At 37.2% G+C, this 115,343-nt stretch carries 99 protein-coding genes and 9 pseudogenes (2 of these 108 running past the window's edge); 78 read left to right on the top strand and 30 right to left on the bottom strand.

The features are described from left to right. Together MKL38_RS03690 and MKL38_RS03685 are read left to right on the top strand one after the other, a co-directional pair. A protein-coding gene (locus tag MKL38_RS03690) for a hypothetical protein (RefSeq protein WP_005046928.1) crosses the window boundary here: on the top strand, window positions 1-159 show its 3' portion. It extends 150 nt beyond the left edge of the window; 159 of the gene's 309 nt are visible here — the last part of the coding sequence; its start codon lies off the left edge, out of view; its stop codon occupies window positions 157-159. 257 nt (window positions 160-416) lie between these two features. Further along, window positions 417-1,130, top strand: coding sequence for a DUF2314 domain-containing protein (locus MKL38_RS03685; RefSeq protein ID WP_270902589.1), 714 nt, complete (start codon window positions 417-419; stop codon window positions 1,128-1,130). Between the two features lie 157 nt (window positions 1,131-1,287). On the opposite strand, the gene MKL38_RS03680 is transcribed toward MKL38_RS03685, so the two are convergent. Together MKL38_RS03680 and MKL38_RS03675 are read right to left on the bottom strand one after the other, a co-directional pair. Further along, a complete protein-coding gene (locus MKL38_RS03680; protein WP_151744932.1) occupies window positions 1,288-2,376 on the bottom strand; it encodes an alpha/beta hydrolase in 1,089 nt (362 codons plus the stop codon). Window positions 2,377-2,396: 20 nt separating this feature from the next. Then, on the bottom strand, window positions 2,397-2,993 hold the full coding sequence (locus MKL38_RS03675) for an NAD(P)H-dependent oxidoreductase (protein ID WP_228267565.1): 597 nt from the start codon (window positions 2,991-2,993) through the stop codon (window positions 2,397-2,399). A 188-nt stretch (window positions 2,994-3,181) separates the two neighbouring features. Between MKL38_RS03675 and MKL38_RS03670 the strand changes: the two genes are divergently transcribed. Next, complete coding sequence (locus MKL38_RS03670; protein WP_270902527.1) at window positions 3,182-4,078, top strand: AraC family transcriptional regulator; 897 nt, start codon at window positions 3,182-3,184, stop codon at window positions 4,076-4,078. Window positions 4,079-4,189: 111 nt separating this feature from the next. Here the strand turns inward: MKL38_RS03670 and MKL38_RS03665 are convergent, their stop codons facing one another. After that, entirely contained in the window at window positions 4,190-4,810 is a 621-nt protein-coding gene (locus tag MKL38_RS03665) for a TetR/AcrR family transcriptional regulator (RefSeq protein ID WP_270902526.1), read from the bottom strand. Between the two features lie 94 nt (window positions 4,811-4,904). Here MKL38_RS03665 and MKL38_RS03660 point away from each other — a divergent pair, with 94 nt between their 5' ends. Together MKL38_RS03660 and MKL38_RS03655 are read left to right on the top strand one after the other, a co-directional pair. Then, entirely contained in the window at window positions 4,905-6,365 is a 1,461-nt protein-coding gene (locus tag MKL38_RS03660; protein ID WP_270902525.1) for a carotenoid oxygenase family protein, read from the top strand. A 262-nt stretch (window positions 6,366-6,627) separates the two neighbouring features. After that, on the top strand, window positions 6,628-6,864 hold the full coding sequence (locus tag MKL38_RS03655) for a hypothetical protein (protein ID WP_004642900.1): 237 nt from the start codon (window positions 6,628-6,630) through the stop codon (window positions 6,862-6,864). A 60-nt stretch (window positions 6,865-6,924) separates the two neighbouring features. Here MKL38_RS03655 and MKL38_RS03650 read toward each other — a convergent pair whose 3' ends face one another. Then, window positions 6,925-7,842: a LysR family transcriptional regulator gene (locus tag MKL38_RS03650; RefSeq protein ID WP_270902524.1), complete on the bottom strand. Its 918-nt coding sequence runs from the start codon at window positions 7,840-7,842 to the stop codon at window positions 6,925-6,927. Window positions 7,843-7,938: 96 nt separating this feature from the next. Here MKL38_RS03650 and MKL38_RS03645 point away from each other — a divergent pair, with 96 nt between their 5' ends. From MKL38_RS03645 to MKL38_RS03635, 3 genes are all read left to right on the top strand, one after another. Next, window positions 7,939-9,321, top strand: coding sequence for an aspartate aminotransferase family protein (locus tag MKL38_RS03645; RefSeq protein ID WP_270902523.1), 1,383 nt, complete (start codon window positions 7,939-7,941; stop codon window positions 9,319-9,321). A gap of 54 nt (window positions 9,322-9,375) precedes the next feature. Beyond that, window positions 9,376-10,941: a CoA-acylating methylmalonate-semialdehyde dehydrogenase gene (locus tag MKL38_RS03640; protein ID WP_270902522.1), complete on the top strand. Its 1,566-nt coding sequence runs from the start codon at window positions 9,376-9,378 to the stop codon at window positions 10,939-10,941. A 109-nt stretch (window positions 10,942-11,050) separates the two neighbouring features. Next, window positions 11,051-12,442, top strand: a complete 1,392-nt coding sequence (locus MKL38_RS03635; RefSeq protein ID WP_127491954.1) for an amino acid permease — start codon at window positions 11,051-11,053, stop codon at window positions 12,440-12,442. A gap of 270 nt (window positions 12,443-12,712) precedes the next feature. On the opposite strand, the gene MKL38_RS03630 is transcribed toward MKL38_RS03635, so the two are convergent. Continuing rightward, a complete protein-coding gene (locus MKL38_RS03630) occupies window positions 12,713-13,837 on the bottom strand; it encodes an NADH-dependent flavin oxidoreductase (protein WP_270902588.1) in 1,125 nt (374 codons plus the stop codon). A 261-nt stretch (window positions 13,838-14,098) separates the two neighbouring features. Here MKL38_RS03630 and MKL38_RS03625 point away from each other — a divergent pair, with 261 nt between their 5' ends. Then, window positions 14,099-14,479 carry a winged helix-turn-helix transcriptional regulator gene (locus MKL38_RS03625; RefSeq protein ID WP_004642892.1) on the top strand — a complete coding sequence of 127 codons (381 nt, stop codon included), beginning with the start codon at window positions 14,099-14,101 and terminating at the stop codon, window positions 14,477-14,479. A 68-nt stretch (window positions 14,480-14,547) separates the two neighbouring features. On the opposite strand, the gene MKL38_RS03620 is transcribed toward MKL38_RS03625, so the two are convergent. Both MKL38_RS03620 and MKL38_RS03615 read right to left on the bottom strand, forming a co-directional pair. Beyond that, window positions 14,548-15,636: an HlyD family secretion protein gene (locus tag MKL38_RS03620; protein WP_270902521.1), complete on the bottom strand. Its 1,089-nt coding sequence runs from the start codon at window positions 15,634-15,636 to the stop codon at window positions 14,548-14,550. Next, the gene (locus MKL38_RS03615) at window positions 15,633-17,210 is read right to left on the bottom strand and encodes an MFS transporter (RefSeq protein ID WP_270902520.1); all 1,578 of its coding nucleotides are present in this window, start codon (window positions 17,208-17,210) and stop codon (window positions 15,633-15,635) included. The genes MKL38_RS03620 and MKL38_RS03615 overlap by 4 nt, the downstream gene beginning before the upstream one ends. A gap of 166 nt (window positions 17,211-17,376) precedes the next feature. On the opposite strand from MKL38_RS03615, the gene MKL38_RS03610 reads away from it, so the two are divergent. Next, on the top strand, window positions 17,377-17,997 hold the full coding sequence (locus tag MKL38_RS03610; protein WP_151744948.1) for a TetR/AcrR family transcriptional regulator: 621 nt from the start codon (window positions 17,377-17,379) through the stop codon (window positions 17,995-17,997). Window positions 17,998-18,373: 376 nt separating this feature from the next. Further along, on the top strand, window positions 18,374-18,583 hold the full coding sequence (locus MKL38_RS03605; RefSeq protein ID WP_005040451.1) for a cold-shock protein: 210 nt from the start codon (window positions 18,374-18,376) through the stop codon (window positions 18,581-18,583). 45 nt (window positions 18,584-18,628) lie between these two features. Here the strand turns inward: MKL38_RS03605 and MKL38_RS03600 are convergent, their stop codons facing one another. Beyond that, a complete protein-coding gene (locus tag MKL38_RS03600; RefSeq protein ID WP_151744949.1) occupies window positions 18,629-19,111 on the bottom strand; it encodes a winged helix-turn-helix transcriptional regulator in 483 nt (160 codons plus the stop codon). Window positions 19,112-19,173: 62 nt separating this feature from the next. Here MKL38_RS03600 and MKL38_RS03595 point away from each other — a divergent pair, with 62 nt between their 5' ends. Continuing rightward, window positions 19,174-19,401, top strand: coding sequence for a tautomerase family protein (locus MKL38_RS03595; protein WP_045125564.1), 228 nt, complete (start codon window positions 19,174-19,176; stop codon window positions 19,399-19,401). A 111-nt stretch (window positions 19,402-19,512) separates the two neighbouring features. On the opposite strand, the gene MKL38_RS03590 is transcribed toward MKL38_RS03595, so the two are convergent. Then, on the bottom strand, window positions 19,513-20,400 hold the full coding sequence (locus MKL38_RS03590) for an AraC family transcriptional regulator (protein WP_209830837.1): 888 nt from the start codon (window positions 20,398-20,400) through the stop codon (window positions 19,513-19,515). Between the two features lie 288 nt (window positions 20,401-20,688). On the opposite strand from MKL38_RS03590, the gene MKL38_RS03585 reads away from it, so the two are divergent. The 3 genes from MKL38_RS03585 (at window position 20,689) to MKL38_RS03575 (ending at window position 24,460) form a co-directional block, all read left to right on the top strand. Then, the gene (locus MKL38_RS03585; protein WP_270902519.1) at window positions 20,689-21,741 is read left to right on the top strand and encodes an NAD(P)-dependent alcohol dehydrogenase; all 1,053 of its coding nucleotides are present in this window, start codon (window positions 20,689-20,691) and stop codon (window positions 21,739-21,741) included. Between the two features lie 180 nt (window positions 21,742-21,921). Beyond that, window positions 21,922-22,311 carry a DUF2946 domain-containing protein gene (locus tag MKL38_RS03580; protein WP_270902518.1) on the top strand — a complete coding sequence of 130 codons (390 nt, stop codon included), beginning with the start codon at window positions 21,922-21,924 and terminating at the stop codon, window positions 22,309-22,311. Window positions 22,312-22,363: 52 nt separating this feature from the next. Then, window positions 22,364-24,460 (top strand): TonB-dependent receptor, encoded by a 2,097-nt coding sequence (locus MKL38_RS03575; RefSeq protein ID WP_270902517.1) that lies wholly within the window; start codon window positions 22,364-22,366, stop codon window positions 24,458-24,460. Between the two features lie 71 nt (window positions 24,461-24,531). On the opposite strand, the gene MKL38_RS03570 is transcribed toward MKL38_RS03575, so the two are convergent. From MKL38_RS03570 to MKL38_RS03560, 3 genes are all read right to left on the bottom strand, one after another. Next, window positions 24,532-25,875 (bottom strand): PepSY-associated TM helix domain-containing protein, encoded by a 1,344-nt coding sequence (locus tag MKL38_RS03570; protein WP_270902516.1) that lies wholly within the window; start codon window positions 25,873-25,875, stop codon window positions 24,532-24,534. Between the two features lie 300 nt (window positions 25,876-26,175). Beyond that, window positions 26,176-28,140: a multicopper oxidase family protein gene (locus MKL38_RS03565; RefSeq protein WP_270902515.1), complete on the bottom strand. Its 1,965-nt coding sequence runs from the start codon at window positions 28,138-28,140 to the stop codon at window positions 26,176-26,178. A 42-nt stretch (window positions 28,141-28,182) separates the two neighbouring features. Next, entirely contained in the window at window positions 28,183-29,730 is a 1,548-nt protein-coding gene (locus MKL38_RS03560; RefSeq protein ID WP_270902514.1) for a tyrosinase family protein, read from the bottom strand. A 651-nt stretch (window positions 29,731-30,381) separates the two neighbouring features. On the opposite strand from MKL38_RS03560, the gene MKL38_RS03555 reads away from it, so the two are divergent. Genes MKL38_RS03555 through MKL38_RS03540 form a run of 4 tightly spaced genes read left to right on the top strand, consistent with a single transcriptional unit; the run spans window position 30,382 to window position 33,669 of the window. Next, window positions 30,382-31,401, top strand: a complete 1,020-nt coding sequence (locus MKL38_RS03555) for an ABC transporter substrate-binding protein (protein ID WP_270902513.1) — start codon at window positions 30,382-30,384, stop codon at window positions 31,399-31,401. A gap of 2 nt (window positions 31,402-31,403) precedes the next feature. Beyond that, window positions 31,404-32,414 carry a FecCD family ABC transporter permease gene (locus MKL38_RS03550; protein WP_270902512.1) on the top strand — a complete coding sequence of 337 codons (1,011 nt, stop codon included), beginning with the start codon at window positions 31,404-31,406 and terminating at the stop codon, window positions 32,412-32,414. Beyond that, entirely contained in the window at window positions 32,411-33,175 is a 765-nt protein-coding gene (locus MKL38_RS03545) for an ABC transporter ATP-binding protein (protein WP_005040479.1), read from the top strand. The genes MKL38_RS03550 and MKL38_RS03545 overlap by 4 nt, the downstream gene beginning before the upstream one ends. A gap of 5 nt (window positions 33,176-33,180) precedes the next feature. Next, window positions 33,181-33,669, top strand: coding sequence for a GNAT family N-acetyltransferase (locus tag MKL38_RS03540; protein ID WP_270902511.1), 489 nt, complete (start codon window positions 33,181-33,183; stop codon window positions 33,667-33,669). Here MKL38_RS03540 and MKL38_RS03535 read toward each other — a convergent pair. After that, window positions 33,664-34,452, bottom strand: coding sequence for an AraC family transcriptional regulator (locus MKL38_RS03535; RefSeq protein ID WP_270902510.1), 789 nt, complete (start codon window positions 34,450-34,452; stop codon window positions 33,664-33,666). The genes MKL38_RS03540 and MKL38_RS03535 overlap by 6 nt on opposite strands. Window positions 34,453-34,550: 98 nt before the next feature. On the opposite strand from MKL38_RS03535, the gene MKL38_RS03530 reads away from it, so the two are divergent. The 19 genes and pseudogenes from MKL38_RS03530 to MKL38_RS03440 all read left to right on the top strand — a co-directional run bounded on the left by MKL38_RS03530 (window position 34,551) and on the right by MKL38_RS03440 (window position 52,372). After that, a complete protein-coding gene (locus MKL38_RS03530; RefSeq protein ID WP_270902509.1) occupies window positions 34,551-35,360 on the top strand; it encodes a sulfite exporter TauE/SafE family protein in 810 nt (269 codons plus the stop codon). A gap of 182 nt (window positions 35,361-35,542) precedes the next feature. Then, complete coding sequence (locus MKL38_RS03525) at window positions 35,543-36,427, top strand: phosphoribosyltransferase family protein (RefSeq protein WP_270902508.1); 885 nt, start codon at window positions 35,543-35,545, stop codon at window positions 36,425-36,427. 11 nt (window positions 36,428-36,438) lie between these two features. Beyond that, window positions 36,439-37,932: a nicotinate phosphoribosyltransferase gene (locus MKL38_RS03520; RefSeq protein WP_270902507.1), complete on the top strand. Its 1,494-nt coding sequence runs from the start codon at window positions 36,439-36,441 to the stop codon at window positions 37,930-37,932. Window positions 37,933-37,992: 60 nt separating this feature from the next. Further along, a complete protein-coding gene (gene ntrR, locus MKL38_RS03515) occupies window positions 37,993-38,760 on the top strand; it encodes an ADPR responsive transcriptional repressor NtrR (RefSeq protein WP_270902506.1) in 768 nt (255 codons plus the stop codon). 72 nt (window positions 38,761-38,832) lie between these two features. Further along, window positions 38,833-40,227, top strand: coding sequence for a methylenetetrahydrofolate reductase C-terminal domain-containing protein (locus MKL38_RS03510; RefSeq protein WP_270902505.1), 1,395 nt, complete (start codon window positions 38,833-38,835; stop codon window positions 40,225-40,227). Between the two features lie 291 nt (window positions 40,228-40,518). Then, window positions 40,519-41,043: pseudogene (locus MKL38_RS03505) on the top strand (helix-turn-helix domain-containing protein); the annotation flags it as partial. A gap of 43 nt (window positions 41,044-41,086) precedes the next feature. Further along, window positions 41,087-41,431: a hypothetical protein gene (locus tag MKL38_RS03500; protein ID WP_270902504.1), complete on the top strand. Its 345-nt coding sequence runs from the start codon at window positions 41,087-41,089 to the stop codon at window positions 41,429-41,431. 301 nt (window positions 41,432-41,732) lie between these two features. Next, a complete protein-coding gene (locus MKL38_RS03495; protein WP_270902503.1) occupies window positions 41,733-42,458 on the top strand; it encodes a hypothetical protein in 726 nt (241 codons plus the stop codon). Window positions 42,459-42,492: 34 nt separating this feature from the next. Continuing rightward, the gene (locus MKL38_RS03490) at window positions 42,493-43,224 is read left to right on the top strand and encodes a peptidoglycan-binding protein (protein WP_270902502.1); all 732 of its coding nucleotides are present in this window, start codon (window positions 42,493-42,495) and stop codon (window positions 43,222-43,224) included. Then, on the top strand, window positions 43,197-43,532 hold the full coding sequence (locus MKL38_RS03485) for a hypothetical protein (protein ID WP_270902501.1): 336 nt from the start codon (window positions 43,197-43,199) through the stop codon (window positions 43,530-43,532). The genes MKL38_RS03490 and MKL38_RS03485 overlap by 28 nt, the downstream gene beginning before the upstream one ends. Before the next feature lie 51 nt (window positions 43,533-43,583). Then, window positions 43,584-43,865: pseudogene (locus MKL38_RS03480) on the top strand (hypothetical protein); the annotation flags it as partial. Then, window positions 43,850-44,278 (top strand): annotated as a pseudogene (locus MKL38_RS03475) (hypothetical protein); the annotation flags it as partial. The pseudogenes MKL38_RS03480 and MKL38_RS03475, both read left to right, overlap by 16 nt. Before the next feature lie 145 nt (window positions 44,279-44,423). Beyond that, window positions 44,424-45,596: a hypothetical protein gene (locus MKL38_RS03470; RefSeq protein WP_270902500.1), complete on the top strand. Its 1,173-nt coding sequence runs from the start codon at window positions 44,424-44,426 to the stop codon at window positions 45,594-45,596. A gap of 76 nt (window positions 45,597-45,672) precedes the next feature. After that, window positions 45,673-47,748, top strand: coding sequence for a hypothetical protein (locus tag MKL38_RS03465; protein WP_270902499.1), 2,076 nt, complete (start codon window positions 45,673-45,675; stop codon window positions 47,746-47,748). An 86-nt stretch (window positions 47,749-47,834) separates the two neighbouring features. Beyond that, window positions 47,835-49,706 (top strand): phage tailspike polysaccharide lyase family protein, encoded by a 1,872-nt coding sequence (locus tag MKL38_RS03460; RefSeq protein ID WP_270902498.1) that lies wholly within the window; start codon window positions 47,835-47,837, stop codon window positions 49,704-49,706. 118 nt (window positions 49,707-49,824) lie between these two features. Then, window positions 49,825-50,214, top strand: a pseudogene (locus MKL38_RS03455) (hypothetical protein). 118 nt (window positions 50,215-50,332) lie between these two features. After that, complete coding sequence (locus tag MKL38_RS03450; protein WP_270902497.1) at window positions 50,333-51,205, top strand: DUF4882 family protein; 873 nt, start codon at window positions 50,333-50,335, stop codon at window positions 51,203-51,205. A 203-nt stretch (window positions 51,206-51,408) separates the two neighbouring features. Beyond that, a complete protein-coding gene (locus tag MKL38_RS03445) occupies window positions 51,409-51,747 on the top strand; it encodes a hypothetical protein (protein WP_270902496.1) in 339 nt (112 codons plus the stop codon). A 77-nt stretch (window positions 51,748-51,824) separates the two neighbouring features. Continuing rightward, a pseudogene (locus tag MKL38_RS03440) lies at window positions 51,825-52,372 on the top strand (glycoside hydrolase family 108 protein). A gap of 253 nt (window positions 52,373-52,625) precedes the next feature. Here the strand turns inward: MKL38_RS03440 and MKL38_RS03435 are convergent. Genes MKL38_RS03435 through MKL38_RS03425 form a run of 3 tightly spaced genes read right to left on the bottom strand, consistent with a single transcriptional unit; the run spans window position 52,626 to window position 54,412 of the window. Then, the gene (locus MKL38_RS03435) at window positions 52,626-53,045 is read right to left on the bottom strand and encodes a hypothetical protein (RefSeq protein ID WP_270902495.1); all 420 of its coding nucleotides are present in this window, start codon (window positions 53,043-53,045) and stop codon (window positions 52,626-52,628) included. 3 nt (window positions 53,046-53,048) lie between these two features. After that, on the bottom strand, window positions 53,049-54,056 hold the full coding sequence (locus MKL38_RS03430) for a hypothetical protein (RefSeq protein WP_270902494.1): 1,008 nt from the start codon (window positions 54,054-54,056) through the stop codon (window positions 53,049-53,051). A gap of 2 nt (window positions 54,057-54,058) precedes the next feature. After that, window positions 54,059-54,412, bottom strand: coding sequence for a hypothetical protein (locus tag MKL38_RS03425; protein ID WP_270902493.1), 354 nt, complete (start codon window positions 54,410-54,412; stop codon window positions 54,059-54,061). Between the two features lie 72 nt (window positions 54,413-54,484). Between MKL38_RS03425 and MKL38_RS03420 the strand changes: the two genes are divergently transcribed. The 11 genes and pseudogenes from MKL38_RS03420 to MKL38_RS03370 all read left to right on the top strand — a co-directional run bounded on the left by MKL38_RS03420 (window position 54,485) and on the right by MKL38_RS03370 (window position 66,822). Continuing rightward, window positions 54,485-55,186, top strand: coding sequence for a hypothetical protein (locus MKL38_RS03420; protein WP_270902492.1), 702 nt, complete (start codon window positions 54,485-54,487; stop codon window positions 55,184-55,186). A 76-nt stretch (window positions 55,187-55,262) separates the two neighbouring features. Next, window positions 55,263-55,388: pseudogene (locus MKL38_RS03415) on the top strand (putative peptidoglycan-binding domain-containing protein); the annotation flags it as partial. 125 nt (window positions 55,389-55,513) lie between these two features. Next, complete coding sequence (locus tag MKL38_RS03410; protein ID WP_270902491.1) at window positions 55,514-55,972, top strand: hypothetical protein; 459 nt, start codon at window positions 55,514-55,516, stop codon at window positions 55,970-55,972. Between the two features lie 210 nt (window positions 55,973-56,182). Then, complete coding sequence (locus MKL38_RS03405) at window positions 56,183-56,902, top strand: response regulator transcription factor (protein WP_270902490.1); 720 nt, start codon at window positions 56,183-56,185, stop codon at window positions 56,900-56,902. Between the two features lie 91 nt (window positions 56,903-56,993). Continuing rightward, entirely contained in the window at window positions 56,994-58,454 is a 1,461-nt protein-coding gene (gene iaaH, locus MKL38_RS03400) for an indoleacetamide hydrolase (protein ID WP_270902489.1), read from the top strand. A 695-nt stretch (window positions 58,455-59,149) separates the two neighbouring features. Beyond that, complete coding sequence (locus MKL38_RS03395) at window positions 59,150-60,211, top strand: HlyD family secretion protein (RefSeq protein ID WP_270902488.1); 1,062 nt, start codon at window positions 59,150-59,152, stop codon at window positions 60,209-60,211. Between the two features lie 25 nt (window positions 60,212-60,236). Further along, a complete protein-coding gene (locus MKL38_RS03390; protein ID WP_270902487.1) occupies window positions 60,237-61,784 on the top strand; it encodes a DHA2 family efflux MFS transporter permease subunit in 1,548 nt (515 codons plus the stop codon). A gap of 188 nt (window positions 61,785-61,972) precedes the next feature. Continuing rightward, entirely contained in the window at window positions 61,973-62,761 is a 789-nt protein-coding gene (locus MKL38_RS03385; protein ID WP_171252338.1) for a hypothetical protein, read from the top strand. Further along, a complete protein-coding gene (locus MKL38_RS03380; RefSeq protein WP_270902486.1) occupies window positions 62,758-64,344 on the top strand; it encodes a GH3 family domain-containing protein in 1,587 nt (528 codons plus the stop codon). The genes MKL38_RS03385 and MKL38_RS03380 overlap by 4 nt, the downstream gene beginning before the upstream one ends. Continuing rightward, the gene (locus MKL38_RS03375) at window positions 64,341-65,669 is read left to right on the top strand and encodes a TolC family protein (protein ID WP_270902485.1); all 1,329 of its coding nucleotides are present in this window, start codon (window positions 64,341-64,343) and stop codon (window positions 65,667-65,669) included. Before MKL38_RS03380 ends, MKL38_RS03375 begins: the two co-directional genes overlap by 4 nt. Further along, window positions 65,662-66,822: a hypothetical protein gene (locus MKL38_RS03370; RefSeq protein ID WP_270902484.1), complete on the top strand. Its 1,161-nt coding sequence runs from the start codon at window positions 65,662-65,664 to the stop codon at window positions 66,820-66,822. Before MKL38_RS03375 ends, MKL38_RS03370 begins: the two co-directional genes overlap by 8 nt. Window positions 66,823-66,991: 169 nt before the next feature. Here MKL38_RS03370 and MKL38_RS03365 read toward each other — a convergent pair whose 3' ends face one another. Continuing rightward, the gene (locus MKL38_RS03365) at window positions 66,992-67,432 is read right to left on the bottom strand and encodes an HD domain-containing protein (protein ID WP_270902483.1); all 441 of its coding nucleotides are present in this window, start codon (window positions 67,430-67,432) and stop codon (window positions 66,992-66,994) included. An 800-nt stretch (window positions 67,433-68,232) separates the two neighbouring features. Between MKL38_RS03365 and MKL38_RS03360 the strand changes: the two genes are divergently transcribed. Then, the gene (locus tag MKL38_RS03360) at window positions 68,233-68,781 is read left to right on the top strand and encodes a TetR/AcrR family transcriptional regulator (protein ID WP_270902482.1); all 549 of its coding nucleotides are present in this window, start codon (window positions 68,233-68,235) and stop codon (window positions 68,779-68,781) included. A gap of 66 nt (window positions 68,782-68,847) precedes the next feature. Here the strand turns inward: MKL38_RS03360 and MKL38_RS03355 are convergent, their stop codons facing one another. Next, on the bottom strand, window positions 68,848-73,461 hold the full coding sequence (locus MKL38_RS03355; protein WP_270902481.1) for a hypothetical protein: 4,614 nt from the start codon (window positions 73,459-73,461) through the stop codon (window positions 68,848-68,850). A gap of 160 nt (window positions 73,462-73,621) precedes the next feature. On the opposite strand from MKL38_RS03355, the gene MKL38_RS03350 reads away from it, so the two are divergent. The 4 genes and pseudogenes from MKL38_RS03350 to MKL38_RS03335 all read left to right on the top strand — a co-directional run bounded on the left by MKL38_RS03350 (window position 73,622) and on the right by MKL38_RS03335 (window position 76,814). Next, window positions 73,622-74,146: a GNAT family N-acetyltransferase gene (locus tag MKL38_RS03350; RefSeq protein WP_270902480.1), complete on the top strand. Its 525-nt coding sequence runs from the start codon at window positions 73,622-73,624 to the stop codon at window positions 74,144-74,146. Window positions 74,147-74,154: 8 nt separating this feature from the next. Beyond that, window positions 74,155-74,296 (top strand): annotated as a pseudogene (locus MKL38_RS03345) (TetR/AcrR family transcriptional regulator); the annotation flags it as partial. Between the two features lie 212 nt (window positions 74,297-74,508). Then, window positions 74,509-75,777 (top strand): hypothetical protein, encoded by a 1,269-nt coding sequence (locus MKL38_RS03340; RefSeq protein ID WP_270902479.1) that lies wholly within the window; start codon window positions 74,509-74,511, stop codon window positions 75,775-75,777. Window positions 75,778-76,031: 254 nt separating this feature from the next. Next, entirely contained in the window at window positions 76,032-76,814 is a 783-nt protein-coding gene (locus MKL38_RS03335; protein ID WP_270902478.1) for an HNH endonuclease, read from the top strand. 130 nt (window positions 76,815-76,944) lie between these two features. Here the strand turns inward: MKL38_RS03335 and MKL38_RS03330 are convergent, their stop codons facing one another. Beyond that, entirely contained in the window at window positions 76,945-77,580 is a 636-nt protein-coding gene (locus tag MKL38_RS03330; protein WP_270902477.1) for a 3'-5' exonuclease, read from the bottom strand. Window positions 77,581-77,710: 130 nt separating this feature from the next. Between MKL38_RS03330 and MKL38_RS03325 the strand changes: the two are divergent. After that, a pseudogene (locus MKL38_RS03325) lies at window positions 77,711-77,806 on the top strand (hypothetical protein); the annotation flags it as partial. 43 nt (window positions 77,807-77,849) lie between these two features. Here MKL38_RS03325 and adeT1 read toward each other — a convergent pair. After that, window positions 77,850-78,845 carry a putative multidrug efflux protein AdeT1 gene (gene adeT1 / locus MKL38_RS03320; RefSeq protein WP_270902476.1) on the bottom strand — a complete coding sequence of 332 codons (996 nt, stop codon included), beginning with the start codon at window positions 78,843-78,845 and terminating at the stop codon, window positions 77,850-77,852. Window positions 78,846-79,186: 341 nt separating this feature from the next. Between adeT1 and MKL38_RS03315 the strand changes: the two genes are divergently transcribed. The 11 genes from MKL38_RS03315 to mgrA all read left to right on the top strand — a co-directional run bounded on the left by MKL38_RS03315 (window position 79,187) and on the right by mgrA (window position 91,533). Next, window positions 79,187-80,812: an ABC transporter permease gene (locus MKL38_RS03315; RefSeq protein WP_231765205.1), complete on the top strand. Its 1,626-nt coding sequence runs from the start codon at window positions 79,187-79,189 to the stop codon at window positions 80,810-80,812. Window positions 80,813-80,821: 9 nt separating this feature from the next. After that, the gene (locus MKL38_RS03310; RefSeq protein ID WP_270902474.1) at window positions 80,822-81,637 is read left to right on the top strand and encodes an ABC transporter ATP-binding protein; all 816 of its coding nucleotides are present in this window, start codon (window positions 80,822-80,824) and stop codon (window positions 81,635-81,637) included. Window positions 81,638-81,649: 12 nt separating this feature from the next. Further along, a complete protein-coding gene (locus MKL38_RS03305; protein ID WP_270902473.1) occupies window positions 81,650-82,492 on the top strand; it encodes an energy transducer TonB in 843 nt (280 codons plus the stop codon). A gap of 37 nt (window positions 82,493-82,529) precedes the next feature. Next, the gene (locus MKL38_RS03300) at window positions 82,530-83,264 is read left to right on the top strand and encodes a MotA/TolQ/ExbB proton channel family protein (protein ID WP_270902472.1); all 735 of its coding nucleotides are present in this window, start codon (window positions 82,530-82,532) and stop codon (window positions 83,262-83,264) included. Then, on the top strand, window positions 83,264-83,671 hold the full coding sequence (locus MKL38_RS03295; protein WP_270902471.1) for an ExbD/TolR family protein: 408 nt from the start codon (window positions 83,264-83,266) through the stop codon (window positions 83,669-83,671). The genes MKL38_RS03300 and MKL38_RS03295 overlap by 1 nt, the downstream gene beginning before the upstream one ends. Window positions 83,672-83,827: 156 nt before the next feature. Continuing rightward, entirely contained in the window at window positions 83,828-84,625 is a 798-nt protein-coding gene (locus MKL38_RS03290; protein ID WP_005040595.1) for a Crp/Fnr family transcriptional regulator, read from the top strand. 119 nt (window positions 84,626-84,744) lie between these two features. Further along, window positions 84,745-85,653 carry a TauD/TfdA dioxygenase family protein gene (locus tag MKL38_RS03285; protein ID WP_270902470.1) on the top strand — a complete coding sequence of 303 codons (909 nt, stop codon included), beginning with the start codon at window positions 84,745-84,747 and terminating at the stop codon, window positions 85,651-85,653. A gap of 50 nt (window positions 85,654-85,703) precedes the next feature. Beyond that, a complete protein-coding gene (locus MKL38_RS03280) occupies window positions 85,704-86,771 on the top strand; it encodes an ABC transporter substrate-binding protein (RefSeq protein WP_270902469.1) in 1,068 nt (355 codons plus the stop codon). A 128-nt stretch (window positions 86,772-86,899) separates the two neighbouring features. Beyond that, window positions 86,900-89,095: a TonB-dependent receptor gene (locus MKL38_RS03275; protein WP_270902587.1), complete on the top strand. Its 2,196-nt coding sequence runs from the start codon at window positions 86,900-86,902 to the stop codon at window positions 89,093-89,095. A 62-nt stretch (window positions 89,096-89,157) separates the two neighbouring features. Then, complete coding sequence (locus tag MKL38_RS03270) at window positions 89,158-90,519, top strand: LLM class flavin-dependent oxidoreductase (RefSeq protein ID WP_270902468.1); 1,362 nt, start codon at window positions 89,158-89,160, stop codon at window positions 90,517-90,519. A 15-nt stretch (window positions 90,520-90,534) separates the two neighbouring features. Further along, on the top strand, window positions 90,535-91,533 hold the full coding sequence (gene mgrA / locus MKL38_RS03265) for an L-glyceraldehyde 3-phosphate reductase (protein ID WP_270902467.1): 999 nt from the start codon (window positions 90,535-90,537) through the stop codon (window positions 91,531-91,533). Between the two features lie 66 nt (window positions 91,534-91,599). Here mgrA and MKL38_RS03260 read toward each other — a convergent pair whose 3' ends face one another. The 3 genes from MKL38_RS03260 to MKL38_RS03250 all read right to left on the bottom strand — a co-directional run bounded on the left by MKL38_RS03260 (window position 91,600) and on the right by MKL38_RS03250 (window position 96,909). After that, entirely contained in the window at window positions 91,600-94,089 is a 2,490-nt protein-coding gene (locus tag MKL38_RS03260) for a TonB-dependent receptor (protein WP_270902466.1), read from the bottom strand. 216 nt (window positions 94,090-94,305) lie between these two features. After that, a complete protein-coding gene (locus MKL38_RS03255) occupies window positions 94,306-95,970 on the bottom strand; it encodes an arylsulfatase (protein ID WP_270902465.1) in 1,665 nt (554 codons plus the stop codon). Between the two features lie 117 nt (window positions 95,971-96,087). Further along, entirely contained in the window at window positions 96,088-96,909 is an 822-nt protein-coding gene (locus MKL38_RS03250; protein ID WP_004701544.1) for a Crp/Fnr family transcriptional regulator, read from the bottom strand. Window positions 96,910-97,130: 221 nt separating this feature from the next. Between MKL38_RS03250 and MKL38_RS03245 the strand changes: the two genes are divergently transcribed. The 3 genes from MKL38_RS03245 (at window position 97,131) to MKL38_RS03235 (ending at window position 99,634) form a co-directional block, all read left to right on the top strand. Then, a complete protein-coding gene (locus MKL38_RS03245) occupies window positions 97,131-98,084 on the top strand; it encodes a TauD/TfdA dioxygenase family protein (RefSeq protein ID WP_270902464.1) in 954 nt (317 codons plus the stop codon). Between the two features lie 72 nt (window positions 98,085-98,156). Next, window positions 98,157-99,257, top strand: a complete 1,101-nt coding sequence (locus MKL38_RS03240; RefSeq protein ID WP_270902463.1) for an ABC transporter substrate-binding protein — start codon at window positions 98,157-98,159, stop codon at window positions 99,255-99,257. Window positions 99,258-99,367: 110 nt separating this feature from the next. Further along, complete coding sequence (locus MKL38_RS03235; RefSeq protein WP_270902586.1) at window positions 99,368-99,634, top strand: helix-turn-helix domain-containing protein; 267 nt, start codon at window positions 99,368-99,370, stop codon at window positions 99,632-99,634. Between the two features lie 191 nt (window positions 99,635-99,825). Here the strand turns inward: MKL38_RS03235 and MKL38_RS03230 are convergent, their stop codons facing one another. Next, window positions 99,826-100,062, bottom strand: coding sequence for a VF530 family DNA-binding protein (locus MKL38_RS03230; RefSeq protein ID WP_004642834.1), 237 nt, complete (start codon window positions 100,060-100,062; stop codon window positions 99,826-99,828). A gap of 63 nt (window positions 100,063-100,125) precedes the next feature. On the opposite strand from MKL38_RS03230, the pseudogene MKL38_RS03225 reads away from it, so the two are divergent. Continuing rightward, window positions 100,126-100,209, top strand: a pseudogene (locus MKL38_RS03225) (TetR/AcrR family transcriptional regulator); the annotation flags it as partial. Between the two features lie 545 nt (window positions 100,210-100,754). On the opposite strand, the gene MKL38_RS03220 reads toward MKL38_RS03225, so the two are convergent. Next, a complete protein-coding gene (locus MKL38_RS03220; RefSeq protein ID WP_270902462.1) occupies window positions 100,755-101,024 on the bottom strand; it encodes a hypothetical protein in 270 nt (89 codons plus the stop codon). A gap of 665 nt (window positions 101,025-101,689) precedes the next feature. On the opposite strand from MKL38_RS03220, the gene MKL38_RS03215 reads away from it, so the two are divergent. From MKL38_RS03215 to MKL38_RS03190, 6 genes are all read left to right on the top strand, one after another. Further along, window positions 101,690-101,980 carry a hypothetical protein gene (locus MKL38_RS03215; RefSeq protein WP_045432360.1) on the top strand — a complete coding sequence of 97 codons (291 nt, stop codon included), beginning with the start codon at window positions 101,690-101,692 and terminating at the stop codon, window positions 101,978-101,980. Between the two features lie 492 nt (window positions 101,981-102,472). Continuing rightward, a complete protein-coding gene (locus MKL38_RS03210) occupies window positions 102,473-103,006 on the top strand; it encodes a fimbrial protein (protein ID WP_000731817.1) in 534 nt (177 codons plus the stop codon). 85 nt (window positions 103,007-103,091) lie between these two features. Beyond that, window positions 103,092-103,826: a fimbrial biogenesis chaperone gene (locus MKL38_RS03205; protein ID WP_045432364.1), complete on the top strand. Its 735-nt coding sequence runs from the start codon at window positions 103,092-103,094 to the stop codon at window positions 103,824-103,826. A gap of 58 nt (window positions 103,827-103,884) precedes the next feature. Beyond that, complete coding sequence (locus MKL38_RS03200) at window positions 103,885-106,443, top strand: fimbria/pilus outer membrane usher protein (RefSeq protein ID WP_270902461.1); 2,559 nt, start codon at window positions 103,885-103,887, stop codon at window positions 106,441-106,443. Next, window positions 106,440-107,450: a fimbrial protein gene (locus tag MKL38_RS03195; protein WP_270902460.1), complete on the top strand. Its 1,011-nt coding sequence runs from the start codon at window positions 106,440-106,442 to the stop codon at window positions 107,448-107,450. The genes MKL38_RS03200 and MKL38_RS03195 overlap by 4 nt, the downstream gene beginning before the upstream one ends. 113 nt (window positions 107,451-107,563) lie before the next feature. Further along, window positions 107,564-108,514 (top strand): DUF4882 domain-containing protein, encoded by a 951-nt coding sequence (locus MKL38_RS03190; RefSeq protein WP_270902459.1) that lies wholly within the window; start codon window positions 107,564-107,566, stop codon window positions 108,512-108,514. A 55-nt stretch (window positions 108,515-108,569) separates the two neighbouring features. On the opposite strand, the gene MKL38_RS03185 is transcribed toward MKL38_RS03190, so the two are convergent. After that, window positions 108,570-109,679 (bottom strand): S-(hydroxymethyl)glutathione dehydrogenase/class III alcohol dehydrogenase, encoded by a 1,110-nt coding sequence (locus MKL38_RS03185; RefSeq protein ID WP_003651772.1) that lies wholly within the window; start codon window positions 109,677-109,679, stop codon window positions 108,570-108,572. 229 nt (window positions 109,680-109,908) lie between these two features. Then, window positions 109,909-111,780 (bottom strand): non-contractile tail sheath protein, encoded by a 1,872-nt coding sequence (locus tag MKL38_RS03180; protein ID WP_270902458.1) that lies wholly within the window; start codon window positions 111,778-111,780, stop codon window positions 109,909-109,911. A gap of 184 nt (window positions 111,781-111,964) precedes the next feature. Here MKL38_RS03180 and MKL38_RS03175 point away from each other — a divergent pair, with 184 nt between their 5' ends. Further along, on the top strand, window positions 111,965-113,122 hold the full coding sequence (locus tag MKL38_RS03175; RefSeq protein WP_270902457.1) for a catalase family protein: 1,158 nt from the start codon (window positions 111,965-111,967) through the stop codon (window positions 113,120-113,122). A gap of 58 nt (window positions 113,123-113,180) precedes the next feature. Here the strand turns inward: MKL38_RS03175 and MKL38_RS03170 are convergent, their stop codons facing one another. The 3 genes from MKL38_RS03170 to MKL38_RS03160 all read right to left on the bottom strand — a co-directional run bounded on the left by MKL38_RS03170 (window position 113,181) and on the right by MKL38_RS03160 (window position 114,918). Then, window positions 113,181-113,489: a hypothetical protein gene (locus tag MKL38_RS03170; RefSeq protein WP_198495805.1), complete on the bottom strand. Its 309-nt coding sequence runs from the start codon at window positions 113,487-113,489 to the stop codon at window positions 113,181-113,183. A gap of 348 nt (window positions 113,490-113,837) precedes the next feature. Beyond that, on the bottom strand, window positions 113,838-114,293 hold the full coding sequence (locus MKL38_RS03165) for a hypothetical protein (RefSeq protein ID WP_004642822.1): 456 nt from the start codon (window positions 114,291-114,293) through the stop codon (window positions 113,838-113,840). 190 nt (window positions 114,294-114,483) lie between these two features. After that, window positions 114,484-114,918, bottom strand: coding sequence for a GFA family protein (locus MKL38_RS03160; RefSeq protein WP_270902456.1), 435 nt, complete (start codon window positions 114,916-114,918; stop codon window positions 114,484-114,486). 223 nt (window positions 114,919-115,141) lie between these two features. Between MKL38_RS03160 and MKL38_RS03155 the strand changes: the two genes are divergently transcribed. Beyond that, on the top strand, window positions 115,142-115,343 hold the beginning of the coding sequence (locus MKL38_RS03155) for a phospholipase D family protein (RefSeq protein ID WP_270902455.1). The gene runs 1,364 nt beyond the window's last position; 202 of the gene's 1,566 nt are visible here — the first part of the coding sequence; the start codon lies at window positions 115,142-115,144; its stop codon lies off the right edge, out of view.

Genomic DNA, 115,343 nt, shown 5'->3' with positions numbered 1-115,343 from the left:
GAAAACAAAGTAAACAAAAAGGCTGAAACTGTTTGTGATGGTAAAGGCTTTAGTGAAATAAATAATAATCATCAAACCCATAGTCAACAGATATATACAGCTCAAGTAATTACTACAGGCACTTATAAGACCTTCAATAAGACTATTAAATGTAATTAATCACTTTTATAGATAGCAATTGAACTCACTTCGGTGGGTTTTTTAATAGTTGATTTTAATTTGCCGAACTTCTTACAGCCCACGACGCCTACTTTGATTTGGTCTTGGCGGAGGTCTCTTTTTTTGAACATTCGTGTTCATAGTGGAGAAATTTCAAGATATTTAAATTTATCATAGTGTTAATATAAGCAAGTTTAATATTAATTAACTGTTATATGGATAATATGTATAAATTGCATAAGAATGAATCTCCGGAAATGATTCTAGCTTTTGAGAAAGCTATAAGTACATTTAAATATTTTTGGCGAGAACTCTATTGGGAATATCGACGAATTGTTCCTGCTCTAGAACTGGCTTATGTGAAATGTGCATTTACCCAAGAAAATCTTGAGGATAAAAATCAACCTTTGATTGAGTATATGTGGATTGATCAAGTTGATTTTGATGGGAGTACAATTTCAGGAACTTTGTTAAACGAACCTTATATTATTGATAATGTGCAAGCTGGTGAAACAGTAAGGCTTCAATTTGAGTCCATAGTTGACTGGATGTTTTTGTCTAATGGCAATGTTCATGGTGGGTTTACGATTCAAGAATATCGTAAAACTTTAGATGCAGTAAATCGTAAAGAATATGATGAGGCGTGGGGGATTGATTTTGGCAATCCTGATGAAATTTTTCTAGTTTATGACCAGAAAAATTATCCCGAAAATCTAGATGAACATCCCATGTGTAAGAGTATTTTGGATCAGTTCATAAATATTACAAATACAGACCCTACAATTATTACTGAAAAAGATGAAAGTGGTAATCAATTATTACATCGTGAAGTTATAGCGGGTAATTATTTATTTGTTCAAGAACTGTTAAGGTTGAATACTAATAAGTTAGAAGTGAATAATCAATCAATGACTCCTTTAGATTTGGCTCATAAAATGGGGTGGAGCAATATTGTAAATTTACTTAATTAGCTTTGACCCAAACCCTCTAATGGAGGGTTTTTTAATGGGTGAAATTTATGAAAAATAAAGTCAGCTTTCAGGCCCTAATAAGAATTAAGTAAAGACTTAAATAAGTAGTTTTTAACCTAAATATACTTAAAAACTTATCAGAGTACTAACTGAGATATTAAAGGTTTGTATTATAGAAAGAAGCCAATTTGTCTACTGCTTGATCAACGTGATCGGGTTGATCATACATGGTCATATGTGTTGCATGATCAACAAGAAATAGTTCTTTTTTAGTTTTGGCTAAATCATAGAAATGTTTACTGTGCCACAATGATTCAGCATCGCTCCCCGCTATTAATAGTAGTGGCTGCTTAAGTAATTCTTGAATATTCTCTGTGGCATCAAATGCAATAATTTTATCTACACTTGAAAATAACAATTTATTCTGGGAATTTTTATGTTGTCCCCGAGAGGTTCTATAATATTCAGTCGCTTCTCGTAAATCATGTGGTGTATTCGCATCAGGTTTTTCAGGCACATAATTGATATATACAGGTTCTGCACCATTTGCTTCTCGGGTTCTTTGCTGAGCGACTTGATCCAATAATTTTAATTGATCTGATAAAGTTCCGTCACCATGCCAGCCTTTACGGAATCCCAAACCAATATCAAAACCACTCACAGTACCCACTGCTTTAATACGGTGTTCTGTCATTGCTGCATTAATGCTATATCCACCACCAGCACAAATACCAAGTGCGGCAATACGATTTTTATCAACGAATTTCAATGTCGTGAGATAATCAATACCACTTCGAATATCTTCTACACGTTCAGTTGGATTCTCTAAAAATCTAGGTTCACCGCCACTTTCACCTTGGTGAGAGGCATCAAATGCTAAGGTGATAAATCCTTTTTTAGCCAGCTTTTGCGCATATAAGCCTGCGGTTTGTTCTTTTACACCACCGCCAGGATGAGTCACAATAATTGTAGGATATTGTTTTTTCTCGTTGAAGTTATCTGGTAAATACAAATTACCAGCCATTATGATTTGACCATTTTTGAAAGTTACATGTCGCATATTTTTTTGACTGATTTCTGTGCTGATCTTCGTTTTTATTTCTGCTGCAAGAGTGGCTTGAGCAGTAAAAACCATGGTTCCAAATGTTAGTGTTGAAATTAAAAATCCTTTTTTAACAAGACTGTGTAATTTGAATTTATCAGTTACTAGTCTTGTATTCAGGATATTAGAAATGTCATTTTTCATGTTATGAGCCTTATTCAAAATTAGTCAAAAATTTGGGATAGCTGTTGTTTTAGAGACTCGATATCATTGTTAATCTGTGGATTTTTCATGACATCGAAAAATGAAAATGTTGGTAATATTTCAACACCACAAAATTTGTAGTTTGCTGTGTTGTGAATAAATGCATCATCAACAGATCTACCTTCAAATAATTTTTGATTAGAATCATTAAATGCTTCTTGAGGAGCATTCCATGTTAGGGATAACATGTACTTTTTACCGAAAAGCTTTCCGCCTGTACCGTATTGCTTGGTTGGATCCTGTCGAGTACGTCCATCACCAGTTAAAAAACTTCCCTGTTTCATGCCTTCAGTAAAGACTTCATCAATATATTTTTTATAGATCCATGGAGAGCCAAACCAATACACGGGAGACTGAGTGATGATTAAGTCAGCCCATAAATGTTTATTCACTTCTTCATTGATATCATAGCCTTTTTCAACCTCGGTAAGCTGGATTTCACAATCTAGACTGAGCATTGTTTCTTTAATAATTTCAACTATTGAGCTATTTAATGTGCCAGTAGAAATACCTTCATAGAATTGATGTGTATTAATAATTAATACTTTTTTCATCATATATACCCTAAGTTTTATTTGCCTATTGAGGATATTAGTTTGCACTGGAGACGAAGAATTAGATTGCCAAATTTGCTTTAATTCTTGCCTAATACGATGAGAAGTGGCAAAAGTATAACTAATAAAATTTTAATCTGTTAATCTTAAACAGTATATTTATATCCTGATTTTGTGAGGAGCAGGCTAAAATGAATCGGTCTAGTGTAGATAATTTCCTCCTTTCTTTAGTTGAAGATATTGCTCAAAACGATGGGGACTATCCTACAGAAATTCCAGTATTATCTATTTATCGTCGCAGTACAGTTACTGATCCGATGCCATGTGTATTTGGCTTGGGTTTAGGTGTCACACTACAAGGCAGAAAGCGCGTAACTCTTGGAGAAGATGTCTTTGATTATGGTTCTGGACAAGCACTTATTAATACGATTGATTTACCAGTTGTCTCTTATGTAACACAGGCCACAATAACAGAACCTTATTTAGGATTACGGTTAGATCTGGATGCAAATTTAATTGTACAAATTGCTACGGAAATGAATGCTTCCAGAATTTACAAAGGTGGACCGTCAAGAGCGATGTCTGTTATAGCATTAGATGATGGGTTACTTGATGCCTTAATGCGTTTAATTAAACTTTTAAATGAACCTAACAAAATTCCATTTATTGCACCCTTAATTCAGCGAGAAATTATCATTCGGTTACTGGACGGTGAGCATGGTCCAATGCTCCAACATCTTGCTGCTGTAGGCTCTCCAAGTCAGCAAATTTCTCAAGTAATTGCTTGGATGAAGTTAAACTATACAAATACTATTTTAATAGATGAATTAGCAGCCAAAGCGCATATGAGTTCATCTACTTTTAGACAGCATTTCCGTAGTCTTACTGGATTAAGCCCCTTGCAATATTTAAAAAATTTGCGTTTGCAAGATGCACGACATTGGATGCTTTATGAAGATATGGATGCTGGTAGTGCTGCTATACGCGTTGGCTATGAGAGTGTTAGTCAGTTTAATAGGGAATATGCCCGAATGTTTGGGGAACCTCCACTCAGAGATATAAAACGCATGCGCAATCTAAGTAATTGAAATAATATATTTATCTAGCTATTTAAATTAAATAGAAATGAATATTTTTGAATGAACATACTGTAGTAATTTAACTTATCCTTTATCGATAGTTTTTTAACTTAAAGGCAGCTAGTTTCCTGATACAGCTATCGCTGTTTTTAGCACATTATCGATCATGATATTGAGTTCATCATTACTCAAATGACTAAATTGTCCATCAATAATTAAATAGCTTAGACCATGAACCATTCCCCAAGCTAACCTTGCCATGGTTTGACTCTGGGCAGCATCGACGGGGGCATCAAATGCTATTGCTGCTGCGTATACCATTCCTGTATAGAATAAATTTGTCATAGATTTTAATTTTTCATCATCTTGAGCGACAGTAAACTGGCTATACATCAGTCTAAATAAAGATGGATTTTTAATAGCAAAATATATGTATTCTTTTCCTGAGTTTAAAAAACCGTCTTTGGGGTGGGTTGCATTATGAATAGCATGCGCCTGAGCTTCTATTAATTGTTCAAATCCATATATAGCTAAAGCTGTCAGTAGTTCTTCCTTATTTGCAAAATGTCTGTAAACCGCATTTGGCGATACACCAATCATGCGGGTCAGTTCTCGCATACTAAAATCAATACCCTGACTAGATTCTAATAATTGTAAGCCATTAATAAGTAAAGCTTCTCTTAAATTACCATGATGATAGCTAGAAGCTGGATTTGTGTTCGATGTTGACACTATACACATCCTCGTGTAGTTTTAATTATGTATACAGTGTATACATTCGTTGATACATACTGGAATTATACAAAAAATTAATCAACAGGTAGGATGTAATCGAATGAACAGGACAAGTATCCGTAATGAAATTGTTAACAATAAGCTGGTTTCTTCCGTAGTAGGGAAGTTTCTGAGTTTCCATCAAAGCCGAGTTCCCTATAGCCCAGATAATCCTTTTCTTGTAGGTCCTTTTGCTCCAGTTACTGAAGAGGTTTTTTCAAGTGATTTGGTTGTACATGGAGAAATACCATCTTCATTAAATGGCATTTTTTTAAGAATGGGCCCAAATCCATTAGAAGTTGAAAACCCTGCAAACTATAATTGGTTTATGGGCGATGGGATGGTACATGGTCTAAGGTTAAAAGATGGTCAAGCATTATGGTATAAAAATCGATATGTAGGGACGCATCAAATACATAAAAAATTAGGGCGAGAGAAAATAAAAGGTGAGCCTCGAGGTCCAGTTGATGTCGCAAATACGAATATTATTGGTCATGCAGGAAAGATCTGGACAATAACAGAATCAGGGCCGTTTCCAGTCGCTTTAGATCATGAATTAAATAGCCTTAAATATGGTTTATTCAACAGTAAAGATAATTATCCTTTTACAGCTCATCCTCATGTAGACCCAGATACGGGAGAGTTACATGCGATTTGCTATGATGTTTTACTGCCAATGCAAGTCTATTATCAGGTGATTGATCAATCGGGCCAAGTTAAGAAGCGAGTCAGTATCCCTGTTAAGCATGGACCAATGATGCATGATTGCGGTATGACAAAAACTAAAATGCTAGTTCTGGATTTCCCTGTAACTTTTTCAATCGAGAGAATGTTACAAGGGATGCAATTACCCTATTCATGGAATGAAAAGCACCCTGCGCGAATAGGTGTCTTACCAAAAAATGGTGATGCACAGGATATAAAATGGTTTGATGTAGATCCATGTATTATTTTTCATTCATTTAATGCATACGATCTTGAAAATGGCGATATCATTTTTGATGCTTGCGTTCACACCAAGACCTTTACTGACTCTATTCAGGGACCAGTAGATAAGCAGTTCATCCAGTTTGAAAGATGGACTTTGCAATTTGGTACTCAAACTCTAAAACGGGAAGTAATTTCAAAAATTCCTCAAGAATTTCCTCGTCTAGATGAACGTTTTGTTGGGAAACCCTATCGCTTTGCTTATTCAATTTCTGTTGGAAATGAAGGTGAGCCAGTAGATAATATTAATTTAAAAGCAAATAATTTATTGGTCCATGATTTACTCAAAGGTGAATCCTATAAGCATTCATATGGTGATGACTATTTTACTGGTGAAGTGATTTTTTTACCAAAACAATCTGAGAGTGAAGAGGGCGATGGTTGGTTAATTTCGTATATCCATGCTTTAGATGGGATAAAGCCAAGTAAAGTAGTAATACTCGATTCCAAAAAAATTGGCAAAGAACCCCAAGCTACTATTGATTTACCTGTACGAGTGCCTTTAGGTTTTCATGCAAATTGGGTGGATATTTAAAAAGATAGTTTAATGTGCATTCTGCTAAAAGAATGCATAGTAGAAGAATGATGAGTGCTCCAATGGTACTGTCAGCTTTGGAAAAGCTTTAAAAATGTATTGAATTTAAAGCACATTAAATATAGTCGCCAAGATGAACTAAAAAACTTAGCTACAAATCTCCTAAACACGGGGCTTTTTCTTTTGTTGGGATGAAAAATTAAACTGACTTAAATGTGGTCGTGATATGGTATAAGAGCACCTCCAATAATAAGGATTATATATGTCAGACAATTCAACAAAATGGCTTTGTGTGGGTGGTGTTCTAAGTGGTGAGTGGAGAGAGCAGCAATTAGAAGCTTTTGATGTTGATCCTAATGATTTAAATACTCATAGTTATGAAGCAATGAAACTCATTAATCCTGTTACCAAGGCAGAACAGGATTTCTATGTATATACTGAGCTACAAGAACATGCATATGACAGGGCAATAAATTTTGCCTTATCCAAAAATCAATAAGATCAAGAGAGCACTTAGGTGCTCTTTTTTATCTGAAGATATGACCTGTTAAATAATTTCTTAATTCCCAAGGACTCGCTTCTCAAGCATCTCCATAAAAGTTTTTAAAATAATATTGTGGTTTTTGCCTTTATGAGTAATTAAACAAATTGGGGTGCTGTAATGCATTTTTTCCTTTGAAACTGGCTGCATAAAGCCATCTTCAACCCATTTCTTTGCGTAGTGATCGGGTAAAAAACCCAAGAATTTTCCAGTTAAAATTAGGAATGCAATTCCTTCACGGTCACTTGCAGTCGCTTTACAATCTAAAAGCTGGTGCAACTTTGCTGCTTCTGGAGTGATGGCGTAATTGGGAAGTACGGCTTGCCAGGTTTTTAACTCACCTAAATTGAGGTTGCTACATTGGTTGAACAGTGGATGGTTTTTACCGCAATACAAAAATGAACTTTCACTATATAAATCAAAATAATCTAGACCAGACAAAGGGGTAACAAGGGGAATTGCTCCAGCATGTAAACGGTTGTCTAGCACACGGCATTCAATATCAGAAAGTGTACTCATACTAATGTTAATAATAACTTCAGAATGTTCTTCGGCGAGTTGTGCCAGCGTATTGGTAATATAGCCACTTGGCATGGTCACGAGGTTATTAATAATACCTATATTAAATTCACCCTTTAGACGGTTATGCATTTGATTAACTTTAGAGCGAAAGTCTTCGATAGAAGCGGTGAGTACTTCTATATATTCTAAAATTTCCCGTCCTTCATCAGTCAATGCAAAGCCTGCGCGTCCACGCTGGCATAGCCGAATGCCCAGACGATTTTCTAAATCACTCATATGCAGACTAATGGCAGATCGGCTAATGCCAAGAATACTTTCGGCAGACGTAAAGCTATGACAGTCACAAACTGTTTTAAATATTTTAAGTAATTTAATATCAAAATCAGTTACTTGATTTAATTTTTTGGGTTTCATTTAGTTTTGTTTTTTTAAATCTAAACTCAAGATAATTTGAATTTATCAAAACTATATCGCTATGTACACTCAAAAAATAGCCTCAAAACAAGAAGAGTGATTATGTTTGATATAGACAAATTAACTGATGGTGATTCTGCATCGGAAAACGTTCAATCAAATGCTCAGATGAGCTTAAATTATCAAGCGCATTGGATGCCATTTTCTGCAAATCGTAATTTTCATAAAGATCCGCGCATGATTGTTGGTGCTAAAGGATCTTATTTAATTGATAGTGCAGGCCGCGAAGTCTACGACTCTTTGTCGGGCCTTTGGACTTGTGGTGCAGGACATACACTTTCTGAAATTCAGCAAGCCGTAAGTACTCAGTTGGCTAAGCTGGATTACTCCCCAGCATTTCAGTTTGGTCATCCATTGTCGTTTCAATTAGCTGAACGAATTATTCAGCATATGCCTGAAAAATTGCAGCATGTGTTCTTTACTGACTCAGGTTCAGAGTCAGCCGACACCGCAATTAAAATGGCTCGTGCCTATTGGCGAATTAAAGGCAAACCAAGCAAAACCAAACTGATTGGGCGTGCACGTGGCTACCATGGTGTAAACGTAGCAGGGACAAGTCTTGGTGGTATCGGTGGCAACCGAAAAATGTTTGGTCAGCTCATGGATGTAGACCATTTACCGCATACCTTACAGCCAGATTTAAGTTTTACCAAAGGCTGTGCTGAAACAGGTGGTGTAGAGCTTGCCAATGAAATGCTTAAGTTAATTGAGCTACATGATGCTTCAAATATTGCCGCAGTCATTGTAGAACCCGTTTCTGGTTCGGCAGGTTGTATTGTGCCGCCGACTGGTTATTTAAAACGCTTAAGAGAAATCTGCGATCAACACGATATCTTGCTGATTTTTGATGAAGTCATTACTGGTTTTGGGCGAATGGGTAAATGGACGGCTTCAGAATATTTTGATGTTACGCCAGATATTTTAAATTTTGCCAAACAAATTACCAACGGTGCTATTCCACTTGGTGGTGTGGTTGCAAGCCATGAAATTTATGACGCTTTTATGCAGCAAGATTTACCTGAACATGCAGTCGAGTTTACCCACGGCTATACCTATTCGGCGCATCCGGTTGCCTGTGCAGCGGCTTTAGCGACGCTCGATGTTTTAGAGAAGAAAAATTTAATCCATCAATCGGCTGCTCTAGCTCCAAGCTTTGAAAAACTTTTACATGAGTTAAAAGGTGCTCCAAACATTCTTGATATACGCAACTGTGGGCTGATTGGTGCTGTGCAATTAGCACCGCGTGATGGCGACGCGACGATTCGTGGTTTTGAAATTGGCATGCAGCTTTGGAAAGCGGGTTTCTATGTACGTTTTGGCGGCGACACGCTTCAGTTTGGCCCAATGTTTAATAGCACAGAGGCAGAGTTACAACGACTCATGAATGCCGTGGGTGAGGCAATTTATCAAGTCAAATAATATTGATCGACTTAAAACTTAATTGGAAAAGATGAATAGACACAAGGAATAAAGATGAACACTTTAGAGAATTTTGACAGCAACGCGATTGCCAACACAGACACAGATTCAAGTCAGCAAACCGTTAAAGTAGTAGGGCATTTTATTGATGGTGGCCTCGTAACCAAAACTATCAAGAAACAGCCGGTTTATAACCCTGCGACTGGTGAAAGTACTAAAGATGTTGCGCTTGCAGATGCAGAGCTGGTCAACCAAGTGGTTCAAATAGCAGAGCAGGCTTTTCCAGCATGGCGCGATACACCAGTGATTAAACGCGCACGTGTTATGTTTAAATTTAAGCAATTACTCGAAGAAAATGCGGACAAGCTTTGTGAGTTGATTGGTGAAGAACACGGAAAAATTTGTCACGATGCAAAAGGTGAATTACAACGTGGCATTGAAAATGTTGAATATGCATGTGGTGCGCCTGAGTTTTTAAAAGGTGAATATTCGAAAAATGTGGGTCCAGATATTGATTCATGGAGCGAATTTCAACCATTAGGTGTGGTTGCTGGGATTACGCCTTTTAATTTCCCCGCAATGGTTCCGTTGTGGATGTTCCCAATGGCGATTGTTTGCGGTAACTGTTTTATTTTAAAGCCTTCAGAAAAAGCGCCGTCGGCTGCGTTATTTCTAGCTGAACTATTAAAACAAGCTGGATTACCTGATGGTGTTTTCAATGTTGTAAATGGTGATAAAGACGCTGTTGATGCGTTATTGCATCATCCAAAAATTCAAGCGGTTAGTTTTGTCGGATCAACCCCAATTGCAGAGTACATTTACCGTACAGCAACCGCTAGTGGTAAGCGTTGTCAAGCATTAGGCGGAGCAAAGAATCATGCGATTATTATGCCTGATGCCGATATTGATAACGTCGTGACTTCTTTGTTAGGCGCGGCATTTGGCTCATCTGGCGAACGTTGTATGGCACTGTCTGTTGCTGTTGCCATTGGTGATGAAGTTGCAGATGTTGTGATTGAAAAATTAAAACAAGAAATGAAGCAGTTGAAGTTTGGTCACTATGCAGATGAGCGTAATGACTTCGGACCGCTCATTACGCAAGCACATAAAGATAAAGTACAAGCTTTTATTCAAAGTGCCGAGCAACAAGGTGCTAAAATTGTTGTGGATGGTCGTGATGCAAAACCAGCAGGTTATGAAAACGGTTTTTTTGTTGGGCCAACTTTAATTGACCAAGTTTCGCCAGACATGACAAGTTACCAGCAAGAAATATTTGGTCCTGTTTTACAGGTCATTCGTGTACAAACTATGCAAGATGCGATGCAACTCATTAATGACCATGAATATGGTAATGGAACCTGTATCTACACTCGTGATGGTGAAGCAGCACGTTATTTTACCAGCAATATTCAAGTCGGTATGGTTGGGGTCAATGTGCCATTACCTGTGCCGGTTGCATATCATAGCTTTGGTGGTTGGAAGCGTTCATTGTTCGGTGATTTATATGCGTATGGCCCAGATGGTGTGCGTTTTTATACACGCCGTAAAACCATTACCCAACGTTGGCCTTCAACGCAAGTCCGTGAAGCCAAACAATTTGCTATGCCTACATTAAATTAGTCAATAAAAAGGGAAAACTCTGATTTTCCCTTTTTTGTTTCGTACAAGTTGGAGAAGTACATTTTTAAGACGGTTTTAAAATCAGTTTGTCAATTTGAAGGAATCGAATATGAACAATGATAAAACAACAAAATTAGGTGAAGGACTTTCTAATCGGCATGTCACCATGATCAGTATTGGTGGCGTTATTGGTGCGGGTTTATTTGTAGGCTCTTCTGCGGCAATTGCAAAAGCAGGGCCTGCCGCCGTACTCGCTTATATAATTACAAGTATTTTAGTTTTTCTAGTTATGCGCATGCTGGGTGAAATGGCCGTAGCGCAACCAGACACAGGTTCGTTTTCTACATATGCACGTAAAGCAATCGGCCCTTGGGCTGGGTTTACCATCGGATGGTTATATTGGTGGTTTTGGGTACTGGTTATTCCAATTGAAGCGATTGCTGGAGCTGAAATTTTGCATGCTTGGTTCCCGCAAATTTCTAGTGCCGTTTATGCATTCGCTTTTATTATTTTACTCAGCTTAGCCAATTTTTTTAGTACCAAAAGTTTTGGTGAGTTTGAGTTTTGGTTTGCACTGATTAAAGTCATTGCGATTGTAGTGTTCATTATTATTGGAGCAATGGCTGTATTTGGAATGTGGCCTTTAGCAAAAAATGTGAGTGGTGTCGGCAATCTGTTTTCAAATGGTGGTTTTATGCCACATGGTATGGGCGGTGTTTTATCGGCAATTTTAATCTCGGCATTTTCATTTTTTGGAATAGAAATTCTTTCTATTGCAGCGGCAGAATCTAAAAATCCGGAAGAAAAAATTAAACGTGCGACCAATTTGGTGCTCTACCGAATTATTTTATTCTTTGTTGTTTCTATTTTTCTTGCAGTTGCTTTGGTCGATTGGCGTTCACCAGACTTACAAAAATTTGGTACCTTCCAGTTTGTGTTAATGAGCCTGAACGTTCCTGAAACTAAACTGATTATGGATGCTGTCGTTTTTATTGCAGTTGCAAGCTGTATGAATGCCGCAGTTTACACTTCATCTCGCATGTTATTTGCTTTAGGTACACGTCAGGAAGCCCCGAAAGTTGTGACAAAAATTAATGGAGCGGGCGTACCAACTTCGGCTGTATTTTTATCTACGTTGATTGGTGTAGTGTGCTGCGCTGTAAACTACATGTTCCCGGGACAAGTCTTTGGGTTCTTGCTCTCAACCACAGGCTCAATTGCATTACTGGTGTATTTGGTGATTGCATTTTCACAATTACGTTTAAGACATAAATGGGAAAAAGAGGGTACAGCCGTATCTTTTAAAATGTGGTTGTTCCCATGGTTAACTTGGTTTGTGATTTTAGTCATTATGACCGTTTTAGGTTATATGTTCTTATCACCAGCCTATAGTTATGAAACCACTTTATCTTTGGGTGTAACTTTAGTAGTGGTCGTTTGCGGGTTGTTTGTCACGCGAAAGCGTAAAGCAACCAGAGCGGTTGCCATGAATTTAGATTAATTAAAAAAAAAGAGACTTTAGGGTCTCTTTTTTCATATCTCTAGATATATCAAAAAATGCTTTTATATCTTCGGCTTTCTTCCTAAGAAGAACGCAATCATCGCACCTGTAAATCTAAGAATACATAATTACTTTAGGTTGTAAATTGTCTGCAATAGACATCGATAGGCTGCTCGATAGAGAAATATCTATCGAGCTATTATAAATGATAAGAATTATAAATTCGGGGCGGTGGTCAAGCAAATATGCGGCCTTAATTTTACTAGTCCCTTATTGCTTCAAAGGAATCCAGCCGGGCATGTTTTGAATGATGGTCCATAGCTTCTCTGGGATATTGAGAGCATTTACTTTAGTTGGATCAAGTTCGACAACTATTTCTTGTCCTTCTCTAAGGCTATCAACCCAGTCTGGATTGATAATCAATCCGCGTCCAATCGCAACCATAGACAGTCCAGTATCTAGTGCTTGCTTGGCTTGATCTGGTGTCAGGATGCCACCAGCGGCTAAGACAGGCACGCGATTGTCCACTCGATCAAGAATGTGGTTGATGATGGTTGGCCCAGTTGGATCGTCGATAGGGCGGTCAGTCAACAGGTTAGCCAAAGAGACGTGGATATAATCAATCCCAAGATCCAACAACTGATCAATAAAAGTAAGAGTTTGATTAATGCGGTATCCTTCATCTCCTGTCTCTTCGGGAGAAAGGCGAACACCGATGGCAAATGGACGGTCAGCATGCTGGGCTACGACGCGTTTGACCTCTGCAATGACTGCTAATGGAAACCGCATGCGGTTTTCCAATGAGCCGCCCCATTCATCACTGCGCGTATTAGTAGCTGGCGACAAGAAGTTTTGCAAAAGAAAACCGTGTGCGCCATGTACTTCTATCCCGTCGAAGCCAGCCTCGATACCGCGTCGTGCTGCCTCGCCGAATGCCTTGATTATTTCCAAGACTTCATCGCCTGCTAGTGCCCGAGGTGTCTGTGGTGCCATGAAGGGAGTAGCTTTCGTCATAATGGCGCTAGAGCTCACTACGTCTGCATTGGGAATCAATTGAGGCAAAGCCTTGTTGCCCGCATGAAATAGCTGAAGAATGGCTGGTGCGCCACCACTTTTTGCAGCATCCGCGAGTCGTTTAAGGCTTGGAATATAACTATCATCAGCAGCAGAAAACTCATGTGTAAACCCGATACCATTGGGGGTAACTTGGGCACAGCCGCTAATGACCAAGCCTACACCTTTAACACGGAGCCGATAATAGGCTTCCTCTTCGTCCGAGATTTGAAAATCATCAGTACCGGACCAAGTTGTCATAGGTGACATCACTATACGGTTGCGAAGGGTGATGCCTGAAGCAAGCTTAAGTGGATGGAAGAAATTATTGAGAACAGACATCAAATAAACTCTTAAAAAGGTGTGATGCTTAATGGTATACATTATAAACCTAGTGTCAATTAGGTACTTTAAGTAGCCTAGGTATCCTCGTGTAAACCATCTCTGCATGCATTTCGTGGCAATTACTCGTTGTGCAGTTATGATGGAATCTTCAATCAAGCTAGCTAAGTAGGAAGGCTGAAACCTTATTGTTCAAGCTTTGAGATTGGTATAAAATTTACACCTAGTACCATATTGGTATGTGTTTGATCGGAGAGATTCATGGAAAATTCGATGTTAGTTATTGAACCGCAGTGCTTTTCATCAAATTGCCCAAGCAGAGTTTTATTTGATCAGATTGCAGATAAGTGGTCGATGATGGTATTAGCCGTTTTAGATGACGGTCCACATCGTTTTAATGCGATTAAGCGTCGGCTGGAAGGTGTTACACAAAAGGCTCTAACCCAGTGTCTTCGCCGTTTGGAGCGTAATGGACTTATCTCCCGTCACGTGATTTCATCTCCACTCGCTGTTCAATATGAAATCACGCCTCTGGGTAATACATTGCAGCAACCCTTGCGACAATTGCATGCATGGACAATTGATAAGCTTCCAATGGTTGAAAGCGCTCGAAATGTATTCGATCAGCAAAATTCGGTGTGAATACATTGCCGAACGAGTTCATATCCTAAGAAATAAGCCAATTTTACTATTGAAGAGTTGGCTTAAGTCTATTTCTTGTTCGTATCCACAGAAACTAAAACAGATAAACCAGGACGCAACAATTTAATATCTGGTTGGTTCTCAACAAGTCTGATGCGTAACGGAAGGCGCTGAACGATTTTGGTAAAGTTCCCAGTCGCATTCGTTGCAGAAATTGGTGAGAAAAATGCGCCCGTAGATGGTGAAAAGCTATCTACCACACCTTTTAATTCAACGTTATAAGCATCGACATAGACATTAACAGGTTGTCCGATTTTGATTTGTTTTAACTCAATTTCTCGAAAGTTTGCTTCAACGTAGACTTGATTTAAAGGCACAACAACCATTAATGGATTACCAGCGCCAATAAAGTTACCGACGTTGGCAGACTTCTGACCAATCATGCCATCAATAGGCGCTCGAACTTCTGTATAGCTCAAATTCAGTTTTGCTTTATCAAGGGCAGCCTGTGCTTGTTTAAGGGCAGCTTGTTTGGCTTGTACCTGAATCTTGTATTGGTTTAATTGATATTGTGCATCGATTACTTTTTCTTTGCTGCTGTCTAAGTCAGCATATTGCTCAGTTAATGTGGTTTTTGACTGTTGCGTAATTAATCTAGATTCCGCCCCAAGAGCTTGTAGCTGCTCATAACGCGCCGTGTTGTCTTTAGTAAGTTTAATTCCAGCTTCTACTTTTCTAAGCTGGGCTTCTGTTTCACGAATAACAGTCGGTTGTCTATCAACTGCGAGCATTGCTTCGCTTAAGTCGGCTTGTGCTTTTGCATAATTAGATTCAGCTTCAGCCAAAGCAGCCTGATAATCACGTGCGTCAATCCTTGCTAAAAGTTGTCCTTTTTTTACAGTCTGATGATCTTTAATATAAATTTCTTCAATATTGCCAGACACTTTAGGGGCAATGGTTGAGTACTCTACATCCACTCGTGCATCGTCTGTTTCAACAATTAAAGAAGGTAAAAATATAAGTTTTAAAACCCATAAAATGGATGCTAAAACAATAATAAATGCGATAACCATAACCCAATGCTTTTTAAGATATTGCACCTTTGTTAACTTGGGTGGTTCGATGTTGGTGGTATCTTGGGCTTCGAGAGTACTCATAAAGATTTTCCTGAGTTATGACTATTCATTAACTTAATGAGAGCAATACGTGGCGGATAAGTTCTAACGGGCAAAATCAGCATAACGATCAATAAAAATGCAGCCAATCCCGCTAAAATCAGATATTGATCGCTAATGACTAAAACAGATTGCTGCGCTTGAATCGCAGAATTTAGGGCTGATAAACCACCTGAAACACGTTCTGCGCCATTTTCAGTCAGTACAGGTGGGGTAAGAGGGTTAATAACAGGGCCTTGAATATTTTGGAAAACATGTTGGGCTGTATTTTCAATTAGTCGTGTTGAATGATATTCACCGCGTACTCGGTTTATCCAATCCAAAATACAAACACCAAGTACGCCACTAATGGCACGTGGGGTATTAATCATCGGTGAAGCGTAAATCGCCATGGTTGGATGAACGCTGTTTGTCCCCATCATGAGCAACGAGAGCACTACACAGGTTTGCCCTAAACATGAAATCGCGTGCCAAAAATAAAATTGATCTTGATTCCATGTGGTGTCGAGCTGACTTGCACCTAAACAGCCTGCGATTACTAGAAGCAAACCAAAGCCATGCACATATCGACTATCAACCCAAGCTTGATTTAAAAGCTTAACGACAATGGGAATATAGATAAATTGCAATGCCGCGATTTGTAAACCAATCCACATGGTTTGGGTGGGTTTATAGCCGTGTACAGCACTCAGGTAATTGAGTGGTAATGTACTTGTCGACATCCCAATAATCACAAAGCAAAACAGCGCAAAGATAGCGTAAGCAAAATTTCGTATTTCGAGCATTTGCGGTTTAATTAATGGGGATGGAGAACGCCATTCATGTATGAAAAATAACGGTAAGGTGATAGCACTGATTAAAGCCAATACACAAATTAATTTAGAGTGGAACCAATCTAGATGATTGCCATGCAATAACATGGTGCTCAGGCTTGCCAAGCTAATGACGGCTAAAATAGCGCCTGTCCAATCGTAAGTCTTTATTCTTGAATAATTTAAAGGGTCTTGGGGAATACCAAAATAAACCAACGCTGCACTTAAGGCACAAAACGGAATTGTTTGAAAGAAAATCATCTTCCAGCCAATCACATCTAAATAAAAGGCAGAAAGCGCAGCACTTAAGTTGGGAAAGAAAGTCGCAGTTAATGCGTAGCAGGCTAGACCCCATAGTCGAATATCTGGCCCCAAAAATCTAAGCGCACATGCCATAAGCAGAGGAATGGTTAAGCCATTAGCAAGACCTTGTAGGGCGCGTAATAAATAAAATATTTCGATATTTGGACTAAAAGGAATTAAAACACTAGAGAAGAGGCAAAGCCCTATGGCAAAAAGCAGAACTCTTCGCATAGAAAAAATGACCGCCCAACTGGTGGAAAGTATCATTCCAATAATCATGGCACTCGCGTAAATACTATTGACCCAATAACCAGAGTCAACACTAATTCCCATAGCTCCACGTATGTCGATTAAGGTAATGCTGGTAATTCGGTTATTAAATTCAACAGTCATTGCAGCAAATATTGCACCTGCTAAACCGATGAGTGGCTTTGTATTCATCTTTTACCTTAAATCTTAAACATCAATTCATTGCACGGAGTAGATATTTACTGTACTGTACCGATCGGTACTCTACTCTCTAATTAAATTTCCGTCAATTCTCGATTTTGAACTTTTCGATGAGTTACACTACAAACGAAGTCGCTAAAATTGTTATAAGGTCACTATGTCTGGTTCAACTAAAGCTAATGAAAAAGATCAAAAAATTCTGGATGCAGCAACAAAATTTTTTTTGATCCACGGCTTTAGTGGCACAACCACAGACATGATTCAAAAAGAGGCAGGTGTTTCAAAAGCGACGATGTATGGTTGTTATAAAAATAAAGAAGTGATGTTTGCTGCCGTGATTGAAAGACAATGTACGAACATGCAGGAGCAAATTATATTAGTCGAGACAAAAGCCGAAAACCTACGTTCTGCTTTAACTGAAATCGGGAAAACCTATCTGCGATTTATATTATCGCCATCTGGTCTTTCATTTTTTAGAGTATGTATTGCAGAAGCAGTCAGGTTTCCAGAGTTATCTGAAAGATTCTTTCAAGTTGGCCCACAGCGACTTGCTAATATTATTGCAGGTTATCTTGAAAAATCAGCTAAAAATGGTGAAATTGAATTAGAGTCTTCTTCAGATATCGCAGCGAATATATTTTTAGCATTACTACGAAGTGATGCACATCTTAAGTGTCTTACACATCCTAATTACATTATATCGGATAGTGAAATTAGTTCTTGGGTTGAATATGCAGTTGGTTTATTTATGAAAAATATAAATTATCGCCAGAATTAATTTTTATAGGTCTATTTGATAATACGAAAATATAGAAATTAAAAAGAGGCCATGAATTGGTCTTTTTTTAGCTTTATAGGCTGTAAAAGATAAATATTTTTAGCTATGGAGAATATTTATCTTGGCTAAGTAGGTGATGTATATCTCTTTAATATAAAAAAAATAAATATTGCATATAAATATCTTGAATAAATGTTAATTTCCTGTATGCTTAACTTAACTAGAAAAAAGACTTGTAGTAAATCTTCTTTAAGTATCGCAGTTTTAGTCATAATCCTTCGTTTTTTCAGATCTTAAGCTCAATTCGTTATTATTTTTTCAAAGTTATATTTGTCATTTTAAAATGACTCAAATTATTAAAATCAAAGGATATATTATGTCTAATACAAGTAATGGTACAGTAAAGTGGTTTAACGAAACTAAAGGTTTTGGTTTTATTCAACAAGAATCTGGTCCAGATGTGTTTGCCCATTTTAAAGAAATTGCTTCTTCTGGCTTCAAAACTTTATATGAAGGTCAGCAAGTAACTTTTAATATCGCTCAAGGCCAAAAAGGTCCAAGTGCTGTGAATATTATTCCACAGTAATAATAAGCGAAATAAAAAAGCCCTGAATAATCAGGGCTTTTTTATTTATTGTGAATCAACTTTTAGCTGACGATGAATTAATCTTAATTCTAAATTTTCCAAGCCAACGACCTGATCATTTGAATCAACTAGCTTTAATTTAAGTAAATCATTTGTATTTTTGTGGAAAACTTTAACGACATCTTTATCAGCTTCAATAAAGTTGCTGCCAGATTCAAGCATTGCAAGTAATACAACATTTAAGCTTCTACCTTTTGGCGTGAGTAAATACTCTTTGCGCTCTCTAACGCCGATTTCCTTATAAATAGATAATTCAAATATTTCTAATTGAATAAGATGTTTTAGTCGATTAGATAAAATTTGCTTTGATATGCCTGTATTTTCTAAAAATTCATTAAATTTAGTTACCCCATAAAAAGCTTCTCTTAATAAGAGGATGGTCCACGTGTCATTCAATATTTCAGCAATTTGAAAAATCCCGCACACATCTGCCGAGAATTTATTATTTGGAATAATTTGATTTGACATTCAGCGGGGCTCCAATTAGCATGAGTCTACAATTTAGACCTAGGGTTAATTCAGGTAGCATTATGCCATTTATAAATATACAAACAATAGAAGGCTTACTAGATAAAGAAAGTAAGGCTGAGCTTTTTAAGCGAATAACAGATTTATTTGTAGAGATTGAAGGAAAGGGAAATGCTGCTTTTCGGGAGCATGTCTGGATACGAATTGATGAGTATCCTCCTGAACAGTGGCAATTAGGCCACTTACGACCAACAAAAGAGATGATTGAAATAATATCTAAAGCTAACTAACTATTATTCTTCCAATGGTGTTCGGTGTAGAAATACCGACATAACAAACCTGAATTATTTTTAGGATAATTCAGGTTATAAAAAATTAATCTGCTAAATGCTTGTCTATGTTTATACGCTCTTTATATCCACCGACGGCGGAACGCCAAAAAAGCGTTTATATTCTCTAGAAAATTGCGACAAACTTTCATAGCCTACTTGCATGCTTGTAGATGAAATATCATATTCTTCGGTCATTAATAAACGCCGTGCTTCGGTCAGTCTCATTCTTTTTTGATATTGTAAGGGGCTCATTGAAGTAATATCACGAAAATGTTGATGAAAACTTGAAGCGCTCATCCCCATTGTGCTTGCAAGCTCTTCAATGCTAAATGATTTTGCAAAATTTGTTTTTAACCATTCAATGGCTTTCACAATTCGATGGCCTGTAGTTCCTGCCGCTACAATTCGTTTAAGTCGGTCACCTTGCGGACTCATTAATAAACGATAAAAAATTTCCTTAATAATAAGGGGAGACAAGATTGGGATGTCTTGTGGTGTGTCTAGTAATTTTAATAACCGTATAAAAGCATCATTCAGTTCCGAATTTACGACCCCAACAGCCATTCCTTTTTTTTCAGTATTTGTATCTTTAAAAGGAATATGGGCTTCAAGCATGATTTGGGCAAGCACATAGGGGTCTAGTCGTAGCACTATTGAAAGATAAGGTTGTTCAACTGAAGCTTCAAGAACTTGAGCAATCACAGGCAGGTCAATTGCAGTAAAAAGGAAATGATTTGAATCATAGGTATAGGCTTCTTCGCTAAGAATCACCTGTTTTTTCCCTTGAGCAATCATACATAGACTCGCATCCATCATACTGCTCGTTGGTTGGGTCAGTGTTTCAGCACGAAATAAAGTCAGTCCCATAATAGGCGTTTCGAATGTACCTTTTTCACGGGTCCATTGATCAATAAGTTGAGCCAGTGTTTCATTATTGCCTAGAGACATATTCGCCATTCAGATTTCACCTATTGTCATCTGTGTTTTTATTGTAGGCATTTCAAATAAGAAAAATAGAGAGAATTGCAACAATTCGGAGGATTAGGCAAATCTGTGAGAGGAATAGAACAACACCTTATAGCTTTCATTTTTATACTGATGAACATGGCAAAAAAGTCGATTGATTAAAGCCTGTTGATTCACCGTTTCCACAACGTATTCACGGCTTTTCAAAATCTATAGCCACCAATGAAGATCCAGCCAAGAAATCGTCTTTATTTAAACATTAAACATGAGAGAAAAAATATGACAATTGAAGTTTTAGGTTATGCCGCGCTGTCATCAGAAACTCCTTTAGTTCCTTTTAAGTTTGAACGTAGAACTCCACGTGAAGATGATGTTGTCATTCAAATTGAATATTGTGGTGTCTGCCATTCCGATTTACATCAAGCTAAAAACGATTGGGGATTCAGTGCTTATCCGTTAGTGCCGGGTCATGAAATTGTAGGTCGTGTCACCTCAATCGGTGCCAAAGTCACGAAATATAAAGTCGGCGACCTCGTAGGAATTGGCTGTATGGTAGATTCATGCCGTACTTGTTCTGCTTGCCATTCAGGACTAGAGCAATATTGTGAAGAAGGTAACACTCAGACTTATGGCGCTGTAGATCGTCATGACCAACGACCAACCTATGGTGGATATTCTCAAACCATTACTTGTAGCGAAGATTTTGTATTAAAAGTACCTGAAAATCTGGATGCCCAAGCTGTACCGCCGTTACTTTGTGCGGGGATTACAACATGGTCACCACTTCGTCATTGGAATATTGGGAAGGGCAGTAAAGTTGCAGTCGTTGGTTTAGGTGGCTTGGGCCATATGGCAATTAAACTTGCAAATGCTCTAGGCGCAGAAGTGACATTATTTACTCGCTCAGCTAACAAAGAACAAGATGCAAAACAACTCGGTGCGCATCACGTGGTGTTATCAACTGATGAAAATCAAATGCAGTCAGTCACAAATCAGTTTGATTTAATTATTGATACTGTACCTTATAACCATGACTTGAAGCCTTATATTCCAACGCTAGCTTTAAATGGAACAATTGTGTTGGTTGGATATTTGGGTGAAATTAGCGCAAATTCAGTACCTATGATTTTGGGTAGAAAATCAATTGCTGGCTCGGTGATTGGCGGGATTAAGGAAACACAAGAATTACTTGATTTCTGTGGTGAGCATAATATCGTTTCTGAGGTCGAGATGATTGATATGCAAAACATTAATGAAGCTTTTGAGCGTATGTTAAAGAGTGATGTGAAATATCGTTTTGTGATTGATATGAAAACATTATCGGAAGATTAATCTGGTTTTTGATCTGGGCTGTGCATTCTGCCATTAGGGTGCACACCCACATATTGCTCTTTTCTTGATTGAGTGCGGGTTCAAATAAAAAACGCTAATGATTTGAATGAAATTATGTTATTTTCCGACCTACATTGATGAGAATAAGTTTTCATGTATCGGTTTGGGACCATAATTGGCTTGCTAGCAATATTGCTACAGAACTTTGTGTTCTGGCAAAGCCTATTACCCAATGAAATGCATCAGCAAGCGGTGTGTGAGCAAATTGTAGAAGTGATGAATCATTCAAAAATGAGCTCGGAACTACATTCTTCTCATCATCTAAAAATTAATTCAAATAAAAAGCTTCTAGATAAAAGCACTCACCACGACTCAAACACAGGTTGTCATTTTTGTTATTTGTATAGCCATATCGCCACAATTGATGGCTTCAAATTATCTCTGTTTGAAATTGGAGTGACGGTTCGCTTAATTATATTAGCTACCCTCACTTATATATTATTTTATTTACGGCGTTTATTTCTCTCGCCCCAAGGCCGTGCTCCACCTCAACAACTTTGTTTTGCTTAATTGGTTAATGGGTACAGATAAGTCCCTCATTCATTACTAAACAGAGTTTGTCATGTCTAAATTTTTACTCAATCCACTGGCGTGGAGTATTTTGTTTGCTCAATTTTCGATGTCGGCCATGGCGCAAAGCCAAACTGATCAGCAGATTGCTGAGTTAGAGAAAATCACAATTAAGGCTGAAGATGTTGCCGAGACTTCTTTTTCTTCAACAGCGTTAACTCAATTTGACCATAGCTTATTGAGCGTTCCATTTACCAAGTCCCATGTGTCGGAACAAGATATTAAGAACAATAATATTCAGCGGGTGAGTGATGCATTATCACGAGTGAATGGCGTGGTTTATCAGGATAGTTATGGTGGAGGTTTTTGGGACAATTATTCATTCCGTGGCTTTAGCACCGACCCCAATATGGGAACCAGCTATTTACGTAATGGTCTGAGTTCTTTAAGTGGCATCCATACTCCAAGAGACATGGTCAATATCCAAGCAATTGATTTCTTAAAAGGTCCAATGGCTGCCATGTATGGGCAAGGTGCTATTGGTGGCATTATGAACATTACAACTAAACAGCCCGAATGGACGCAAAAAAATGAAGTGAGTTTAAGTGGCAGTACTTTAGAAGAATATCGGGCTTCTCTAGATAGTACAGGCGCATTAAGCGATGCCGTGGCTTATAGACTTGGGCTGGCTTATGAAAATAACCAAAGTTTTAGAGATCAGGTCGATAGTCAGCATTACTTTGTTGCTCCACAGCTTGCATGGAAAATATCGGATCAAACACAACTCAATCTCGACACCGAGTTTTCCGAGCATCAAGGTGTTTTTGATCGTGGTGTCCCGATGGTTAATGGGCAATTTGTTGTCAACAAAAAGACCTTTTTAGGCGAACCATCGGATGGTGACATTAAGGTTAAAGATCAGATGTATCAGTTACGTTTGAATCACCAATTCAATGAAAACTGGAATAACACCACTGCTCTTAGCTACAACCATGGCGAGCGGGCAGGAACCTCAACTGAAATTTCAAGCATTGCCGCAGATGGACAAACCGCAAACCGTTTTAGACGTTACCGTCAATTTGAAACAGATACATTTCAGCTTCAGTCAATTCTGCGCGGGAAGTTTAATACGGGAGTGGTAAAGCACGAACTCGTTGCAAATGTCGAGGCTGGACACTACACCATAGATCAAATTCAACTGCGTAATGCAGTGGGTACATCAAGCCCGATTAATATTTATAATCCAGTGTATGGGCAAAATATTTTAGCGCTAACTAGAACAACAAAAAATACGAAAGAAACCCAAAATATGTTGGGAGTGAATTTACAAGATCAGCTCTTTTTAAATCCTCAATGGAATGTACTGATTGGGGGACGTTTTAATCGTCTGGAGCAACAAATTGATGACTATAAAACAGGTCTTTCAGATCAACAGGACTTTACGCCGTTTAGTCCACGCGTGGGTGTGAACTACCAGCCTACGACAAAACTTTCCTTCTATAGCAACTGGGGTAAATCTTTCGAGTTAAATACGGGACTCAATAAAGACAATCAACTTTATGACCCAGAGAAAACTCAAAGTTGGGAAATTGGAGCCAAATACGAATATCTACCGCAAAGCTGGTTTGGACTGACCTATTTTGATTTAGATAAACAACATCTATTGACTGAAGGTATTACCGATACTTATGTAGATAGTGGTCGTGTACAGAGCCATGGTGTAGAAGTCGAGTTAAAACATCAATTCAATGATCATCTTCGTGTGGGAGCCAATTATACTTTTACAAAGGCATCGGTCATTGAAAGCGAAGTTGATACAAAAGGTGCTCGTCTTAAAAACATTCCGAGGCACACCGCAAATTTAAATGCGGACTACCAATTTGAACTATTGGGAAGAGAAGCTGGTTTGGTAGGAACGATCAACTATTTTGGCAAACGCAGCGCTAACTACATAGATAATGGAACCAGTTTGCCAGAATTTACGGTGGTGAATGTTGGGGGCTATATGCAAGTTCGTCCTGATCTGCGAGCGCAATTAAATATTGATAACGTGTTCGATAAGGATTATTACGTTTCGAGTTATACCGATGAATGGGTACAACCCGGAGAGCCATTGAAGGCAACTTTATCTTTGACTTGGAACTTTTGATTAAAAAGGAGTTAGGCAAAGTTTAAGTCTAACTCCTTCTTTAAGATTTATAGATTTATAGATTTATAGATTTATGGTTTGGAAGGGATGTATTTACGCATTGCAAAGATGAATAGCGTAAATAAAATACTAAAACCAAAAACAGGTAAGCTTAGGCCTAATACAATGCTCACCAATATTAATGATAATTTTTGTGGGCCAGTCGCACGCTTCCAAATAAATAAGCTTTGACCAACAAAGTGAGTTGTCATGAGTTTTAAATTTGAGTTTTTAAACGCGGCCTTATATGCATAAATAATCATGATACAAAGCGTAAGCGCATAAAGTGCGAGAACCAACTGATTTATCAAACCAAATAACATACCAATATGAGCATCGACTCCCCAACGAGTGAGTTTTGCCACCAGTGAGTAGTCTTTAAAAGCAATTTGATCGATGACTTTATGTTGTTCCATATCAATTGCGATGCTATCTGCTTGAGTTGGCCATTTACGCTGAATCTCAGCCACTGTCCAAGCTTGATTTCCACTGGTGGGTGGTTTGATTTGTATTTGTGCTGCATCAATGCCATGTGCTCTAGCTATTGAAAGAGCGGTATCGTACTCACCTGACACAATATTTAAATTAAGATTTTCACTGTGTGGCATCTCGTGATGTTCATGATGCATCACTGTAGGTAAATTATCTGTTTCAAGAGAAGTTGCTAATGTTGGGGTTTGCCAGTTGAGCCATTGACGAGCAACCCGAATATTGTCTCCAGCCCACTCGGACCATGTAAGACCAGTAATGGCAATGAATAATAAGAGTGGAAATAAAATTAAACCAAGCGTGCTATGCCATCTCAATAATTTATTTTTTTGTGTTTGCCTGATTTTTAGATTTTGACGACGTTTCCACCAATTATACAGTCCAGTTAAAGTCAAAATTGCTAACCAACTTGCTGCCAGTTCACTGTAAAAGCGGCCCCATTTTCCAAGTAATAAGTTGCTATGTAATTGGTCGAGCGTAGTTCGAAACGGTAGAACTCCACTGGTCCCATAGACAGCTAGGTGGCCTTTGGCTTTAAGCGTAAAGGGATCAATGAAAACAGCTTCACTGGTAAAATGATGGATCGGGTCTGAGAAAATGACACGAGTTGTCTGATCAGCGCTTGGGGCTGGTCTAACTTCAATTATCTGTGCAGACTTGGGCATCACTTGCTTTGCGGCTTCAATTTGCTGACTCAGCTTATATTGCACCTTATTTAGCGGCTCAACGTATAGAACATCTTTATACATTGCTTGTTCAAGTTGAGGTGTAATTGCATAGAGTAAGCCGGTGAATGCCGCGACCAATATAAATGGTGCAATAAAAATACCAGCATAAATATGAATTAAACGGTAAAGATTACGCCAGAAGGATGAATGGGTCAGCATCAGAAGATAATGTCTATCAGGTGTTGGGCGGATTATAACGACTTATTTCTCTTAATGTTGATTGAGCTGTAACTGCTATTAAATTATTTGAATGGCGCTTAGGCAGAGTGTTTAGATTAATAATTAAACAGTTTTTATTACTTGGTAAATTTTATGCCTTTTTTTAATTACTATTTAAGACGTTATTTGATAACTCTACACCTTATAATTCAAACTGTTTTGCTTCCTTATTAGTATTAAAAAACCGCTTATTTTAATATAAGCGGTTTTATTAGAATAAAGTTTTATTGCCGTCCAAAACTAGTGATGGCCTTGTGAAACGCCACCATTTCCATCTGGAAGACTAATTCGAATATTTTGCATCATGCCTTGATCTTCATGATCTAAAATATGGCAGTGCAATACAAAGTCACCGATGTAGCGTTGGTACTTGGTTCGAACAACGACTTTATAACTGGCTCCTTTTACATTTTTAACCCAAATGGTGTCTTTCCATGTACCTTTGAGACCGCGGTATTGTGGGTCGGGTGGAGCCGATTTGTCGTAGTCATCAACGGCATTGATATCGCTGACATCCTTATTGTTAGGGTCTGTGATCGCTACGATCTGAAACGGGTTTACATGAATATGAAAAGGGTGGCTGGCTAATTTAGAAGTGAGTATCCATTCATCAGTTTTACCTAACTCGAGCGTACGGTCAATTCGGTCTGGTTTGTATGGTTTTCCATTCACCTGAAACTGAACTGGATTAGCATTCGTATCAATATTAAATTCTAAAAATTGTCTATTTGATGTTGCTGGTAGGTCCTGATGAGGAACAAAGTGGCTGAGCTTTAGATTTTGTTGTAAATCTTGAAGTACTGCGGGACGCATATCTGGGGCAATATTTCGGTATGCATTATTGCTTAAAGCCGTTGTTAAAGACTGCGTTGCAGAGCTGGCTTTATTGACTTGAACTATACCGAGTAAGTGTTTCTGTGAAAATGTACGGTCCACGTTAGCCGAAGCAGAAGCCGCTTCATCAATTAAACAATAACGACCTTCTTGTGGGAATTGAATTAATGCGTCGTAACGATAACCTGGTTGAAAGACGGTAACTGTTTTGTCCATAACTTGTTTGAGGGTTAGACCGTCGGCTGCGATGATGTGTTGACTCACAATAGGTCCTGTACAGCTTTCACTTAATAATTTCTTTTCACCCATTGGTGTCAAATTGAGTTTGGATGGAATATTTTGCATTTGACGAACGCTCAGGTTGATACTGTCGCGGACACCTGCATGTACCATTCGCCAACGCTCAACTTGTCCTGCAACCGCTTGAGTGATGAAGGGTTGAACTTCTCCATTGATGCTCGTATATCGTCCTGATTTTCCCCAATCACCAGGGCCAAAACCTTGATAATCTCTAATTTCACCAATTTGATTGTTTTGGCAAATATAGTTGCCATTTTGATCGGTTTCGATTTTTCCGTTAGCATCGTAGCAAGCATATTGGATTTGCTGAAAAACCAGAGTTCTTTCTTTGAAACCATAGGTAAGTAAATCTAAATCACCAGACTTATTTGGGGTAGGTTGGCGATACCCCCGAATAATTAACGCACCTGCCATGCCACTTGCAACTTGAATAGCAGTTGAACCATGTCGATGTGGATGGTACCAAAATGTTCCCGCGGGATGATCGGGCGGAATGTTGTATTCATATTGAAAATTAACACCCGGATTAATCGAAATTAAAACGTTATCACTATTTCCGGCTGGGTTAATCCATAAACCGTGAGTGTGCATGTTGGTGCCATCAAAACAATGCGGTTTATTCACATCAAAATGATCGCCAGTACAACTTGGGTCTTTAGGAAATTTTTTGTGAGTAATCGGGTCTATATCAAGTTGGTTATCTAAATTTGCCCGTACGGTTTCTCCGGGAAATACTTCAATTGTCGGAGCAATATAAGGCGTATTGGGCTGCGTATTTGTACCTTGATAACTACGTAAAAGGACTTCGTCATAACGATTTGTCGCTGGGTTCCAAAGTCTGTTCCTCGTTTTTTTAACTTCCCAAGTAAACAATGCTTCATTTGAAGATTGCATTTGCGGTGCATTTGTTAATGATTTTGTAGGATTCGGTGCAGCAAGTAATGCGACATGATTACGTGCAACAGCCATATCGGGTGGGTCTTCTAATACACGTTCAGAAGAATCATTTGCTGATACACACCAACTAAGCAAAGTTAAAGGCGTGCATAATATTAAATGAGCTATTTTCATAATGAATATAGGCCTGAAAAGATCAGGCCTCTCCCTTAATTATTATTTTGAAGTTTCTAAGCGAACCTGAGAAATACTCAAGCCTTGAGAGCTTACTTTTTCTTTCACTTGATCAAGCGTTAAATCAGTAGCAACAAACTGAACTTCTAAGTCTTCAGCAGGCATGCCTAATTGCTTAACCTGATCACTAACTTGATAAACCAATTGACCAATATGACCTGGGTGCCCGCCGTGGTCATGATCTAACACACCGAAGTAGTTAATTGTGGCAACATAAATTTTTTGGTCAGGTTTATTTTTTGGAGATAGATAAATCTTATAGGTTAGATTTGGATTACCAATCATTTGGACATTATCTAATATTAAATAGGTTTGTCCTGATGAGAGCGTTGTTTGAGTAAGTTGACTTGAGTTCTCTAAGAAACTTGCAGTTTGAGGGGCTAAAGCTACTTTTTGAGTTACACCCATAAGCTTAATGGTTTTATTACTGCTCACTGGTTTATGATTCATTTTAAATAGGTTTGCTTTTTCAGCACCTTTACTACTCATAACTGGTGCTTGAACTTTACAAGCATTTTCATTGGTATATCGAACTGGAATTTTACCAGGGGTGAATACATCGGCAATGGTCATGGTAACTTTGTTGCCGTTTTCATCTGCAAATGTATAGCGAGTGTCATACCAACTATCGGGCATACCTAAATTTTTCTTGGCCCATTCAAGCGTAATTGGTTGCCCATTTGCTTTTTTATTTAACCAGCATTGCCACAAGCGATCTATATTTGCATGGTGCATATAAAATACGGGGTCTAAGCCTGCAATAGGTACAAATCCCATATCTGGTAGCACACAGTTTTTACCTACCGCACAGTGCATTACACCATGAGGTTGAGACTGTAATTGGTTAGAGAAATCTTTGAAGTTATCCCATTTAAAGGCTTGAGCAGCGCTGGCATTATCTGGATCTATGGCGCTGATATTTGTATTTAAACCCGGGGTACGGAACTGATCATATAAAGTACCAGCCTGTTTACCACGGACCAATTTAGGTAGTGCTAAGCCTTGACCATTAGCAGCTTTTTCTTCGTAATAGTCCCAATAAGGAAGTGAATAATCTTGCCCAACATATTTACGTACCGTTCGCTCATAAAAATAAAGCATCATACGGTGCCAAGGTAAGAAATTTAGATTGCCATGTTGGCATGTACCCCAAACTTCATCGGTAAAGCCATCATTTGGGACTGGTGAATTTTGAATATGTTTATAGTAACTGTCACATACTGCTTTACTATATACCTGTAAACACTGGGGCATACGGTATTGATTAACATAATAATCTTTGTCTGTTGCATGTGTACCTGTACCAAAATAGCCATGTGTATTGGCCCAGTAATTAAAGCTTGTACGAAACTCGGGTGATAAGGGGGGAGCATTATTATTTGCTCGCATTTTTTCCAAACCTTTTTGTAATGCACTTACTTTGGCTGGATCTTTTGCAAACTCCGTCGCACTCATTCGTAGTGAGTCAGCATGGGTTGTTAAGCTCATGCTAAATAATAGAGTACCTAAAATATAATAATTTCTCTTCATGTTTTTAAATCCTTGTCATGTTTAATGTTCTTATATTTGATTATTTGTAATGTATGAATTTACCCTTGGTTTGGATAATTCTTAACCTAATCTAGCATATAAAATAGTTTTTATTAAAGTTTTATATTTAATATTAATAATGAAAAAATTTAATTTTAAATCCTGTAATTTTTTAGAAAAACTTAATTATTTAATATGTTTTTTAATGTGGTTATATTGAGGATTAAAATAAAAATTTAATTATATTTTTGTGTAATGTATTTTGTTTTTTTAATTTTATAGTTGTTAAGGCTCATTATTTTCCTGGATTAAATTTTTTAAATATTAAAGCTAAAACTTTCTGATTAAATTTAAATATTGAAAAGTAAGTGATTTCAGTTGAATGGTTAAAGAAAATTCTAAATATTTTGAAAATGACTATTCATTTTTCGAGTTTTAAAAATCACAATCACATGATTATTAAGTTTATTTTGTAATTCTGGCATTTTTATTGCTTAATTACTCTTATCTTCAGCACAACACTTGATTTGACTGCCGTATTACTTATGCTTCAAATATTCTTGATCACTTATGGTGTGTTTTTCACATGAAAAATGCACCAAATAGACGCATCTTTTTATTTTGCACTGTATTTGTGCGTTGGGTGCTGTAATGAAGTTTTTGGTTTCAATACTCACTTTACTCATTCTATGTGGATGCTCTTCATCTGAACAAAAGGCAAAAACACAAGAAAAGTTAGCGGTCCATTCAATATGTGTGTTTGATAGTACAAATACAAAAGTCTGTGTAGCCAAACCAGCCCAAAGAATTGTGTCTTTGTTTGAGTCGGGTTTAGATGGCTTATATATGCTGGGGCAAGGTCATAAAGTAATTGGCATACCGGCCGAAGTATACATTCAACCATTATTATTTAATGCCTATTCAAAAATCGATCAACGTATTGCCAATAGAGAGCTTGCTACACCTTCGCAAGGTGCAAATGCCACCAATATTGAAAGTCTCGTGCTGTTAAAACCAGATCTGGTGATTTTGGGGAGCGGACAAACTCAAACAATTGAGCTGTTGAGGCAGTTTGGCATTGCTGTATATGTGATGGAGTCCGGCACTTACAAGCAAGTGAAAGAAGAACTTTCTGAAATCGCTGTGCTTAGTGGTGCTCAAGAGCGTGCTCAAGAAATTTTAAGTTTTTCTGATGAAATTGTGTCGGAAGTCGCAGCAAAAACAGCACGTCAGCCAAATAAGCAATCGATTTATTATGCATGGTCAGGAGGGCGGATTTTTTCTACCTCTGGTCGCAAGTCTATTACTAATGACTTTATTGAGCTGGTGGGTGCTTTCAATATTGTTCAGACCGATGCAAATCAACCCAATGTAAACCCCGAGACCTTAATTGAATGGAACCCTGACAATATTGTTCTTTGGAATACCAACCCAAAACTGATTTATGAACGAAAAGAATTACAAGGTTTAAGCGCCGTACAAAACCGAAAGGTCTTTAATTTGAGTCCTGCATTTATATATAACCCGCATACCATCAAAATCATTATCACGGCGATTTATTTGAATCATAGTATTTATCCTGAAAACTCCGATTTAACTGTAAGTGCTTTACAACAGCGTATTTTAAGCAAGTTGTATGGTGAGCACCTTGCCAAAGCGTTGGTGCAATGAATATGCAAAAGCTGAAGTATTATTGGTTTTACCCGTTACCGTTCGTCATGATTTTTATCTCGTTGCTCATAGGGCCAACTCAAACATTGAGTGCATGGGACTATTTGCTGTGGGGCGTGCAAGCGGCCTTCGGTACACCATATTTTGATGCTGAACAATTTAGACTAATGCAAAACATTCTTGTGAATGTCAGGCTACCTAGAATTTTACTGACCTTTATGGTGGGGGCTGCATTGGCAACAGCGGGTAATGGTTTGCAGGCATTATTTCGTAACCCCTTAGTTGACTCTTATGTGCTCGGTATTTCATCTGGCGCGGCATTTGGTGCAGCTTTGGCACTTTCTTTAAGTTGGCTTTCACCCAATCTATCCGCCTTTATTTTTGGTGTGTGCGCCGTTGCCTTAACGTATTTATTTGCACATCAAAAACATGAAAGCCAGACGTCTTTAGTGATGGTAATTTTATCGGGCATGATTGTTTCTGGGCTATTTTTGGCAGGACTGACAGTTATTCAATATTTAAGTGATCCATTCAAACTGCAAGCCATAGTGCAATGGACCATGGGCAACTTGCATCAAGCTTCTTGGCAAAAGGTTCAATACGCCGTGCTACCAATCTGCATTGGCCTTGCCGGACTATTTGCAATGCGTTGGCGCCTAAACTTAATGGCACTTGGTGCTGAAGAAGCGCAAGCGGTGGGTGTTAATCCGCGCTGGGAACAGCTTCTTTTAATTGCTCTGGTGACCGTTTGTACATCAACTTCAGTTGCTGCAGCAGGCATTATTAGTCTATATGGATTGTTTATGCCGCATATTGTGAGAATGTTGGTTGGGCCAGATCACCGATATAGCATTCCTGCCAATATGGTGTTGGGCGGCAGTTTTCTACTCATGATTGATAACTTTTCTCGGGTTTTACTAACGTTTGAAATACCGATTGGTATTTTTACCATGCTACTTGGCGCGCCATTTTTCTTATTATTAATGAAAACACAGAGGACTCATTGGGCATGATTCAAATTGATCAGTTAAATTATGCCTATGGGCACAAACAGGTTCTTAAAAATATTCATCTGGAGTTTCCTGAAAATCAGTTTTCAGTCATTTTAGGGCGTAATGGTTGTGGGAAATCGACACTTTTTAAATTGATGGCTGGCCTAGAACCCGTAAAAGATGGATTAATCCGTTATTCGGGAAAGCCATTATCGGACTTTAAAGGTAAAGATCGGGCTGCATTACTTGGCTTTTTACCGCAATTTCACAAAACCGTATTTCCATTTTTGGTTAAAGATGTCGTGATTACAGGACGTGCTGCTTTTAGCCGATATCGTCCTTCAAAATCAGATTGGGAACGTGTTGACCAAGCTTTGCTTGATTTAGACATTGAGCATTTACGTGACCGTCCTTATACCGAACTATCAGGTGGTGAAAGGCAATTGGTTATGATTGCGCGCATTTTAGTACAAGCACCCAAAGTCATTTTGCTCGATGAGCCAACCAACCATCTCGATGTTTATTATCAATCTTATTTAATGAAAAAATTGCGTCAGTTGTCGCGGCAAAATTTTACGGTGATTGCGATTATGCATGATCCCAACTTAGCATTTTTATTTGCAGATCATTTGTTTTTCATGCGCGAACATGAGGTAGTTAAGCCTGAGTCAAAAACTCGAATCACCGATCCGAAGTTTTTAAAAAGTGTCTATGATGTCGAGTTCCATGAAGCCATGATTCAAGACAAAACCATTGTTATCCCTGATCATTCTTGGCTGTAAAAAATATGACACTTCACTATCAGCTAGCCGACAAATCAGACTATGCATCTGCGGTAGAGTTTGCAATTTATACTAGACAGCTTTTATTCCCAGAAATCTATCATGGGCAAGTTCCCAAAGATTTAAAAAATTTTGGGCAATTTTATGTCAATGATCCATTGGGCTGCTTCATTACCGTAAAAGATAAAAACCGCATTATTGGCACCATTGCATATCGGGCGTATGACCATCGTTTTGATTTAAATCTGCCACCAAATACGGTTGAGGTCGTTAAGTTATTTGTATTGCCTGAATACCGCCGTAATGGCATCGCAACTCAACTATGTGACATGTTGTTTAGCCATGCAAAAAAGAATGGAATTGCCACTTTGTATTTGCACACTCATCCATTTTTACCTGCGGCTGAAGAGTTTTGGACTCTACAAGGCTTTGAAGTCATTAAGCGAGAATGGATCGAGACGTATGACACCATTCACATGAGTAAATCTTTATAGTGTTTCATTCTGAGTATGAAATCTTTTTAGAAAATGGGTAGGCGGATAGCCCATAATTTTACTGAACATTGCTGTAAAAGCTGCCGAGTGTTCATAGCCCAAACTAAAAGCAATTTCCGTAATTGAGATATTCTCTTTTAACGCGTTTAAAGCATAGATGATGCAGACCCGATTACGCCAAGCCTGAAAGGACATGCCAGTTTCTGACTTAAACCAGCGATGAAAAGTTCGTTCACTTTTATTGTGATCATGTGCCCAATCTTTAGGGCTACTATGAATATCCGGGTGTTCCATAAACTCAGTACACTGTTTAGATAGTAATGTGTTGTGAGGTAGCGGAATAAATAGAGGTAGGGCTGGTGCAGTTTCTAATTCATATAACAATAAATCGATAAGAGCGCCATCACGTCCTAAACGCTGGTAGTCAATAGGTAGCTGATTTGCCTGAATGAGCAGCTGATGAAGTAACGGCGATACTTGCACAACTTCGCAGTAGTTTGCCTGTCTTGGGGCATTACTGTCTTCTATATACAAGCTATAGGTACTGACTTTAGACAACCATACCCGATGTGGTTTGCCTGCGGGTATCCATACACCACTGTACGGTAATACGAGCCATTGGCCATCTTCAGTTTCAACTTTCATGAGGCCTTCGGGTGCATATAAGAACTGAGCACGGCGATGGCTATGCGTATCTAACAAAGTATCAACTGGATAGTCTGATCCTAATGCTAGAACTGTTTGGGGTAGATGATCTACGTCGTTAATTGGAATATTACGCATATATTTTTGGCTGAAACAAATAAAAAGATGGCTTTTCTACGTTAGCTTGCCATATGGCTATTTTATATCATGCCTCTATAAATATGAGGAAGATGATCATGCTATATGAGCTATTTTTATTTGGATTGCTTTCAGGAGTCACCACTTGGTTATTTGGCTTTGGCGGTGGTTTTGTTGCTGTGCCTTTGCTTTTCACTGTCATTCTTCAAAAGTGGGGCAATGAAAGCAGTGTTGGCATACATGCTATGCAAATCGCGGTGGCCACATCTGCATTTGTGATGTTGTGCTCGGCAAGTTTTGCAACCTTTCGACACTATCGGTCTGGATATATAGATTGGCAAAAAATCCGCTTCTTATGGAGTGGTATCGCATTTGGTGGAATTGTTGGTGCGGTAATGGCCTCATTGTTTAATGGAAACTGGCTTCGCTGGATATTTATGGGTTATGTGTTTGTAACGATTCTTGATTGTTATTACCGACCAGGATTTATGGTGAACACGGTGCAAAAGCAACACTATGGTCAAAACAGTGAACTCATCAAAGGCGGAATTATTGGTTGGGCTGCAGCTCTTTTAGGTGTAGGAGGAAGCGTAATGACAGTTCCTTTATTACGGCGGCGGGGTAGTTCTATGGCAGAGGCCGCGGCTATGGCAAATATTCTCACGCTGCCTTTGTCTTTAACAGCAACGCTGACCTATTGTGTATTGTCAGTTTGGCAATCTACATGGGCACCAAGCGGATTCATTGGTCTGATCTGGTTTGAAGCCGCATTATTCTTGGTTGTGGGAACATGGATCGGATTGTATTTTTCAGAAAAATTTATTTCAAAACTACCAGATTTATGGCGAGCAAAGTTGTACCCGCTACTTTTAATCATTGTTCTACTTGTAATGATTTTTGTAAATTAATTATTTATTTCAACAGCTTGAATAATAATTTTTATTAAAAAACGAATTTCTAGTCGCTCTAAAACTGCAAATTTTATGTCTTAAATTTTCTTGAAAAAAGTTTGAAAATTAGACTTGAAATATATAGTGGCTTTATGCCACTATATGTCTATCGAAGATCATCAGACAAAAAAGAGGATGATATGGCTATCCAGCTTTTAGATGGGGCAAGAAATGAAATTCCAGTGAAATTTACGCAGTTTTCTGGTGGAGAGCGTCATGTTCAAATTGATGAGACAACCTTAGGTTTACTATCTGGCACGGTATTGGTTCGTGCACAAATGACCACAAGTCACGATGTGATGGACTACTTACTACTTGAAAACATATTGCTGAATCAGGGTTTAACCGTTGACCTAGAAATTCCGTATTTTCCATATGCACGTCAGGACCGTATTTGTGCAGTAGGCCAAGCATTTTCACTCGATGTGATGACGAAATTACTCAACATCAATGCCGACAAAAAAGCGGGCAAACAAGGCAAGGTAACTGTATGGGACTGCCATAGTGAAGTAACAACTGCATTACTTGCTGCCAATACTTCTTTTAGTGAAGTTGTAAATGTCAGTTCAGTAGACATCATCGCAAAGAGTGAAGCGCTGAGTGCATTATTAAAAGATGAAAAAACAATACTGATTTGCCCAGACAAAGGTGCAAAAGCACGTATACAAATGGTTGCAGACGCTTTTAATCTTGAGCGTAAACAACCAATCACTATTGTTCAGTGTGATAAAAAACGCGACCCAGTGACTGGCAAAATTTTAGGTACACATGTACATGCGACTGATTTATCAGGGCTGACTGCGGTAATCACCGATGACATTTGCGATGGCGGTGCAACCTTTATTGGCATTGCCAAAGAACTCCGTCGCCTCAATTGCAATAAGGTCGTTCTATATGTGACCCACGGTATTTTTAGTAAAGGATTAGAGGTTTTTGATGGGCTGCTAGATCAACTGTTTACTTCAGACAGCTTTCCACAACAACCATCAGACAAAATTTCAGTAATTGCTTTTGCAGCAAAATAAAGAGAATAAAGATGACTATTAAACTTAATCCATTAAACGCTATCGATTTTTATAAAGCTGATCACAGACGTCAATATCCAGTAGGTACAGAGTACGTGTACGCAAACTTTACGCCGCGTTCATCTCGACTCGCAAAAATGCTGCCTGACTTCGACGATAAAGTTGTGTTCTTTGGTCTTCAGGGTTTTATCAAACACTTTTTAATCGATACGTGGAATGAAGGCTTTTTCAAACAACCTAAAGACAAAGTTGTAGCTGCTTATAAACGCCGTATGGATAGTTCATTAGGTGAAGGCGCAGTACCGGTTGATCATATTGAAGCATTACACGACTTGGGTTATTTACCATTACGCATTAAAGCATTGCCAGAAGGTAGCCGCGTTAATATGCGTGTACCCGTGCTCACCGTCATTAATACCGCCCCGCGTTTCTTTTGGTTAACCAACTATATTGAAACCGTATTAAGTGCTGAGCTTTGGAAAAGCTGTACTACCGCAACGATTGCCTATGAGTACAAACGCTTATTAACTCAATATGCCGTAAAAACTGGCGCACCTCTCGATTTTGTACCTGTGCAAGGACACGATTTTAGTAGCCGTGGCATGAGCGGAATTTATGATGCGGCGCAATCGGGTGTCGGTCATTTAACCAGTTTTATTGGAACAGACTCGGTTGCTTCAATTGACTACGCAGAGAAATATTACAATGCCACAGGTGTGATTGGAGTATCTGTGCCAGCGACCGAACACAGTGTGATGTGTATGGGCACAGAAGACAGTGAGCTAGACACATTTAAGCGTTTAATCTGTGAGCTTTATCCGTCGGGTGTTGTCAGTGTCGTGTCTGATACTTGGGACTTTTGGCGAGTCATTACAGAATTTACGGTGGCTTTAAAACCTGAAATTCTGGCAAGACAACCGAATGCTTTAGGTTTGGCTAAATTGGTTTTTCGTCCAGACTCTGGCGACCCGGTTAAAATTATTTGTGGTGACCCAGATGCCGAAGTTGGAAGCCCAGCGTACAAAGGCGCGGTTGAATGCTTATGGGAAGTGTTTGGCGGTACAACGACTGACCAAGGCTATAGAGTGCTTAATGAACGTGTCGGTTTAATTTATGGTGACTCGATTACACTAGACCGTGCGCAGCGCATTTTAGAAGGACTTGAAGCCAAAGGTTTTGCATCAAACAACTTGGTGTTTGGTATAGGCAGCTTTACTTATAATTACTTAACTCGCGATACCTTTGGGTTTGCTGTGAAAGCGACTTGGGGACAAGTGAATGGCGTAGGTCGAGAGCTGTTTAAAGACCCGATTACTGACTCTGGCGTAAAAAAATCTGCGAAAGGTCTATTACGCATCGAAGAAAATGAAACTGGTTTTATCTTGTTTGATGAGCAAACAGCAGAACAAGAACAAGGCGGAGCACTAAAAACAGTCTTTGAAAATGGTAAACTCCAGTATGAGTGTACGTTGGATCAAATTCGTGATCGTTTATCCATCGCATAACTGAGTTTAGATGAGTCGTTACATGGGTATCGGCTCATCATTTTTATTGAGAGGCTGAACGTGACTATTCAAACTGAACAAGAATTCCTTGCCAGTTATGATCGCCGAGATTATGACGCACCTTTACTCACTGTCGATATGGCTATTTTCTCGGTATTTAATGGTCAGTTGCAGGTATTACTCATTAAGCGCCCAAACTTTCCAGCCAAAGACCAGTGGGCTTTACCCGGCGGTTTTGCCGATTTAATCCATGATCAAGATTTGATGGCCACGGCTTATCGTAAGCTGGTCGAAAAAACAGGGATTGCTTCACCTTACTTGGAACAAGTTGCTTCTGTCGGTAATGCTAAACGTGACCCACGTGGTTGGGCCGTGACCATTTTGTATTTTGCTTTAATCGATTTTAATGCCTATCAACATCAAGAGTTGGCTGAATACAGTGAATGGGTGCCTGTAGCAAAAGCACAAGATTTAGCATTGGCTTTCGATCACAACGAATTACTCAGTTTGGCATTAGAACGTTTAACCAATAAAACTCGCTATACCGCATTGCCAGCCAGTCTGATGCCTGAATTATTTACACTGACCGAGCTACAAACCATTTATGAAATTATTCTTGGGCAATCGTTAGATAAAAAAGCGTTTAGACGCCGTATGATAGAAGCTGGCGCAGTTGAAGAAACGAACCACAGTAAAATTGTGGGCAAACGACCAGCTCAACTTTACCGTTATGCACTCGATTCTTTCGATTTTATATTTCCTCGCTCACTCGAATTACCCAGAAATAAAGAGGGTGAAGATAAGCAAAACATTGAGCTTTCTGACTAGCGCATCTTGATGCGCTTTGATTTATAATGCCGCGCTTATGATTAATGTCATGTTTTGATCAGCACTTTGCCTATGTCACACGTTTCTCCCTGCTTCCAACAAAACCAGTTTTTTGTGTTGGTGGAATATCTCACTTCACTGCATGAAATTTATCCTGTTAAACATGAGTTTGCAAGATATCCGGCTGCAATGACATTGGCAGATCGCGTACATTCAGATCATGATATTGCACCGCTTGAAGCCAGCAAAAGTTACCCTGACTCAATCGATAAAGTCTTACACTTTTCGGGTAAGGCCCGAGACATACAAGACTTTGAGAAGTTTTTAGAGCAAGCCAAAGCAGCTAATATTCAAAACTTGTTATTGCTTACAGGCGATAAACTTAAAGAGCATCATAATGGGCGAGATGGGCAGCCTCGTAGTCGATACCTAGAGTCGGTAAACGCCGTGATGGCTGCCAAGCAACATGGCGGTTTTCGTATTGGAGTTGCTCTTAACCCATTTAAATATGTCGAAGCTGAGCGGGATGCACAGTACTTAAAACTGCATAAGAAGATTAAAGCAGGCGCTGACTTTATCATTACCCAATTGGGTTATGACATTGAAGCCTTGAAGCAAGCCAAATCATTTTTAACCAAGCATGCTTATTCACAGCAAATACTGGCTTGTGTGATGCCTCTGACTTTGGGCCGAGCCAATTTTATGGTGAAGCATAAAGTTGCAGGTATTGTAATCACCCCACACATGTTAAAAGTCTTGGCAGAAGAAAAACAAGCAGGAAATACAGACCGAGTTTATTTACGCTGTGCTTTACAGATTTTGATATGTAAACATTTAGGATTTGCTGGAATTCACTTATCTGCCTGCCATAAGCCAGAAGAGCAAATGCTGCTTGAAAGCTATATCGAGCAATACAGACATTTGAAACTTGAAGCCTTAGAAGAGCTTTGGAATTCACTCTGGCAAGTCACGACAGGTAAAGAGTTTGCGCCTGAAATTACTCGTTTTTCTCGCCAGCCCACGTCCAAACAATTAATTAAATATCGCCAATTGCATGTTATGCATGAGGCCTTGTTTGGGTCGAAAATTGCCAAAGGGCTTGGACGATTTATTTTTAAAGCATCTTTTTGGGAAAATTCTTTGGTAGCCAAAGCATTACTTAAAACAGAAGTGCTGAGTAAACATAGCCTAGTGGGCTGTGAAAGCTGTGGTCAATGCCGTTTAGGTGACACTTTATATATATGCCCTGAAACATGCCCAAAAGGTTTAGCCAACGGGCCGTGTGGCGGAACCACTTTAGACCGCTGTGAATTTGGTGACCGTGAGTGTATTCATTCTGTTAAAGCACGACTTGCTAAAGCTATTGAGCAAACTGAGGTATTAAAAGAAAAACTCATTCCAACCGTACCTCTTGAAGTGCGTGGCACGAGTTCTTGGAAAAATTGGTATTTAGCGGCGGAAGCTTAAGATTTGCATTTCCCCTTAAGCTAAGCAAGGCGATAATTCAAATTTAAAAATTTGTGAATAAATTAATTAGATATATAGTTTTTACTATTAGCTCTAAATTATACCTTATAAGATCATCTTGTTGAGCATGAAACTCTTTATTAAGCCAATTGCTAAAAGCAATTATCCTTTTATTGAAATCCGTTATGTTTCCTTCAGGAGCGAGACTATTTGCTAGTAAATAGTCAATCTCTTTTGCTAAAGTAGGATATCGAGTCACAAACTTTATGCAATGCTTCTGTAATGTTGCTGACAGCCACATCAAACAGTCCCAACGTTGGGACACGGAATCTTTTAAAGAATCTTTCAGAAGAATCTAAAAATAAAAAAACATGGTTGAGTTTGAAAAAACTTGGCGAAGAAATTCTTTTGGCAACTGATCAGGAAACTTACGAGCAGATCAAAAACGCGACATGGTTCGATCGGGAGTTATGTGCATTTGAACTTTACAACGCCGAGAAGAATCTTTGTGATGAACTCATGCATTATTACCACTTTGCAGATTGGCTAATCAATGCATGCGGCAAATACCAAGCACGTGAGCAGACAGGTTTCCGAAATTCAGGGTCGCAGGTTCGAGGTGCGCCGAGTGCTCAAGATAAACTGAGCGACAGACAGGTTCATGCCTTCGCTCAAAAACTCTCACAACATACTGAATTCGCAAGCCAGTTTGCAGCTGCTGGGGAAAGCTACGATCAACTCGCAGCATGTATCGCCGTAAAACTCAGTGATCCAGCTCAGGCCAAACAATGGGAACTTTATCTCTCAAGCAACTGAGGTTCAAAGGATCATTACAGGGGCAGCATGACATCAATGAGCCTTGCTGAATACCGCGATTATTTTCAGTGAAGACAAAGAAATGCCGTTCAGCAAAGCAAGGTACCAGACAGCCAAGTTAAAGCTCAAGAGGAAGGATATTGCAAAACTAATGGCTTATTACTTTTGCGATGAGTCGATTGAAGAGGTACGTGGGAACAAGAAACTATTGTGTGAAATTACGGATGATGCGGCAAGAGCGGCTATATTAGATGTAATTAACAATACAGATTCAGAAGCTCTACTCAAGTGGATGGAAGTCATCATGTGCCGCTACTTCGAGAGACATTCTTGGTCAAAATTACAAACACCAGAAAGAACTGTTATGGAAGTAAAATATGATATTTGATGTGGGCTGGCTGTATTGCACTATCGTTATCCATTTATAAAACATAATAAAGAAAATATTTAAAATAATTTACCAGTTGGTTTAAAATAAAATAGTCGGTAAATTTAAAATATAATTTTTAGTGGACTTGAAAATAGTGTTAGTATTTAAATATTAAGACTTATTTTGTATTAATAAGTGTTATTATTTAGATTGTCTTAATAATATTGTGTAAGTATCTATTATTTAATAATAAAAGTTGTTGGTGTTGAAAATGAGGAATATTATATAAGAGCAGGATAATAATAAATGGAGTAATCTCATGAATAAGAAACTTGTAACAGTAATACTATCGCTTTTAATTATTAACCCAACTACTGCTTATTCTAAAAATACGAAATGGCCGTGGAAAGATAACAAGACGATATGGCCGTGGAAAGATAACAAGATGATATGTTCGGGAGACAATTCTTCTTGTAACGCAAAAGATGTTTTTAATACTTTATCTACTGCGACGGAATATTGCGTAAACCTATATCAGGAGTTCGATAAACACACAGTGAGAGGGAAAAGATATTCCGGAATCATTGGATTCGTTGGAACTATTTTCGGGGTTGCTGGGGCAACAACAACCGGTACGGCTAGCACATGGTTTTCCGGTCTATCAGGTACTACAAATGCCTTTCAGGCAAGTACAAATGACATAATGGTAACGAGTGTAACTCAAGCTAGTTTAACTAGCATTCAGGAGATGGTTTATATCTATAACGTGGCGATCCAGCAGCAAATCGAGAAAAAAAATTATGACACTGCAGTTATGACTGCAATGAATCTGGCTAGCCAGTGTAGGTTTGCTCCAAGTGTTGTTAGTCAAAGAATGCTAGATGCAGTAAAGCAAACTTATCCAATGCCTGAAGCTCTTCGCCCAGCTGTAGATCCAAAACTAGGAGCTCAACCAGGGATAAACCCTGCTGAACAAAAAGAGCCATCCAAAACGATTTTAAAAGATTCTCAACTCCCACCAAGTTTAGGTATTCAAAATAAGTAATACCTACTTTGAAATAGTTTTGAGGAGAGTAAATATGAAAACATTAAAATTAGGTTCAACTGGTAATCAAGTCGAGAAGTGGCAATATTTTCTTAGAGGGCAGGGATATCATTTAGATGTCACGGGAGAATTTGATGAATTAACTGATATTGCTACTAAAAAATTTCAGGAAAAGAATAAGCTTTATGTTGATGGAATTGTAGGAAACCAGACTTTTGGTAAGGCAGCTATGCTGGGGTTTCCTATTATTGATGTAAATGATGATTATAATCCAGAATTTCCTAATAAACCTGATTTCAAACCAATTACAGGAACTAAACTTAGACAGGAAATGTTTGGTCCACTTGAGTTTGAGTCTGCTCCGACAAAATCTAATCCCGAAGGTTTAAAAATCACTAATAATTTTAAAAATAAAATAGTTCCAGTTGAGATACCCCAATTAATTGGAATTAAAGGTGCCCCGAAAACTGGTATTATTTATGTTCACATGAAAGTTAGAGACCAGATACAAGGGCTCTGGGCGGAGTGGGGAAGGCTGGGGCTTTTAGATCGTATTTTGACTTTTGACGGGGTCTTTAATACAAGATTTATACGCGGTAAAGCTAAGGAGCAAATATTATCAAATCATGCTTTTGGGACAGCTTTTGATATTAATGCAGCATGGAATTCATATGGAGCAATACCAGCCACAGCAGACCAGAAAGGTTGTGTGTATGATCTAGTTAGAATAGCTCATCAATGCAGCCTATCAAACTCGACCTTGTGATGAAGCCTCATAAAAGTGAATATACTGAACATTATTTGGGTCAAAATGGTGAAAAATGTATATCAATTGTATTTGATGATATTTCTAAATCTGCAGTAATACCAGTTGATCAAATAAGTTATGGTAAAGAAACAACTGACTTTTATAAGTCAATATGTAGGAAGGCTAAATTGATGATAAAGCAATTACCAGATATGGATCAAATAGAGCAAGAAATCACTATAGCAGACCCTAATTTTGTTGAAATAATACCAATGCCAAAAAATGGGAAAATTAAGAAAAAAGTGGGTTGTGGATATAGCATTTAAATTTTAAGAAAATTACAACCCTCTTCGGAGGGTTTTTTTAATGAGTGAAGTATGGACGATAAAGAATACTTCTGGCTCACAAGAAAAAAAGAGCCAAAAACTAAACCTAAAAGCAGTCCATTGCCAAAGGCTACTCAGAAGTATTTAGAAGCTGAAGAAGCTCTATTTCAAGAGCTAGAAGAACATCGAATTGGATATCGCCGAAAATTTCAATTTGAATAAACTAAAAATTGTCGGTTCGATTTTTATATTGTGAAGTTGAATCTTCTTATAGAAATTGCTGGTAGCTCTTGGGCAGGTGGTCGCGGTGGCACAGAGATACGGGAGTATTTCCTTCTGGTCTTATCGTAAATCTAACGATCAAGGGTTCAGTGGTTGGGCGTGGCGGTGATGGTGGTTTGCCACATTTGGCATTTGGTGCATGGACCAGTGATCCAAATTATACCTTTACCAGAACACGGCGTGATGGATGTCAAGGTGCGCCGGGTTTAATGAACCGACACAGCAAATTAAACCTGATTATTGACGGCAGAACACTTGCTCGAGGAGGTTCAGGTGGCGGTGCAACACCGAGTGGTATCTACACTGAACTAAGTTGTGGAGTTCAAGGTGTTCCTGGCGGAGCTGGTGCACCATTTGGACGGGTTATGACAGGTCAGCCAGGAGCAGGGGGAACAGCAATTGTCGGAGTTGCACCACTGACAACTAAATTAATTAATGGAGGGAAAATTTTACAAACTCTTTAAAACTAGTAACTTTAGAAGTTTAAAAAAATCATATTTTCCTAACATTCTTATAGTAGTAAGTAATGTATGAAAAATATCAAGGTAGAACTATTTGATTCATTTAATTCTAAGTGTTTTTAATTATCAAATTTAAATAGGTGGGAAAATGTCAATTAATGGAAATTTTATAGATATTCGAAATTATGGTGTAGTTGGAGATAGGATAACTGATTGGACACAAACTATTTTCTCAGCACTATCTCAATTAGGCAGTTATACAACGTTATATATTCCGAATGGAGTGAAATGGGATAATGATAATGCAGCTAATGTATATGCGAATATGCCTGACTATACACAAATTATTGATGACTCGGGTTTTGAAGGACGCTATACATCTGATATATGGCAGTCGAGTCGTACTATTTGGAGAAAAACAAATGACAATACAGGAGCAACGAATGGAAACACCGAAAATATAAGAGGTCAGTATCATCCAGCTTTTGTGGTTGAAAGTGACGCGCAAGATTTAACGGGTGGTAATAAAGGAAGTATTGTATTTCGATTTAAAAATGGCTCTAAAGATGATTTCCAGTTTGGGGCCGATAGAAGTACGCAAGATGATAGTAATCTCGGGATTTCAACTTATGGTGGAATTGTAAATGGTACTAGAGCATTTCGTTTAGGTGGGCAGACTTCTATATCACCTCATTGTTTTTCATTTAACTCAACTTTAATAGCAGATGTTTCATTTGTTTTTGGGAAAAAGATTCGGCAAAAAAATGATACTGAGGCGACACATAAATTAAAACCTCATATTGTTCGTTGGAGTCAGCCATTAGATCATACAGGTGATTTTGAACAATCGTGGGTGGTGAGAGAGACTGTCGGTACTGGTACAGAGATTGTGCAAATACACAAGCAAGTAATTTCCCATGCAACAGGTGATTTAACCTGGTCTTTAAAAGATGGAACAACCTTAGCACTTACCGCGCTAATTAATCAGAATAAAGGATTAAATTTAACGAAAAATATTATTACTCCAGTTACAACTTATAGCTTAGTTGCAAAAGACTCTGGTTCATATATTTCTAATGTTAATGCAAATGGTGGTTACATTGTGAATCTACCAAAGGCTGTGAAAGGCTTGTATTTCGAGTTCAGCGTAGATTCTTTAAATAATTTACGTATTCAGCCAAATACAGCCGATAACTTTGTTTCTCTAAACGCTGGCAAGTATAAGCAAAGTAATACTATAGGTTCACGTTTAAGAGTAACGGCCGTAACAGATAATATTTGGAGTGTTGAACAAATCGGTACTTGGACTGATCAAGTGTAACTTTTAGATATAGGCCCTAACTTTGTTTAGGGCCTTTTTATTTCTTATAAAATTTCTTAAAAAAATGGTGAGAAAAATGGCTACAGTAAATGCAACAGATGTAATTGACGGTGATAAAAATCAAGCAGAAATTAATAGAGAGCTAAGCGGAAATTTTAGTAATATCATTGTAATACATAATAATATTAGTGACATCAGTGATATATTAAATAATGCACCTTCAAATACTCTAATCCAAATTAGAGATGGTAATTATATTGCGTCTGGTGTGAAGATTGAAAAGAACAATATTCTTATACAAGGGCAATCAATTGACGGAGTAAAGATTACGGTTTCAGCCGATTCATCTGGTATTTTTATGCGATTTGGCAAGCGAGGGCCAAGTACAGATTATCATAATGATAACCTTCCCCAATATAATGGAACTATTGATTATTGGGATGAACTAGAGTATAGCCCAGCAACTACTGATTACCCAAGATATACTGGAATAGGAATTGATAGTGTAACAATTATTCTTAGTAACTCTAATGGGATAGGAGGAAATACAGGTTTAGATTTTTATAGGGTTAATGATCCTATTCTTAACGCTAAAGTTAGATGGACCTCTAAATTTGTATTTGGTAATGGAGTTAGAGTCCATTTCTGTAAGAATATGCGGAGTGAGCTTTTAGAAATTGATGATAATGAAAATTCTACATATACAATGATTTATTATTGGTCCTATGGACTAAATGCAGATACTTGGAAAATAGGTAAAGGAAATATACTGTCAATAGATTTCAAACATTCAGTAAATGGTTATATAACATACTTAGAGGCTAGTGGACGTGGTGCAGTTGGAAATAGTGCAATTAATTTTGGTTATGGAAGTATTAATAATACTGTAGACAAAATTCTAGCAACTAATGGTGATGTAACAGTTAAGGCATCTGTTGAGTTTGATGTTAATCGTAGTGTCTATTTCAAAGAACTTTATATTAATAATCCAAATGCTGAAGGACTTACTTTTATCCATGCAACAGATGTAAGGGTAGATAAATATTTTATACGTGCAAAACAGCCGCTTAATTTTACAACTAGTACATTTTATGTGTCGAGTTCTGCAAGAAATCTACCGATGAGTCAAAGCACTTCAGAATTTTCTTATGATGGTAATTACGTAACAACCTCAGTCGAAGCTGGATTCACTAAGTATTATGAGAAACGTCCTTTACCAGTACTAAAAGATGCTTTGTTCGGTAAAGGTAAACTGGTTGCTACAACAGGTGCGAAGCAAGTAATAGCTCTAACATTTGCTGGAAGTGTTATTGATTTAATGGACTCTACTGGGAAACTTAGACGTTTTGAAGATGGAAATATATCGGCTAGGGGCTACAAAGAAGATTTTCGTACATCATTTAAATATGAAAACTCTTCTCCCTTTTCCCTCGATAATGTGAATTTTGGGGAAATGACTCTTATTGCAGAAGACGAAGCCTTAAATACCATTATAGCTATGGCACAATTTTCTGCTGCTTTAGATAAATGTAGTGGAATTTTTCATACATTTGCAAATAAAAAATCTTGGCAACATATCTGGATGTTTGATAGTAATGTTACTATTGAGACTAATAAGTTTTTGACCAATCCAGCTGGATATGTTATTGAAATGGACTCAATGGTGAGGTCTAAAATAAGTGGTAAATTGCTTGCGAATGGGCGTACAGTAAATTTTAAAGGTGGTAGTGCTTTATATTATAAAGATGGTTACTCTGATCATTGCTTGAGTGGATCTATTATTAGAGAGACATCTGCTACTGCATCGCCACCATTAGTTACTAATTACTCCTCATCATTAGATACGTGGAAACCTCTTCATTTAGAAAATATGAGAGTTTATGCTGAAGATGGGACAACACTATTAGCTGATCACGCTATCTTAAGACATCTTGGTAATCTACCAGCGGGAATAGAAGATACTAATGGAGGTGGCTATATTAATAAAAATTGTATTATTGATAGGAATACTCCATTTAGAAGATATTTTACTCATAGTAATCCTGATGAAAAGCCTCCTTTGAAGCCCAATACCGTTGGAGAGTATGCACAGAATGGGATGAGTGATACTTGGTGGCATGCAAATAGTTTTTCTTCTTGGTCAAAGTTATAAGTTTCATTTTATAAGCCCTAAGCTTTATTAGGGCTTTTTTTATTTAGATAATTTCTATTAAGACTTTTAAAGGTAAAGGAACAAAAATGGCTACAGTAAATGCAACTGATGTAATTGATGGCAATAAAAATCAGCATGAAATAAATACTGAACAAAATAATTTAAACTTGACGATTAATAATTTTGTTAATCCAAAAATGTTTGGAGCAATAGGCGATGGTATTGCAGATGATACCCAAGCAATTAAAGATTGCTTTGATCATATGATAGCTAATAGTACTAAGTTATATGACTACTCAGGAAGCGTCTATAAACACGTTGAAACCATTGTTGTTAATGGAGCAAATAAATTAATTGAGATAGAAGGCAATGTTACATTTGAATCGATTAATGGTGCATTTTCATTTTCAGGATCATTAACTCCACTTGGTAATATAGCTAGCGCGCCATTACCCAACGATAAACAAATCATTGTCTCTGAAGTACCTAGTACATTGAAACAAGAAGATATTGTTGTTATTCATAATCAATTGGATTTCTCATTTAGTGAGTATCGTTCTTACTATAAAGATGGAGAAATTAAACGTGTTGCCAATGTTGAAGGCTCAACTATTAAATTAACTGATGAATTGGAAACTACATATACTGGTATTTCAACGGATAAGGTATTTAAGTTAGAACCAATAAAATTACGGATCATAGGAAATATCAAATTTAAATCTGATTATCAATATGGTTTGAAAGTTACCTACTGTGCTGACAGTGTATTCAATGAAATGGAAGTACTGTCTCTATCAGGTAAAGTTGGTACATCCTATGCATTCTTATTGGAAAGGTCTTTTAATTGTAGAATTACTGGCGGTAAATTTATAAAAAAAGGAGATTCGACTACTGGAACCGATTACGGTATTTGTTTTAGTAACTGTCAAGATATTATTGCTAAGCCAAATTATTGTTTTGGGTACAGACATGCTGTAGCCACAGGAGGAGGCAGCCTAAATGGATGTGTACCTTGCCGCCGTATATACATAGAAGAAGCAATATTAGAGATTGGGGTGGATACAGGGATTCATTGTGCTGACTTTCATGGAAATACAATTGACTCACATTACAAGCAATGCACCATCAGAGGGATGGTAGGTCTTGGTGGACGTAATAATAAATCTATTGAAAACAAGATCACTATGCACAAGGATGAAGTACGCCCACCAATTTTTGTAACTGAGTGTTCAGGACCAGTTTATTCAATTGGTGATTATATTGTGGACTGCGGGGCTGCAAATGCAATTATGCAATGGGCTTCATCAGGAACAGCAGTTAAAAATACCCGACAATATTCATTCACATTACAAGATGTTCGTATTGGTAAGGGATCTTTAATATGGATTATGAATATAGCAAACTATAATTCTGCACCATGTAGTTTTATTTTGGATGGATTTGAATTTGTTGAAAGTATTCCACATTCCTCATTAACTAGTCTAGTGAATAATGCTATTCAACCAGGAGCTAAAAAACCAAGTCTTATTCAAATTACTAATCCGAAAACAAATGTTAATTACATTACTTATATTTCATCTGACACAAACAGCACATTAGCTGATGGAACTTCTAAATTAGTATTTGATCGCAACGGTATTCGAACAGACTCAGCCCCTGGTCATTTTTCTCAACAAGCAGATGGAACAATGATTTGTCGGCATCGTATTAGCGGTACCGTAGCAATTAATACTGCTCATGCTGGCGGGTATAAAACAACTGATTTAAATTGGGTATTTCCTCGTACATTCGTTGAACCACCGACTATTGTTGCAATATCACTTGATAATGTATGTATTTCAGCTAAAGCTCAAACTATCACAGCATCTTCAGCTAACATTTTTGGTTTTGCTTTAAGCTCTTTTACAAGTTCAACAGTTAATATTGATGTAATTGCTATTGGAAGACACCTATATTAATTGAATAAAAATTCTTTTTAGTTTTTTATTCCAATATAGAAACTAAATATTCTTCACTTTTGGCCCTTTGCCTTACAGCTAAGGGCTTTTTTATTGTCTAAATTTTCTGGAGAAATAAGTGGAACCAGTTTCCACTAGCGGTTTAACAGCAATTTTAAAATTTTATGGCGCCGCAATCATGGTGACTTTAGCGGTCGCCTTAGTTGCAGCAGTTGTATTGATGACACGTATGCCTCGTTCACCTCAAGAATCGGCCGTTGGCCTCATTTGTACAGTCGTTTCAAGTCTGGCTGGTGGTTCATTCATTATTGTGAAATGAGGGCTTCATGAATGGGTTACGGATGTATGGGGAATGATAGCACTTGGTGGTTTCTTCTTTATTTGCGGTATTCCTGGTTGGGCTCTAGTTCGCTGGATTTTTAACTTTATTGATAAACAGGAAGGCAAGACGATTGTTGAAGTAATCAAAGAAGTTAAAAAAGCCAAAGATGATATTAAAAATAGTTAACCGCCTTCGGGCGGTATTATTAAATAGCTCACTTATATTTCTGTCATCTGTCGGAATTAATCAAATGATTTAGAGACTTGTTTATACTAAATGTTCAAAATAAAAACAGGATAACGCCGTGAAAAAAATAATTTTAGTAACAGTAATGGGTTTCAGTGGAGTAAGTAGTGCTTTTGCCGAGTGCTCCTATAGCTTTGATGCGACCTTACAAGACATAAAAGCTTTTGAAGTAGCAAACGGAGCAAACAGTGCTAATTATCGTTATGCAGAGCAAGTTGCTAATATAAATAATACGAATCAGTCTGGTTATGACGTTATAAATTATTATTCAAATAAAGATGTCGATAAGCTTTTAGCTTCTAAAAAATATATTCAGTTTAAAACTCAATATACCTCTAATACGCCAGACAATGTTGCCATAGTTGATAAACCTATTACTACTTCGGATATTTTTGCCCAGGAGTTCATTTTTGATGTGAATAATCTCAAGGTTAATCTTGGCAGTACTTCTCAGATGTATGAGTATGGTTTTGTTATTACTGGATCCTCACAATCTAAAGTGGAATTTACATTAAATTTAATGTTTGCAAAAGGTAATAACTATTCAGGTGTTATAAATGGAGACTCCATCGCTTCTTTAGGAGCTACATATAAATCAGATGGAAATGGTCATTTAACATACTTAAGTGCTAATAGAACCAGTAACCCAGTACAAGTACCAGCTGATGGGAAGGTTAGAGTCGGAATTTATGTAAATCAAAATACTAAACAGATTGGATATATTGTTAATGGTGTAAATTACGGCTACTTAAATCTTACTATGGAAAATAAATTAAAATATATAAGCTTCATGGGAGCAATTAACCAAGACCACTTTGCTAACTCTGCTTTGACTGGTAAAACGGTTGGGCTCCAATTGGTTACAGATAAGTCCAAAATGCAGTTTACTTATCCAACAGGTACTAAGGATATTTGTGGAGTAGCATTGTAAAATGCTAATTGAATTAAAGAATTTTTATCAACAGCCACCTTCGGGTGGTTCTGTTTTATAAAAGAGTAGTTTTTGGGGGGAATTTAATTCTTATTAAGTAGTTGAAAGTATTGTATTATTTTTTAGTAATAGTTAAAATCTTCGTCACTTTTAATTTTATTAAAATTTCACATAAGTATTTGATTAATATAAGGGTTTTTAAAATGTTGAGATGGCTTATCTTTCTTGTTATTCCTATCATGCTTCCAGGTTCTTTATATCCTCTGTTGATTGAGTTAACTAAAGCATTTAATGACATAGCTCAAAGAGTTGTTGCCCTTATAGTTATTTATATTGTAGCTGCTTTTATTGCTGCGACAGTAACTTATGAAAATAATCCATATGATAATAAATTGAAACCTGTCATTGTAGTGTTATCAATTGGAGCATTATTATTTTTTATTTCTTCCAAAACTTTAATTGCGATTATTTATCTGATTGCAAGTATATTTATAGTTGTAAAGTGGAATAAGAAATTTAAGGATAAACCTCTGCCAAATTGAGTATCAATTTAACTAGTTAAGAATATTTAAACCTAACCCGCATATGTGGGTTTTTTTACGTCTAAAGGAAAGTGAAAATGAACATTGATCAATATCTTGAAGAACTTCTTAAACGCGAAGGTGGATATGTAAATAATCCGGCTGATCGTGGTGGTGCAACCAAATACAGTATTACTGAAGCTGTGGCCAGAACGAATGGTTTTAAAGGCAACATGAAAGATTTGCCGCTTGAAGTAGCCAAGTCTATTTATAGAAAACAGTACTGGACAGCTCCGAGATTTGATCAGGTGAACGCGATTAGCTCAGCAGTAGCTGAGGAGCTGTTAGATACCTGTGTAAACTGCGGTATTGGATTTGCAAAACCACTTTTGCAACGTGCTTTGAACTTGCTTAACAACCAAGGTAAAGCTGGTTGGCCAGATCTCACTGTAGATGGAATTTATGGGCCAGCTACATTAAATGCACTAAAAACTTACCTGGCCAAACGTGGGAAAGAAGGAGAGAAGGTATTAGTTCGAGTTCTTAATATCATGCAGGGCCAACGTTACATCGCGAAATCTGTGAACGTAATCCGAGCCAAGAACAATTTTTCTACGGTTGGATCGCTAACCGCGTTTCACTATGAAATTTCTGGTTTTGCTGTGCATTCTGTTTTAAGAATACACAGCCCATACGATAAGTACAAATGTGAATACTTCTATTTACCTTAGATCACTTTAAAAAAAAGCCCTGATTTCTCAGCACTCAGTTTTCCTTAAATAAAGGTTCCTTTAGGTCATCATAACGTAGTGAATGTTTTGATAATTTAATCAAAACCAGATGCTAAGATAACTAATAGAAAAGGGGCTTTTCGCCCCTTAATTATTTAAACTTCTTTTTTATTTACTTTTGAAAATATAAATACCACTAAAAATTAAGAACATAGCTTGGAATAAAAACCATCCAAGTGTTGAATAATTAGAACACATGGTGATGGAATCATAAATAATCTCCTTATAAGATACGGTTTCCATCATGTTTAGTAGTATTAATTCAGCTAATAATAGAACTAGAGAAATAACAGTGTAAAAATACTTATTTCTTATAAAAATTAAAATTATTGAAACGATGATCGATAATAAGCCACACATCCCTAACATTGATGGATCATTAGCTGAAACCCCATTTAACTCTTTAAAATAGGTAATAGTGCCTATAGCAATATATTCATTAATACATAAATCTTGCCCAAACTTATCTATCGTATATCCGCCTATACCTGATAAGAATAAAAATAATATGGCTACATATCTAATCATAATTTACAAACTCAATTTTAATGATGGATCAAATTTCCATGTTTCAACTTGTAGTTCTGGATCTGCTCGGCAAGTTCCTTGGCATCCATCTGGAATTGCTATTACATCACCATTTAGAGCTAATTTTATAGCTTCTTGCCATTTCCATGATCGAGCATAGACAGCTTTTTCAAGCCTTTCTTTTGGAATTTCTCCATTTATCCAACTTCTTAAAGCCTTTTCACCAGCATTATAAAAAACTGTTGACTCTTGCAATGTTAATTTCCGTCCTAATATGTTTCCACCACGGACCACATTTTTTGCTACTAAATCCATAGCTACAGTTGCATCTGTACAGATCACAACAAAAGTTTCATAGAGCCAATCTGGATTCCTTTTATCAATATTCATCAACTCTGCTGCTAATCCTACTTGCATCTCTCCAAAGCCATAGCTGTTATGAGGATATACTTCACCTAGATTAAGATAAAAGGATAAGAGGTTTTTTCTATAAGCCCATACACCATGCATTTTTTCTTCAAATACAATTGATGCAACAATCTGAGGATCTATGCCATTTTTAGCCCCAGCTGTTTTAATTTCATTCCTTAAATAAGCAACCATCCTTAAACCTTCAGGTACAGGATAAGTAGTTGGTACAGTACGGTTTTGAACTTTATGCTTATCTTCTTTTTCAGTTTTATCTTGAAATAGTTTAAGTTGATATTCGGTTATTAATGGTTTTGAATTGGCTTCTTTTGTATATGTATGACCATAAATTTTAACTTGAGGATTATATTCAGTACCCGATGGCAAAAATATCTTAAAAGAAACCGTTGTTTTTGCGGCATCTTCTTGTTCATTTAACTCAAAAAATGCTTCACTACCCAAACCATCTGGTTGCATTGGAAGTTTTTTGGTTGCTCCAACTCGCCCCTTACTAGTTACAAAGGTAGCTACAAAACTAAACTTACTAAAATTTAAGATATTTTTACTTTCTTTGATTCTTAATCTTGCATAGACTTTTGACATTATTAATTATCATCTTTAAGGTTTGTATATTTATCAACCAAATGAAAACTAATGTTTTCTTGTTGTTCAGTATAAATAGGTGAAGTATAACCTTCTGAATTAGTTGTTCCTTCAATCAATTTGCCAGATTCTGTTACCGCAAAATATGCTTTATTTCGATGAGGTATATTTTCTCCATCTATAAGTTGAACGCTAACATTGAATAAGCCACTATTTACTTCAGGTAAAGTAGGGATATGGCTAACAACTTGTTCACCCGACTTGAATATATGTTGACCAGCTTTAACCTCAAATTTACCTCCCGTTATTACCATAATACCTTTATCATTAATTACAATACGCGAACCACCCGCCATACTTTTTTATTCTCAAATTTAAATTTATGTGATTAGAATAACATAACTTGTTTAAACTCAAAAAATACACTTATGACCATGATTGTTTCGGCGCATCTCGGAGATTGTATACTGATTGCCGCTGATAAAAGAGCGATGGTATATGATATAAACTCTGGATTATTAAGAATATCTCATGATGATGAGGCGAAAATAAAGTTATGGTGCCGTGGTGCTATTACAGGCACAGGAGACAGTTTATTTATAAATCGTATAATGAATTATTTTGAAAATTTAACAGAACAAGAACAAAAACTTGAACAAGTGAATGCTATTCAAATGGAAATAGAAAGAAGATTGTCTGAAGGGGTTCCAAAAGAGCTTCTTTCTAATAATACGCTTATATTCTCAATGTTTAATGGCTGTGAAACCTCATTATATACAATACCTATACAGCCATTTTTTGAGACATTTAAACTTGGTGGAGGTGAATATTTAAGAGCCAAAGTTAATGAAATTAAAGAATGGACCATAGAGGTATGCTGTTTAAATATTCCTTCCGATTTAGCATTATTACAAGACTTCCAGCGCAATTTAAGGAGCCTAAATAGCTTTGAAAGTGAGGGGCATTTCATTAGTTACTATATAGAGCATTTAAAGACTATTTTTGCGAAACAAGCCTCTATAGATACTAGTGTTACGCCGTCTTTTGACCTGTATTTACAATCATGTGAGACTGGATGTAGCTTTGCCATTCATATTGAGAACAACTTTTTAACTACTTCAAATGTGTAATATTTTGCCCATTGGTCCAACTGGACCAGGATTAACAAAGTTATTTTTAGCTCTATGAATTATTTGGCCAAATGTGGGAGAGAAGGTATTAGTTCGAGTGCTGAATATTATGCAAGGCCAGCGTTATATTGAAATCTGTGAGCGCAATCCTAGCCAGGAACAATTTTTCTATGGCTGGATTGCTAACCGCGTTTCGTTATGAGGGTTCTGCTATTGGGATGCACAGAGTCTTGGCATTACACCTACTAAGGCTCAAAAATTGATTAATAATCAAGGGTTATGAATTTAAGATTGTGATATTCTCTTCGCACCAATGGGGAGTGAATTATGAGAATTTTTTTATTTTTTATACTAACTACAACAGCTTTTTTGAGCTATGGTGCAGAAACAAAAGTTGATAAGGAATTTTTAAATTCGGGATTAATAGATAAAAACTATAGGTATAAAAATATTGCAGACGCAGCAACTTTCTTCAAGCAATTAGCAAATAGAGAGTCACTTAGTTTGCCAGTAATGCTTAATAGTGATGAAGAAGTAGTATCAATGATGGCGACACCATTTCAAGTTATCTACTCTTATAGAATACACAGGAAGCTTGATAACAATAGTTTGAAAGTGGTTGCGCAACTGTATAATAATCCCAAGAGAATTTCTGAATTATGTCGGCAAAACTATATTCATGAATTTCAAAGAGCAAATAGCTATGTTATCAAATTTATCTATTCAGATCTCAATGGCAGACTTATTACAGAGACTAGATTAGATAAGGAAGTTTGCAATCAATAATTAAGTAGTTCATAAAAAAGCACTCTAGGGTGCTTTTTTATATCTACATATCTTATTAAAAGTTCTTTTGTTTCTTCATCAAGCGATTTTATTTCTATATTTTCAAATTTGTTGTTGTACAAACTCTTTAAATTTTCTATAGGTGTGTTATAGAAGAGCATAAGCTCGATTTTTCTTAAAATTCGATGGATTTCGTTAAATAGGTAGACGATGATCGCACTTTTGGAAAAGGATTTCAGCCCGTCTGAGTTCACCTTGTTTTCTGAAATATTATGGAAACTTGGCTCAGGGAAAGGGCAATACAATTTACGTGAAAATATCATTGCAGATATTGCCATCTTGTTGCGGGCTGATTTTGCCGCATCTTATATTTGGGATTCAACGCATAACTTATCGAAAGAAGGTGTGATATGGAAAATCGACCCAAAAGCGATGCTGGACTATGAGTGTATTTGGCAATTTGATGACCCCATTACTGCACAGCTTCATAAGCTCCAGAAACCAACATTTGTAAACGAGGTCATGCCTCTGGCAGACCTGAAAAAAACAGGCTATTACAATGAGTTTTTAAAAACTTATGGTTTGTATCACGGTATAAATATTTATTTTGTCCGAAATGGTATAGATATTGGCGATTTACGTATTTGGCGTGCAAAAGACGCTGACATGTTTGGGGAGCGTGAAAAAAGAATATTAAGCCTGCTTGAACCTTATTTTACTCAAGCCTTACCACTAGATTTATCAACACAATATGGTCTGACTCCACGTGAACAAGAAGTGGTTCGTTTGGTCTCTAAAGGTTTAAGTGATAAACATGTGGCGAATTTACTTGGCATTAGCTTTACCACTTTAAGAACCCATCTAAACAATTCTATGAGAAAAATAGGCTGCAATAATCGCACTGAAATGGCTTTATTGATTCAGCATTAAAACAAAGCAATCCTCAATTTTGAGGATACGAATGAATGAGCAATTTGTACTAAGTTCTTAAAATCGCAACTTAAATGGATTTTAAGTCATCATGTCAAATGCAGTGGAAAAAAATAATTGGATTGAATTACAGGGTTTAGCAAATGCTTCAGTAGATGTCATCACTAAATTGATTCATGAAAGAAAAGTGTCTTGCGAAGAACTTGTTCATCATTACTTCGCGACTATTGAAAAACAAGAGTCTTTAAATGCTTTTATTAGCACAGATAGAGCTTCAGCAATTCAACAAGCTCAGTATTGGGATGAATATTTACTTAGTGGAAAGCCATGTCCGGCTTTGATGGGCATTTTAATTGCGGTTAAAGATAATATTCATGTTGAAGGTTTCCCTAACAGTGCAGGCACACCAGCTTTAGCTCAATTTAAGCCTCAAACCTCTGCACCGATTATTCAAAAGCTCATTGATCACGGTGCGATCATTGTTGGTAAAACCAATATGCACGAATTAGCCTTTGGGGTAACAGGCTATAATACTGCCATGCACATTGAAGGCGTTGTAGGTACACGAAATGCGGTAAACCCGTTACACATTGCTGGCGGGTCCTCTTCAGGTAGTGCTGTGGCTGTTGCCGCGGGAATGGTTCCGATTGCGATTGGTACAGATACTGGCGCTTCGGTTAGATTACCGAGTGCTTTAAATGGTTGTGTCGGTTTTCGTCCAACGGTAGGACGATATTCACAAGAGAGTATTACCCCAATTTCACATACTCGCGATACCGCTGGCCCGATTGCACACACAATATCTGACATTATCTTAATTGATCAGCTTATTACTCAAGAGCCAAAGAAAGAACCATTACAGCCTCATCAAATTAGACTCGGAATCAATCCATATTTTTGGAATCATTTAGATGAAGACGTTCATCAACAAGCTCATATTGTACTTGGTCTTTTAAAAGAGGCGGGAGTCGAAATTATTAATGTCGATATGCCAAATTTAGAACAACTCAATCACGCTATTTCATTTCCAGTGGTTGTCTATGAAGGTAAATATGACCTTATTCAATATTTAAAACATCATCATATAGACCTGACCTTAGAGTCGGTGATCGATCAGATCTCAAGCCCAGATGTACATGCACTTTTTAAACAGAATATTCTTCCCCAATTAATTCAAGATCAGACTGGTCAACTTGTTCCTGTTTTACCTTTCTATGAAAAAGCCATCAGTGAAGCTCGTCCACAATTGCTGGAACTCTATCAAAACACATTTAAAGCGCATAACTTACATGCTTTATTGTTCCCAACATCAGCCATCGTTGCACCACTAGTAAACGAGCAAGTCAGTTCAATTGAAAATTTCCAAACATTAATTCGAAATACAGACCCCGGCAGTAATATCGGATTACCTGGACTGAGTTTACCCATTGGAAAGGGGGCGAAATCGCAACTACCAATTGGTTTGGAGATTGATGGTTTACCTCATCAGGATAGTGAAATACTTGCGATTGGAGAGACTTTAGAAAAAATTTTTAGGGTTTTAAATAAGTAAAAAAATAAACTGATAATTCTCTATTTTTTAAATAAAAAAGAGTTAAAAGTAACTCTTTTTTATGATTAATTTTATTTGTTAATAATGCTTAGTTTCTTGAAAGGATGTTGGCTTGGGCTTAGAATTTCTCTGCTATTCCACTTAATATAGTTAATCATAAATTTATTGAAATACATCTTTAATAAGTTTTGTTTAACTATTTTAATAAATAAGAACATTTATATTTTATGTTTCTATAAATATTATAAAACTTATCTATAACTCTTTTTAAAATTACACATTACCTTAATTAATTCTACATAAGTACTACAAATTGAAGGCTGATTTTTAATATGGATTCAATGAATTTTCCTGTCAATTAATCACTTTAATAAGAAAAATAATTACTTTAAGTTATTGATTAAAATTAATAAATTAAATTTTTAGATAATAGGTTATAAATGGAAATTTCAAAAAATATAAAATTACATAATTTTTAAACATATTTTTTATAGCATGCAATCTATTGGCGTAAATAGAAAAAATATATGTCAAAACGGTCAATGATATTTAATAGATTTAAGAATCATAATTTGCACCAAATTTTACGCTGTCACGATTCATTGAATAAACCAAGTGAAAAGTTACGTAAAAAAGACGCTAATAGTTTATTGGTGTAAATAAAAAATCGAATATTACAAATAAACGGAATGAATATGGATAACGTAGCTCAGCTAGAAACTGATACTAATTTCCAAAGTCGAAAAAAGATAACTTGGGGTGTTTTTAGTGTCCTGCTGTTATTTTTAGTCGTGGGCATTATATATTATTTTTTTGTATACCGATTTTATCAATCTACTGATAATGCTTATGTGCAGGCTGATGTCACTTGGGTGATGCCAAAGATTTCAGGCGAAGTGATGGAGTTATTAATTAACGATAATCAGTTTGTAAAGAAAGGGGAAACTTTAGCTGTCTTAGACCATCGTGATTACCAAGCCCGTTACGATCAAGCTAGCTCTGTTGTGAGCTTAAAAGAAGCAGCGCTAGGCGTACAACAACAAAATGAAAAGTCCGCTAAGTCCTCAATTATTGAAGCAAATAGTGGCGTTGTTGCGGCACAAGCAGACTTATCTCGCTTAAGAAAAGATTTTGAACGTTACCAAGATTTATTAAAAGATGGGGTAATTACGCGTCAAAACTTTGAAGGGGTTCAATCTCAGTATTTAACTGCTCAAGCACAGCTAAGTAAGGCGCAGGCTGCCGTAAATGCAGCAGAAGCTCAGTTGGGTAGTTTACAGGCCAGTAGAGCGCAGCTTCTGGCAGATATTCAAAGTGCCAATGCAAACTTAAATCTTTATCAAATTGATTTGGCTTCATCAAAAGTGGTGAGCCCAGTCGCAGGGAAAATAGGAAGCCTTGCAATCCAGAAAGGTTCGCGTGTTTCTCCGCAAACTCGCTTAATGGCGATTATTCCTGAAAATAGTTTGTATGTACAAGCGAACTTCAAAGAAACTCAAATTGAAAAAATGCATATTGGTCAGAAAGTTAAATTAAAACTTGATGCTTACCCAAGCCTGACTTACAGCGGAACAATTGAAAGCTTTTCTCCAGCCTCTGGTGCAACTTTCTCACTGATGCCACCAGACAATGCCACAGGCAACTTTAACAAGGTTGTTCAACGTATTCCTGTACGTATTGCCATAGATTCAAGCCCGCATATTGATCTTATAAAACCCGGAATGTCGGTTAGCGCTACGGTTGACCTAAGAACTTAATAATAAAATTTTTAGGTAATAAGAAATGAATAAGTATATTGACGCTGAGTGGAAGTTTCCCGCAAAGACGGCTTGGGCAATTTTTGCTGCCATGATTTTTGGCAACTTCATGGCGATTCTTGATATTCAGATTGTGGCGAGTTCTTTAAATGAAGTTCAAGCCGGCATGAGTGCAAGCCGCTATGAAGTGACTTGGGTGCAAACTGTTTACTTAATTGCCGAAATTATTGCGATTCCAATGTCGAGTATTGTCTCACGGGTGCTTTCAACACGGGTGTATTACACCATCTGTGCAATTGGCTTCACCATCAGTTCTTTACTTTGTGCGTTGGCATGGAACTTAGAAAGTTTACTGGTTTTCCGTGGCATTCAAGGCTTTATGGGCGGCGGGATGATTCCAACCTCTATGACGGCATTGTACTTACTTTTCCCTGAACCAAAACGCTCATTGCCTTTGGTCATGTTTGGAATGATCAGTACCTTAGGTCCAGCCATCGGCCCAACCATTGGCGGTTGGTTAACCAATAACTTCTCATGGCACTGGATGTTCCTGATCAATATTATTCCGGGCATTATCATTGCTACGGTGATCTATTCGGGTCCAAATATTGACCGTGCGAATCATTCACTCATCAAAAGCATGGACTGGTTCAGCCTCATTGGTATGGCGATGTTTTTGGGTGGGCTTGAATATTTCCTTGATGAAGGTGCACGGCATGACTGGCTTGCCGACACAGGTGTTCGGATTGCTTTTATGGTCTGTGTTGTGGGCGGCATGATTTTCTTCTCTAGAAGTTTTACCCAACCAAAACCATTGCTAGATTTATCCGTATTTAAAAATAAAAACTTCACCTTAAGTGCTATCACAACTTTTGTGATTGGTATGGCGCTCTATGGCTTGGGTTACATGATTCCCGTGTTTCTGGGGCAAGTCCGTGAAATGAACAGTAGCCAAATTGGTCACGTCATGATGGTGACAGGTATTGTCATGTTCTGCTTTGCGCCGTTTCTTGCATGGCTCATTCCCAATTTTGATACCCGCAAAACTGTGTTTATTGGAATGATTCTGGCTGGTTTTGGTGTATGGCTCAATTCTCACCTCAGCATTCACAGCGATTATGACTTTATGTTCTGGCCGCAAATTTACCGTGGTATTGGTCTCATGATCTGTCTGATTGTGGTTTCACATTTAGCCATGAGCACTTTGCCACTGAGTAAAGTTGCCGACGCCAGCGGTATTTATAACCTGATGCGCAATATTGGCGGAGCGGTTGGACTAGCGCTGATTAACTCATCATTAGATTGGCTTACTGCGCTGCATGTCACCCAGATTAATCAGTCGATGACCCCGCAGAATTGGATCTTTACAGAAAGACTCGATCAGCTCACGGCGCAATATCAAGAAGTCGGCTCAAATGCACAGCAAATTGCGCTCAGTGTGATCTATCGTGACATTCATTTTCAAGCGCTTACATCTAGTTTTAATGATTTATTACGCATGCTCGCAATCATCATGTTTGTGACCGCCTTTTTAACCATCTTTATGGATCGGGGGAAGAAAATGAATATGTAGCTATTTAGAAATAAAGGGCAGCTTTCAAAGAATGAAAAACAATAGGGCATATCAAAACGTATCCCTTCATAGAAAAAGAACATTTTTATGAGTTTTCTAATATCGGTAGATGAGATCGGAAAACTCGCAAATTAGAGGTGGAAGGTTAAAGGATTATGATTAATACAACGTATAAATTGATTTCAAAATTGAACCTGAAAAACACGACTTATGGTCAATATTTTGAAAAAGAGCAAATCGATACAGAGCGATTAAAAGTGATGTATTCCATTTACGAACAGTATTATGAAAATACGAGATTTTCTATTTTCGTAGATGATTTTAAAAATAAAAGTGGTGCAATCTTAATTTTTGACTCGGAAACAGATGAGATTGTGGGGTTCTCAACCGTTGTTGTGCAGCACTTTTACTTAAACGGTAAGGACTACACCGTGTTATTTAGTGGTGATACTGTCATTTTGAAGAAGTTTTGGGGTACACGTAGTCTGCAAAGTACCATGCTCAAACTCATGATCAAGCTTCGGATCAAATATCCATTTAACGAGCTCTATTGGCTACTCATTTCTAAAGGCTATAAGACCTACTTATTACTCGCCAATAACTATTATGTGTACTACCCAAACATTAAAGATGAAAACCAGCATCTCTCGGAAGTGGTCGAGCACTACTGTGAGAAATTCTTTGGGGAATACTACGACCGTGAAGCTGGCTTACTCAACTTTGGTGATGACTATCAACCATTAAAAGGTGAAGTCGCACCGATTACTGCCGAAATGAGACAGAAGAACCCAAATATTCATTTCTTTGAGCAGATGAATCCAACATGGAGTGCGGGTACGGAATTACCGTGTATTGGTCGATTAGGCTGGAAAGATATTGCCCGTTTCCCAGTAAAGCTCATGACTAAACCTGCAAGTAAGGGAAGATGTGAAGCACGTAAAACGTCGAAAACAAACCGTAGAGAGGCCATCCAATGAAATCTAATGAATGGCTGACTTTGGGTTCGCATCTGATTTTAAAAAAATGGTGTGATGCATCTGATCGTAATTTTCAAAAACAGTTTAATGCGTTAGAAGCGACACAACGTCAAATCCTGCATTCGATTTTACAGACCTCTACGTTTGCTAAAGATAAAAAAGTTCAAAACTATGAGCAGTTTGTAAAATCATTTCCTGCAACACGTTATGGCGCATGGCGAGAAGACATTCAACGCTACCGTGAACAAAAGCTCTCACTATCTAGCAGTAAACTGGTTCGTTTCCAGCCGACCAGTGGGTCGAGTGAACAAATTAAGTTTATTCCATATACCAAACTGTTTTTAGATGAGCTTGACCATGCGATTGCGCCGTGGATGGCAAGTCTATACCGTAAATGTCCGCAGCTTAGTTCGGGAACACATTACTGGTCGGTGTCATGGTTACCAGAAAGCCAGCGTGAGGTTTTAAAAGATAAAAACCTAAATGATGATAGTGCGCTACTAGGTGTAGGTAAGCGAATTTTATCTAAATTTACCCAAGCGGTTCCAAGTAATGTTGCATTTGCAGCCAATGCCGACGATGCACTCTTTGCCACCATTTGCTATTTGGTGGCAAACCGTAACTTAGCCATGATTTCGGTGTGGAGTCCAACTTTTGCGTTGCAATTGCTTGAGCGTTTGGAGTTACTACAACAAGACGTGATTGAAGTTTTACAAAGTGGTTTATGGGGCAATCGTCAGGCTTCATTAAAAGAAGTGACTGCACCGCATAGTCCTGAAAGCGCTCAAGCCTTAATTGACAGTTCAAACGGCGAACAGATCGACTTCAAACAGCTATGGCCTAAGTTAAGTTTAGTGTCGAGTTGGGATACAGCTGGTTCAAAAGCTTGGGCCGAAAAATTAAAAGAGAAATTACCCAGTGTTCAGTTTGAAGGAAAAGGTCTATGGGCGACTGAAGGTGTAGTGACTATTCCCTATAATGACCAATACCCATTGGCCTATCAAAGTCACTTCTATGAATTTGAATATTTAGAAGGCGATAAACAAGGACAAATTATTCCATCGTGGCAGCTTAAACAAGGTGATGTGGTGAGCCCACTCATTACATCGGGTAATGGCTTGCTTCGTTACTGTATGGATGATTGTTTACGCGTGACTGGCTTTATAGAGCAAATCCCGTGTTTTGAGTTCCAAGGCCGCCGTTTTGGTGTAGATCTGGTCGGTGAGAAACTCGCACCTGAAACTGCTCAGCAATTATTGTCGCAGTTAAATGAAACCGAATCGAAAGCGATTTCTTTACTGGCGATTGATACAGAGCAACACGTTAAGCCGTTTTATTGCGTGCTTTTTGAAGGCGAAATCCATCACAGCATTAACAATGAATATATCGACAGTATCTTGCGTCAAAACTTCCATTATGAACTTGCGCGGAACTTGGGACAGCTCGACCAGCCTCAAATTCGCCAAGCCAATAATGGGTGGAATGCCTACAAAAAACTGGTCATGTTTGATGGCATTATCGAAGGCAATATCAAGCCTGAGCCACTCAAAAAAGTTACCCTGAATAGTTTGGAACAACTATGAAAGGGATGAAGCCATTTAATACTCGGTTTTTAACACTTCGACATGCCTTCTATCTTGGCGTGTTGCTTGTGTCGAATACACATGCCATGACTTTAGACGAGGCTTTGTCTGCCAGCTTAAGACATGAAAGTCAGCTTGAGGTCAGCCGTTTAAGCGTGAATCAATCCACCGCTATGCTCGAACAGGCCAAGCAACGTGATGGGCTCAAAGTCAATTTAGTCGGGCAACTGGACTATGAAAGAATAGATACGCCTTCACAAGTCCTGTTTCCAACTGAAGGAAACCGTAAAGGTCGAAGTTTGCAATTGCAGGCGGATTATCCGATTTATACCTCTGGACGGCATCGTTTAGGAATTGATGTTGCCGAAAGTCAGCTTTCAGCCCAAAACCAAGGTTTGTCAGATCAAAGATCGGAAACTATTTTAAATACTGTGATGGTCTATACCGACGTATTAAAAAAGAAAGCGATTTTAGAACTCAGACAAAAGACCATGGCAAATCTGCAACGGTCATTATATGAGTCAAAGCGCCGTTTTGACGTGGGTATGATTACCCGTGCAGACTTGGCTCAGGTTCTGGCACAAGTTGCCCAAGGTCAAGCCGATATTACACAGGCTCAATCTAATCTGACCGTAAGCGAAGCACAGTTTTACCAAGTGACGGGTGTAACGCCTGAAAACCTTATTGCCATTAAACAACTACCTACTATTCCTAATGGGTTAGATGAAATTTTGGCTCAAACCAAAAATCATCCAGCTTTAATGCGCAGTAAATACGAAAAGCAAGCTGCCGAGAAACAATACGCTTTAACTAAGCGTGAACTGTGGCCAACAGTGATGCTGACCACTCGTGCCGGAAAGCAAGATGAAGCAAGCTATATTGGTTCGGAAAGTAATAATTATATGGTTGGGGTGCAGCTCAATGTACCGCTCTATGACGATGGTTTAAATCGTGCCAACGTTAAAAAAGCACAGGCCGATATAGATTTGGCTAACCAAAAAACGCGAAGTCTTGAACTGGACTTGAATAAGCGTACACGCACGAGCTATGCGCAGCTTCAAACCATTCGACAAAATAAAGAAGCACTGGCAAATGCCATAGAGGCAGCGTCGATTGCCTTTGTCTACACACGTAAAGAGTTTGATGTCGGCACCAAAACGACATTTGATTTGCTCAATACCGAGCAGAAGTTACTTGATGTCCAAACTCAAAAAACTGTGAATGACCAAGACGAAGTGGTGTTTGTCTATCAGTTACTCGATCAAATGGGGCGTTTAAATAACTTGGTTCCTATACAGACCGCACAACAGGTGAATAATGAATAAAACAAATCCACCACTTGCTGATAATACCCTGATTACACGAGAAGCAACTTTGGCAGATGATCAGGCTTTAAGAGATTTGATCGCCGTACCTATGACCACCAAAGGCATTCAAATTAGCTTTCAGCGTGAACCCAGTTATTTTAGGGCGTCTGACATTGTGTATCGACATAAATTGCATGTTGTGATTGAAGACACAGAGAGTCAGAAGCATGTTGCTTGTTATAGCAATGGTCATCGCCCATGTTATGTCGATCGGAACGTTCAAAACTTACGATACGCAGGTGATTTACGCGTAGACCACAACTATCGTGGGAAATCACTGGTGAAGGTTCTGGCAAAGCATGTAAAACAGACCATGCATGAACCTAACTATAGCCAAATGATTATTTTTGACGATAACCATGCGGCACGGGCAGCCATCCAAACTGGCAAAACAGGAATGCCTGATTATTATGATGAAGGACTCATCGAGACATTAAGCCTGACCGACACGGGTGCAAAAAGAAAAATCACGGCTTTTTTAAAGCAAGCTAATCAGCGTGATCTTCAAGAGATTCGCACCTGTGTTGCTGAAACTGGACATGTAGAAGCCATGAATCAGTTTATTAGCGACATGGCCGAGTTTTATAACTTTATTCCAGCCTATAACTTTGAAGAACTTGCCCAAGGACATCACTATTTTTCAGGAATAAAACTCTCAGACTTTTTGCTTTATTTTAAGGGCGAAAAACTGGTGGGGATGTTTGGCTTATGGGATCAGCATAGTATTAAGCAAACCAAAATTTTGCATTACAGTTCAGTCATTGGTGTGCTTAGACCTGTTTATAATTTGTTGACTCCGCTAACCAAAGGCATGCGTTTGCCTAAACTTGGCGACTCTATTAAGTACCATGTGTTACACACCTTAATGTGCCATCCACAAGATTTGGCTTTGCATCATAAAATGCTTGAAGATGCCTATAACAAGTCAAAACAGCAGGGCGTTGGTGTGGTGAGTTTTACACTTTCACATAAAGACCCGCGCTATCAGCTAAACCAGTTTTATAAAGGTGAGCGTTTAACAGGAATGCATGGCTTTATTAGTTATGAAGGCGACCCAAGGCCACATTTTGATAAAAACCTGATTCCATATTTAGAGGTTGGGCGTATCTAACTCTAAGATAGGTTCGCCGTAGATCATAAATGCGCAAAAAATTGCTCAATTCTTAAGTCAGTTAAATAGGATTGAGCAAAAATCTTTTTTTTTAAATGATAAATCTTGATTACGTTACAAAATCAAATTGATCGTCTTATATTTTATAAACCTAGCTAATTTGAACTTTTCATTCCAACCTATCTTGGGCTGTTGAAACAATTAACATGGTTTGAAGGTAATAATCTACACGCGGGTGATTATTGTCCTTATGCGAGTTATGCGCATTAAAGGCTGCATCATGAAGTTTCACGACTCGAGCGATCGGATTCGAACTACAACGAATTAAATATTCTTCGCGTGTTTCAGTTTCCCGTTTAGTTAATGCATCAACGGCATCACGGACTTCTTTTCCGAATAAGCTTTCGATTTTGTCTAGAGTAAGAGGTGTGTCTTCAACACTATCGTGTAGAAGGGCGGTAATAATATAGACTTCTGAAAATCGGTGCTTAATTAATGAATTGACCACACCTTTAATATGGTAATCAAAGTAATCATGAGGACCATACTTTTGACCTTGATGCGATTCTTTTGACAATTTCTCTGCTAATTCAACTTTATTTTGAGTCATTTTTTGCTCTTATCACTTTAAGTATATGACGCGGCCTAATTTGTGAGATGGGTCGCTTAAATAACAAGTTTATACTGAATACTCAAATTAGGCATAAGAGTAATTACTCATTTTATTTATTCATTCTTAGTTGATATGAGCCAATCTAGACCTTAAGTTTTTGAAATTTTAAACTTTAACTTAATGATGTAAAGGTAGATTACAAATATTACTTAAGAGTTTCCTTAATTATCTAATTAAATGAAAAACAATAATTATTTAAATATTTTCTAGCCAATTTCACATTGACACTTCAAATATTGGAGATTACCATTTGCGGGCTGGCCTACATTGCCAGTCGGTTGTCGCAGACCGTTTAGTAAAGTGCATCAGATTATTCCTTCTGAGGAGTATTCTTGTGTATATCGATCGTCCCTCGCTTGTTGCGGTAGGACGAGTGAGGGACACCTTCGGGTGTGCTGATTCTTTACTATCAGTCTGCGAACCCTTGCTCGTTCTGCCACCATAATTCTAATGTCTTGGCAGAACTCCATAAATAAGGAGTTGGCTTTGCACATCCATCATTTCTTGGCAACCATTGCCAAAAGCTATAACAACACAGCTTAAAACACTTAACGCAGCTTGATCGCCGTAAGGCTTTTTCAGGCTTTAGCTCGTTATTACTTAAAACTTAGCAACAATTAAAACTTGAGATGTGCTGCGCATAGTCTTTACGGCTTTGCTATGCCTTTTTTCTCCCCAAAGGCCGCGGTTTTTACATCCCATTTATATACAACAATAATTTTTATAGCGGTAAAAATATGCCACATTTAGTTCTCCCAACACGTGCATTACAAGTCGTAAATAAAGCAATTGAGTTATTTCACTACAACGGATTTCATCTGGTCGGCATCGACAGACTTGTGAAAGAGTGTGAAGTTACCAAAGCGACTTTTTATAACTACTTTCACTCAAAAGAACGGTTGATAGAAATCTGCCTGATTGTGCAAAAAGAACGCTTAAAAGAAAAAGTGGTTTCTATTGTTGAGTATGACCACGACACAAACGCAATGGATAAACTCAAAAAGCTCTATCTTTTACATGCAGACCTAGACGGGCTGTATTACTTATTATTTAAAGCCATTTTTGAAACAAAACTGACTCATCCAAAAGCCTACCAAACCGCCGTGCGATATAGAATATGGCTCATCAATGAAATCTATAGCCTGTTTAGAGCACTTAAACCCGATGCTTCCTTTACTGATGCCAAACTATTTTTATATTTAATCGAAGGCGCCATTATTCAGCGTTTAAGCTCGGATCAAGTTAATGAGAGCGTGGTTGAGCTGTTTTTGAGGGGGATGGGGTGAGGGAAAGCACCGTACCCTCAATTAGAGTTTAATTATTGTGGTACGGTTTTCAGATATTTAAATTATTTATGCTAGAAGTCCCAAATCAAGCTTATCTGTCATATTCCTTATGAATGAATGATTACTGGCTAATAGCTCGTCCCACATATCTAAGCAATAATCTAGTGTTTCATCATCTTTATCATTTTCTGCTTGATCATATAATTGTTTAATAACTCTGATGATAGCATCTGTATCCAAATGGCTTACTAAATCTTGAGTTTTTAATTTAAGAATATTTTGAATCATAATAATAATAAGTTCACTAAATTGAGCCATATTCATAGAGCTTTCTTCTATTGAATGTAAAACATTATAAACATTATGATTTAAGGCCTTTGAGTGAACATATATTTCAAAAAACTCACGAGCATATTTTTTCGACCAGAACTTTTGGTTGAAGAATCTGCCCATTTTTTTTAGGATTTCCTCGTTTTCTGAATTAACTAAGATCTCAAAAATTTGTTTCATTTTTGAGTGATCATATCCTTTTGTATCATCGCCCAGAAGTTGGTTAATCACGGAAGCATAGCCAAAAAGGCTTTCATGATTTTTTGATTCGAGTCCTTGCTGCAATTCTTCTTTAAATAAATCATTGAATAACCATCGAGCAAAGATTTGTTTATAACCTTCTTTTCTAACATCTTGATATGGAGAGTCCAGCATTATTTTAACAAGGGTTATAAATGACTCTTTAAATTCACTACTAAATGCATTATTAAAATAGTAATAATATCCATGGCTTAATGTGTTTCTTATATCTTTTTGGCATAGCTTTATAAATTTTTGAAAAGCATAATTACGATCATAATTATACATAGGTAGTAGTAAATCAGCAGTTGCCATTCTTACTGCTGCATGTTCATCATTTAAAGCATTTTCAATAATATATTTGTGAGAAAGTGCGTATTCTTTATTATCCCAGAATTTCTCTGCTAGACCTCGATAAGCTTCTCCTCTTGTACAATTAATAGTATTGCCGAATAAATCATTGCTTGAAATTTCATCTAATTGATTAAGTTGATTTCCTCTATGAATATTCAACTTATCAGGTAGCGGGTCGTCCGCTGACAAAGCAATATCTTCTAGTAGTTTTATATATTTAGGAGATAGTAATTTAACTCTTCCAGAAAGTAGTTTTTGGAGTGCTCGGGAATAATTTGAAGTTGAAAAATGATCGATAACTTGCTCAATTAATTCAATAGGACAAGGAATCCATTGCTCTTTTAGATGCTCTGGAACTTGATCAAGATTATTTTCGCTTAACCCTGAATACAAAGCATCAATATAATCCTGATGAATATTTTTAGGTAAGGCTAAAGCAAATTTTGCAAAACGTTTAGGTTCAGCATTGACAACACTTCTGAAGTTACCTGAAAATTGGTGGATAGTTGCCTCTGTAAAATCTGTTCTAAACTTAGTAGCACTAAATTTATGCGCATCGCTAGTGATAAGTTTTTTCCAAGCCTTGTTAGAGAGCACAAAATAGTTCTTGATTGGTGATCTAACAAATCCTGCTCTTCCAATGGATCTGTGACAAAAATTATCATCCGTGTATTTTTCAAATTTACGACTGAGTACCTGAATCAGTTGTGCGGTTTTATTAGTAAAACGTGATGGATCTAATTTTGGTAATAAAAAGTATTGAGTTTTTCCCCAATAAGGTACGTAGCAGCTTTCGCGTGTAGCCTCTAAATACCATTTAATTTTTTCTAATTCATAATTAGGGGGAAAATAATAAATTGTATTTTCAAGTTGCTCAAAGTTTTCTTGATCACAATGAGGTGAAAATTTTTCTATTAGTTTACCCGCTAATATCCAAACTGGTTCTTCATAATCATTTGCTAATTTGAATGTATGATTTGGGTTGTCTAACAGCCATTTAATTACAAAATCAGCATGATTTATCTCAAGATTAAAAAGGGCATTACCATATATACGATTAAATATTAGATTGAGATTATTTTTAAATGGGGCTAATAGTTGAAAAAGCTCATTAGGTTGTGTAGCCATATTCTGAGAAGCTTTAATGACAAGAGTGAACAAGGCTTTATAGATAAAAGTCTCAAGTGGTGTTCTTGTACCGTAATCGTTAGACCATTTGTATGTATCGTCCATGAGAGGTTCTGCAAAATACTGATCTAAAAAAGGTAAAAAGACCTTTAGAACAGCGTATGAAAGGCTTTCAGCAAGCTTTTCAACACACTCTGTGTCGTAATCAGACCATTCTTCTCTTGAGCTTAGTCTTGCATGTGATTCTTCATTGCACATTAGTTCTAATAGATGCAAAGCTCTAAAAGGATATTTTTTTGTTAAATCATCCCAAAAAATATAATGACTCTTAACTCCAGAATTTATAAGTTCTAAACGGAGATTAAATAATTCCTCCGAATCATCACTCATATTCCAACATAAACAATTGTATATTTTCTGATTCCATTCTTCCGATTGATTTATAAATCTGGATAATTCATTCATCAATAGGTCTGGAGATTTTTCAGCGATTGATCTTAAAAGTTCAAGAGCTTGGGATTGTAGTTCTACATCAGCATCTAGCCAATGACTTAGATGCTGACTTTCCAATAAATATTGCACTAGGGCAGGAGATCCAATACAACTTAATCTTATAAAATGAGGTGCTAGATCAGAATCTACAATAATCTTATTTATAAGCTTTTTAAGGGGAACTTTAAAGTTTTCTATATGCCGTAATGTACTAAAGACCAATGACTTCAAGTGGAAACGGATTTCAGCATGAAAAAGAACTGCCTCAATACAATTACAGAAAGCTCTTTCATCTGCTTCATATAACATTGCGAGTGCATATCTGAGATGTTCTCGTTTTAATAGAGTTTGTTGATTTCTTGAGCCTAATTCCCTTATAAATTCTTCAGCCGAATTAAGGCCAAACGAATATAACTTTTTTCCTATTTCATAATCATAAATGGCTTGATGTCTAAAACTAATTTCTCTATTTTGCTCAGAGAGCAATCCAACAGAAATCATAGCTTTCTTAATTTCTGATGAACCATTTGATAATTGAGTTGATGAAACACTTAATTTGTTAGCTTGATTCATCAAATTTATAATTTCATTGAATAAATTTTCGCTATCTGCTGTAGAAATACCATGACTATCAGTGAGTTGTTTAAATCTATCATCGATGAAAAATTTGATTAAATCTAATTTGGTTGTAAATTTAGGAGCGCACCCTAAATCATTGGCTAGATCCATGTAAATACCTAGCCATAAAGGGATTTTTAAAATATTTTTTTGCTCATTACTCAACTGTTCATATTCTTCAAATTGGCTAATATATGGCTTAATCTGATCTGATTCAAAGAGTTTTAGTTCTATCTGTTTGACATCACTGTCGAGTCCACTGATCCAATTTTTTAGACGTACATCATCTTCGAGCTCAAAGTTTCTTGTCGCCATAATAATTTTTATATGGGCACTAGCATGTTGACGTAGTAAAAGAATTTCCTTAACCATTTTAATACATATATCTAATGCATTTGATGAGTGAAGAGCAGTCCAACGAAGAGCATCTAATTGATCGAGCAAGATGATAATTTCTTGACCCTGTCCATATTTTTGTAAGCAAGAAATAGGAGAATATGGAAATCCTAAATCTTTTCCAAATTGATCAAGATTTTTTTCAGGAACTCGTCTATCTAGTCGAATAGGAAGAACAATAGTTCCAGATCGAACAAAATGTTTTTTTAAATCTAATAAAAATGCACTCTTTCCAACCCCTGCATCAGCTTTAATTATTGTAATTGGGTTATTGTTAACAGTATCTAGTGTAGTACTGAACTCAGCACGTTGAATGTTTTGTCGTGATATTAAATAAGGCTCAATTGAGTGATCAAATTCATCATTTAGCATTGCTAATACAGCGGATATATGAGGATCACCCGGATAGGTTTTAAAGGAAAAGTGGTGGTCTTCTAAATCTGTTTTAAGAATATGAGATGTAATAGGTGTTCTTAGCTTACCGCACTTAACAGGGTAAGTTTGAAGGAAATGAACAAGATGACTAGGAGGTTGATAAACTAATTTTTCAGCTATTAGTGTAAATAATGCATTATCCACATCATCTTCATTAAATTGTGTTACTTCAAAAGCTTTAAGAAATTGAAAAACTTTATCTAAATCATCTGAATCTGACGAGCTTAATCCTAATTTTGTACACAATTCCCTAAATAATTTACGCCGTTCTTCACTAATATTTTGAATTTGATATTTGTAAAAATCAGAGCTTGAACCTGTACTATTTCGAGCACTTTCACAGATATCTTCAAGTAATCTAAAACCAATTCTTGAAACTACCTTGTAAGACTTTGAGCCAGATAGAATGTGTTGAAAACCCTTTGTTAGAAGTTCTTTAGATTGAAGAGTGGAAAGAGACCAAGCATCATCAGAAACATTTCCAATTTTGCATTGATGATGTTCTCTAGATCCATCCAGATTACCAATAATAACATCTACAGCATCTTCATCTGGACCAATAGGTTCTACTTGTACATAAGAAATTTTTTCATCTAATAATTTTAAGAGTTGAAATGCTACCCAAGAAGATTCATAACGATTGCCAATTTTTTCTGCAAGGCCACCTGGTTCTAAAGACACAAACATTCCTCAATTTTTAAAATATTTTTATCATTATAATTTATATATTTTTTTCTAATTTTCCAATAAGTAACGTTGATAATATATGGGAGATTCAATATTTTTAAATTTAATAGGTAAAGATTAAAAATTAGTAAATTTTATTCAAATAACTTTGAGAAAAAATATGAAAGACATTGAAATTTTAGAGATCAATGAAATTGGCGATTATGAAGAAGACCTATCGTTATTGTTAGAAGATTCTATCAATAGCGGAGCTTCAATAGGTTTTTTGGCGCCCGTAGAAAAGAACGAGGTCTTAAATTATTGGCGTGAGGTCAACCATAAATTAGCACAAGGTAATAGCCGTCTATGGATTGCTATTCAAGAAGGAAAAATTGTAGGTAGTGTTCAATTGTCCTTGGTGAGTAAAAAGAACGGAATTCACAGAGCCGAAGTTGAAAAACTCATGGTGCTTACATCAGCAAGAAAACAAGGAATAGCTACATTACTAATGAATGAATTAGAAAATTTTTCAAAAGAAAAAGGTCTACGCTTACTTGTCTTAGATACGCGTGAAGGCGATGTGTCCGAACTTTTATATGGCAAGATTGGATTTGTTCGAGTCGGCGTAATCCCTAGCTTTGCATTAAGTTCAAATGGGAACTACGACGGCACAGCTATTTATTATAAGAGGCTTGTTGGAAACTAGAAATACTTCCAAAAGCTTATACAACCTCTGTGAGATATAGAACATAGCTTACTAACGAAATATATAGCCAGCTTAGAGTGCTTAAGTCTTACCGATACCAAACTATTTTTATATATGATTGAAGGCGCTGTCATTCAGGGCTTAAGTTGAGATGAATTTGATTAAATGGTTTTATTCGTATAATAACTTCATAAAGGGTCGCTGTATTCTTAATAAATTTGTAAGGTTTATAAGTTACATTAGTTCAATAATACTAATACCCTTAAAATAAAAAATATTTATGAATTTAAGCAATATTTATACTTATATTTTTAATAATTAGTGTAGAGTATAGTTTTTAAAGTTATTAATTTTAATATTTTATGGATCTTTTTAAAAAGTTAGACCTTCAAGAAATTATATATAATATTGTTCATGCTAATGATCTTGAATCTTCGCTGAAGATATATGAAAGATATTTTTCTGATCTGATAGGTTATAAATTTATTCTAACGTTTGATAATGATGTAGGTGTAGTAACTGGTCATTCTATTGATAAAGAGTTTAGTAAAGGTGCAAGTGTAAAGAGTCTCTTTAGTGAAAAAAAAGTTTTCTTATTAGATGAAGTTACTTATAAACAAATGAAGATATATGGTAAATCTGATTTTTTATTTGACTATTCAATATCTTTAGATACGATGGCTTTAAGTTATCTTGAACCATTTATTTATACTCCAAAAAATAATCAATTACATGATAAAATCAAAGAAGTTTTTGATTTTATTTCGCGTGATGATGTTTTTGTCGATGCTAGTCCTTATATATTAGAAAATTCATTTAACTTTTTAGATCAAAATAAAGTTGATAAAATTTTTAATAAAATTAAAGCATATGAATTTCTAAGAAATTTTGATTCAGATTTTTATATTAAAACAGGAGGTATCCGGTCAAAGAAAACTGAAACAGAGTTAATAAAATCTGCACAAGAAATTATTTCTAAAAAAATACATTCATTACAGAATGAGAACTTAATTAAAAGTATTACAAGAAGGTTTAATATACAGTATATTTTATTGTTAATAATTTCAATTATTCAGTTAAAGTATGCAAATAAAACACTTTTTGAAAAAATGGATCTATATTTTTATTATAATGAAAAATATTTATCTGCTCTTAGTATCCGTGAAGCTTTTTTAGCAAGAGATTTTTTTATTATGAAACAAAACTTACTTTTTTTTAAACATATACAATTAAGAAAAATTAATATACTCGATGAAGTTAAAAATATGACATGGGATGTATTACATTTTAGAAATCTAGAAGAGGCTTCGACTTTTAAACTAGATAAAGAGGCGAGGTATTTTTTTCCTGCAATATTGACGTTTGATGTGAATTTTCAAAAAATAATTGAGAATTTCAAAGTTAAGGGATTGGTTTATAATAATCTTGGTGATATTTTTCCATTTTATAAAAAAGAAATCAGTGATATTGAAGGTTTAACCACAGAAGAAAATAAGATACTTAATAATCGTTATTTCTCGGACGAGGCCAAAATACTACGATATATAGGGCTTGAAGATACGAAAATACAAATCGAACAGAATGTAAAAAAATTAGAATTTGAGCTTTTAGAAGCAGCAAATATTTCTTAAATCGAAAAATTCTCAGTTGACATCAGTATAATAAACTCTAGAACTATGGGGGTAGCCATAGTTCTAGTATATGTTTTTTAAGAGAGAATACTTATTGGATCATTCATTTAATTAAGAGGAAAATTGATACTCATATAAGAAATTTTATCTTTTAAGTTATTGATTTCTTAATCTCATAGAACTCCTGATAAGGGTATGACCAGTAAGTTTAATTCAATTTTTAATATTTTAAATTGAGTTAGTTAGGAATAAAGATGCCAACAGTTATTGTAGAAAATGATATTTCCCAATGGGATGATTTAACAGGGGAAGTTTATCATTTTCCTAAAAGATATAAGGATTTACTCTTAACTGGTAAAAAAGTTATTTATTACAAAGGTCGGATGAAAGATAAAAATTTTGAATCTCGTCGACTAAGTAAGACTCCTCATTATTTTGGTATCGCTGAGGTAGGAGACGTTATTTCCATCAATAATGACAAAGAGCTGTTAGCGGAAATTATTAATTTTAGGCCTTTTATTCAAGCAGTTGATTTTCAAAAAAATAATGAATATTTAGAAAAAATTCCTAAAAATAAGAAAAAGAATTATTGGAGAGATGGTGTACGAGAGATTGATGATGATACTTACAATGCAATTATAAGCCTGGCAAATTTAGGGCCTGTTTCAAAAACAAAAACACTATTATCTAATGAGGACAACCAAAATTTTGAATCTGGAGTAGAAGGAAAACCCACTCTACAAATTAGTACAAAGTATGAAAGAGATCATAAGCTTAGAAAACAAGCACTTCTAATTCATGGTTATACTTGTGCTGCATGTGGCTTTAATTTTGAAGAATTTTATGGTCATTATGCTAAAGGATTTATTCATATTCATCATATAGAGCCGCTTTTTTCAGCAGGTGAAAAAGTAGTAAATCCTGAGACAGATCTAGTCCCATTATGTGCAAACTGCCATGCAGTTATTCATAGAAAAAGAGATAAAACATTAACAGTCGAGGATCTACAAAAAATGATTAACAGGAGTGTGGTGTAACAATATTAATTAAATAATTTTTTGAAAAAATAGGCAGTTGCTTTAGATTTTTGATTTATGTCGAAAAATGAGATCTTAAATTTGTCATGAGGACACCTGTAAATTAGCAGGGAATGTCGCCTATGGATTGCTATTTAAGAAGTAAGGATTGGGCAGCTATATTTTTTAGGTATTTCGGTACTCTAGATATAGTAAGTTTATTAATGGCTAACAATAAATCTTGATCAATGCTATTGAAGCCATATGTGTGACAAATATTCGTACAAAGATAGTTGAATAATTGAGCCGTAACTTCAGCATCTGCTTCTGCGCGATGAGCTGTGCCATTAAACTTAATATTAAATAAGTCTGCCATTGCCCCAAGTCGATAACTGGGTTGATGAGGTAAAATACGGCGAGCAAGTTTCAAAGAACAAATGAGTCCATTGTGTGATGGATTTAATTCCTGTCGCATACTTTCTGCTTTTAGGAATTTCTCATCAAATCCTGCATTGTGAGCAAGTAAAGGATCTGTTCCAATAAAGTCCAATAGAGAAGGAATGACTACTTCCACTAAAGGAGCATGATTAACCATATCTTGAGTAATACCAGTCAACTTTGTGATGTAGTATGGAACATTTACACCACAGTTTATTAATGAAACAAAACGTTCTGTGATTTCACCTTCTACAATACGTAAAGCCGCGACTTCTGTAATACGATCACCAGCCTCAGGGCTGACTCCTGTGGTCTCGAAATCAAGCACAATGATTGGCGAAACATTCATAAAACGCTTTCTCTATTAGAAATTAGGTATTAAAAGCACAACACTTTTCATCATAATAGCTTTAAGTCAAAGATAGCACTAAGTTAACTTATCTTAATATTGAAATGATATTAGTAAGTGATATGTTTAGCTGTTAGGTTATGCCGAGCACAGCCCATTTACACGGGCTTATAAAGAGTGGTCGGGTAAAACGCCACAACAAGCCCGAGAGGAAATGAATAACTGAGGGTAGAATCTCTTAAAATAAGATGTCCATATGTTTTGAGTGTTTATTCATCGTTTAACGCACATTCAAAATTACTTGGATTTTCTTTACATCTCACTTTTTTCAAAAAATTCATCATTTTAGGGTCGTAGATACCTGCCTTGGTTAGCTGTATTCGTGCCTCGCGCATCATTTTCATATAGTTTAATTGTTCATTTTTAGGAATATCCATCCAATATTTTGAAGGAATATCACTTTCATATTTAGCAATAATGCCAAACGTTCTATTTAGTTGGCTGGCTACCCAAGTCCGCGACTTTTGCCCAAAACCTGCTGGAAACTGATCTTTACGAATAATGAAGTTTGCCGAAATTTGAGTTAAAGGAAAACGAATGATTGCTCCTTTCTCACCTAAACCTTTGTGTAGCTCAAAAGGTTTAAATGCCACAATAGGAGCGGGCACAATATCAATTTCATGGTTATTAAACTTTGCACCGGCATTGGTGACGTCTACAGATACAGCCTGACCACCAACATGTTGAACAAGCTTTGGTTGGGCTTCATCATATTTAAATACCCCAATTTTTTTACCGGCAGCTTTAGCGAGTGTATTGATACTTCTATCATTTACAAATAAATATGCAGGTCCAATTGTGCCTAAACCTGCAATTTCGTAAGGACCTACAACCATGTTTTTTGCTGCCATCGGTGAGGACAACAGCTTATAGGCATTAATTGCCGTTTTCATATTTGTTAATGCGCCAAGAGCATCTAAAGATCCTGTATATTTATTAAACTGACGCCCACGTAAGCCACTAATAATAGCGCCATCACATTTTCCGACTTTTAAATCTTCAGCTGCGACTCGTTCATCAACATATGCTTTTAAAGATATATCAGCTCCCCAATTTTTGGCTTCAAGTGCATAATCTTTAGCTAGAGCGAAAGCATCTCCCGATTTACCAATTGGGTCAAAAACACAGACGACTTGTTGTTTTGCATAAAGAGTTGTTGTTAAACATGTACTTGTAATAAATAAAATAATTTTAAAACGATCCATATTTAGTTATCCATTATTTAAATTATAAAAATTATTTTATAAGTCGTAGTCAGATTAGATATGACATTTAAACAAAAATTTTAAGGGAAAAAGTCAAAAGACAGCTTTATCTAGGTGGTTTTCTAAATACCTTATCTTTATCTCATATTTATAAATAAAAATATTTTCTGATCTTTGTACCTGTGTAGACAGTTAAACAAAACATCTCTCTTTACACTCATCCAGAGCATAACACCACAGGTGATCACAACACGTCTCACATCAGAACTGAATGCCGTGAACAGATGATCATCAGGTATACGTTTAGTTAAACATTCTGAGAGTTCAATAAAACAGAATGTATGGATATGTATCGAGATATGAAAGAAATAATTTCGCAAAAAAACTCATCCGGCATTGTCTGGAAGAATACCAAGAAACAATGGTTCATTTCTGTTGGGTATTTTAACTCGCTTGCGATCTATTGGATTGTACCTCTTTGTTTATTCTTACTTTGGTGGATCGCGTCAAACGAACAATGGATGCCTGCTCAAATTTTACCTACCCCAAAAGACACGTGGAATTCTTTTGTTGAAATCTCATCTCAAGATCTATGGTCACAGCTTGCGATCAGTCTTGAGCGCTTTGGTCTTGGTTTATTGTCAGGTGTATTAGGCGGCGTATTTCTAGGTGTTTTACTTGGCTATAGCCGTATTGCAGAACAATACCTATCGGCAACGTTTTATGCGTTGGTGATTATCCCAACATTGGCTTGGTTGCCTCTGCTAATGATCTGGCTGGGCATCGAAAATAGTTTAAAAATTTTCATAATCTTCAAAGCTACGATGGTGCCGATTGCCTTACATACTCAGGCAGGGGTACGTGATATTCAACCTAAACTCAAAGAAATGGCAGCAATCTTACAGTTTAATCGACTAACCTTGCTCACAAAACTTGTACTACCAGCCACACTTCCATATTTCTTTACGGGTTTAAGACTAGCTGTTGCAGCAGGCTGGACGAGCTTAATTGCTGTTGAGTTATTAGCTTCATCGGAAGGCATTGGATATTTGATGGTGACAGGTCGTCAGCTATTTCAGCTCGATATTGTCTTTGTCACGATTTTTGTGATCGCGTCTGTTGGAATTATTTTCGATTTTATCCTACATCGAATTGAACGTAAGTTTGTGTTCTGGCCACATGCTGCTTTAAGTGCTCATGCTTTTCACAAAAAAAGCCGAACCGATGTTTTCAAGTCATGGGTTTTGCCTTTGAGCTTAATAGCGCTTTGGGCAATGAGCAGTTGGTTTGGCTTGATTTCGAGTCAAATTTTGCCTGCACCATGGGCAGTATTAAAGGCGCTGTGGTTAGGCATTCAAGATTTTTCACTCACCACTGCCATGTATTACAGCCTTTATCGCGCAATTTTGGGATTACTTATTGGTGGGTTAATTGGTGCTTCAGTGGGAATTGTGGTGGGTCTATTTAAGCCGATTGAAAATCTGTTGGCACCCACACTCAACACATTACGTCTAATTGCTATTTTTGCTTGGATTCCACTACTGACAGCGTGGTTCGGACTCGAAGATTTATCAAAAATTGTTTTCATTTCAATAGCGACATTTTTTCCGATGTTTATTGCGACTTGGAAAGGCATGTCGAGCATTCCAATGCAGCTTGTTGAAGTCTCAAGCACCTTAAGAATGACATTGCTTCAACGCTTAACGCTTTTGATTTTACCTAGCATTGCACCTTCAATGTTCGCTGGGTTTCGACTGGCATTACTTTATTCGTGGATGGCATCTTTTGGAGCTGAATACTTGATGGGCTCTGGAATTGGCATAGGTAGCTACATGATGGCAGCACAGCAAAACTTTGAAATGGACCGTGTAATAGCGGCAACTGTTTTGGTCGCTGGTTTGGGCGCGATTCTGGCTTGGCTGGGCAAAATAACTGAAAACTACGCAACATCTTGGCGAAAAAATTGAGGTCCGATCATGACAATTACCCTTAATACAAATACTGAAAAACATCACCATTCATTTCAATCTAATGCTCAAACACGTGTGGCATTTCACCATGTTCATAAGTCTTTTGTTGTTAATCAACAACCTGTCAAAGTCATTCATGACTTTAATCTAGAAATTAAAGAGGGAGAGTTTATTGCGATTGTGGGTAGCAGTGGTTGCGGTAAATCTACGCTCTTACGTCTTTTGGCAGGACTAGACCAAGATTTTGATGGTCGGATTTTAATTGATGGTGCCGATGTAAGCGGGATTGGCGGCGATCGAGCGGTAGTCTTTCAAGAACATCGCTTATTTCCTTGGCTTACCGTTGAGCAAAACATTGAGCTGGGTTTATTAAATGAGGCGTTAACTGCACGTGATAAAGATATTCTGGTCCAGAAAGCAATTGAGCTGATTGGCTTAAATGGCTTTGAAAAGGCCTACCCACACCAACTATCTGGCGGGATGTCTCAACGTGTAGCCATTGCACGCAGTCTTGTTGTGCAACCACGCATTTTCCTGTTAGACGAACCGTTTGGTGCCTTGGATGCATTAACACGGCATCAAATGCAAAATGAATTGCTACGCATTCAATCCCAACAAAAAATGACCACTGTTTTTATTACGCATGATGTGGAAGAAGCTGTAACTCTGGCAGATCGTGTGGTGATTTTAAAACCCAAACCTGGTCGTGTTGAGCAGATTATTCCCATCAACTTACCGCGTCCTCGAAATCGTTCAAGTTTTGAATTGCATCAACTAAAAGAACAGATTTTTCGGATTTTGACCGAAGACAAAATTGGTTAATAGGAGTTATTGATGAGTGAATTTAGTCAAGGCTCGATCAAAAAAGCATTTTTATTTGAGCAATTATCCAATCAGGTCACCCATACAACCACGGTTAATGATCCTTTTAGACATAACGTAGATGTTGGAAATAATCCTGCTGAGCCAAAAAAGAATGCTTTAGCAATCGCGATTGTCGCCGTTGCTGCGGCACATTTGGGAATCTGGTATATCGCCAAACAACTTCCTACGCCTCAGCTTGATGTCAAAACACCTGACCCTGTGGTGATAGAGATTGTCAAACCACCTGAACCACCCAAGGTGATTGAACCTAAAATTCCTCCAGTGGTGCAAAAGCCAAAGATTCCGCCTGTTAGCCAGACACCTCAGCCTGTACAAAAGCAAATAGAAACACCAAAACCAGTACAGAAACACGTTGAACAGCCGAAACCTGTTGAACCGCATAAGGCAGTAGAGCAACCGCGACCTGTAGCAGAACCCTTAAGTAAAAATGTGGTGGCGGCTCCTGTTCAGCAACCCGTTTCAAAACCCGCTGATGTACCTGCGAAAGCTGCTGATGACAACTTACCTGTTACAGAAGCAAAAGGCTATGCGGGTTATTTGAGTAACCCAGCACCTGAATATCCTGAACAGGCTCTCGATCGAGGTTGGGAAGGCTCAGTTATCTTGAGGGTGAAAGTCTTGCCAAATGGCAGTCCTGATAGCGTGACAGTCAAACAGAGTAGCGGCAAAAAAATACTCGATAGTGCGGCGATTAGAACCGTAAAACAATGGAAATTCTCACCCGCCTTAAAAGGAAAAACACCAGTTGAAGGTTGGGTCGATGTTCCAATTCACTATCAACTCCCGAAATAATTTTTTAACTTAATATTGATCTATAAGGAATTTTAACATGAGTGATATCAACTCCCTGATCCACGATGGGACTATCTGGTTATTGGTTGCTTTTTCAATTGTGACGTGGGGTTTGATTGTCATTAAACTGGTTCAAACCCAAAAAGCCAACCGTCAAAGTAAAGCCTTTGCAGAAGAATTCTGGAGTGCCAAAAATCTTCAAGATGCCATTCAAAAATCGGAAGTAGGACAAGGACCTGTGGCACGCATTGCACATACTGGTTTTAAAACACTTGCTGATGCAGACGATGATACGCATCAAGATTTACAACATAGCTGGAGTCGTCAAGATTTACTCGAGCGCCACTTACGCAAACAAATTTTGTCAGAACGTCGCCAGCTAGAAAAAGGCTCTGCCTTGCTCGCATCAATTGGTAATAATGCACCTTTCATTGGGCTATTTGGTACAGTCTTTGGGATTATCCATGCTTTACAGGCGATTGCACATTCGGGTAATGCCAGTATGGATGTCGTTGCAGGGCCGATTGGTGAAGCGCTAGTTGCAACAGGCATCGGGATTGCAGTGGCTGTTCCAGCGGTACTGGCATATAACTATTTTGTGCGTAAAGTAAAAACTATTGGCGCAGAACTGGATGACTTTGCAACTGACTTTGTTAGCCTAAACCAAAAATCAGGTTTCCAGCTTAAGACAGTCAAGGTAAAAACAACAAACACGAGTACTCCAGCCAGCGATTTAAGCCATACCCAAAATAAAGATAAGGTATATGCATAATGACAATTTCAACATCGGAACAAGATGATGTGATTAGCGAGATCAACATTACCCCTTTAGTGGATGTGATGTTGGTTCTGTTGATTGTGTTTATCGTTACGGCGCCCTTACTGACCAATACTGTTAAGGTGAACTTACCAAAAGCTGCACCGACGCAGGTGACAGATCAAACTAAGGCGGTGGTCATTAGTGTTAATCCAAAAGGGGAAATTTATCTGGACAAAGACCGAGTCACTCTTGAACACTTTGAACAGGCCATTCAAACGCGTAAGGCGGCCAATCCTAAACTGGCTCTGAACCTGAATGCAGATGAGACGGTTCCTTACGGTACGGTTGCCAAGTTACTGGCCAGCATAGAACGGGTAGGCGTTGATAAACTATCAGTTATTACATCGCCTAAGTCTTAAGTTCTCTTAAAAGAAATAGGAAGAAAGAAAATCAAGATCCAAATTTGAGATCTTGATTTTCATATAATTGTTTAATCTAAATTTATATTAAACTTGAATTTCACGATGAGGTTGTATGGTCTATTTTAGAGCTTCAATTGAATGGTGAGATAGCGAATGACAACACTTGTTTATAACGAGACAAAAAGAAATAACTATGAGCATTTTTTAGATTTATTAGATCAAACTCATGTTAATCGTTATCAAGATTTCAACATTACCTTTGAATATAAAAAACTGGCAGAACAAATGCTGTCAGAATGTGAGTTTATGGATGCATGTTCGCTTGAAGAAAAGCAGAACTTATTTAATGAAATTAAGATAAAGCATCTTTATCAAGGACAAGTACTATATTCAAGAAATCAAAACTGCCGTGAACTGATCATTGTTTTAAGTGGTGTACTCAAGTTAGGTTGGAATTCATACGATGGAAAATATCTTATTCATCGTTTTATTCCGACAGGTGCACTATTAAATATTGTCTATCTTATTTCTGAATCTGCACTAGAGCATGAATATATTGCACATGAAGCAACTGTAATAGCAACCATTCCTGAACATATCTTTAAGCACACCATACAGCACAATTCGCGCATGCTATATCAGGTTTTAAAATTGGTATGCCAGAGAACACGTCTTTTAGACAATGATATCTATCACACTTCTACGCAACCTTTAAAAGTACAAATTGCCCGACAGCTCATTTATTTAATCGAATTTTTTTCTACTCAAACTCAAAAAGGCATCGAAGTTTTATTAAAGCTCTCGCAAGAAAATTTGGCTGAACTTTTAAAAATATCGAGACAAAGTATAAGAAAGGAAATTCAGTGGTTTGTTGAAGAAGGCATTATAGAAACAAAATACAATCATATCTCTGTCAAAGACATCGACAAATTAAAAGCATTACTGCGGTAAATAGATTATGACGAATTATGAATAATTTTGCATAAATGAAGAAATGCTATGTAATTTTTGTTGCAGAATTTAAAAGGGGTAATTTCTAAACTCATATCATCAATGATGAGAACGATGATATGGCAGATTTATTATTAAAAAAACCAGTGAGTAAGTTAATCGATGTGATCCCTTTAGCAGGTCGTATCGGTGCGCAAATTAATGATGTTGAATTATCTTCAAACCTTAATGCTGAGGTCTTGAATCAAATTAGGCAATCATTGCTTGACCACAAAGTTATTTTTTTCCGTAATCAGGAACATTTAACCGATCAAGAGCAGGAAAAGTTTGCAGAATTGCTTGGGCAACCTATTTCACATCCTACTGTTCCAGTGGCAGAGGGTTCGACTTATATATTTGAACTTGATTCACGTCATGACGGTCGTGCAGACGTTTGGCATACCGATGTCACCTTTGTTTCAAATTATCCAAAAATCAGCATTTTAAGAGCGGTAACTACCCCCAATCGAGGGGGCGATACCACATGGGCAAATACAGAAGCAGCCTATGATGAATTGCCTGAGCCACTAAAGCTCCTTGCCAATCAGCTCCGTGCGATTCACACCAATGATTTTGATTATGGTGGTTTTCGGCCTTCCGCAAGTGATGAAGTGGTAAAACGCCATCAAAAAATCTTTGCTTCAACTGTCTATGAGGCGGAACACCCATTGGTCAGAGTACATCCTGAAACAGGTAAACGAACCTTAATTTTAGGCCAATTTTTTAAACGATTTGTAGGTCTGACTGCTAAAGAGTCCAACAAGCTATTTGAAATTTTTCAAGATCGTATTACCAAGCCCGAAAACACGATTCGCTGGACGTGGAAGAACGGAGATGTCGCTATTTGGGACAACCGCGCCACTCAACATTTAGCTGTCAATGATTATGGTGACGCCTTGCGTATTATGCGACGCGTTACGTTAGCAGGCGATGTTCCAGTTGATATCGATGGCAAAGCGAGTAAGCAAATTAAGCCATCTACTTCATAAGTGTCTAAATAATACGACGCTGATTTATCAATAAAAATGTGGAAAATATAATGAAACCATCAATTTTTAAAAAATTGATCTTGCTGAGCTTATTGGCTTATGGACATGCCAGTTATGCTGAAAGCCTTAAAACAATCCGAATTGGTTCTCCCGATTTAACTGCTGGTCAGAAACACGCGGGTGGTGGAGTTGTTGATGTGCTTTACAACAAAAAATGGCTTGAGCAAGAACTTGCAAAAAACAATGTCAAAGTGGAATGGCATTTCTTTAAAGGTGCTGGGCCGGCCATTAATGAAGCATTGGCCAACAATCAACTGGATTTCGCCTTTTTAGGTGATTTGCCTCCGATCATTGGTAAAGCAAATGGATTAGATACCCAATTACTTGTTCCAACGGCGCGCGGGATCACCAATTATCTGGCGGTAAGATCTGATCTTTCGATCAAAAATTTTGCTGAATTAAAAGGAAAACGCGTTGGTTTGTTACGTGGCACAGCAGATGAATTGTCATTTGTGAGTGCATTGAACAGCCAAGGTTTAAAGCTCAGCGATGTGCGAGTGGTCAATTTAGACTTTAACGCCGTCAACGCAGCTTTGGCCGCAAAAAAGATTGATGCGTCATGGGGACCTTCTCGATTTTTTGCATTACGTGACAAACACATCGTTAACTTACCTATAAGTAGTCGTCAGTTAAATGGTGCAGGATCTACCCAAGGTGTGTTTTTAGGTCGTCAATCATTTATTCGACAACATCCAAATGAAACACAACAAGTTGTGACTCAGGTTGTAAAAGGTCTGAATTGGCTCTCAAATGAGCAAAATCGAGTACCACAAGTCGCACTATTTTTTACCCAATCGGGCTATCCAGCATCTATATATGCTCAAGAACTCAATGGGGTAAATCTGAAGTTTTTATATTCACCGTTATTTGATGGCTATTACACCCAGCAATTGCAGCAAAAAATTACTTTGGCTACGCAACAAGGGTTGATACGAAAAAATATTGACGTCAAAAGCTGGATCAATCCGTCATTTGTAAATCAAGCACTTGAACAATCAAATTTAAAGACCTACTGGAAACCAACTCAGCAGTATGAATATTTGAAATCGGTGAAATAAGCACCGTCTTTTAAAACTTAATTATGGGGTAAATAATGTCGATACATTCGAAAAGTGTAACGCGTGATCCGTTCACGTCAGCAACCAAACAAAAAATTTTAAATTTAAGTCTGCTTTCGCTGAGTATCTTGTCTGTTTGGGGACAAGCTCACGCAGAAACAGTCTCAAACTCTGCACGTTCTTCAGAGGATGTGGCTCAGTTAGAAACCGTTGTAGTAACAGCAACACGCCGTGAAGAATCACTCCAAAAAGTACCTGTTGCTGTTTCAGTCATTAGTGGAAAAGAACTCGACAAGCAACAGCGCAACTCACTTGAAACATTGGTAACACAAGTACCGAGTGTTAACTTTCGGGCTGGAGCCTCAAATAAAGATACTTCCTTATTTGTTCGCGGCATTGGAACCGTTACCACTTCACCGGGTGTCGAACCTTCAGTCTCAACAGTGATAGATGGCGTTGTCTACAGCCGACCTGGGCAAGCAACACTTGATTTGTTAGATGTGGATCGTATTGAAGTCCTACGTGGTCCGCAAGGAACACTTTTTGGTAAAAATGCATCGGCAGGTGTAGTCAATATTGTGACCAAAAATCCAACCAGTGAAACCTCTGGTTATATTGATGCCTATGCCACTAACGATAGTGAACAACGAATTAAACTAGGAGCATCTGGTACATTAATTCCTGAAAAATTAACTGCCAATGTTTCGGCGCTATTAGGTAATTTTGATGGCAATGTAGAAAATCTCACAACAAATGAAGACGTCAACGGCTATAAAAATTATGGTTTTAGAACCAAATTTGAATATACGCCTACCGATAGTTTAGTGTTGGGCTTTACTGCCGATTACCTGCATAAAAAAGGGAGTGCCCCGACAGGCATTGTGGTTAAAAATACCGATGCCAACTATGCAGCAGCATTATCGCCTGTTGTGGCATCTCTAACTAATCGAAGTACAGTTGAAAATACTCAAGCCTCGACTGATGATACCAATCAGGGCGTAGCACTCACTGCAGACTGGACATTAACCAATCATCAACTATCATCAATTACAGCCTTTCGCCAATGGAAAAACACACAGATTGGTGACAGTGATCAGCTTGCAGCACCGACACCAAATTTTGCCGGAATTGCTGATTTAGGGCATGTTAACAGTAAGCAATTCTCTCAAGAAATTAGAATTAAACCGCTCGATCATGGTTTTTTTGATTATGTCGCGGGTCTATATTTTTCAAAGAACAAAAACGATGAGACTTATCAACGTGAGTCAACTTGGTACAACAACGCCTCTAATGCCTATGTCGTAGATTTTGGTAAGGCAATCTATAACACAGACAGCACCAACTATGCTGCATTTGGTGAAGGTACCTTTCATTTCACAAATCGGTTGAGATGGATTGCAGGTTTACGTGTTACTCGGGATGAGTTGTCTTATGATCACAGCCGAGTTTCAACTGTTCCAAGCAGTGTAGGTGTCCGAAATGCGATTCGTTCTTCATTTAGCAGTGAAGGATCAACCAGTGAAACCGGAGTTTCAGGCCGCATTGGCCCTCAATATGACTTTACACCGAATATATTGGGCTATTTTACCTATTCGAGAGGTTATAAAGGTCCTGCATATAACGTTTATTTTAATATGCAGCAAAATGATACGCCTGTCATCGATCCTGAAACGGCTAACTCTTACGAGCTTGGTCTCAAATCTCAATGGTTGAATAATCGTCTGCGTGTCAATGTGGCGCTATTTAATACGGATTATGATAACTATCAGGCAAATTTTAGAACTCTTGACCCAAATGGTTTCCCGATAACCCGCTTAGTTAATGCAGGAAGTGTCTCTACCTATGGGGCCGAAATTGATTCGGTATATAAGATTAATCCAAATTGGGCACTAAACTTTTCAGGAGCCTATACACATGCACGAATTGACGACTTCAAATGTCCAGCTGCCGATACTTCGTGCCCAAATGTAAATGGTAAACCGCTACCATTTTCTCCGGATTGGAAATTTAATACCCAGCTCGATCGCTATTTTACTTTGGCAAATAACAAGCAAATTGAACTTTCAACCCAATATGCATGGCAAAGCAAAGTGCAGTTCAGTCTCGACCAAAACCAAAACACTATTCAGGGTGCATATGGGCTTTTGAACGCGAGCATTGCTTTAGCTGATACTGCCTCTGACTGGCGATTGGCATTGAATGTACGGAATATAACGGATAAATCATACGCAACTCTGCTGAGCACAAATGGTAGCCGTATTAATCGTCAAGTCCCTAGAGATGATGAACGCTACTTTGGTATTTCATTTCGTAAAAATTTCTAAAAAGTATGTCTAGTACGCCTCGTTTTTTACGAGGTGTACACCAATCAATTGGACTGATTAAAATGAGTAATCCTTTAAAACCTGTAAGGTCATCTCAGGTTCAACATTCGTCTACAAGAAAGCTTCACCTTAATTTATTTTTAGATGGTTATGGTCATCATTTGGCCAGTTGGAGGCATCCAGCGAGTCAATTAAACCTAAGTCCCGATGAACGCTACTTAAGCGCAGCAAAAATAGCTGAAGAAGGGAAATTTGATGCCATTTTTTTTGCCGATAGTTTGGCTGTTGATCCAGCAACTGCGACCTCAGGCAAAATTCGCGGTAGCGAGATTGAACCCCTTACATTACTTTCGGCAATCGCGACTCAAACACGTCATATTGGGCTCATTGGGACAGCCACAACAACCTATAACGAACCATATCATCTCGCAAGAAAGTTTGCTTCTTTAGACCAGATTTCTGCTGGACGTGCAGGCTGGAACCTCGTCACCACCGATTTTGCACTTGAAGCGAAAAATTTCAGCACAAAGGAACATGTCAAACATCAAGACCGCTATGCACGTGCTGAAGAATTTCACGATGTCGTAAAAGGACTTTGGAATAGTTGGGATGAGGATGCAGCTATTCATGATAAAGCCAGAGGTATTTTCTTTAATCCAGATAAGGTACACGCGCTCAATCATTGCGGTGATATTTTTCAGGTAAAAGGTCCACTCAATATTAGCCCAAGCCCACAGTCTCACCCTGTGATGGTTCAGGCAGGCAGTTCAGAACGAGGTAAAAATCTGGCAGCTCGTACAGCAGATGTCATTTTTACTGCGCAATCTAACTTAGCCGCTGCACAGCAATTTTATAGCGATGTAAAGCAACGTCTTGAAGACTTTGATCGCCAAGAACATGAGTTAGTGGTCATGCCGGGTGTATATGTGCTTATTGCTCATACGCATGAAGAGGCTAAGAAACAACAACAGCTTTTAGATGAGCTCGTTGATGATGAAATTGGTCTTGGGCTTTTAGGCAGAATGCTGGGTAATTTTGATTTAAGCAGTGTGGATGTGAATCAGCCTTTAGCTTCGTTAGATTTATCCGAGACGCAAACGGGGCAGCAAAGTCGTCAGCAATTGATTCAGGCACTCGGGCAAGAGCAGGGTCTAACCATTAAGCAGCTCTACCAACGTATTGCATCAGGACGTGGGCATTTTTGCTTGGTTGGAACGCCAGAATATATCGCTGATCAGCTTGAAGAGTGGTTCATCAGTGGTGCAGCAGACGGATTTAACATTATGCCGGCCGTCATATCCAATGGAATTCGCGACTTTGTCGATCTGGTTATTCCCATCCTTCAACAACGCAATTTATTCCGCAAAGAATACGAAGGTCAAACATTAAGACAAAACCTCGGCCTCTTGGCTGCTGCCGATTAAAAGGACAAAGAAAGTATGTATCTCGCAAATTCAGAAAGATATAAATCATTCCAATATCGAAAAATTAAAAATAGTGGTTTGGTATTACCACCATTATCACTCGGTTGCTGGCATAACTTTGGAGATGACACTCCAATTCAACAACAAAAATCGGTACTTTACACGGCGTTTGATCATGGAATTAATCATTTCGATCTTGCCAATAATTATGGAACACCCTATGGAAGTGCAGAGAAAAATATTGGGCACTTTTTAAAAACTGACTTCAAGCCATATCGAGACGAACTTATTATTTCGACAAAGGCTGGTTGGGACATGTGGCCTGGACCTTATGGACAAGGTGGTAGCAGCCGAAAATACCTGATGGCTAGCCTTGATCAAAGCTTACAGCGACTAGGGCTTGATTATGTCGATATTTTTTATTCACATCGTTATGACCCAGAAACACCGCTTGAAGAAACAGCCAAGACACTTGCCGATATTGTGCAGCAAGGTAAAGCTCTCTATGTGGGGATTTCTTCTGGATATACACCAGAGTTAACTTTACAGTTGATAGAATTGCTTCAGACCTATCATGTTCCACTTACTTTGCATCAACCGATTTACAATTTTTTTGAACGTCAGATTGAACAGGGCTTAACAGAAACGGCTAAACAAGAGGGCTTTGGCGTAATTACGTTCTCACCACTGGCTCAAGGTTTATTGGCTGGACGATATCTTAATGGTGTACCTGAAGACTCACGTATCGGGCGTGGTAGTCGCTATTTACAGTCAGAGCATCTCGTTGCATTGAAGCTACAGCAAATACAGCAGTTAAATGAAATAGCAAAGCGCCGAGACCAAACATTGGCTCAATTGTCATTGTCATGGGTTTTACGAGATGAACGCATTACATCGACAATCATTGGTGCTAGCCGACCAGAGCAGATCATCGAAAATTTAAAAGCATTACAAAATACGGTGTTTAGTGCAGATGAATTGACTCAGATTGACGCTATTCTAAATACCCCATAACTCTATACAAAATTTGCAGCATGGCTTTCAAGGAGCCAATGCTGCAATGATTGAGCATTTTATTTATTAAAAGCTAAGTTTCACGGTTGCACCGATGGTACGAGGCTGACCTAAACTAGCGAGAACAATACCATTAGAAGAATTCCATGTATTGGTCACATAGGTCTCATTGGTGAGGTTTTTTACCCATAGCGCAACATCCAGTTCATTTTCACCAATACGGTGTCGTGCACCTAGACTCGCATTTGTTAATCCATAGGCTTTGATAACACTGTACGGATTATTATCTAAAGAGCCATATGACCAATCTCGCCAAGCATAACTTCCTGAAACATAGGGCTGCCAGTTATTATGCTCAGCTAAGTCATAACGGAAATTGAAATTTGCAATCCACTTCGGTACGCCATATACACGTTCTCCAGACAGATCTTGTGTATTTACGCCTGTTGGAATGCTGATATTGGATGGAGCAGGCGCATTTTTGTATTCTGTATAAGTAGTATCGTTAAGAGAACCATTAAAATTGAGTGTAAGGCGACGAATAGGTTGATAGGTTGCATCGAGTTCAATCCCTCGGCTGCGTACTTTACCTGCATTTGCTAATACACTCACGACAGAGTTGCCGACTTGTTCATAGCTTGTGGTTTGATAGTCAGAAACATCAATCCAGAATATATTGCTATTAAGCCGTAAGGTATTATTAAGAAAATTCTGTTTTAATCCAATTTCATAGTTATCTGCTTTTTCAGGATCAACCTTTAACGAGTTAGCACCCGCTGCTGGTGCAGAACCAATGCTTAGGTTAAAGCCACCTGATTTCTCGCCGTGTGAATACGTTGCATAGGCCAGTGTGCTCGGATTTAAACGATAGCTGCCAGTCAGTAAGCCAGAGTAACTTAAACCATGTTGCTTCAGTTCACCTGAGTCGTATGCGCCGAGTTGGGCATTTAGTAAATTACGCTCTGCCACACTTAAACCCGAAATTGGAGTACCCCCAATAGGGTCGGTTCTATAGATACTGGCAGATTTATCTTCATAGGTAACCCGTGCACCTGTGGTGATGTCTAGCTTCGGTGTCGCATGCCATGTACTTTGGCCAAATACAGCTGAGCTTTTTGTCTCAGTTGTTCCATATGAATATGAGTCTCGATTATTCAAAATATTCGATTGACCATTGGCAATTAAGGTTCTTACGCTCGGAACGTTGTAAAGATAAAATGCATCCGCCTTATCTCCATATAAAGAGAAAGTCGTATTGTCTAAATGCTGCTGAAAGTAATATAAGCCTGTCACCCAATCTATTTTCTGATTCCCAGCCGATGTTAGACGTAGCTCTTGAGAGTACTGTTTATCTCGAACCGAAACACCACCATTAATCAAGGCATTTGAGCTAATAAAATCACTGTTGGTAGGGGTAAAGTTCCAAAAGCGGTATGCACTAATCGACGTAATTTTTTTACCGCTATCTAGCGACCAATTGGCTTCTGCCGATCCACCACCTTGCTCAACAGACATGTGTTGTGGGGCATCTGAATGAATCTGTTTGTCTTTCCAATTGGTGTAAAGATTTTTGGCACCTGACTGTGTGGCATTTTCTAAGTAACGATTGTAGTTATTTCCATATACGGTACTGTTAAACGTTGGCCCAGCGTAGTACACGACCATCGCGCCTTGATCATCATCTTGTTTGTTGTAATCTGCAATTAAACGTAAATTAAAATTCTCTTGCGGCTTCCAGAGAATTTGACCGCGAACACCTTCGCGATCTGTATTGTTATAATCTTTACCATTATAGGTATTATGAATAAAACCATCTTGAGTTGTTTTATAAAATGAGAGTCGGCCTGCTACATTTTCGGATAGTGCATCTGAAAACGTTCCTTTAGCCTGCAAATAATTGCGTGAGCCAAAAGAAATTTCAGCAGAATGGTCTGGGTCGAAGGTAGGCTGTTTTGAGCTAATGTTTAATAAGCCCGCCGTGGTATTTTTACCAAATAATGTCCCTTGTGGCCCGCGTAATAATTCGAGTTGAGCAATATCTAATAAATCAAACACAGCCATGCCGGGACGACCTAAGTAAACATTGTCCAGATAGACCCCAACACTAGCTTCCAAACCATCACTGGCTGGGTTATTACCCAAACCCCGAACCGCTACACTAGATTGACGTGGGTTCAAGAAAGCAACATTAAGGCTGGGTAGGGCTTGTTGTAGATCTTCAAGTTTACTGAGTTTTTGTGTTTCCAGTGTTTTGGCACTTAAAATACTAATTGGTGTTGGAACATTTTGCGCTTTTTCTTCACGTCTTCGTGTCGTCACGATAACATCAGCAAGCTGAATAACATCATCCGCTTTACTGTTTGACTGTGAATTTGATGTACTGGCTTCCGTTACCACTGTCCCTGAAGTAGGGGAAGTGTCCTCAGCATAGACAATAGATGAATATCCTGCACACCCTATAAGTGAAATAAACAGACTTTGCGTGATTTTATTTAAAACTAATCTTTTTCTCTTGAAATGAAAGGTGTGCTTTTGAACTGACATTAATGACTCCATTTTGTGTTTTCTTTGTGATGATTTTAATTTTTATGTAATTGAACACTGTCATTATCAGTACAAACTTAAGTTTATATTTTGATGATCTTATCTTTATATTTAATAGTAATTTTTTTAAACATAGGCCTTTTAAAATATTGTTCAGGCAGCAAATTTAAAAGCCAGCATTAGGTGCTGGCTTAGTTCAATCAGTTGATACTAATCTCTTCGTTATTTTTATGCTTCAAACGGTTCTAGCTGATCATTCTGTAATAATCTTCGTTGTTGCACATTTTCGATCACACCATTTTCTTTGACATAATTTGCCCATTCTTTGAGTAATTCATCGAGCTTTTCTGGATATTGTTTTGCCAAATCCTGAGTTTCGCCTTTATCATCTTTAAGGTTATATAGCTGCCAGCGATTCGGGCCATTTGGCGCAGGGATGAAGAGCGCTTTCCATTCTCCTTTGCGCAGAGCCTTTTGACCAAACAACTCCCAACCAGTGACATGATCTTCACTGTGAATATGATCTTGTTGTACTTGTAAATACGGCAAGATAGAACGTCCACGCAGTGGCACCAATTGACGACCTTTATACACCTGACCAGGATGCTGAATATTTAAATAATCCAGTAGGGTTGGTAGTAAATCCATGACCGTCAAAAACTCGTGACTAATCTGATTTTGGCGTTTAAACCCTGCGTAGTGAATAAAAGAAACTGTTCTAATTCCACCTTCGCTAGTATGTGCTTTATAAAGGCGAGCAGGAGCAGTGGCTGCTTGTGCCCAATGTTCTCCGTACCAAACATATGAGTTTGCTCGTCCAATATTATCAATACTGTTGTCGTAATATTGCTCGATAATTTCATTAAGTTGACCGCCAAAGACAGGTAGAGCTTCAAGTTGAGCGCCTTCTGCACCATTGTCTGATAGAAAAATAACAATGGTATTGTCTAATTCCCCTCGATCTTTAAGGTATTCGACTACACGTCCAACGTTTTGATCCATACGATCTACCATGGCCGCATAGACTTCCATAATTCTTGAGGACTTGTCGCGTTGTTCTTGAGTAAGATTTTCCCAGAATGGAGTTCTAGCGAGGACAGGGTGAATCGTTGTTTCTGCATCTACCAATTGAAGTTGCTTGAGTTTCTCAAGGCGCTGTTCACGCAATTTAACGGGGCCATCCGCATAACGTCCTTTATATCGATCGATATCTTCCTGAGGTGCCTGCAGTGGCCAGTGAGGTGCAGAGAAAGGTAAGTATGCAAAAAAAGGACGTCCTTGTCGTGCTTCATCATCTTGTAAAAAGTTTAGAAGGCGAGTGGTAAAATAATCGGATGAATAAAATCCTTGTGGTAGTTCTTCCGCAAACTCATCATCTTCTGCATATAGTCCTTTTGTGGACTTAAGTAAGCGTGGAATTTGGTCTTCTGGAATATCTGCTTCAAATAGATAATGATTGGCTGCACCAGGTAATAGTGCAAAAGAACGTTCAAATCCTTTTTCAATTGGAAAATATTCTGGCTTTAGACCCAAATGCCATTTTCCAGACATAATGGTGTAGTAACCCGCATCTTTTAATAATTCTGGTAATGCGGCAACTTTGTTATTTAATACACCTTCGTAGCCTTCTTTACCTTCGAGTTCTGGGGTAAGGGCCTCTGCCATGGTCCCTAAACCAGCTAAATGATGGTCAGTGCCTGAAAGTAACATCGCACGAGTGGGGGAGCAGGTTGACGCCGTATGAAAATTAGTCAGTCTTAAGCCGTTTAATGCTAATTCATTCAAATGAGGTGTATTGATTTCTCCGCCAAAAGCACCTAAATCTGAAAAGCCTAAATCATCTGCCACAATCAATAAAATATTAGGTTGGTTTTTGATATTTACATCTGTCATGTTTTATCCAACAAAGCGACTAAAATGCTTAGTGTAAATATGACAAATTTTTATTCTGTTTCTATTCTGACAGTTATCTCCTAATAAAATCATATCATTATGATAAAAGCAGATATATCAAAGAAACTTAGTGGTACTGTTGAACTGATGAGTCTGTGCAATATCGCTTAGCTTTTCAAAGTCTAAAATAAAGATTTGGTTATATTTAACCTCAATGATGTTTTGGTTCGAAAGCGCTGCTAGTTCTTTATTAATGCTTTGTCTTGAAGTCTGCAAAAGTTCTGCCAGATTTTCTTGACTCAATTTGAGATTCAGTAAAATTTTATCTTTATCCTGATAGGAATGATAATCCACTAGAAAAACTAGTTTTTTAGCAAGACGAGTTTGCAATGTTTCAGTTGAATAAATGAAATTTTGTTCACGATTTAGTTGTGTTCTTACACAGATTAATTTCAACACCATAAACAAAGCATCTGCGTTATTTCTGATGACATCCATAAACAATTGGCCAGGAAGGTTGGCAATTACCGTTCTACCTTGTGCAATATGGTCGTGAAGTAGGGGTTGACCCGTTACGATCGGAACAATATTGATTAATGTACCTGAGGGCACAAAAATATCGGTGTGATATTTGCCTTGAGATGTGCTCCAGCCAAGTTTAAGTGCGCCTTCAAGCAAAATATTGATATCAGTGCACGGATCATTCTGATTGTATATCGTTTGATTATGATAATACTTTCTTATTTTTAAATGCTGAATAAGTGTAGATTTCTCTGTATTAGATAAAGATTGAATAACCTGATAATTTTCTAAAATACGAATACTTTTATGAATAAATTCATTCGTTATAATTTGATGATCAGAAGATTGCCCGCCGTCAAAATCATTCTGATATTTTGAGATAGGATTCCTGAACTCGATAATTGATGATGCTTTCATGATAAATCAGAGATATAAACTAAGATTTTAAACAGCTTATCAGAGTTAAAATTTATTCAAATTTCAAAAAAATATAATTTCATATTTAATTTTCATATGTGCGTGTTATTAATTATTTAAATATCAAAATAATTTTTTACGTGATGGATTGTCTCTGAAATAACAGAATATGCCGCCGTTTTTGATAAAAATTCAGTCATATATTATGACAGGAAATTAACATGACAACATTTATTCAGAAACCAGCACAACAACTACAAGTTAAAAAATTAACTGGTCGAATTGGGGCTGAAATATCAGGCATTCATTTAAGCCCTGAGCTTGATCCATCAACCGTTCAGTTTATACATGACGCTCTATTAGAGCATAAAGTACTCTTCTTTCGTGGCCAGCAACATTTGGGAGACACCGAACAAGAGAAATTTGCAGAATTGTTTGGTTCACCCGTTAAACACCCAACAGTACCCGCAGTGGATGGCACAGATTTTATTTTTGAACTTGACTCACAAAAAGGTGCACGAGCTAATTCTTGGCATACTGATGTTACTTTTGTGGATGCCTATCCCAAAATTAGTATTTTAAGAGGTCTCATCATCCCTGAAACAGGTGGTGATACAACTTGGGCAAATACCGAAACTGCTTATGAAGATTTGCCTGAACTTTTAAAGCAATTTGCTGAGCAGTTGGTGGCTGTACATTCAAATGAATATGACTATGGTGGACCAAAACAAAATGTCGAGCCGGAACAACTAGAAAGACTGAAGAAAATTTTTGTATCCACCAAGTATGAGACAGAGCATCCAGTAGTCGTGGTACATCCAGAAACTGGCAAGAAAAGTCTATTACTGGGGCATTTTTTCAAACGGCTTGTAGGATTCAGTCAAAGTGATTCACAGCTTTTATTTAATATTTTACAAGAAAAAGTAACGCGACCAGAAAATACCGTGCGCTGGCAATGGCAGGAAGGAGATGTGGTAATTTGGGATAATCGCTCTACGCAGCACTATGCAGTTAACGATTATGGCGATCAACATCGCGTTGTCCGCCGAATTACGCTTGCAGGTGAAGTAACCACTGGTGTCCATGGCTTAAAGGGTAAAACCACATTACCCAAAGATTTATCAGCAGAACAACTCGAAAAAGCCAAGCTTCATGCTGTTTTAAATGCCAACTAAATACCACTTTAAACATGCAGAACGTCACTGTCGTTAAGCAGTGACGTTGTATATGTTGTTGAGAAAAATGATATGGCCACACTATCAAAACGTAATCGATTTATCTGGATTATTCCTGCGCTTATTTTTATTGCTCTGCTACTGTTTATTTTCAAACCATCTTCATCAGCACCATCAAAAACAACAAATCAGACTGAAAACATTGTAAAAATTCGAATTGCTGTACCTGATCTAAGTAGTAGTGAAAGACACAGCAGCGGCACACCCTTAGTTGATTATGTATATTTAAATCAGCTACTTGAAAAAGAATTCGCAAAGAAAAACATTCAGGTTGAATGGCATTTTTTTAAAGGTGCAGGGCCTGTAATTAATGAAGCCTTGGCCAATAAGCAATTAGATTTTGCTTTTTTAGGTGACTTAGCAGCCATTATTGGCAAATCGAATCAAATCGATACCACGTTACTGGTAGCAACTGGACGACATATAGATGCTTATTTGGGTGTTCTGCCAAATAAAGGATATACCAGCCTAGAGCAGTTAAAAGGTAAACGAATTGCGATTTTTCAAGGAACTGCCATGCAGTTATCTTTTGATCAATATATCGAGCGATATGGCTTTACTGAAAAAAATTTCCGCATTATTAATTTAGATCCTGTTGCGGCCAATGCTGCACTTGCAGCTAAGCAAATTGATGCAAGCTGGGGTTTAATGCCAATTCTGGCGCTAAAACAGCAGAAAATTGTAGAGGTTCCGCTGAGTACTGGACAGCGGCAGGATGGAGCTGGGACAATTCAGTCAGGTCTGGTGGGTCGTAGTGAGTTTATTAAACAACATCCTGAACTTGTCCAAACACTGGTCAATACAGTTTTACAATCAGCGCATTGGGTTTCACAGCCTGAAAACAGGGACAATGCTCTTCAACTCGTAACTCAAAATGCAGGATTACCTAAAGAACTCTATGCATTGAGTCTACAAGACAAAGCCTTAAAAACAGTTTTTTCACCACTTTTAGATGACTACTATCTTGGGCATCTACAAGAAGGTGTACAAACTGCATTAAAGGCCAAGCTGATAAAACGCGATGTTGATGTAAAACAATGGCAAAATGCTGAGTTTGTCGAACGAGGGATTCAACAGTTGAATTATGTCAATTATTGGAACTCTTCAAAATAAAATTATTAAATGAAGCGGCTATGCAAAAAGACCTTAATCGAGGTCTTTTTTATCATCTACTTAACATTGTCTTATGAGTTTAGCCTTCGCTATATCGTCAGCAAGTTCTCATCGATTTATATAAACAATATTTATTGAGTGAGATTACATTGGGACAACTACTGTCATATTTGCGCAAGAATGTGCTGGGCTTGTCGCAAGAACAATATGCTGCTTTAGTCGGGATAAGTCGTCGAACATTAACTGATATTGAGCAGGATAAAAGTAAACTTACTCAATCAGTTTTAGATAAGGTGTTTAAGCCACTGGGTTTAAAAACAGGTCTTGTACCTACGCATGAACATATTGTTGGAAAAATTATAAAGCCATCTGAATGAGTGATTAACTTGGTAAACGATTAAAATTCAAATAGAACACTAAGGTGATAACTTATAAAATATTTGGTTCATGAACCTAGCTATAAATACATATTTTCCTACTAAAAAAGTCTTAAGAATAGACTAAATTTGTCTAGGAGAGTGGTGGCATTCCACCACTAATTAAAATGTAGAGGCTAGGGTTTTGATAGCTACGATTTCTGTTTAGCTTTTTGGCGTAAAACATACAAATATAAGTTTTCTACTTTTTCACGTGCCCATGGTGTGGTACGTAAGAATCGCAATGATGATTTAACACTTGGATCTATACAAAAACATCTAATTTCAATTTTACGATTTAAGCCTTCAAAGCCACCGTAGTAATCCAATAACTCATCCAAAATGTCAGCAAGTTTTTTGCCGTGTAAAGGGTCATTAGAGGCATTCATAATAGATCAACAATATTTTGGGAATCCATTATTATAACCTGAGCTAGTTGGAAAATGAGAGGGATTGCGAAAACACATCCCGAAGCGTATTAGGTTGTAATTGATTATCGAAACTGGCTGATTAAAGAAATTTATAGTTTACTGTTGATGAAGATGCTTTGAAACAAGATGAACAACACATGTATTATAACATTTTTTATGTGTATGTAAAGGTTGTTTTAAAAATTTTTACTTAACTTTCAATGGGATATGAAATAATCAATGCGTTCGAATTTAGCCTAAGCAAAATAATAATATTGATGTTCAAAAGGCTATTTAGGGGAAAAAACTATATATCGGCCAGTAGACACAAAATACAGCCCAATAAAAATAAAACTGGTAAGTAGCTTAAGTATTCTAGCTAGGGGAACCATAAAATTGTAATTACGTTTTCAAAAAGCTGCCTAGAGAATTATTCTGGTTAAGATTAAAAATAGGGTTAAGCCAGTTTAAGTCGTTAAGAGTGCCATGGGTTAGTAAGTTGGTTGAGCAACAGATACCAAGCTAAGAATTTACTGTAGTAAAGAATAAACGGCGTAGCAGCAACGTAGAGTAGCCAGAGTCTTATATATGGTAGATTTCTAAATATCTTATTTAACATAATATACATTATACGAACAATCGTATAATTCCAAATTAAGTATTTGATAATATTAAGATTTTAGCTCTGTAGTTTTCTTTTCTTCTAGCTGTAACGCCTTAGCATCACCACTAGTACGATAAAAAATATTGCTGTCCATTGATGACAATGTCACTGGAATAAAGATTTCTTTATTCAGATAACACTTATAAAACTCAACTAAATGATGATGATCTTCATCAAGTTTAACTGCCTGTGAACATCGCACCATTTCCTCAAGTCCACGGTCGAATTTCTCTGATTGCAAAATTAGATGAATATTCTGTGCCTTTGTCGCCAGCACGTGCATCTACTTTGAGTAATTTGCCTTTAAAGATATTGTATTTAAATACTATTATGCTTTTCTCTAGCCTCTATTTCTACTTGATATAATTTAATCTTAAAAATATCGCGCATGTTTATACTGTAAAAAGAATTTTAAGAACCCTGAAAAGTTAAAATAACCTTTTGTGCCTCAATATATTTAAAATGTGTGATGAATTTCAACTTATTGAGGGTTTGATAATTGTGTTTAATAAATAAAATGAATTTATTTTTCAATTTATAAATAAAAAGCTAAATAATTCACATTTTAAATAAAATTAGTATCTTTTTTCTCTGTAATTATCTTGCAAAGTAAATACTAAAATCACAAAAAATAAATTACATATTTATTAAATGTTTAATTATATATTATTAATTATTTTAATTTTATTCTATTTCTTATTTTAAATTTATATCATAAATATCAATAACTTGAGTTAAAAATAAACAATTTTTAAAGTGTTGTGATTATTATGTTTCTTAATATGTTTTTAAAATTCTAACTATTACATTATTTAAAACATTTAATGTGATTTTCGTCACGTCAAAATTAATATTTTTTCTTCATTTAAACTTAATGATTGTTTTTAAATTAAAAATATTGTATCAAATAGATATAAACTATTTTATAAATAGGCATATAAAATGAAAAATAATATATTTAAACTTCTTATTCTGATGGTGCTTTCCACTTCCCCATTATTTTGTTATGCAAATAACACAATAATGATAAGAGGAAATATTGTTGAAGATACATGTTCAACAGAACATAGCGAGATAGAATGTGTTGAGGTAAATAATTTAAATATTAAACTTGATAGTGAATATTTAAACAAAAGTAGTCTTTCTAACTTAGCTCAACATACTGAGAAAATGGATACTAGCATTGAAAGCATAGGTTCTAATCACAAAGTCGTGGTTATCAACTATCATTAACTTATAGGCATAGTATTTGAGGCTATTCCTACAATAAGCATGATTAAAGAGTGATTTGTCGAACTGATCGCACATTTTGATGATTTAAAGGATGAGTCACTCTTTTTTATAAAAAATGACTATTTGTATGTTTTCTCTATATACATGTGCATAATTTATTCTATATAATTGTATTGTAAGAATTTAAGCTTCTTTTTCACATAAATTGTTTAATTCTTTTCTATTTACATAGTGTTCTTATGTAACTTACTTATCTCTGTATCTCTTCTTTTTTAGAAAAAACAAAAATTATTTATAAACAGCTATATAGCCTGTAAAAGGCTGTCTTGAAGCATTTATTTTCAGTGTGATTTAATTTTTATTATGAAAAAATAATGTGATCTAGTTTGCATTTTGTTTAAGAAGTGTTAATATCGCCGCATTACTTTTCAAGATGTCAAACACTGGAAAAGTAAGGAAATAAACTTTTATCCAGACTTTTGAGAAAACACTATGAAAAAACTTGCTTTGATCGCTGCTCTTTCGGTTGTAGGGATTGCGAATGCTCAAGCTGCTGATGGTACAATTACAATTAATGGTTTAGTTACAGACAAAACTTGTGACATCGTTACTCCAGCTGGTAAAGACTTCACAGTTACTCTTCCAACTGTTTCTAAGCAAACTTTAGCTGTTGCTGGGGATGTTGCTGGTCGTACTCCTTTCCAAATTAAATTAGCTAACTGTTCTGAAGGTAAAGTAGCTACTTACTTCGAACCAGGTGCTAACGTTGACTTTAATACTGGTCGTTTACTTAACAAAGACGCTACTGGTGCTAAAAACGTTAACGTTCAACTTTTAGGTAGCAACAACAACTTCATCCCAGTTCTTGCTGCTGGTGCAAACGGTGCTCAAGCTAACTCTCAATGGGTTGACGTAGCTGCAGCTGGTAGCGCTGACCTTAACTACTATGCTGAATACTATGCAACTGGTGCTTCTACAGCTGGTAAAGTAAATACTTCTGTTCAATACACAATTATCTATCAATAATTATTGATAGTGGGGTTTCTATGTCCGCATAGAAACCCTCTTTTTGTGGCGCTTTCCCGAATCTTTCTTGGTTGAGAATTCTGAAATGAAATTGAACAGTTATAATTTTTTGTTAGGTTTAGCATTTGCTTCAACAGTTGTAGCACCTGCTACTCAAGCAGAAATTGTAATCCATGGCACTCGTGTAATTTATCCGTCGGATGCTAGAGAAGTTACGCTACAAGTTAGCAATAACGGTTCAAAACCAGCTCTTGTTCAAGCTTGGCTTGATGAAGGCGACTCAAAAAGCACTCCGGATCAATCAAAAGTTCCTTTTATGATTGCTCCCCCTATTTCTCGTGTTGAAGCTACAAAAAGTCAGACTCTTCGTATTACTGCTTTACCAACTGCTTCTCAGTTAAATCAGAAGCAAGAAACGGTTTTGTGGTTAAATGTTTTGGATATTCCTCCAAGACCAACTTCAAAAACTGAAAATACGACGCCTGATAATTTTCTGCAATTGGCAATTCGTTCACGCATTAAATTCTTCTATCGTCCAGCTTCAATTAAAGATGATGCGAATTTAGCTGCTGATAAGCTTCAATGGGTTAAATCTGGTCAAAATTTAACGGTAAAAAATCCAACTCCTTTTCATATCACAATGACTTCTGTTTACCAAAAGGCAGGTGATAAAAAAGTTGATTTATTACCTCAAGGTTTAATGATTAAACCTTTTTCTGAAGAATCTGTTCAGCTTAAGAATGGCAATCTTCAAGATATGAGTTTTATGAATGTCAATGACTATGGTGGTCGAGTCGAACACCAAATAAAACTTCAGTAATCAGATTTATCTTTTTAATAAATTTAAGCACCTATTATGTGAGTAGGCGGACTTAGCTATGCCAAAAAAAAGGCAAGAATCTTATAAATTATTAAAACGCCATATTTGTTACTACTTGGCTTCTGGTGTTGTCACAATGACAATGCCTGTATTCGTGCACGCTGAAGAAACAGTCGCGAGTGCTCCTGTAGAAGCTGAATTTGATTCTGCTTTTTTAATTGGTGATGCTCAAAAAGTTGATATTTCTCGTTTTAAATACGGTAATCCTGTTTTACCAGGTGAATATAATGTTGACGTTTATGTAAATGGCCAATGGTTTGGCAAACGCCGTATGTTTTTTAAAGCATTAGAATCAAATAAAAATGCTGTAACCTGCTTTACGGGAAATACTCTTGCTGAATATGGTGTAAAACAAGAGATTTTAGCGCAGCATGCTCCTCTTCAAAAAGAAAATAGTAGTTGTTATAAAATTGAAGAGTGGGTTGAAAATGCATTTTATGAGTTTGATAACTCTCGCTTACGCGTAGATATCTCGATTCCACAAGTTGCTTTGCAAAAAAATGCGCAAGGCTATGTCGACCCAAGTTTATGGGATCGTGGAATTAATGCTGCTTTTTTATCTTATAACGGTAGTGCTTACAAAACATTTACTCAGTCTAATGATCAAAGCGAAACAACAAACGCGTTTATGGGTGTGACTGCTGGACTAAATTTAGGTGGTTGGCAATTACGTCATAATGGTCAATGGCAATGGCAAGACACTCCTGCCGAAAATCAATCTAAATCAAGTTACGAAGAAACAAGTACTTACTTACAGCGAGCATTCCCGAAATATCGTGGTGTTTTAACACTTGGGGATAGCTTTACAAACGGCGAAGTATTTGATTCTTATGGCTATCGTGGTATCGACTTCTCAAGTGATGATCGAATGTTACCAAATAGTATGTTGGGCTATGCTCCGCGTATTCGTGGTAATGCCAAAACCAATGCAAAAATTGAAGTTCGTCAACAAGGCCAACTTATCTATCAAACAACGGTAGCACCAGGTAACTTTGAAATTAATGACCTTTACCCTACTGGTTTTGGTGGCGAGATTGAAGTTTCTGTTATCGAAGCAAATGGTGAAATACAAAAGTTTTCTGTGCCTTATGCATCTGTTGTGCAGATGCTACGCCCTGGTATGAATCGTTATTCTTTAACTGTAGGTCAGTTCCGAGATTCAGACATTGATATTGACCCTTGGGTTGTTCAAGGTAAATACCAACAAGGTATTAATAATTACCTAACAGGTTATACAGGCATACAAGCAACTGAAAATTATGCCGCTGTATTGTTGGGTGCTGCTTTTGCTACGCCAATTGGTGCGATTGCACTTGACGTTACACATTCTGAAGCTGAGTTTGAAAAACAGTCTTCACAGTCAGGGCAAAGTTTCCGTTTAAGTTATAGCAAGTTGATCACTCCGACTAACACAAACTTAACGCTAGCAGCTTATCGTTACTCAACAGAGAACTTCTATAAATTACGTGATGCTCTACTGATCCGTGATTTTGAAGAAAAAGGTATTAATACTTACTCTGCTGGTCGCCAACGTAGTGAATTCCAAATCACCTTGAACCAAGGGTTACCTGAAGGTTGGGGTAACTTCTATGTAGTGGGTTCGTGGGTTGACTATTGGAACCGTAGCGAAAGTACTAAACAATATCAGCTTGGTTATAGTAATAATTTCCATGGCTTAACTTATGGTTTATCTGCAATTAACCGTAAAGTTGAATATGGTTCAACGAATCAAACACACGATACTGAATATTTAATGACATTATCGTTCCCGATTGATTTCAAAAAGAATTCGGTTAACGTCAACGTTACTGCTTCTGAAGACAGCCGTACTGTTGGTGCAAGTGGAATGGTTGGAGATCGCTTTAGTTACGGCGCTTCAATGTCGCATCAGGATTATGCGAATCCATCATTTAACGTAAATGGTCGTTATCGTACTAACTATACAACTGTTGGTGGTTCTTATAGTGTGGCTGATTCTTACCAACAAGCAATGGTTAGCTTAACTGGTAGTGTGGTTGCACACTCAGAAGGTATTTTATTTGGACCTGAGCAAGGCCAAACGATGGTACTTGTGCATGCTCCAGAAGCTGCCGGAGCAAAAGTTAATAATGCCGTTGGTTTAAGCGTGAATAAGGCTGGTTATGCAGTAGTTCCTTATGTAACTCCTTACCGTCTTAATGACATTACCCTTGACCCACAAGAAATGTCGAGCGAAGTAGAACTTGAAGAAACAAGTCAACGTATTGCACCTTTTGCTGGCGCAATTGCTAAAGTAGATTTTGCGACTAAAACTGGTTATGCAGTTTATATTAATAGTAAAACTGTAGATGGCAACAGTTTACCGTTTGCAGCTCAAGTCTTTAATCAGAAAGATGAAGCTGTCGGTATTGTTGCACAAGGTAGTATGATTTACTTACGTACTCCACTTGCTCAAGATCGTCTCTATGTGAAATGGGGTGACGAAAGCAATGAACGTTGTTCGGTTGAATACAACATCAGTAATCAGTTGCAAAATAAGCAACAAAGCATGGTAATGACTGAGGCTGTCTGCAAATGAAAAGAATATTATTAACAGGTGCTCTATTTACTGCTGGTTTTGGTGTGTATGGTGAGGCTAATGCTGCATGTACCATGGTTAACTATAAAGCAAATGATGTGCTAATGGCGGTGGGCCGTGTCGTTGTGCGTCCTAGTGATCAAGTCGGTGCTATTTTAAGAAAAGCGACTTTTCCTATTACTCGGACTACGACACAAGCCAATAATTGTGATAGCCGAGATGTAGCAGTTGCGGAATTAACTCAAGCTTATCCATTAAGTTCTTTAGGCAATAGTATCTATACCACGAATATTCCCGGCATTGGTATTCGCCTCTATCGTGAAGCAGAGAATAATGCCAATTTTTCTGGTTATTACCCATATCAACGTACTGGCATTTCAGGTAATCGTTACTTAGCAGATGGCTATTTTGTGGTGGAAATTATTAAAATTGCTCCACAAACCGGTTCTGGAACATTAGTACCAGGCAGATATAGTAGTTATTATATCCGTGGTTTTCCAAATCAACCTTTTTTAACAAGTACTGTTAATGCTAATGCGATTACCATTGCGTCATCTTCATGTGAAATCCAAGGTAATATTAACAAAGTTGTACAGCTTCCAACCGTTACAAAGGCTGGCTTCAAAGGTGTTGGTTCTACTCAAGGTGAACAAACCTTTGATATGAACATTCTCTGTAATGGCGGTATCAACCCTACTGGCTACGAAGAGAAAAACCTCATTAGTTTAACTTACGACTTTACACAAGACGGCACAAATAATCAGGTACTGGCAAATACTGCTGCCGCATCTGAAAAAGCAAATGGTGTGGGCGTACAATTACTGTGGAATTATCAAAATAAAAATCAAGTCATCAAAAAAGGTGACAAATTAGCCCTAGGTACATTGTCTTCTAATCAGACACTTCAATATAACGTACCGATGACTGCTCGCTACTACCAAACAGCAACAAATGTGACTGCTGGTAAAGTACGTGCAATGGCTACTGTAACTATTGAATATGATTAATCATATTCAATAGTTTATAAACCTAATAATTTCAAATATTTAAAAATTAATAATAAGTTTTACTTTATCAATATTTTCTCAAAATTTAATACTTAACGCGATAGGAATATTTTATGAAAAAAATAGGCATAGTTGCCGTTAGCGCTATTACATTATGTTGGGCAATGTATGAGGTATCTTCTGACAATACCAATACAGTAACGCATAGTGAGTCTAGTCAAAAAGTAGCATCTAAAAGCATTTCATCAACGGCAAAGAATGAAAAATTAGCGTCTCAAACCCTCTTGGCTAAAACAAATTCCCTTAATTCTGCCCCAGTCTGCCAATATAATTTTAATGCAACTCAACAAGATTATGATCTATGGAACAGTGAACACCCTGAATATTTTCCTATGAAAATATTTCCATTGATAAATGGTCAAAAATTTGGTTTTAAAGTGGAGCCTGTCACGGAAGATAATTACGGTTATCTTGATTATAATGCAAAAAGTAAGGCAAAAGTGAATTCAACGAGTTATGAAGGTGATTTTTTATTACCTAGTAAAGGTATTATTGCTCTTGAAATGCAGCTTAAAGTGCCTACACTTTCTTCGAGCACCTCCTCTTACTCAACTGACATTAGTTTTACTGGTATAACAGATAATAACTATACAATTAGATCATTTTATAATTTTATTATTGGAGGACATGATCCTGATTTTGGTGAGAATCCTCCTAGTTTATATTATAGCTTAGTATCGGAAGTGGGAGATTATGAACTTATTGATAGATACTCTAAAAATAAGAAAATGACAGATAACACAAATGAATATCAACGCTTAGGTGTTTACATTAATCAGGATACTAAGCAGGTTGGATTTATTTTCAATGGTGTTGATGAAGGATATCAATTTAAATTACCTGGTGCACTACAGAAAGTAGCTTTCTCAATGAATGGAAATATAAATATTCTTTCTACAAATTTATTTGGACAAGAGTTCTCGAATGAACTCATTACTGACCGTAATGCGCTACAATATAACTATCCTCAGGGTACAACTGACATGTGCGGTAATGCCATTTAAGATATAAAATCATAAGTCGTAAAAAAGGGCTGAATCACAGCCCTTTTTATTTTATTTAAAAATGAATCACGGTACGAATTGATTTACCTTCATGCATTAAATCAAAAGCAGTATTAATGTCTTGTAGAGGCATAGTATGCGTTACAAAAGGTTCAAGTTGGATTTCACCTTTCATGGCATCTTCAACCATTTTTGGAAGTTGCGAACGGCCTTTAACACCACCAAAAGCGGTACCTAACCATTTACGGCCTGTAACCAACTGGAATGGACGAGTTGAAATTTCTTGACCTGCACCAGCAACACCAATAATGACTGATTGTCCCCAACCGCGATGTGCACACTCTAAAGCTGAACGCATAACATTGACGTTACCAATACATTCAAATGAATGATCTACGCCCCAGCCGGTCATTTCTACAATGACTTGTTGAATTGGTTTATCGTAATCTTTAGGGTTTAAGAAATCTGTAGCACCAAACTGCTTAGCAAGTTCAAATTTATCTGGGTTTGTGTCTACCACAATAATTTGTCCTGCTTTGGCTTGACGTGCACCTTGTACAACAGCCAAACCAATACCGCCTAGGCCAAATACAGCAACCGAATCACCTTCTTGTACTTTAGCTGTGTTATGCACGGCGCCAATGCCTGTAGTCACACCACATCCAAGTAAACAAACTTGTTCGTGATTAGCCTCAGGATTGATTTTAGCTAAAGATACTTCAGCAACTACTGTATATTCACTAAAAGTTGAACACCCCATGTAATGGTAAATCGGTTCGCCATTATATGAAAAACGTGTGGTTCCATCTGGCATTACACCTTTACCTTGTGTTGCACGTACTGCAACACACAAGTTGGTTTTTCCAGATTTACAAAATAAGCATTCTTTACATTCAGCGGTATAAAGTGGAATAACATGATCGCCTGGTTGAACGCTCGTTACGCCCTCACCGACTTCAACCACTACACCTGCACCTTCATGGCCTAAAATTGCAGGGAAAACACCTTCTGGGTCATCGCCTGATAGAGTGAAAGCATCGGTATGACATACCCCTGTATGGGTAATTTTTATTAAAACTTCACCCGCTTGAGGTGGTGCAACATCAACTTCAACAATTTCTAAAGGTTTTCCTGGGGCAAAGGCGACAGCTGCACGAGATTTCATCTTTGGGTTTCCTTTAAATCATTCGGTATTTATAGTCGAGCAAAATAGATTATGTAACAGTAATACAAGAGATTAATTTTGCTTAAATTAAAATTGGCTTTCATGACAATCCATCACAGCATAGCCAGTCAGGTAAGTCTAAGCAAGCCTATGTTTCAAAAAGAAGAAAACCTCTTACTTGAAGAGGTTTTCTATCAAATCACTTATCTTATAAACGGCTTATGTTTACTTATAGGTAAATATCTGGTGGATACGGTGTGTTATCACTAATTGGTGAATAAAGCGTATTTTCAACAAAGAAGCCATTTGGGGCTTGAGTGGTATCGATCGTAATCGAATCAAACATGACTTGTGGGTATGCCCAGATAAATTGCTTCATTAAACCCAGAGAAACATTATTTTTCATGTCACCAAAAATTCGTTGCCAGATCGGTGTTCGATAAGGTTTAGTTTTATCAAAGCCATAAATATAGGCAATAGATGCATCAGGAACAAATCCTGATAAATAAACGACTTTATTTGCAGGATAGCCCAGACCCTGTATAGGTATTTGAGAAACTGCCTGATGTGCCAAGTCTAAGCGAGCTTCTAAAAGCCAATCATAAGCTTCGGTCATCATGTAATCAAAATTAGGATATGAATAGTGCGTGCTTGGATAGTTAATATAAGTTGCTAGCGTTTGAATTGGAGATTGAATCGAAGGAAAGAAAATAAGTGGGCTAACTTTGGCTGTTGAATATTTTGCTTTGATAACAGAACGAATGTTTTGGCAGGTTTGCCCTAATTTATTTCTAAGCCATGTTTTAAACTCATCATAAGGAGTTCCTGTTTTATTCATGGCCTCATAAATTGTACCTAAATCTGGTGCATATAAACCTGTATCTGCATTAAAAGCCAGTTTTGTTGGATAGTCATACACACATGGTAGATTCGTGTCAGTGTTGTACCACCACCAAGGTTCACCAATCTGCATGTTTACATCACATCCCCCGACAACCATTGTATCTGCAAACTCAATAAAGACTTTATGTAGATATGCCAAAGCATTTTGGTCACTTAAACTAAAAAAATAACTCGGTGGTTGGTAGCCTGTTTTACCCAAATTACTATTCCAGTCACGCTGTGCCCAATACTCATTGGCCCCCAAGGAATACATTTCAAAGCTGACCCCAAAGATAGGCTGCATACTGGCGTTATGCAAAGCCTGAGCATATTTCTCATGCCATTTACGGGTACATGAGTTAACAACAGCTTCGCCCGTCACCAACGTATCAGGTATTTGCCATTTATTAATATCGCTTTTCCATTTCATTTCAGGGTAATGCGACATTCCACAATAATGGTTAACCAAACCTTGATATCCCAAATTGACCATATTGTTGACTAGGCGCTGCGGGTTTAAATCGTAATGGTCGTCATAGCTGGTACAGATGCCATAATTGTGCTGAGGTACAACAATACGGCTCAAATTTAACTTCGCATTTGTTCCTATAACAACCGAGTTGGTCAGTCGAATATAACCATCTTGGGGCTGACTTAAAGGTGTAGCTGATTGGCCATTATATTGACTGGTAAAACCAGAAAAAGAAATTCTCTGAATATTGGTGACGGGAAAGCTATCTGTCGCAGAAAAACCAGCTTTCACCGTATCCCAATTAATATGGATATGCGCTGTACGAGATGAAGGATTATTTGCGTAGTTAAACAAGATGACATATGCAATTTTATCTATGCCATTCTCATTATAGTACACCGTTAAAGTCGGTGTTAAACTCGCATTGTTAAGCACAGGCATCGAAGCCGACAATTCAATATCGAAGTCCCAAATTACCCCTGCATAGCTGTATTTAGTTTCATAAGCTAAAAATTTATGATCTTTAGTGTCATAAGAGTCCCATGTAATTCCTACCAAATCATTTGCCATGCGCGACCTAAAAGATGCTTCAAAACCATTTCCATAATTAGTAATGGCAAAAGACATCGTTTGCGGGCCGTCTATTCTCCAATAAATAGGGCTAAATCGATCAATAAGTGTATTTTGAGTGATTGGATGAGGTGATGAATTAGAATTATTTTGCACATTTTGTCGATTAGTTATCATGTCGTCATTCTCTTAATGTATTAAGAAGTTTTATATTAAATAATAATTCTTATTTTATTGTTCAGATAAGTAACAATGACGTTTAAATTATTTACAGTTAATATTTTTTATAAAGCTCAAAATAAACTTAAACAAGAACTTTTAATATTATCTTAAAATATTTTTTGCCCTAAGGAGATAATAGATGTCAAATTTTATGCAGCCTATACATTTTAGGGTGTTGTTTGTATTTACTCCTCTTGTGTTTGCACTAACAGGTTGTAGTGAAACTTTACATTCCCAAAGAACCATACCAATAAAGACCTCTTCAGAAAGCATCGCTTATCCAGAAGTTGATACCGTTTTAGGGGAAAAGCTACAGCCTAATGAGGATGTGTTAGCCCAGAACATAGCTCAAGTCATTGAAAAGTCAATTCGTGAACAATATACGGCGGGAAATGCTTTACGTGATGCGCATCCTAAAGCACATGGGTGTGTGCGAGCTGAATTTCATGTCTCAAAAAATATACCTGCTCAGTTCGCTAAAGGCATTTTTATACCAGACCAAAGTTATCAAGCATGGATTCGCTTTTCCAATGCTTCTAATGACGCCTCTAGTGCTGACATTGACAAAGATGCGCGTGGCATAGCGATAAAGCTTTTAGGTGTATCTGGAGAGAAAATTTTAGAAAGTGAAAAGCAAGCAACTACTCAAGATTTTATTATGATTAATCACCCTGTCTTTTTTGCGAATGATGCTAAACGATATCTTTCTTTTATAAATGATGTGAATAGCCATAATATGATTAGAAAACTTCATATTCCATTTGCCTTAGGTTTTAAAGGAACAATGAATGCACTCGGAGCACGTAATTCAAAAATTGCAAATCCACTCTATGCGCGTTACTGGTCTATGGTTCCCTATCAGTTAGGCCTAGGTAATGATCGACAAGCAGTTAAATATTCGGTACGTGCTTGCTCAGTGACAGCAAATAATCTACCTAAAAATCCTAGTCATGATTTTTTAAGAGAAGCTTTAAAAAATACTTTACAGCAAACAGATGCCTGTATGGAGTTCCTTATTCAGCCCCGAACTTCAAGTCAAATGTTAATAGAAGACTCGATGACAGAATGGGATGAGAAAGCGGCTCCTTTTTATCAAGTAGCGACTATTCATATTCCAAAGCAGAATTTTGATACGCCCGAGCAAAATAAGTTCTGTGAAAATTTGTCTTTTACGCCGTGGCATGCCTTACCTGCACATAAGCCATTAGGTGCAGTAAACCGAATGCGTAAAGTCATTTATGAAAATATAAGCAGGGTTCGACATGATATGAATTCCGCACCTAGACAAGAGCCTTAAATACCTTATTCCTCTCGGTTTAACATTTAAGTAATCTTGTCTTACTAGGAGCAATTTTTTATTTAATGACTTCTTTACTGGTGTCTATGGTGATTCGATCAATGAAATCTGCCAGCCATAAAATAAAGTCATCTTCATTTTTATGTTTTGGAATCAAGCTTATATCTACTCTAATGAGTAATTCAATTTGCACACTAACAACAGCCCCTTCGAAGTTCACAAAGTTATATAAAAATTTTAATTCTGTACCGGCAATCGCTTTTTCAATTTCTATAATTAAATTATTTAAGTCTTTAAAGTAATTGCTTGAATGTTTGTTTTTAATATTTTTATTAATTTTTTCTGCTAATAATAAGTATTTTGGCATTTTTATCTCCTTATTAATTATTTATAAAATATAAGTATAAAATTGTAGTTGTAAAAATAAATTTATAATTTTTATTAAGATTGTTGCTGTTTTTTAATTTTAATTGATAAATTATGAATATCATAACTATTTATTGTTTTAATAATGTGATCTGGTTTTAATTTTATTCCGATTAAATTGGTAGGTATTTTAACAGTCAGCTAAAAATTTATATTTAATAAACTCTATATTTTTAAAATATTAAACATTTTAAAAATCACTATTAAAAAACCGCCCCAGAAGGCGGCTGCTGAATTTACAGCGATATATAGAAGTGTAGTGGACGATCACTTCTATATTTTTTTAAACTTATTTTTCTTCTTTTATAATTTTAGTAAAGGCATCTGACTTGAAATAATTAATAATCATCTCTCCATCATCACCTGTAGATGAGGATACTTTAGGAGGCTCTTCATAGTTAAACTTAAAGTCTGGAGGGATAAATTGTGAGATCGGTGGAAGCTTGGCCTCTCCTCCTGTTGTAATTCTTTCAATAAAACCTGCGAGCCAAAGAATATATTCATCTTTATTTTTATGGTTAGGCATGAGGCTCATATCCAACTTAATCGCACACTCTTCTAACGGCTTGGTTAAGCACTCATCAAAATCTATAAAATTATATTTAAGTTTAAACTTGGTTCCTTTAATTTCCTTACGAATTACACCAACCAAATGATTTAAGGTCTCTGCTGAGCTTTCTGAAAATAAATTTTTGTCCTCAATCTTTTTGTACACATTCTCAGCGATGATTAAATATTGTGGCATCTCTATTTTCTCCCTTTTATTGTTTAGCTACTCACTCAGCCTTTTAAGGAAGTATGATAGATATCATGTTTTCTAATGTAATTGTTGTGCTGCCAATTGTAATTAATGTGTGTTTGTGAAATCTGAAAGCATAGCTATTCCTAAAAATTAAAGATAACGCAAAGCAAGTCTCTTTTTAGAGAAAATTATTCTAATCAAAAAATATTTTTAGTTCATCTAAAGTTGGAAGCTGGTTATAAGATTCATCTGCTTCTATTGTGTTAGCCCAGTTTGACTTTGAAAACACGCAAAAATTAAGTTTTTTTAGCACAAGAATGTCTTTATCTAATAAGCCTAATGGTATCCACATAAAATGTGTATTTCCAACTAGGTTGGGTACTGGCGATCCACATTTACTACAAAATGAAGATGTGAAACCTGTTTCCTTTTTATAAGTACGAATAAGTTCTAAACCTGATAACCATTTAAATTTGTCTTTACCGACTAAAGTAGCTGCGTTTGATCCCGTTCCCGATTGTTTTCGGCAGAGACTACAGTGGCAGTGATAGATAGTCTCTATCTCGTTGGTAATTGAAAATTTGACTTCATTACATAGACAAGAACCCATATGACTCATCTCGAGCATCCTTAAAAAATAATATTGAATATAGCATTAGGTTTAAAACGGTTAAATTTAACTTTATATTTTTAAAAGGCTATGTTTTCTTAGAAATACCTATAAAAATAAGGAATTGCTAGTGTTGAGGCTTGGCACAATGCATTTATAAGGGTTAATATGAATTTTGACATATAAATTGAATATAAGAATGCTCTGATAGGTTTAACTTGGATGCAGATTAAATGCTTACATGATCAATCAGCTATATCAGCAGTACAGTACTATAGCTTCAAGTGCTTGGGGCTTTACGGATTTACCCTCTTATACAGATACATACGATCCTAATGAGAATGATACAGTGACGAATAGCTTTAATTGGTTGAATGATGAGCAAGCTACAGAAAAAACAGAACAAGGATTAACTGCTTTTGTGGCATTAGATGATGCCTTTA

Source organism: Acinetobacter sp. AOR14_HL, assembly GCF_027855175.1.
GTDB lineage: Bacteria > Pseudomonadota > Gammaproteobacteria > Pseudomonadales > Moraxellaceae > Acinetobacter > Acinetobacter calcoaceticus.
This window is presented reverse-complemented; position numbering and strand designations above follow the sequence as displayed.

What these genes read in the sequence shown, in the direction of transcription:
- MKL38_RS03685 (WP_270902589.1), top strand. Translation starts at nt 417, where the DNA reads ATGATTCTAGCTTTTGAGAAAGCTATAAGTACATTTAAATATTTTTGG.
- MKL38_RS03680 (WP_151744932.1), bottom strand. Translation starts at nt 2,376, where the DNA reads ATGAAAAATGACATTTCTAATATCCTGAATACAAGACTAGTAACTGAT.
- MKL38_RS03675 (WP_228267565.1), bottom strand. Translation starts at nt 2,993, where the DNA reads ATGATGAAAAAAGTATTAATTATTAATACACATCAATTCTATGAAGGT.
- MKL38_RS03670 (WP_270902527.1), top strand. Translation starts at nt 3,182, where the DNA reads ATGAATCGGTCTAGTGTAGATAATTTCCTCCTTTCTTTAGTTGAAGAT.
- MKL38_RS03665 (WP_270902526.1), bottom strand. Translation starts at nt 4,810, where the DNA reads ATGTGTATAGTGTCAACATCGAACACAAATCCAGCTTCTAGCTATCAT.
- MKL38_RS03660 (WP_270902525.1), top strand. Translation starts at nt 4,905, where the DNA reads ATGAACAGGACAAGTATCCGTAATGAAATTGTTAACAATAAGCTGGTT.
- MKL38_RS03655 (WP_004642900.1), top strand. Translation starts at nt 6,628, where the DNA reads ATGTCAGACAATTCAACAAAATGGCTTTGTGTGGGTGGTGTTCTAAGT.
- MKL38_RS03650 (WP_270902524.1), bottom strand. Translation starts at nt 7,842, where the DNA reads ATGAAACCCAAAAAATTAAATCAAGTAACTGATTTTGATATTAAATTA.
- MKL38_RS03640 (WP_270902522.1), top strand. Translation starts at nt 9,376, where the DNA reads ATGAACACTTTAGAGAATTTTGACAGCAACGCGATTGCCAACACAGAC.
- MKL38_RS03635 (WP_127491954.1), top strand. Translation starts at nt 11,051, where the DNA reads ATGAACAATGATAAAACAACAAAATTAGGTGAAGGACTTTCTAATCGG.
- MKL38_RS03630 (WP_270902588.1), bottom strand. Translation starts at nt 13,837, where the DNA reads ATGTCTGTTCTCAATAATTTCTTCCATCCACTTAAGCTTGCTTCAGGC.
- MKL38_RS03625 (WP_004642892.1), top strand. Translation starts at nt 14,099, where the DNA reads ATGGAAAATTCGATGTTAGTTATTGAACCGCAGTGCTTTTCATCAAAT.
- MKL38_RS03620 (WP_270902521.1), bottom strand. Translation starts at nt 15,636, where the DNA reads ATGAGTACTCTCGAAGCCCAAGATACCACCAACATCGAACCACCCAAG.
- MKL38_RS03615 (WP_270902520.1), bottom strand. Translation starts at nt 17,210, where the DNA reads ATGAATACAAAGCCACTCATCGGTTTAGCAGGTGCAATATTTGCTGCA.
- MKL38_RS03610 (WP_151744948.1), top strand. Translation starts at nt 17,377, where the DNA reads ATGTCTGGTTCAACTAAAGCTAATGAAAAAGATCAAAAAATTCTGGAT.
- MKL38_RS03605 (WP_005040451.1), top strand. Translation starts at nt 18,374, where the DNA reads ATGTCTAATACAAGTAATGGTACAGTAAAGTGGTTTAACGAAACTAAA.
- MKL38_RS03600 (WP_151744949.1), bottom strand. Translation starts at nt 19,111, where the DNA reads ATGTCAAATCAAATTATTCCAAATAATAAATTCTCGGCAGATGTGTGC.
- MKL38_RS03595 (WP_045125564.1), top strand. Translation starts at nt 19,174, where the DNA reads ATGCCATTTATAAATATACAAACAATAGAAGGCTTACTAGATAAAGAA.
- MKL38_RS03590 (WP_209830837.1), bottom strand. Translation starts at nt 20,400, where the DNA reads ATGGCGAATATGTCTCTAGGCAATAATGAAACACTGGCTCAACTTATT.
- MKL38_RS03585 (WP_270902519.1), top strand. Translation starts at nt 20,689, where the DNA reads ATGACAATTGAAGTTTTAGGTTATGCCGCGCTGTCATCAGAAACTCCT.
- MKL38_RS03575 (WP_270902517.1), top strand. Translation starts at nt 22,364, where the DNA reads ATGTCTAAATTTTTACTCAATCCACTGGCGTGGAGTATTTTGTTTGCT.
- MKL38_RS03570 (WP_270902516.1), bottom strand. Translation starts at nt 25,875, where the DNA reads ATGCTGACCCATTCATCCTTCTGGCGTAATCTTTACCGTTTAATTCAT.
- MKL38_RS03565 (WP_270902515.1), bottom strand. Translation starts at nt 28,140, where the DNA reads ATGAAAATAGCTCATTTAATATTATGCACGCCTTTAACTTTGCTTAGT.
- MKL38_RS03560 (WP_270902514.1), bottom strand. Translation starts at nt 29,730, where the DNA reads ATGAAGAGAAATTATTATATTTTAGGTACTCTATTATTTAGCATGAGC.
- MKL38_RS03555 (WP_270902513.1), top strand. Translation starts at nt 30,382, where the DNA reads ATGAAGTTTTTGGTTTCAATACTCACTTTACTCATTCTATGTGGATGC.
- MKL38_RS03550 (WP_270902512.1), top strand. Translation starts at nt 31,404, where the DNA reads ATGCAAAAGCTGAAGTATTATTGGTTTTACCCGTTACCGTTCGTCATG.
- MKL38_RS03545 (WP_005040479.1), top strand. Translation starts at nt 32,411, where the DNA reads ATGATTCAAATTGATCAGTTAAATTATGCCTATGGGCACAAACAGGTT.
- MKL38_RS03540 (WP_270902511.1), top strand. Translation starts at nt 33,181, where the DNA reads ATGACACTTCACTATCAGCTAGCCGACAAATCAGACTATGCATCTGCG.
- MKL38_RS03535 (WP_270902510.1), bottom strand. Translation starts at nt 34,452, where the DNA reads ATGCGTAATATTCCAATTAACGACGTAGATCATCTACCCCAAACAGTT.
- MKL38_RS03530 (WP_270902509.1), top strand. Translation starts at nt 34,551, where the DNA reads ATGCTATATGAGCTATTTTTATTTGGATTGCTTTCAGGAGTCACCACT.
- MKL38_RS03525 (WP_270902508.1), top strand. Translation starts at nt 35,543, where the DNA reads ATGGCTATCCAGCTTTTAGATGGGGCAAGAAATGAAATTCCAGTGAAA.
- MKL38_RS03520 (WP_270902507.1), top strand. Translation starts at nt 36,439, where the DNA reads ATGACTATTAAACTTAATCCATTAAACGCTATCGATTTTTATAAAGCT.
- MKL38_RS03510 (WP_270902505.1), top strand. Translation starts at nt 38,833, where the DNA reads ATGTCACACGTTTCTCCCTGCTTCCAACAAAACCAGTTTTTTGTGTTG.
- MKL38_RS03495 (WP_270902503.1), top strand. Translation starts at nt 41,733, where the DNA reads ATGAATAAGAAACTTGTAACAGTAATACTATCGCTTTTAATTATTAAC.
- MKL38_RS03490 (WP_270902502.1), top strand. Translation starts at nt 42,493, where the DNA reads ATGAAAACATTAAAATTAGGTTCAACTGGTAATCAAGTCGAGAAGTGG.
- MKL38_RS03485 (WP_270902501.1), top strand. Translation starts at nt 43,197, where the DNA reads ATGCAGCCTATCAAACTCGACCTTGTGATGAAGCCTCATAAAAGTGAA.
- MKL38_RS03470 (WP_270902500.1), top strand. Translation starts at nt 44,424, where the DNA reads ATGTCAATTAATGGAAATTTTATAGATATTCGAAATTATGGTGTAGTT.
- MKL38_RS03465 (WP_270902499.1), top strand. Translation starts at nt 45,673, where the DNA reads ATGGCTACAGTAAATGCAACAGATGTAATTGACGGTGATAAAAATCAA.
- MKL38_RS03460 (WP_270902498.1), top strand. Translation starts at nt 47,835, where the DNA reads ATGGCTACAGTAAATGCAACTGATGTAATTGATGGCAATAAAAATCAG.
- MKL38_RS03445 (WP_270902496.1), top strand. Translation starts at nt 51,409, where the DNA reads ATGTTGAGATGGCTTATCTTTCTTGTTATTCCTATCATGCTTCCAGGT.
- MKL38_RS03435 (WP_270902495.1), bottom strand. Translation starts at nt 53,045, where the DNA reads ATGATTAGATATGTAGCCATATTATTTTTATTCTTATCAGGTATAGGC.
- MKL38_RS03430 (WP_270902494.1), bottom strand. Translation starts at nt 54,056, where the DNA reads ATGTCAAAAGTCTATGCAAGATTAAGAATCAAAGAAAGTAAAAATATC.
- MKL38_RS03425 (WP_270902493.1), bottom strand. Translation starts at nt 54,412, where the DNA reads ATGGCGGGTGGTTCGCGTATTGTAATTAATGATAAAGGTATTATGGTA.
- MKL38_RS03420 (WP_270902492.1), top strand. Translation starts at nt 54,485, where the DNA reads ATGACCATGATTGTTTCGGCGCATCTCGGAGATTGTATACTGATTGCC.
- MKL38_RS03410 (WP_270902491.1), top strand. Translation starts at nt 55,514, where the DNA reads ATGAGAATTTTTTTATTTTTTATACTAACTACAACAGCTTTTTTGAGC.
- MKL38_RS03405 (WP_270902490.1), top strand. Translation starts at nt 56,183, where the DNA reads ATGATCGCACTTTTGGAAAAGGATTTCAGCCCGTCTGAGTTCACCTTG.
- iaaH (WP_270902489.1), top strand. Translation starts at nt 56,994, where the DNA reads ATGTCAAATGCAGTGGAAAAAAATAATTGGATTGAATTACAGGGTTTA.
- MKL38_RS03395 (WP_270902488.1), top strand. Translation starts at nt 59,150, where the DNA reads ATGGATAACGTAGCTCAGCTAGAAACTGATACTAATTTCCAAAGTCGA.
- MKL38_RS03390 (WP_270902487.1), top strand. Translation starts at nt 60,237, where the DNA reads ATGAATAAGTATATTGACGCTGAGTGGAAGTTTCCCGCAAAGACGGCT.
- MKL38_RS03380 (WP_270902486.1), top strand. Translation starts at nt 62,758, where the DNA reads ATGAAATCTAATGAATGGCTGACTTTGGGTTCGCATCTGATTTTAAAA.
- MKL38_RS03375 (WP_270902485.1), top strand. Translation starts at nt 64,341, where the DNA reads ATGAAAGGGATGAAGCCATTTAATACTCGGTTTTTAACACTTCGACAT.
- MKL38_RS03370 (WP_270902484.1), top strand. Translation starts at nt 65,662, where the DNA reads ATGAATAAAACAAATCCACCACTTGCTGATAATACCCTGATTACACGA.
- MKL38_RS03365 (WP_270902483.1), bottom strand. Translation starts at nt 67,432, where the DNA reads ATGACTCAAAATAAAGTTGAATTAGCAGAGAAATTGTCAAAAGAATCG.
- MKL38_RS03360 (WP_270902482.1), top strand. Translation starts at nt 68,233, where the DNA reads ATGCCACATTTAGTTCTCCCAACACGTGCATTACAAGTCGTAAATAAA.
- MKL38_RS03355 (WP_270902481.1), bottom strand. Translation starts at nt 73,461, where the DNA reads ATGTTTGTGTCTTTAGAACCAGGTGGCCTTGCAGAAAAAATTGGCAAT.
- MKL38_RS03350 (WP_270902480.1), top strand. Translation starts at nt 73,622, where the DNA reads ATGAAAGACATTGAAATTTTAGAGATCAATGAAATTGGCGATTATGAA.
- MKL38_RS03340 (WP_270902479.1), top strand. Translation starts at nt 74,509, where the DNA reads ATGGATCTTTTTAAAAAGTTAGACCTTCAAGAAATTATATATAATATT.
- MKL38_RS03335 (WP_270902478.1), top strand. Translation starts at nt 76,032, where the DNA reads ATGCCAACAGTTATTGTAGAAAATGATATTTCCCAATGGGATGATTTA.
- MKL38_RS03330 (WP_270902477.1), bottom strand. Translation starts at nt 77,580, where the DNA reads ATGAATGTTTCGCCAATCATTGTGCTTGATTTCGAGACCACAGGAGTC.
- adeT1 (WP_270902476.1), bottom strand. Translation starts at nt 78,845, where the DNA reads ATGGATCGTTTTAAAATTATTTTATTTATTACAAGTACATGTTTAACA.
- MKL38_RS03315 (WP_231765205.1), top strand. Translation starts at nt 79,187, where the DNA reads ATGGATATGTATCGAGATATGAAAGAAATAATTTCGCAAAAAAACTCA.
- MKL38_RS03310 (WP_270902474.1), top strand. Translation starts at nt 80,822, where the DNA reads ATGACAATTACCCTTAATACAAATACTGAAAAACATCACCATTCATTT.
- MKL38_RS03305 (WP_270902473.1), top strand. Translation starts at nt 81,650, where the DNA reads ATGAGTGAATTTAGTCAAGGCTCGATCAAAAAAGCATTTTTATTTGAG.
- MKL38_RS03300 (WP_270902472.1), top strand. Translation starts at nt 82,530, where the DNA reads ATGAGTGATATCAACTCCCTGATCCACGATGGGACTATCTGGTTATTG.
- MKL38_RS03295 (WP_270902471.1), top strand. Translation starts at nt 83,264, where the DNA reads ATGACAATTTCAACATCGGAACAAGATGATGTGATTAGCGAGATCAAC.
- MKL38_RS03290 (WP_005040595.1), top strand. Translation starts at nt 83,828, where the DNA reads ATGACAACACTTGTTTATAACGAGACAAAAAGAAATAACTATGAGCAT.
- MKL38_RS03285 (WP_270902470.1), top strand. Translation starts at nt 84,745, where the DNA reads ATGGCAGATTTATTATTAAAAAAACCAGTGAGTAAGTTAATCGATGTG.
- MKL38_RS03280 (WP_270902469.1), top strand. Translation starts at nt 85,704, where the DNA reads ATGAAACCATCAATTTTTAAAAAATTGATCTTGCTGAGCTTATTGGCT.
- MKL38_RS03270 (WP_270902468.1), top strand. Translation starts at nt 89,158, where the DNA reads ATGAGTAATCCTTTAAAACCTGTAAGGTCATCTCAGGTTCAACATTCG.
- mgrA (WP_270902467.1), top strand. Translation starts at nt 90,535, where the DNA reads ATGTATCTCGCAAATTCAGAAAGATATAAATCATTCCAATATCGAAAA.
- MKL38_RS03260 (WP_270902466.1), bottom strand. Translation starts at nt 94,089, where the DNA reads ATGGAGTCATTAATGTCAGTTCAAAAGCACACCTTTCATTTCAAGAGA.
- MKL38_RS03255 (WP_270902465.1), bottom strand. Translation starts at nt 95,970, where the DNA reads ATGACAGATGTAAATATCAAAAACCAACCTAATATTTTATTGATTGTG.
- MKL38_RS03250 (WP_004701544.1), bottom strand. Translation starts at nt 96,909, where the DNA reads ATGAAAGCATCATCAATTATCGAGTTCAGGAATCCTATCTCAAAATAT.
- MKL38_RS03245 (WP_270902464.1), top strand. Translation starts at nt 97,131, where the DNA reads ATGACAACATTTATTCAGAAACCAGCACAACAACTACAAGTTAAAAAA.
- MKL38_RS03240 (WP_270902463.1), top strand. Translation starts at nt 98,157, where the DNA reads ATGGCCACACTATCAAAACGTAATCGATTTATCTGGATTATTCCTGCG.
- MKL38_RS03230 (WP_004642834.1), bottom strand. Translation starts at nt 100,062, where the DNA reads ATGAATGCCTCTAATGACCCTTTACACGGCAAAAAACTTGCTGACATT.
- MKL38_RS03215 (WP_045432360.1), top strand. Translation starts at nt 101,690, where the DNA reads ATGAAAAATAATATATTTAAACTTCTTATTCTGATGGTGCTTTCCACT.
- MKL38_RS03210 (WP_000731817.1), top strand. Translation starts at nt 102,473, where the DNA reads ATGAAAAAACTTGCTTTGATCGCTGCTCTTTCGGTTGTAGGGATTGCG.
- MKL38_RS03205 (WP_045432364.1), top strand. Translation starts at nt 103,092, where the DNA reads ATGAAATTGAACAGTTATAATTTTTTGTTAGGTTTAGCATTTGCTTCA.
- MKL38_RS03200 (WP_270902461.1), top strand. Translation starts at nt 103,885, where the DNA reads ATGCCAAAAAAAAGGCAAGAATCTTATAAATTATTAAAACGCCATATT.
- MKL38_RS03195 (WP_270902460.1), top strand. Translation starts at nt 106,440, where the DNA reads ATGAAAAGAATATTATTAACAGGTGCTCTATTTACTGCTGGTTTTGGT.
- MKL38_RS03190 (WP_270902459.1), top strand. Translation starts at nt 107,564, where the DNA reads ATGAAAAAAATAGGCATAGTTGCCGTTAGCGCTATTACATTATGTTGG.
- MKL38_RS03185 (WP_003651772.1), bottom strand. Translation starts at nt 109,679, where the DNA reads ATGAAATCTCGTGCAGCTGTCGCCTTTGCCCCAGGAAAACCTTTAGAA.
- MKL38_RS03180 (WP_270902458.1), bottom strand. Translation starts at nt 111,780, where the DNA reads ATGATAACTAATCGACAAAATGTGCAAAATAATTCTAATTCATCACCT.
- MKL38_RS03175 (WP_270902457.1), top strand. Translation starts at nt 111,965, where the DNA reads ATGTCAAATTTTATGCAGCCTATACATTTTAGGGTGTTGTTTGTATTT.
- MKL38_RS03170 (WP_198495805.1), bottom strand. Translation starts at nt 113,489, where the DNA reads ATGCCAAAATACTTATTATTAGCAGAAAAAATTAATAAAAATATTAAA.
- MKL38_RS03165 (WP_004642822.1), bottom strand. Translation starts at nt 114,293, where the DNA reads ATGCCACAATATTTAATCATCGCTGAGAATGTGTACAAAAAGATTGAG.
- MKL38_RS03160 (WP_270902456.1), bottom strand. Translation starts at nt 114,918, where the DNA reads ATGCTCGAGATGAGTCATATGGGTTCTTGTCTATGTAATGAAGTCAAA.